The organism is Azoarcus sp. CIB (assembly GCF_001190925.1).
GTDB lineage: Bacteria > Pseudomonadota > Gammaproteobacteria > Burkholderiales > Rhodocyclaceae > Aromatoleum.
Window position 1 is genome coordinate 2,961,452 of the sequence record NZ_CP011072.1, and the last position, 115,343, is coordinate 3,076,794.

The following is a 115,343-nucleotide window of genomic DNA, read 5'->3' on the forward strand; positions in this document are numbered from 1 at the left end:
GCGCGCAACGGCGAGGAACTGGGTGGAAAAGACGAGGAACCCGCCGGTGACGAGGGCAATCGCGGCCAGCATCGTGAGATTCACGCGGTAGGCACGCGAGAGGCCGGCCGCCAGTTCCTCTGCCGCACGCGGGGTGAGCACGTCGACGCCCGCGGGCAGGCCGGCAGCGAGTGCGCTGCGTGCGGCCGCGACGTCGACGCCCGGCTTCACGCTCAGATCGATGCGCGTGATGCGCCCCGATCGACCGAAGAGTTGCTGGACGGCGGCAATATCCATGACCGCCAGCGCCCGCCCCTGACCCGCACCCGGTACCGATCCGGCGACGCGCAGCGACACGACTCGCGTGCCGGCAAGGACGTTCAGCCGGTCGCCGGGTGCGACACCGATTTCGGCCCGAGCCGCCGGGCTCAGGAACAGCGCGTCGGGCTGCAGCGCGGCCACGGCGCCGTCGTCGCGCCGATCCTCGGCAGGCACCGGCATCAGGGCCGGATGGACATGTGCGACCCGCAGGGCGTCGATGCCGAGTATCCGCAGAGAACGGTCGTGCCCCGGCAGGCGGGCTTCGAGCTCCACGACGGGGCTGGCATCGGCCACCTCGTCGCGCAGCGCGAGCCGGCCGTACAGCGCATCGTCGAAGCCATCGCGCGATCCCACCACCTGCAGGTCGGCCTCGCCGGCAAGAAGCCGCATGCCGCGGCCGAATTCGTCGAGTGCTGCGCCGTGGATGATCTGCACCGCCAGGCCGAGGGCGACGCCGAGTGCGATCGCGAGCAGCGACAGCGCCGTTGCGAGACGACGGCGTGCGAGGCTGGCGACGAAGATCCGGCCGAGAACCCGGCTCACGCGCCCTCGGCCTCCGGTAGCAGGCCGCCGGCGGTCAGGCGCAGGATGCGGTCGGCGCGCAAGGCTGCGGCACGCGAGTGCGTCACGAGGATGCCTATCGCCTCGGCGTCGCGAATGCACTCGAGGAGGAGGTCGAGCACGCCCGCCGCGCGGCCGGGATCGAGGTTGCCGGTCGGCTCGTCGGCTAGCACCAGCGATGGCCGATGCACGAGCGCGCGGGCAATCGCGACGCGCTGCAGTTCGCCGCCGGAAAGCTCGCGCGGCCAGCCGTCGGCACGATCGAGGAGTCCGACCCGCTCCAGCATCTCCAGGGCGCGGCTATCCGCCTCGACGTCATCGGCGTCGAGCAGCCACAGCGGCAGGGCGACGTTCTGCGCCACGTCGAGGTGCGGGAGGATGTGGAAGGCCTGGAACACGAATCCGAAGCTGCGCCGGCGCAATCCGGCCAGTGCGTCGTCGTCGAGTCCGACGAGTTCGGTTCCGTCGAGACGGATGCTGCCGCCATCGACCGGCTCCAGGCCCGCCATGCAGTTGAGCAGCGTCGACTTGCCGACCCCGGACTCGCCCATGATCGCGACGCACTCGCCACGCTGCACGCGCAGCGACAGTCCCTCGAAGAGCACGCGCGCTCCGGCCGTCCCGAATCCCTTCTTCAAGTCGTCGATCTCGAACATTCCGGCCACTCCTCTACCCGATCCGTCAATCCCGCAGGCATCGACCGCACGACATCCGCGGCTGGAACCATGCCGCACGGCCGCGATACAAATCCATGCAGCTTATGATGGGCACATCCGGGATTGACTCGACCCGACTTAAATGGAAAGCTGCGCGATTTGATGAGCATAGTGTATCCGGTGCGCATGACGCGGATGAAGACCACCCCGGACCGGAAGACTCCTGCGCGCAGCCTCCGCAACGGGGACGAGCACGCCGACCCGAAGCGAATCCTCTTGCAAGCATACGCCGCCCTGTTTCCCCGCGACGCTTGTCGCACGCCACGGATGTCATGCTGAACCGCTTGATGCGACTGGTCCTTGCCCTGTCGGTGCTGGCGCTGCTGGCTCCGTCGGCCTTCGCGCTCGAGGCGGCGATCGTCCTGTCGAAGCGGAGCGACGCCCAGGCCGCTTTCGCGGCCGCACTGAGCCGCGAAGTGTCGTCCTCGGCTTCTGTCCGTCTCAACGATGCCGGCAGCACCGGCGAATCGATCAACGAGGCGGCCCTGAAGCGTGCCGACATCGTGATCGCAGTGGGCGCGGAAGCGGCCGACGCAGTCGCCGATCGAAGCACGACCCCCATTCTGGTGGCGCTGATTTCGTCGCCCAACTTGCGGGCGCTGCAGCAACGCCATCCGCGCGCGAAGCTCGGCGGTTTCGTGCTCGACCAACCCTTCGCACGGCACATCCGCCTGATCCGCGCGACAAACCCGAAGACGGCGCGCGTGGGCGTACTGCTCGGACCGCAATCCGCGCCGATGCGCAGCGCACTTGCCGAAGCCGGCGCCCGCCAGGGGCTGACGATGAGCTTCGAGATCATCGAGGATATCGACGGCCTGCTGCCTGCGCTCGAACGCCTGCTCGAAGCTTCGGACGCAATACTCGCGGTGCCCGACCCGCTCGCCTACAGCCCCAGCACCGCGCGCCCGATCCTGCTCACCACCTACCGCTACCGCAAGCCGCTGTTCGGTTATTCGCAGGCCTACGTGACGGCCGGAGCGATCGCATCCGTCTACACCGCTCCGGAGGATGCCGCGCATCAGGTGGGCGAATGGCTCGTCTCGCAGCAAGGCGCGGGGCACATCGACCTTCCGGTGGCGGAGGCACCCCGGTATTTCAGTGTCGGGGTCAATCGCCACGTCGCCCGTTCGCTGCTGTACCCCGTTCCGGACGAATCGACCCTCGTCGAGGCGATCGAGAAGAGGAGGCCGCATTGAAACCGAGCCGCCTTTCCCTGCACAACCGCCTGCTGCTGGTCGCCCTGCTGCCAGCGGCGCTGCTCGCCACGCTGGTGACTGCACTGGTGCTGTATCGTGGCGCGCAGACGCTGGACCGGAGGCTGCACGACCACGGCAATGCGATCGTCAGCTTCCTCGCACCCGCAGCAGAATACGGTGTCATCTCCGGCAATCGCGCCACCCTGCAGTCCTTGCTGCAGGCGGCGACGGCGCAGCCTGAAGTAAGCGCCGCCGCGGTATATGACGACCGCGGCGCGTTGCTCGTCAGCCGGGGGCGCATCAGCGTGCTCGAACCCGAGGTGCTGCGCAAGGTCCAGGACGGGGCGATTCCGCACGCAGCCCCGGACATGCTTGCGGTGATCGCACCGATCAAGTCGGGCGGCATCGACATCGACGACGAACTTGTCGACGGCTGGCAGGTGGGCGCCGCCCAACAGGGAATGCCTACGATCGGCTGGGTTCATGTCGATCTCGACACCCGTCCGTCCTCGCGGGAGAAGTCGCTGATCATCTGGACCTCGTTCGGGATCCTCGCCGCCGGCCTGCTGCTCACCGCCTTGATCGCCGTCAGGCTGGCACGTTCGGTGTCGCGTCCGGTGGCGCGCCTGGTCAAGGGGGTCGGGCAGATGGCGGCCGGAACGCTCGACGTGGAGATTCCCGAGCACGCTACCAGCCACGAACTGTCCGCGCTGGAACACGGCTTCAACACGATGGCGCGGGCGATCTCCGAGAACCATCGCACACTGCAGTCGCGCATCGACGATGCCACGGCGCTCCTCGCATACCAGGCGCAGCACGATCCACTGACCGGTCTGCCGAACCGCCGTGTGTTCGAACAGAAGCTCGACGAATGCGTCGTGGCATCCCGCCGGGCGGGTGATCACGGGGCGCTGTGCTTCATCGACCTCGACCGCTTCAAGATCGTGAACGACACGTGCGGCCATGCTGCCGGCGACGACCTGCTGATGCGCATCGCGCTCCTGATCCAGCAGCGCGTGCGCGAACAGGACATCATCTGCCGCATCGGCGGCGACGAGTTCGCGCTGATCCTGCGCGGCTGCAGCCCGTCCGATGCGCTCCACATCGCCGACGAATTGCGCGACAGCATCTCCTCGTTCAACTTCGAGTGGCAGGGGCACAATTTCTCGATCGGCGCCAGCATCGGGATGGCCCATATCGACGGTAGCTGCATCGATCCGTCGGAGATCCTCATCGCGGCCGACGCGGCGTGCTACGACGCCAAGCGCAACGGCCGCAATCGCGTCGTGCGGTATCCGCTGGAATCGGAACGCCAGGACTCACCCGCGCTTGAAGGGCCTGACAACGCGCAGACGGTCTGACTCCACCGGGGGCGACGACGCCCCGCACTTAGTTCCTGCGATTACCCCGGCGTGCCATGCGGCGGCGCACGCGGCTTCGCGTATACTCGCGGCGCCCCGATCATGCCCGTCGACCACTACGAAAACTTTCCTGTCGCGTCGCTCCTGCTTCCGGCCCGCCTGCGCGAGCCCGTGGAGGCGATCTACGCGTTCGCACGCACCGCCGACGACATCGCCGACGAGGGCGACATGGCCCCCGTTGCACGCCTCGCGCGGCTGAACGACTACCGCATCGAATTGAATGCGATCGGCGCCGGCCAGCCGCCGCGCGATGCCTCGCTCGCGCCGATCTTCACCCGCCTCGCGGCGAACGTCCGCGCCCACAGATTGCCACTGCGGTATTTCCGCGACCTGCTCGACGCCTTCAGCCAGGATGTCGGCAAGACACGCTACGCCGATTTCGCCGAACTGCTCGACTACTGCCGCCGCTCGGCGAACCCCGTCGGGCGGCTGCTGCTGCACCTCTATGACGCAGCGACGCCGGACAACCTGCGCCGCTCCGACCTGATCTGCACGAGCCTGCAGCTCATCAACTTCTGGCAGGACATCGCGATCGACTGGCGCAAGCAGCGCATCTACCTGCCACAGGCCGACATGGCGCGCTTCGGCGTTGACGAAGCCCACATCGACAGCGGGCGCTGCGACGATGCGTGGCGCGCCCTGATGGACTTCGAAGTGCAACGTGCGCGCGCGATGATGCTCGAAGGGGCGCCACTCGCAAGGCAACTGCCGGGACGCATCGGCTGGGAGCTGCGCCTGATGGTGCTGGGCGGCCTGCGCATCCTCGAACGCATCGAGAAGGTGGGTCACGACGTGTTCCGCCACCGCCCCACCCTCACCCGCAGCGACTGGCCGCGCCTCGCCTGGCGCGCCGTGTATTACCCGAGAATCCGATGAATCCGCACGATTACTGTCACGACAAGGCTGCCAAGAGCGGCTCCAGCTTCTACTACAGCTTCATGTTCCTGCCGCCGGAGCGCCGCCAGGCCATCACGGCCCTGTATGCGTTCTGCCGCGAGGTGGATGACGTCGTCGACGACTGCCACGACGTGCAGGTCGCGCAGACCAAGCTCGACTGGTGGCGCAAGGAAGTTTCGCAGGCGTATGCGGGCTCCCCCAGCCATCCGGTCGGATTCGCGCTGAAGGACGTCAGCGCGCGCTTCAACCTGCCGCGCGAGCAGCTGCTCGAGATCATCGACGGCATGGAGATGGACCTCACGCAGACCCGCTACCTCGACTTCAAGGGCCTGCAGCTCTACTGCTACCGTGTCGCCAGCGTGGTCGGCCTCCTCGCCGCAGAGATCTTCGGCTACCGCGAGCGCCAGACGCTGAAGTACGCGCACGACCTCGGCATGGCTTTCCAGCTCACCAACATCATCCGCGATGTCGGCGAGGACGCGCGCCGCGGCCGCATCTACCTGCCGATCGAGGATCTGCAGCGTTTCAAGGTCCCGGCGAGCCAGATCATGGAAGGGCGCCACGACGACAACTTCCGCGCGCTGATGGCCTTCCAGGCCGAGCGCGCCGAGAAGTTCTACGACCAGGCGCTCGCCCAGCTTCCCGCTGCCGACCGCAAGAGCCAGCGCCCCGGCCTCGTGATGGCGGCGATCTACCGCACGCTGCTGCGCGAGATCGCCAGCGACGGCTTCCTCGTGCTCGACCGCCGCACCTCGCTGACGCCGGTGCGCAAGCTGTGGATCGCCGGCAAGACCTGGGTGCGCGCATGACGACGCAGCGGGCCCGGCGATGAACCATCCGGTCGCGGTCATCGGCGCCGGCTACGCCGGCCTGGCGTGCGCGGTCGAACTCGCCCGGCGCGGCGTGCAGGTGACCGTGTTCGAGCGCTCGCACACGCTCGGCGGACGTGCGCGCGTGGTCGTGAAGGACGGCTGGCGCGTCGATAACGGCCAGCACATCCTGCTCGGTGCCTACGGCGAACTGCTGCGCCTGCTGCGCGTGACCGGCGGCTCGCCCAAGGAGCTCGCCCACCTGCCGCTCACGCTGCACACGCCGGGGCAGCTGCACCTACAGGCCGCCCGCCTGCCCGCCCCGCTGCACCTGGCGTTGGGCCTGCTGAGTGCCAAGGGCCTGGGCTGGGGCGACCGGCTCGCGATGCTGCGCCTGATGCGGGTGCTGAAGAAACGGCGCTTCCGCGTCGACGCCGGGCAAAGCGTGGCGGGGCTGCTGCATGAGCTGCGTCAGCCGCAACGCCTCGTGCAGCTAGTGTGGGAGCCGCTGTGCGTGGCCGCGCTGAACACGCCGCTCGCCGAGGCCTCGGCGCAGGTGTTCGCAAACGTGCTGCGCGACAGTCTGGGCGCCGGCGCGGCGGCGAGCGAACTGTTGATCCCGCGCATCGACCTGTCCGAACTCTTCCCCGTACCGGCAGCGCGCTACCTCGCCGTGCGGCGCGGCAAGCTGCGCACCGGAACGCCGGTCGAAGCGATCCATCAGGTGCAGGGCGGATTCCGGCTGGACGGCGACCCCGCGTCGCGGCAGGTCTATGCGCAGGTGGTGCTCGCGACGGCGCCGCACCACGCCACGGCCCTGCTGAATTCCGTCGGCCACTGCGAACGGCTGTCGGCGATGATCGCCGCGCTGCCAAGCGAGCCGATCACGACCGTCTACCTCGCGCTCGGGCCGACGGTGCGTCTGCCCTATCCGATGATCGGTCTCGCGCGCGGGCCGGCGCAGTGGGCCTTCGACCGCGGTCAGCTCGGCGGGCCGCAGGGCCTTGTCGCCTGCGTCATCAGCGCGCATGGTCCGCACGATGCGCTGTCCCGCGAAGACCTGCTGCTGGCCGTGCATGCGCAGCTCGAGCAGGAACTCGGCCTGCGCCTGCCGCCCCTCGAGTGGTCGCAGGTGATTACCGAAAAGCGTGCGACCTTCGCCTGCCGTCCCGGTGTCTCGCGCCCCGGCGCGCAGACGCCCGTGCCGGGGCTGTGGCTCGCGGGCGACTACCTCGATTCGGATTACCCGGCGACGCTGGAATCGGCGGTGCGCTCGGGAATCAATGCGGCCTCGCGCGTGCTGCGCCGCATCGCCAGCACGGCGGCCTGAACCCGTCGCCTCAGGCGGGCCGCAGCGCCGCGGGCTCGACGAGGCGTCCCGCCTGCATGTGCAGCACGCGGTCGCAGCGCGCTGCGAGCGACTCGTCGTGCGTGACGAGGATCAGCGTAGTGCCGGACTCCCGGTTCAGCGCGAACATCAGCTCGATCACCGCCTCGCCGGTCACCGCGTCGAGGTTGCCGGTGGGCTCGTCGGCGAGGAGCAGGCGCGGATCGGGCGCGAAGGCGCGCGCCAGCGCGACGCGCTGCTGTTCGCCGCCGGAAAGATGCTTGGGGTAATGTCGCAGGCGGCTGCCGAGGCCCACGCGCTCGAGCCACTGCCTTGCCGTGGCCGCTGCATCGCGGGCGCCGGCGAGTTCCAGCGGGAGCATGACGTTCTCGAGCGCGGTGAGTGCCGGCAGCAGCTGGAAGGCCTGGAACACGAAGCCGATCGACTCGCCGCGCAGGGCTGCACGGTCGTCCTCGCCGAGCGCGAACAGATCCCGGCCGAGAATATGCACGCCGCCGCTGCTCGGAACATCCAACCCGGCGAGCAATCCGAGCAGGGTCGATTTGCCCGAGCCGGAGGCGCCGACGATCGCGACCGACTCGCCGGCCGCGACGTTGAACGTGACTTCCTGCAGAATCTTGAGCGTGCCTTGGCCGTCGGCCTGCTCGACGCTCTTCGACAGCCCCGAGACTTGCATCACCGGAACGGAGAACTCAATGCCGCTGCGATCCATCGTGACCTTCTTGTTCGCAATCCTGTTGTCGGGTGCCGCCCAGGCGGCAACGATACTCGTGTGGGGCGACAGCTTGTCCGCCGGCTATGGCCTGCGGCCGAAGGAAGACTGGCCCACCTTGTTGCAGACGCGACTTGCACGCGAAGGGTTCCGCCATGCCGTGATCAATGCTTCCGTGAGCGGGGAAACCACGGCCGGAGGACGCACGCGTCTGAGCGCGGCCCTCGACCGCCACAAGCCCGACCTCCTCATCCTGGAACTCGGCGCCAACGATGGCCTGCGCGGCCTGCAACCCGCGCTGATGGGCGAAAACCTGAGCGCGATGATCCAGGCGGCGCGCGGCAAGGGCGCGAAGGTGCTGCTAGTAGGCATGCAGCTGCCGCCCAACTACGGCCCCGCCTACACGCGGCGCTTCCACCAGACCTTCGCCGAGGTGGCACGAGCCGAAAAGGTGCCCCTCGTTCCCTTCCTGCTCGACGGTTTCGCCGACAAGCCGGAATTGTTCCAGCCCGACGGCATCCATCCGACGGCCGAGGCCCAGCCCTTGATCGTCGAAACGGTGTGGAAGGGACTGAGGACGCTGCTCAAGGGCTGAATCGGCCTGCCGGGCCGGTCCGCACCCGGCCCGCATCGATCTCACTCGACGCGCAGCACCGCTTCGCCCGCGACCATGCGCCCGATGACGTGGCCCTCGCTGCCCTGCTCCGCGCGGATCGCCGCCAGCACCGCATCGACGCCGGACTCGGCGCAGGCGATCAGCAGGCCGCCGCTCGTCTGCGGGTCGGTGATGAGCTTGCGCTGCCACTCCGGCGCATCGGCCGGCATCGCCACATCGTCGCCGTAGCTCGCCCAGTTGCGCGTCGAGGCCCCGGTGGCGATGCCGTCGCGCACGAGCTTCTCGGCGGCGGCGATTTTCGGCAGCGCATCGAAATTCACGGTCGCGCCAAGCTTCGAGCCGCGGCAGATCTCCAGCAGGTGCCCGGCCAGCCCGAAGCCGGTGACGTCGGTCACCGCATGCACGCTGCCCATGCCGGCGAGGCGTGCGCCGACGCGATTGAGCAGCGTCGTCCAGCGCAGCATCTCGGCGTAGTCCGCATCCGTCAGCAGGCCCTTCTTGAGCCCCGCGGAGAGGATGCCGATTCCGAGCGGCTTGGTCAGGATCAGCACGTCGCCCGCCTGCGCGCCGGCGTTCTTCTTGACCTGCGCCGGATCGACGACGCCCAGCCCGACGAGGCCGTAGATCGGCTCCAGCACGTCGATGGAATGGCCGCCGGCGATCGGGATGCCCGCGTCGCGGCACACCGCGGCGCCGCCCTCGAGGATGCGGCCGATGACCTCGGGCGGCAGCTTGTCGAGCGGCATGCCGACGAGGGCCAGCGCCAAGATCGGGCGCCCACCCATCGCGTACACGTCGGACAGCGCATTGGTCGCGGCGATGCGGCCGAAATCGTAGGGGTCGTCGACGATGGGGGTGAAGAAATCCGTCGTCGCGACGATGGCCTGCCGCTCGTTCAGCTGGTACACCGCCGCGTCGTCGGCGGTTTCGGTGCCGACGAGGAGCTCGGGCGGGACGATGCCGGCCGGCGCATGCGCGAGGAGTTTCGACAGCACGGCGGGCGCTATTTTGCAGCCGCATCCACCGCCGTGGGAGAATTGCGTGAGTTTGATCTGATCCATGGATTCCGAAGGGGAAAGACGGCCGCCCGGCAAACACCGGCGCGCCGCGACAAGGCATGAAAAAAGGCATCGCGACCGTAGCACAGCTGGACACCTTTGACGAGTTCATCGACGCCCGCAGCCCCGCGGAATTCGCGGAAGACCACATCCCCGGCGCGATCAGCTGCCCGGTGCTGGACAACGAACAGCGCGCCATCGTCGGCACGATCTACAAGCAGCAGTCGGCTTTCGAGGCGCGCCGTATCGGTGCCGCGATGGTCGCCGAAAACATCGCCCGCCACCTGCGCGAGCGCTTCCAGGACAAACCCAAGGACTGGCGCCCGCTCGTCTACTGCTGGCGCGGCGGCCAGCGCAGCGGCTCCTTCGTGACCTGGCTGCGGCTCATCGGCTGGGACGCGTGCCAGCTCGAAGGCGGCTACAAGACCTGGCGCCGCATGGTCGTCACGGAACTGGAGACCCTGCCGCAACGCTTCGACCTGCGCGTGCTCTGCGGGGCGACCGGCAGCGGCAAGACGCGCGTGCTCGAACAGCTCGCGGCACTCGGCGCGCAGGTGCTCGATCTCGAGGATCTCGCCGCGCACAAGGGATCGGTGCTGGGCGCCCTGCCCGACCGTCCACAGCCGACGCAAAAGTCCTTCGAGACCTGCCTATACGAAAAGCTGCACGGCTTCGACCCCGCGCGCCCGGTCTTCGTCGAGGCCGAAAGCCGCAAGATCGGCCGCATCCACCTGCCCGAGGGCCTGATCGCGCACATGCGGGCGAGCCCCTGCGTGGCGATCGAAGCGACCCGCGACGCGCGCATCGAATTCCTGGTGCGCGACTACGACTATCTCGGCGACGACGTGCCCGACCTGCAGAGCCGTATCGATTTCCTGCGCGGCCTGCAGAGCAACGAGATCATAGACCGGTGGAAGACGCTCGCCGGGCAGCACGACCTGCCCACGCTGTACGGGGAGTTCATCGACCTGCATTACGACCCGCTCTACCGGCGCTCGCAGAACCACAATTTCGCGCGCTTCCCGGATGCCCCGAGCTTCGCCTGTGATGACCTCACACCGCCCGGCATCCGCGAGCTGGCGCAGCGGATCCTCGCGGCGCAGGCGTAAGCGACCTCACACGCTGGCCACCGTAAGCCCGAACTTGTCGATGCGGTAGCGCAGCGTATCGCGGCTGATGCCGAGTACGCGGGCCGCACGCGACACGTTCCAGCCGGTCTGGCGCAACGCGTCGAGCAGGGCGCGGCGCTCCATGTCCTCGAGCGTCTGCGGCGCGGCAGGCGCGACCGGCGCTGCGGGCGCAGGCTCCGGCACGCCATGCGGCATGGGCGGCACCGTGACCCCGGTCGACAGCGACAGCTGCGGCGCATCGATCGTCGGCCCGGTGGCCAGCAGCACGGCTTGTTCGAGCACGTTGCGCAGCTCGCGCACATTGCCCGGCCAGCAGTGCGCGAGCAGCAGTGCGTCGGCCTCCCGCGTCAGCGCGGGCGGGTTCTTGCCGTAGCGCGCGGCGTGAAGCCCGATGAAATGACGTGCCAGCGACAGGATGTCCGCTCCCCGCTCGCGCAGCGGCGGCAGGCTCAGCTGGAACACGCACAGGCGGAAGTAGAGGTCAGCGCGGAAACTGCCTTCGCGCACCAGGGCCTCCATCGGCCGATGCGTGGCGGCGACGATGCGCACATTCACATGCTGGTCGCGCAGGCTGCCGATGCGCCGCACGATCTTTTCTTCCAGCAGTTTCAGCAGCTTGGCCTGCAACGACAGATCCATGTCGCCGATCTCGTCGAGGAACAGGGTTCCGCCCTCCGCCGTCTCGACGAGGCCCAGCTTGCGCTCGCGCGCATCCGTAAATGCGCCGCGTTCGTAGCCGAACAGTTCGGACTCGAGCAATTGCGCGGGAATCGACGCGCAATTGAGTTCGACGAAAGGCTTGTCGCGCCGCGGCCCGTTGAAGTGCAGCGCCCGCGCGACCAGCTCCTTGCCCGTCCCCGTTTCGCCGAGCACCAGCACCGCCGGCGCATCGGTGTCCTGCAACTGCGATTCCGCGTCGAGCAGCTGGCGCAGCGTGTTCTTCAGCGCGACCATGGGCGGCGAGTCGCCGAACAGGCTGGCCAGGTCGGTGGAGTCGGCCTCGCGGCGATGGTAATAATCCAGCGCACTGTCACGCTGTTTCTCGTCGAAAGCCTTGTCGATCAACAGTTTGAGCTTGCCAAGCGCAACCGGCTTGGTGAGGAAGTCGCGCGCCCCGGACTTCATCGCCTCGACCGCGAGTTCGACCGTGCCGTGACCGGTGATCATGATGACCGGGATGCCGGAATCGAAGGCGCGCACGCGCGTCAGCGCCTCCAGGCCGTTGAGGCCCGGAAGGTTGAAGTCGAGGATCACCGCGTCGGGCTTGAACACGTCGAGCAGCGCCAGCCCGTCTTCCGCGCTGCCGGCGACGCGCACGTCGTAGCCGCTGCGCTCGAGATAGATGCGGATGTTCTTACCGAGGACCGCCTCGTCCTCGATCACCAGGATCGCGCGCCCCATAGTCCCTCTCCTGCCTCTCTCCTGCCTGATCGAATCGGTCATGCACACGTCAGCGTCAGATGCACCGCGGTACCGCAGCCCGGCGCGCTGTCGATGTCCATCGTGCCGCCATAGCGCTCGATGATGCGCCGTGCAAGCGCCAGGCCGACACCCAAGCCCTGCGTCTTGGTCGTGTAGAACGGCTTGCCCACCCGCTGCAACTGCTCCGAGGTCATGCCGGGACCGCTGTCGCGCACCGTGAGCACCACCTGGCGTCCGCCGCGCGCGCTCTCGCAGCCGATCTCCAGGCGCCCGTCGGCCTGGATCGCCTCGATGGCGTTCGCCACCAGGCTGTGCAGGACCTGCGCCAGCAGCAGCGCATCGCCACGCACCGCACACACCTGGGGAGGCATCTGCAACGACGCGGTGATGTGCCGCCGGACCAGTTCGCGCCCGAACTCGTCGACACAGCGCGCCACGAGAGGCGCGAGCGACACCGCACCGGCCTTCTCGTCCAGCGGCCGCGAGTACGAGAGCAGCTCGCGCACCCAGGCTTCGAGCCGGTCGGATTCGGAAATGATGTCCCCTGCCGCCTCGCGCCCCGTCTCCTCGTCGGTGACCAGGATCAGCTCGGCGGAACTGCGGATCGACGCAAGCGGATTGCGGATGCCGTGGGCGACGGCAGAACTCATTTCCCCCACCACGGCCAGCGTCTCGGCATCGACCAGGCGGCGCTGCTGCTCGGAAATCAGCAGGTCCGCCCGCCGCACCATGCCGAACAGGGCGGCATACAGGAAAAGCCCGGCCAGCGCGGCCCCGACGGCGATGTTGCGATTGAGCTGCTGCAGGGCGTTGAACAGCGCCACGGGATTCTTGTAGAGCTCGATCGCCCCCAGCACCTTGCCGTCCGTGTCCCGCACCGGCAGGTAGATCTCGACGAAGAAGTTGGCCGCACGTGCCAGATGCATGTGCTCCGCCTTTTCCTTGACCTCGTGGCGCTTGCCGTGTGCGACGAGCCGCCCAGCGAGGGCTTCGTCGAGCTCCTCGTTGGCGCCGAACTGCTGTCCGATCAGCTCCAACTCGCTCGACCACAGGATTCGGCGCGACGTATCGTAGAGATTGGCCCTCAGCACCCCCGGCATCAGCGCGAGATGGGAAAACGCCCCGCCCGGCTCGTCCATGCTGACCGGTTCGCGCTCGACGAGGAGGCTGCGCACGGACTGCTCGGTCATGACCAGATTTTCGACCATTTCCATGGTCAGCTGGCCTTCCTGCCGGACCATCCGCTCGGTCACGAAATCCGAGATCAGGTAGCCCGCAAGCGCCGAGATCGACGCGATCGACAGCAGCCCGATCAGCGCAAACCAGCGACTCAGGTTGAACGGCCGCAATTGCATCGGCGTCGCACGTTTTTCGCGTCTGGTTCCGGTCATCGCACCATCCCCCCCGTCCGCATTCACGCCCGCGGACAATTCGCGCCCCCATGCATCGCCCACCGAACCGGGAACGACACATGCGCATGTTAGACGCATGGAGAGGAAATCGGCACTCATTCCGCGGCCGTCCCTTCAGGGCCCGAAGATGACCTGCTTCGCGACTCCGCAACCCACGCCACGCTCTCCGCCAGCCCGAACAGGTGGCCGAACACCCGTTGCCCGAGCTCGCCGCGACGCATACTGCGCCGGAAGGAATGCGGCGAGCGCGGCAGCTGCTCGAAGCGTACCGGCGCCACCAGCCCCAGTTCGGCGGCCCTCGCGTTGACCGCATCCACCCAACGGAGTCCGCGCTCCATCCGCGACAAGCCCTGCTCGAGCATCACGCGCTCGGTCTTGCGCATCGCCGTGCCCTCCTGCACATCGCGTTCGCCCACCAGCACCCATCCCGGCACCGCAAGGAACCGCTCCAGGTCGAAGCCGCCCATCTGCAGGCGCCGACTGTAGCGCAAACCGTAGGGATAGCGTCGCTGCGCGTCCGGGAAGGTGTACCAGCCGGCCGAGCCGACCACGTAGCCGGCCACCCGGTCCGGATGGGCCATCGCGTAACGATGCACGAACTGGCCGCCCCCCGAAAAACCGAAGAGGCGCAGCCGCTCGCCGTTGGCCCCGGTCCTGCGCGCCACTTCGTCGACGATCGCCTCCATGATCGCGACCGGACTCTCGCCCCGCTCGTTCGCGGTTAATCGCTGGTAGCGGGGGAAACGCTGGTACTCGTACAGCGGCGCCACCAGCACGACGCCGGCGCGCTCCGCGTACGGGGCGAACATGCTCACCTGCTCCCATGCGTTGCGCGAGATGCCGTGCACGGTGACGAGTATCGGCGCACCGGCGCCGCCGCGTGACGGCACGTACATGACGTACTGCAGACTCGCGTCGGATTCGAGAGCGCGCTGCTCGATCCGGCCCGGCAGCGGCGCAGCCTTCCGTCCCGCGCTCGCATCACCCCCCGCGATTGCGGGCTTCCTGTCGCCCCCACTGGCGACAGGCGCTGCCGGTGAGACCCGGGCCCCCGCACAAGGGGCAAGGACCAGCACCGCAGGCGGATCGCTCGAGGGTGCACTCCAGGACGAACAGATCATGTGCTCACCCCGCCGCATTGGCTTCACGCTGGAACAGGCGCCGCGTTCGGCTCACCCGGCCCATCAGCTCTTCCGGCGTGCCGGACTCGAGCAATCGTCCGGCCTCGACGTACCAGACGAGGTCAGCCTGGATCATCCGCGCATAGCTGTGCGTCACCATCAGCGCGGTCCCGCCGAAACTGTCGAGAATCCGCCCGAGACCGCGTGCCGCAGCCGGATCGAGGTTTGCGTCGGCCTCGTCGAGCAGCAGAACGGACGGATTTCCGAGCAGCGCCCGCGCCCAGGCGATGCGTTGACGCTGTCCGTATGACAGATTCACCCCCGCATCCGCGACGCGCGTGCGCGCGCCGTCCGGCATGGCCGCCAGCAGTTCGTCGATGCCGCACAGACCGGCCACGCGGGCGACTTCGGCATCCGGCGCGTCGGGCCAGCGATAGCGCAGATTGCGCTCGATCGAACCGCGCAGCAGCGGCAGGTCGGGCATCACGACGCCGAACGCGTGGCGCAGTTCGGACAACCGATAGTGCCCGATCGGTGCCCCGGCGATGCGAACCTCCCCGCTGTCCGGTTCGAGCAGGCGGGCCGCCATGCCGAGCAGGGTCGACTTGCCCGCCCCGCTCGGTCCGACGATCGCGACCATGGCCCCCGCGGGGGCGCGCGCGCTGAAGTTTCGCAATGCGGTCCCGCTCGACACGTCGCAGAACTCGATATCGACCGCCCCGCCGCACGCCGCAAGCGGCCCCGCAGAGGCATTGCCATTGTCCTGCAGCGATGTCGCGAACCGCGGCGCTGCAAGGAAGGCGGCGAGCTTCTCCGTCGACACGCGCGCCGAGCGCCAGTAGCCCAGGGCCTGGCCGAAGTCGCGGAACGCCGGCGAGATCAGGCCGACTGCAGTCATCGCGCCCACGACCTGCGAAGCCTTCAGCTCACCCGTCGCCACCTCGATCGCACCCGCGAGGAGCACCCCAGCGGTCGCGAAGGACGAGCTGAATTCCGCAGCGGATTTCAGCAGGGCCATGCCACGCGTCTGCGCGACCATGGCGTCGGCGAGACCCGCCCCCTGCCGCTCGATCAGGGCGCGCTCGCGTGCGACCTGATCGAACACCTGCACCACGGCGATACCGCCGATCTTGTCATTCACGTTCGCAGCGAGGCGTGCCTGCCGCCGCCGCGCCTCCCGCACGGCGGGATCGACCCGTGCGCTGAGAACGGCCAGCGTGACCGCCGCGCCGATGAAGCCCGCGCTCGCGGCGAAGGCCATGACGCCATTGACCAGGGCCAGCACGGACAAGGCCACGCTTGCGCTCAGCACGCCGACCGCAATTTTCGGCAAACCAAGGCTGATCCAGCGCCGGATTCCTTTTACATCGCCCACGAAACGCAGGATCGTAGCGCCGCGGCTGCGCGCCTGCATTCGCCGCGGCGACTGCCCGGCCATGCTGTCGTACAGCGCGAGCCGCAGTTCCGAAGCGTAATCCTGCCCCAGACGCTCGGCCTGCACCCGCTCCAGCACGCGCAGGGCGGCGAGCACTGCCCCCGCGCCCAACAGCCCGCCAATCAGCGCGAGCGCCAGCCCCGAGCCCCCCGTGCGCTGATCGATCACCACTTCGAAGAAACGATGCGTCAACCAGGCGCAGGCCAGCGCCGCGACGGCCTGTGCGATGCCGTTGAGGCCCAGCCCCGCTAGCATCGCGCGCCGCGCCCCGGCCCACATGCGCGGCACGGCCGACGCTGCGCCCGGCATCACATGGCTCCCACTGCGAGGCTTTCCGCAGCCCGAAACCCCATGAAGTCGAGGATGCCGGGGCTGCGCAGCGCATCGAGATCGAGCACTTCGAGCCCGGTCGCATGCGCGGCCTCGCGCATCGCCAGCGGCGAAGCCGTCAGCAGGCCGCTCGCTGCGACCACGGGCAAGCCCATCGCGCGCAAGGATTGCACGCCACCGGCCGAACCCATTGCATCGCCGGCCGCAAAGACCACCGCGTCGACCGCCCGTGCAAACGCCTGAGACTTCAGCAACTGCGCCGTCTCGCGCTGGTACAGGCCGTCCGCGACTTCGAACACCACCACGTCGACGCCGCTGGCATACAGCACATCCAGCAGCGTGCCCATCACCCGTTCCACCTCGCGCGGCTCGGCGAGGTAGGTGGACGGCAGCCCGACATCGGTGAAGTCCAGCACCCTCTGCGCGCCCGCATCGACCATCATCCAGACGTCGCAGCCGGCCCCCGTGCCCGTCACCTTCGCCGCCCCGACGCGCAGCCCGGCACTGGCAAAACCGCGGATCAGGTTCGATGCCGTCTCGGTCTTGCCGGCGTTCATCGAGGTGCCCACCACGGCGACCGTGAAGGCCCGGCGACCGTCGGTGCGTGGCGCATCCAGGGCGAAGTCGGCGAGATTGAGCGGCCGGCCGCTGCGGTCGCCCAGCAGCCCCAGCGGTTGCACCACCGTCGCACCGCGCATCTTGTCGTGACGCGTGATCACGCGCGCCGCCACGCCGCCACCGGCGACCATGTGGCAGGGGCCGAGGTCGGACGGCACCTCGGCCTCGAACTGGTCGGGCGCGTAACGGTTGCCATAGGCCAGGACGATCTCGTCGCCCTCGTACAGACGCGCCCGCCGTCCGCAGGCGAGTTCCAGATGGCGGTGCTGCCCGAGCTTGTCGACACGCGCGAGGATCAGGTCGCCGACGCGCGGGACACGCGCGCCGCCGAGCAGCGTCACGAAGGCTGACGTCGGGACGCGGCGGGTCGCGTACGGCGTCTTCAGTCCGGCGACACGGTTGGCATTGAGGACGGTGACGTTGGGGGTATTCATGTTCGGCCTCCGGGGCGGTTGGCTGCTTATCCCCGGACTCGAGTGCCGGGTTCGCTACTCCCTATGCACGCGCCGTGCCACCGATGGAAAAATTTCCCGCCCTCAATGACCGCGCCCCTTCGCCGCCGATACGGCCATTTCGCGGCCTAGAGGGATATGCCCCACATGGGGCATATCGCCCACTTCTTGCGGCAAGTTCGGGGGATGCTACCCACGCATTAGCTCACTCCGATGCAGGCGGCAGCGCGACCGCATCTGCCGCCCGCCTGACCGCGCACACGCGCTGCACGACCGCCGCTTTCGGCCGCTCCACGACCCCCTGTTCGAACGCCAGCACCGTGAAACCCGTTCCCAGGCATCCGAGCAGCTCGCCCGGCCGCAGCAGGAACTCGGGACTCGCGGGGCGTCCGAAGCGTTCGTTTCCCAGCATGAAAGTCTCGTAGATCAGCACGCCCCCCGGCGCCACGCAGGCAAGCAGATCGGCGAAGCGCGGACGGAACAGATAGTTCGTGACGACCACCGCGTCGAAGACCTCATCGACCAGCGGCCACGGGCCATCCTCGAGATCCTCGCAGCGCGACTCGATGCGCGGCACCCCCTCCAGCGTTGCGAGGGCCTCGGCGTTGCGGTCCACGGCCACGACGCGAAAGCCACGCGCGGCAAAGAGGCGCGCATGGCGTCCGCCGCCGCAGGCGTAATCGAGCACCGTGCCGCCCGGCGCCACCAGCGGCATAAAGCGCCGCACCCACGCCGACGTCTCCGTCGGCTGTGGGTGGCCGAGCGCGATCGCCTCGCTCATCGATCGATGCCCGCCACGCAGATCGACTTGATCTCGAGATACTCCTCGATCCCGTACACCGAACCCTCGCGCCCGAGGCCGGATTGCTTGATGCCGCCGAAGGGCGACACCTCGTTCGACATCAGCCCGGTATTGACGCCGACCATGCCGTATTCGAGCTCCTCCGAGACGCGGAAGATGCGCCCGACGTCGCGCGAGTAGAAATACGCCGCCAGGCCGTACTCCGTGTCGTTGGCCATACGGATCGCATCCTCCTCGGTATCGAAGCGGAACAGCGGCGCCACGGGGCCGAAGGTTTCCTCGCGCGCGACGCGCATCGCCGGCGTCACGTCGGCCAGCACCGTGGGCTCGAAGAAGGACCCGCCCAGCGCATGGCGCCGGCCCCCCGTCATCACGCGTGCGCCCTTCCCCACCGCATCCGCGATGTGACGCTCGACCTTGGCGACGGCCGCCTCGTCGATCAGCGGCCCGACATTCACCCCGTCCGCGGTTCCCGGGCCGACCCGCAGCGCCTTCACCGCCTCGGCGAGGCGCTCGGCGAAGCGGTCGTAGATGCCCGACTGGATCAGCAGGCGGTTGGCGCACACGCAGGTCTGGCCGGCGTTGCGGTACTTCGACCCCATCGCGCCCTCCACCGCGGCATCCAGGTCCGCGTCATCGAAGACGATGAAGGGCGCGTTGCCGCCGAGCTCCAGCGACAGCTTCTTCAGCGTCGGCGCGCACTGCCCCATCAGCAAGCGGCCCACCTCGGTCGAACCCGTGAAGGACAGCTTGCGCACGACGGGGCTCGAAGTGAGCTCGCCGCCGATCGCCACCGGATCGCCGGTGACGACGTTGAACACCCCCTTCGGGAAACCGGCCTTCTCGGCCAGCGCCATCAGCGCCAGCGCCGTCAGCGGCGTCTGTTCCGCGGGCTTCACGATCACCGTGCAGCCGGCGGCGAACGCCGGGGCGACCTTGCGCGTGATCATCGCCGCGGGGAAATTCCACGGCGTGATCGCCGCGCACACCCCCACCGGCTGGCGGATCACCAGCAGGCGGCGGTCCTGGCCCACGGTCGGGATCACGTCGCCCATGGTGCGCTTCGCCTCCTCGGCGAACCACTCGGCAAAGGACGCCGCATACGTCACCTCGCCCTTCGCCTCCGCCAGCGGCTTGCCCTGCTCCGCGGTCATGATCGCGGCAAGTTCGTCGGCCGCGTCCACAATCAACGCGAACCACCGTCGCAGCAGCGCCGCGCGCTCCTTCGCCAGCGTGCGTCGCCACGCAGGCAGCGCCGCGTTCGCCGCGGCGATGGCGCGCGCCGTCTCGGCCGCGCCCATGTCGGGAACGTGCGCAATCGTTTCACCGGTGGCCGGATTGCGAACGGCGAAGGTCGCGCCCGAATCGGCATCCGACCAGCAGCCATCTATGTATGCCTGACGGCGGAAATTGGGGTAGTCGGCGATATCTTTCATCATGGAAAAGTGTGTCCGTGTAACCCGAAAAGCCCTGAGGAACGTTGATTCTAGTCGCGCCGCCGCGTGTGCGCACGGACGGCGCCTCGCCGCACGCCGCCTGCGATCGGCCGGCCCTGCGGTTCGTACTGATCCGATATCGTTAGCGTTTATGTCACAATAAGATTTGTGCACTGCGGTAAACTTGAGTTTCACGTACGGTGAACCAGACTGCATCACCACGGACACGATTCACACGGCATGACCGGCGACGTGCCACAACACGCCGACGGCCACTGGCGAACCTGGATCCAGGCAAATGACAATGAAAGAAAAGCACTACCTCAGCCCGCTGCTCGAACCGAAATCGGTCGGGGTCATCGGTGCCAGCGAGCGCGAAAATTCTATCGGCCACGTGGTCGTGCGCAACATGCTCGACGCCGGCTTCCGCGGGCGCCTGTTCGCGGTCAACCCCAGGCACGAATCCGTGCTCGGCGTGCCGTGCCACAAGTCCGTCGAAGACGTGCCGCACCGCCTCGACCTGGCCGTCATCGCCGTGCCGGCGGAGAAGGTCCTCACCGTAGTCGAAAGCTGCGGCCGCGCCGGGGTCAAGGCGATCATCATCCTGTCCGCCGGCTTTTCGGAAAGCGGCCCGCGCGGCGCCACCCTCGAGCGCCACGTCGTCGAGGCCGCACGCCGCTACCGCATCCGCCTGCTGGGCCCCAACTGCCTCGGCATCATGCGTCCCGAGCTCGGCCTGAACGCGACCTTCGCGCATGTCAGCGCACTGAAGGGCACGATCGGCCTGATCTCGCAGTCCGGCGCGCTCGTCACCTCCATCCTCGACTGGGCCAAGCCGAACAACATCGGCTTCTCCACCGTCGTCTCGCTCGGCTCCTCGAGCGACATCGACTTCGGCGAAATCCTGGAATTCATGATCTCGGACCCGCGCACCGAGAGCATCATCATGTACGTCGAAGGCATCCGTGACGCACGCCGCTTCATGAGTGCGCTGCGTGGCGCCGCGCGGGTCAAGCCCGTGCTGCTGATCAAGGTCGGCCGCCATCCGCAGGGCGCCCGCGCGATCCGCTCGCACTCCGGCTCGATGAGCGGCGACGACACTGTGTTCGACGCCGCCCTGCGCCGCGCCGGCGTGATCCGCCTGTACAACATGGGCCAGCTCTTCGCCGCCGCCAACGCACTGTTCTCGCACTTCCGCCCACGCGGCAACCGCCTCGCGATCATCACCAACGGCGGCGGACCGGGCGTCATGGCGGTCGACCGTGCTGCCGACCTCGGAATCCCGCTCTCGGAGTTCTCCGACGGGACGATGGAAAAGCTCAACACGATCCTGCCCCACGGCTGGTCGCGCGCCAATCCCATCGACATGCTCGGCGATGCCGATGTGGATCGCTACACGAAGACGCTGCAGGCCGTCCTGGAAGGCCCGAACGTCGACGGCGTGCTCGTCATGCTCACGCCCCAGGCGATCACCGACCCCACTGCGGTCGCCGAGGCCATCGTCGAAATCGAAAAGACGGCGGACAAGCCGGTCGTCACCTGCTGGATGGGCGACGACCTCGTGCGCGACGGCCGCAAGGTCTTCGAAGCCGCAGGAATTCCCACCTTCCGCACGCCCGAACCGGCCGTAGAACTCTTCAGCCACCTGTCCGCGTACTACCGCAACCAGAAGCTGTTGATGCAGACACCGGCCTCGCTGTCGCATCTGAAGCCGCCGAGCATCGAAAGTGCCCGCCTCGTCATCGAGACCGCGCTGGCCGAGCGCCGCAAGGTGCTCAACGAGATGGAATCCAAGGCGCTGCTCGCGGCCTTCCGCATCCCCATCGCGCAGACCGTCGTGGCCCGCTCCGCGACCGAGGCAATGGTGCTGGCCGAAGAGATCGGCCTGCCCGTCGTCATGAAGATCGACTCGCCGTCGATCATCCACAAGGCCGACTCGGGCGGCGTGCGCCTGAATCTCGGCAGCCTTGCCGCGGTACGCACCGCCTACCAGGAAATCCTCGAGGACGTCCGCCGCAACAAGCCCGACGCCGCCATCAACGGCGTCGCCATCGAGCCGATGATCATGAAGCGCAACGGCCGCGAACTGGTCGTCGGCGTGCGCCGCGACCCCGTCTTCGGACCGGTGATCACCTTCGGCGAAGGCGGCAACCGCGTCGAAGCCAACAAGGATCTCGCAGTCGCGCTGCCGCCGCTGAACAACTACCTCGTGCACGACCTCATCAAGTCGTCGCGGGTTGCCAGCCTGCTGGGCGAATTCCGCACCATGCCGCCCGTTGACATGGAGGCGCTGGAATTCGTGCTGCTACGCGTGTCGGAAATGGTCTGCGAACTGCCGTGGATCACGACGCTGGAGATCAACCCCCTCATCGTCGACGAACACGGCGCCGTCGCCGTCGACGCGCGCGTCACGGTCGAGAACATCTCGCCGTCGGTGGACCGCTATGCCCATATGGCGATCCACCCCTACCCCTCGCAGCTCACCAGCACCTGGACGCAGCCCGACGGCACCGTCGTCACGATCCGCCCGATCAAGCCCGAAGACGCCGAGCTCGAAGTCGAGTTCGTGCGCAAGCTCTCGTCGGAGTCCAAGTACTACCGCTTCATGAACACGATGCGCGAACTGCCGCCCGCGATGGTCGCGCGCCTGACGCAGATCGACTACGACCGCGAAATGGCCTTCCTCGCGACGATTCCGGGCGAAGGCGATGTGACCGAGGTCGAGGTCGGCGTGTGCCGCTATGCAGTCAATCCCGACGGCGAATCCTGCGAGTTCGCGGTCGTCGTCGCGGACGACTGGCAGCACCGCGGCCTCGCGCGCAAGCTCATGGGCGTGCTCATCGAGACCGCGCGCAACAAGGGCCTGCTGTACATGAACGGCGTATTCCTGGCCAACAACGAGCGCATGCTCAAGTTCGTGCAGGGCCTTGGCTTCGTGCTTTCGAGCGACCCCGAGGACAGCACCGTCAAGCTCGGCGTGCTCGCGCTGCAGGACTGAACGCCAGCAATGCCAGCCACCATCGAAACCATCGACTTCCACGGCCAGCCGGCGCTCGCGCTCGCCACCCAGGCGGGCTCCCGCGCCGTCGTGTCGCTGTTCGGCGCCCAGATCCTGTCGTGGATCCCTGCCGGCAGCGAGGAACGCCTCTATCTCAGCCCCGCCGCCGTCTATGACGGCAGCACGGCAATCCGCGGCGGCATCCCTGTGTGCTTTCCGCAGTTCGCAGGACTCGGCAAGCTCCCGAAGCACGGCATCGTGCGCACCCGCCCTTGGGTCGTCAACGAGCAACGCACCGGTGACGACTACGCACTCGTCACGCTGCGCTTCACCGAGACCGACGAGACCTGGGCGATCTGGCCGCAGAACTTCGTCGCCGAACTGACCGTGGTCGTCGACGGCGAGCGCCTCGACGTTGAATTCGAAGTCGAGAACACCGGCCACGCCCCCTTCGCCTTCACCGCGGCACTGCACACCTACCTGCGCGTGCGCGAAGTCGAGAACGCACGCCTCGAAGGCCTCTACGGCCACGACTACCGCGACTCCGCCGACCAAGACCGCGTCAAGCGCGACTCCGGCGACGTCCTCGTGGTCGAGGACGAGACCGACCGCATCTATCACGACGTGAAGCGCCCGCTGCTGCTGCGCGACGGCGGCCGCAGCTTGGGCATCAACGCAGACGGTTTCCCCGACGTCGTCGTGTGGAACCCCTGGGAAGAGCGCTGCACCGCGCTCGCCGACATCCCCGCCAACGGCTTCCGCCACATGCTGTGCGTCGAGGCCGCCGCCGCGCGCCGGCGCATCGAGCTCGACGCCGGCGAAAGCTGGGTCGGACGCCAGAGCCTGATCGCGCTCTGACGCGATACTCCCTGCAACCGGGCGGCGCTTGCACAGGCAAGCCCGCCTGTTGCACCATCGCCCCCCTCTCTCCCGACAAACGGCGCTGCCCGCGCACGCGCCCGCCAGAATCCATGCTTCCCCCGATCGAACATCGCCTCGCCGCAGAACTCGCCGCCCAGCCCCGCCAGGTCGTCGCCGCCATCCAGCTCCTCGACGAAGGCGCCACCGTGCCCTTCATCGCCCGCTACCGCAAGGAAGTCACTGGCGGCCTCGACGACACGCAGCTGCGCAACCTCGAAGAACGCCTCGGCTACCTGCGCGAGCTCGAGGATCGCCGCGCCGCCGTGATCGCGTCGATCACCGAACAGGGCAAGATGACCGACGCGCTGGCCGCTGAGATCGCCTCCGCCGAAACCAAGCAGCGCCTCGAAGACCTCTACCTCCCATACAAGCAGAAGCGCCGCACCAAGGCGCAGATCGCCCGCGAGGCCGGCATCGAGCCGCTCGCGCTGGCCCTGCTGGACGACCCCACCCTGGTCCCCGAGGCCGAAGCGGAACGCTATTTCAATGCGGAAGCGGGCTTCGCCGACATCAAGAGCGTGCTCGACGGCGCGCGGCAGATTCTCATCGAGCGCTTCGCCGAAGACGCCGAACTGCTCGGCACGCTGCGCACCTGGCTGCAGGAAAACGGCCAGGTCAGCTCGACCGTCATCGAAGGCAAGGAAACCGAGGGGGCGAAGTTCCGCGACTGGTTCGACTTCCGCGAACCCGTCGCCACCATGCCCTCGCATCGCGCGCTGGCGCTGCTACGCGGCCGTAACGAAGGCATGCTGCGCCTCGCGCTCACCGTCGACCAGCCCGACCCGGACGCGCCTCACCCCTGCGAAGGCCGCATCGCCGCACGCTTCGGCATCCGCGACCAGGGCCGTCCGGCCGACCGCTGGCTGCGCGACAGCGTGCGCTGGGCGTGGAGCGTCAAGATCTCGCTACACCTCGAACTCGAACTGATGAACGAACTGCGCGAGCGTGCCGAAGAGGAAGCGATCCGCGTGTTCGCACGCAACCTCAAGGCTCTGCTGCTCGCCGCCCCGGCCGGCGCACGCTGCACGATGGGCCTCGACCCCGGCATCCGCACCGGCGTGAAGATCGCGATCATCGACCGCACCGGCAAGCTCGTCGATACCGCGACGATCTACCCCTTCGAGCCGCGCCGCGACCGCGAAGGCTCGCTCGCGACGCTGGCCGCCTTGGCGAAAAAGCACGCGGTAGACCTGGTTGCCATCGGCAACGGCACCGCCTCGCGCGAAACCGACAAGCTCGTCGCGGACCTGATGGAAGCGCTGCCGCAACTACGCCTGACCCGGGTCACGGTGTCCGAAGCCGGCGCGTCCGTGTATTCCGCGTCCGAGCTCGCCGCACGCGAATTCCCGGATCTCGACGTGTCCCTGCGCGGCGCGGTATCGATCGCCCGCCGCCTGCAGGATCCGCTCGCCGAACTCGTCAAGATCGACCCCAAGTCGATCGGCGTCGGCCAGTACCAGCACGACGTCAACCAGTCGCGCCTCGCGAAGAGCCTGGATGCCGTCGTCGAGGACTGCGTGAACGCCGTCGGTGTTGACGTAAACACCGCCTCGGCGGCGCTCCTCGCGCGCATCTCCGGCCTCAACGCCACGCTCGCCGGCAACATCGTCGAGCACCGCGACGCCAACGGCCCCTTCCCGAGCCGCGACGCGCTGAAGAAGGTGCCGCGCCTCGGCCCCAAGACCTTCGAACAGGCCGCCGGCTTCCTGCGCATCCCCAACGGCGACAACCCGCTTGACGCCTCCTCGGTGCACCCGGAAGCCTATCCGGTGGTCCAGCGCATTCTCGCCAAGGTCAGCAAGAACGTGCGCGAACTGATGGGCAACGCGAGCTTCCTGAAGACGCTGCGCCCGGTCGAATTCACCGACGACCGCTTCGGCCTGCCGACCGTGCAGGACATCCTCGCCGAGCTCGAGAAACCCGGCCGCGACCCGCGCCCGGAATTCCGCACCGCCTCGTTCCGCGATGGCGTCGAGACACTCAAGGATCTCGCCCCGGGGATGATGCTCGAAGGCGTCGTGACGAACGTCACCAACTTTGGCGCCTTCGTCGACATCGGCGTCCATCAGGACGGCCTCGTGCATATCTCCGCGCTGTCCGAGCGCTTCGTGAAGGATCCGCACAGCGTCGTGAAGGCCGGCCAGGTCGTCAAGGTGAAGGTGCTGGAAGTCGACCTCCCGCGCAACCGCATCGCGCTGACGATGCGCATGAGCGACGAACCGACCGCAGCCCGCCCGACCGGCGGCGCGCGCGACAACGCACCGCGTGGCCGCAGCGACGCTCCGCGCCAGGACCGCAGCACGCCGCGCGGCGCGGCGCGCGGCAACGACCGCCCCGCCGCCGCCGGCGCGATGGCCGACGCGCTGGCGCGCGCGCTGCGCAAGTAAGCGCCGCCCCAACGACAGCATGACGATGAACACGACGATCTACGGCATCAAGAACTGCGATACGATGAAGAAGGCCTTTGCCTGGCTCGACGCACAGGGCATCGCCTACACTTTCCACGATTACCGCAAATCCGGCATCTCCCCCGATACGCTCGCACGCTGGTGCGACCGACTCGGCTGGGAGACCCTGGTCAACACGCGCGGCACCACCTGGCGCAAACTCGATCCCGCGCAGCAGACCATCGCCTGTGCCGCAGACGCCATCGCACTGATGGCCGCGCACACCAGCGTCATCCGCCGGCCGGTAATCGAGACCGCATCGGGCGACACCATCGCCGGATTCGACCCCGAACGCCTCGTGGCGCTATTCGCCCGGGAAGGAGCCCAACCATGAAGGACCACAAGAGCTACGTGCGCCGATTCCTGCTCGAAGACCTCGACATCCGCGGCGCGGTCGTGCGCCTCGACGACGTCTGGCAGGCGCTGCAGAAGGGCCGCGACTACCCGCGCAACGTCGGCACCCTGCTCGGCGAGATGAGCGCCGTGTCCGCGCTGATCTCCGCCAACCTCAAGCAGGCGGGCCGGCTCACCTTCCAGGTGCAGGGCCACGGCCCGGTGCGCCTGCTCGTCATCGACTGCAACGAGGCCCTGAACCTGCGCGGCTTCGCAGCCTTCGACGACCACGTTCCCGAAGGCGACCGCCTGTCGGAACTGGTCGGCGACGGCATCCTGCAGCTCACGCTGGACGTCGAGGGCATGGACCAGCCTTACCAGAGCCTCGTCCCGCTCGAAGGCAACAGCATCGCCGCGGTGTTCGAGCATTACCTGCAGCAGTCCGAACAGCAGCCGGCCGGCCTGTGGCTCGCGTGCAGCAAGGACGCCGCCGCCGCACTGTTCCTGCAGAAGCTGCCCGGCGCGGATGCGCGCGACGAGGACGGGTGGTCGCGCGCGCACCAGTTCGCTCAGACCGTCACGCGCGAGGAACTCCTCGCGCTCGACCCCGAGACCCTGCTCGGCCGTCTGTTCGCCGAGGAAACGGTGCGTCTGTACGACGCGCGCCCTGTGATCCACGATTTTCCGCCCGACCGCGACAAGATCATCGCGATGCTGCGCGCACTCGGCGAAAGCGAAGTCCGCAGCATCTACGCCGAACACGGCGAACTGATCGTGCGCGACGACCTTTCGAACCACGAATACCGCTTCCAGCCCGACGAAATCGACGAATTCTTCGAGTCCGGACCCGGCAGCATCGAGTCGCCCCCGACCCTGCACTGAACCGCCCTGCAAGGCGCTGACGGTGCATGACAGCATGCACCGCGAGAGCCTTGCCCGATTCCCCTGTCGTCAGTAGACTTTAAAGCTTTTCGGCCTCTCCGCACCCATGTCCGCACCCAACGCCGCCCGTTCGATCGAGTTCCGCAACGCGACGCTCGGTGCCACCATCGCGGTCCTGCGCGAAACCGAACCGGCACGGCTTGCCGACGCCCTGCACCTGATGCTCGGCGGCATGCCCGACTTCTTCAACGGCGAAGCGGCCGTGCTGGATTTCTCCGGCGTGAGCTCGCATCCCGAACGCATCGACTGGGTCGGCCTCGCGAGCCTGTTCCGCCGCTACCGGCTGCAACCCGTCGGCGTGCGCAACCTGCCCGAGGCTCTCGCCACGTCGGCGCGTCAGGCAGGCCTGGCGATCCTGGATGGCGCCGAACTGCGTGAGCGCCAGGGCACCGCCGCCCCCGCCCCGCAGGCGCGCCCGGAATCTGCTCCGGCCGCACAGCCCGCACCGCCCCCAGCGGCGGCACCGGCACCCGGCGGGAACACGCTCTACATCGACCGCCCGCTGCGCTCCGGCCAGCAGGTGTATGCCCGCGGCGGCGACCTCGTACTCCTCGCCGGGGTGAGCAACGGCTCCGAAGTCATCGCCGACGGCAGCATCCACTGCTACGGCCCGCTGCGCGGCCGCGCACTGGCCGGCGCCCACGGAAACACCGAGGCCCGCATCGTGACGACCAATTTCGGTCCCGAGCTGGTGTCCATCGCGGGCATCTACCGCACCTTCGAACAGGGCATTCCCGCCTCCGTCGCCGGCCGGCCGGCTCTCGTGCGACTTACGGCCGGCGGCGCCGAACAGAAACTAGACATCGAATCGCTGCAACTCGGCTGAGCGCAGTGCACACTTTCAGGAAGGACATACCGTGACTCGTGTCGTCGTCGTAACTTCGGGCAAGGGTGGCGTGGGCAAGACCACCACCAGCGCCGCCTTTTCCTCCGGCCTGGCCCTGCGGGGCTTCAAGACGGCCGTCATCGACTTCGACGTCGGCCTGCGCAACCTCGACCTGATCATGGGCTGCGAGCGCCGCGTCGTGTATGACCTCATCAACGTCATCAACGGCGACGCCAAGCTCAACCAGGCACTCATCAAGGACAGGCACTGCGACAACCTCTTCGTGCTGCCCGCATCGCAGACGCGCGACAAGGATGCGCTGACCGAGGAAGGCGTCGAGAAGGTCATCCACGACCTCGAGCACATGGGTTTCGACTACATCGTGTGCGACTCCCCCGCCGGCATCGAACGCGGCGCGGTGCTCGCGCTGACCTTCGCCGACGAGGCGATCGTCACGACCAACCCGGAAGTCTCGTCGGTGCGCGACTCCGACCGCATCCTCGGCATCCTGCAGTCCAAATCCCGTCGCGCCGCGGAAGGCAAGGAGCCGGTCAAGGAACACCTGCTCGTCACCCGTTACTCGCCCAAGCGCGTGGACGACGGCGAGATGCTGTCGTACAAGGACGTGCAGGAACTGCTGCGCGTGCCGCTGATCGGCGTGATCCCCGAGTCCGAATCCGTGCTCCAGGCCTCGAACCAGGGCACGCCCGCCATCCACCTGAAGGGCTCCGACGTTTCGGAAGCCTATACCGACGTGGTCGCGCGCTTCCTCGGCGAGACCCGCGAACTGCGCTACGTGAATTACGAAAAGCCGGGTCTCATCAAGCGCCTGTTCGGAGGCAAGTAAGATGTCCTTCCTTGCCCGCCTCTTCGGCGAGAAGAAGAAGACTGCGGAAATCGCCAAGAACCGCCTGTCGCTGCTGATCGCGCACGAGCGCAGCGGCGACACGGCCAAGGTCGATTTCCTGCCCGCACTGCAGCGCGAGCTGATCGAGGTGATCTCGAAGTACGTCGCCGTCAATCCGGACGACATCAAGGTCCATCTCGACAAGCAGGACAACTACGAGGTCCTCGAAGTCAACATCGTCCTGCCCGAACAGGCACGCTGACTCCACGCGCGGCAGACGCCGCACGCAACCGGGCGCGCGACGGCGCCCGGCGGTTCTCCCGCTTATCGTCCCGCGATCAGCGCCTCGGCCGTCAGGCCGACGCGCACGTTGCCCCAGTGGCGCCCGCCGACCATCACCGGCATCGCCAGATCGCACAGGATTTCGCCCGTATCGCGGCGGAACGTCTGCAGCAGCAACGGCTCCGTATTGCGCGCCCCACGGATCTCGGCGGGGCTGTCGAACTTGCGGCAGGTACGGTTGCCCGCGAGATCGGTGTCCCGGCTGCCCGTCAACGGCTTCGAATACTTGAGGTTGTGCGCGGAGAGGTAACCATCGGTGTTCACCGCCACCGCATAGACGCAACCGGGAATCGAGCCCAGACAATCCTCCAGCAACTTCTGGCAGCGACGGCCATACTCCTCGCCCCACGACACCTTGAACTTCGGCGGAAAAGTGTCCGGGATCGGCTGGTAGCGCCGGTCGAACACATCCACACTGCCGTCCCGCATCTCTTCCATCTGGACCTGGATACGGTCGCGGAAGCTGCGCACCTGATCGACCGCGTGATCGAACTCGCCGGCGCCGGTCTTGAAGCGCGACACCAGCTCCTGCACCGACTCGGTCGCGCGCGCGAGCTTCACCGCGCAGTCCTCCGATTCTTCCATGTGCGTCGCCACCGTGCCGGAAAGGTCGTGGATCGCCGTGACGTTCTCATGCACCTGGGCGTTCGTCGCCGACAACTCTTCCATCGCGGTCGCGATCTGCAGCAGCTGCTCGCCGGTCACCTCGAACTCGCCGACCATGTGCCGGAAATGCGTTGCCGAGCGTGTCACCACCTCGCGCGCCTGCAACACATCGGTATTGATGACCTCGTTTTCGGCACGCGTGGTCACCACCCGGCCGATCATGCCGTCGATGTTCCCGGTAATCTCCACCGCGGCCGTGTTGACCCGCTCCGCAAGCTTGCGCACCTCGTCGGCAACGACGGCGAAGCCCCGCCCGGCTTCCCCCGCGCGCGCCGCCTCGATCGCGGCATTGAGGGCCAGCAGATTGGTCTGATCGGCGATCTCGCGAATCAGCGAGGCGATTTTCTTGACGCTTTCCGAGCGCACCGAAAGATCGTCGACGGTCGCGTTGAAGTGGAGCACCTTCTCGCTCACATCGTTGATCTTGCTGGCGATTTCGTGCATTTCACCGAGCGAGTTGCGCGCGATCTCGAGATTTTTGGTCGTCGATGCCGAAATCTGCTGGGTGCTCGCCGACACGCTGTCGATTGCGGAGGTCGACTCGGTACTCGCGCTGAAAACGACTTCGGTCAGCTGCCCCTGCCGGCGGGCGTCCCGCGCCGACTCTTCGACGCACGACCGCACGATCACCGAATCGCGCGCTATGTTCACGCTCATCGTGCGCACGTCACCGATGATCTGCCGCATCTTGTCGGCGAAATGGTTGTACCCGACCGCAAGGTCGCGCAGTTCGTCGTGCGTGACGAGCGGCAGGTTGCGCGAGAAATCGCCCTCGCCGCGCGCGATTTCGTTGAAGATATCCGTAATAAGGCGTACCGGCCGCACGATCAGGTGGCGCAGATAGAGGATCTGTCCGACGCAGACGATCAGCGCGATGCCGGTCAGCCCGAGCATCAGGTACCAGCCTGCATCGAGGGTTGCCATCGCCTGCCCGAGCAATTCGGGCGAAACCCCTCCGGTATCGAGAAGCGTCCGGATATTCGCCTGCTGGCTGCGGTAAATCCCCAGGTAAACAAGATTGATCACGCACAGCAGCAGGAAACTGCACAGCTTCTTCGTGAGCGAGTTCCAGAAGGTTTTCTCTATGGACTCGTAGAGACTCTCGGGCGAGCTCATGGGGGACTCTCCGGCTTATTTTTGTCCAAACATGACAGCCTCTATCGGCCGCAAAAGCGGACACTTTAGGCCAAATGCAAAACCGATGCACCGCGCCGGTGCATTACGCACGATAGCCGGGGCAAGCGTCCCACGCCGTCCGAATTTGCCCGGCATCCCGCGGCATGCCACAATTGCCTTTTTACGCCGCAACCAGCCGATTCGATTCATGAGCGACCAGAACAGCAACCCCGCCACCGCGCCCGACGAGAACCACATCATCGCCGAGCGGCGTGAAAAACTGGCTGCCTGGCGCGCCACCGGCCGCGCCTTCCCGAACGACTTCTCGCGCGAAAACACCGCCGGCAAGCTCGACGAGCTATACGGCGACAAGGAAGCCGAGGCCCTGGACGCCAAACCCGTCGAAGTGCGGGTCGCCGGCCGCGTGATGCTCAAGCGCGTCATGGGCAAGGCCAGCTTCATCACGATCCAGGACCTGTCCGGCCGCATCCAGCTCTACGTCACGCGCGATGCCGTCGGCGAAGAGGTCTATGCCGACTTCAAGCACTGGGACATCGGCGACATCATCGGTGGGGTCGGTACCGTATTCAAGACGCGCACCGGCGAACTGTCGGTGAAGGTGTCGGAAGTGCGCCTGCTCACCAAGAGCCTGCGCCCCCTGCCCGACAAGTTCCACGGCCTCACCGACGTCGAGCAGAAGTACCGCCAGCGCCACGTCGACCTGATCATGAACGAGCAGACGCGCTTCACCTTCGTCGCGCGCAGCCGCATGGTGCAGTCGATCCGCAACTACATGGTCAATCACGGCTTCCTCGAAGTTGAAACGCCGATGATGCACCCCATCCCCGGTGGCGCGGCGGCCAAGCCCTTCACCACCCACCACAACGCGCTGGACATGGAATTGTTCCTGCGCATCGCGCCCGAGCTCTATCTCAAGCGCCTGGTGGTCGGCGGCTTCGAGAAGGTGTTCGAGGTCAACCGCAACTTCCGCAACGAAGGCCTGAGCCCGCGCCACAACCCCGAATTCACGATGATGGAGTTCTATGAGGCGTATGCGGACTACCGCAGCCTGATGAACTTCACCGAAGGCCTGCTGCGCCAGGCCGCGCGCGAGGCGCTCGGCACCGAGGTGTTCGTGTATCAGGGCCGCGAACTCGATCTCTCCAAGCCCTTCGCGCGCCTGACCATCGTCGAGGCGATCCGCAAGTACCACCCGGGCTACACCGTCGAGCAGCTCAACGACGGCGAATGGATGCGCAACAAGCTCAAGGAGCTCAAGGCCGAGCCGCGTGCCGGTGCCGGCCTCGGCACGCTGCAGCTGATGCTGTTCGAAGAGACCACCGAGGCCGAACTGTGGGAGCCGACCTTCATCATCGACTACCCGGCCGAAGTGTCCCCGCTCGCGCGCCGCAATGACGCGAACCCCGAGATCACCGAACGCTTCGAGCTCTTCATCGTCGGCCGCGAGATCGCCAACGGCTTCTCCGAGCTGAACGACCCCGAAGACCAGGCGGCGCGCTTCCTCGATCAGGTCAAGGCGAAGGAAGCCGGCGACGAGGAGGCGATGTTCTTCGACGCCGACTACATCCGCGCGCTCGAATACGGCCTGCCCCCGACCGGCGGCTGCGGCATCGGCATCGACCGCCTCGTCATGCTGCTCACCGACAGCCCCAGCATCCGCGACGTGATCCTCTTCCCGCAGATGCGGATGGAGTGAAATCCAACGCAGGGGCACGCAGACGCCCGGCACCGGAAACCCGCAAGGCAGGACGGCTTGCGGGTTTTTCATTTTGTCTGGGGGCAGCGCTACGCATGCCGCCCCGGAGCTTGCCCTGAAGTATCCACATGGATACAATTGACGCATGTACCTGATCCGCCAGACCGAGACCTTCGTCGAATGGCTGCGCAATCTGCGCGACACGCGCGCCAAGGCACGCATCGCCGCCCGACTGCGCATGGCCGGCGAAGGCAACCTGGGTGACAACAAGAGTGTCAGCAACGGCGTCTCCGAGATGCGGATCGACGTGGGACCAGGCTACCGGCTCTACTACACCCGGCGGGGCGACGTCGTCATCGTGCTCTTGGTCGGTGGCGACAAGTCTTCGCAGGCACGCGACATCGAGCGAGCCCGAAGGATGGCGCAGGAGGTATGAACATGACCGAACGACTGATCGACTTCGACGCGGCCGACTACCTCGACAGTGACGAGGCCATCGCGGAGTACCTGACTGCGATCCTCGAACAGGACGATGGCGATCTGACCCTGAAGGCGCTGGGGGATATCGCCAAGGCGCGCGGCATGGCGGAGATTTCCCGCGCAACCGGCCTCGGGCGCGAAAGTCTCTACAAAGCCTTCCGGCCCGGCGCCCATCCTCGCTTCGACACAGTGATGAAGGTGATGAAGGCTCTTGGCGTGAAGATGACCGCCGTTCCGGTCGAACATGGGTCGCAGCCCGGTTGAGCCGCGCCAGGCGTCCCTGAAGAAGCGCGCATCGCGTCATTCGCCCGCCCCTTCACGCCACCTCCGATGCCCATCGACCCTGCCCGCCTGAACTTCACCGAGGACGGCACGCCCTGCTCAATCGCCTTCGGCGACGTGTATCACTCGCGTGGCGGCGGGCTCGAACAGGCGCGGCATGTGTTCATCGGCGGCAACGGCCTGCCGGAACGCTGGCGGGGGCGCGAGCGCTTCACGATCGCCGAGACCGGCTTCGGCCTCGGGCTCAACTTCCTTGCGACCTGGGCGGCGTGGCGTGAGGACGAGCGGCGCTGCGACCGTCTGCACTTCGTGTCGGTCGAGCGCCATCCCTTCCGCGCCGAGGATCTCGCCGCACTGCATGCCCACTGGCCCGAACTCGCGCCGCTCGCGACGGAGCTGCAGGCACACTGGCCGGTGCTCACGCCGGGTATCCATCGCCTGCATCTCGACGGCGGCCGCGTCATCCTGACGCTGCTGTTCGGAGATGCGCTGGAACTGATTCCCGAACTGCAATGCTGCGCCGACGCCTTCTACCTCGATGGCTTCCCGCCTGCGACGAACCCGGAACTGTGGTCGGCCGAACTGCTCCGCGAGCTGTCGCGCCTGGCCGCACCGGGCGCGACCCTCGCGACCTGGTCGGTGACGGGCGAGGTGCGGCGCACCCTGGGCGAACTCGGCTTCCGCTGCGAGAGGGATAACGGCATCGGCGGCAAGCGCGCGATGCTGCGCGCACAGTTCGGCAACGCCAGCCACGCCGCCGCAGCCGACTCGTCCCGCCATGCGCTCGTGATCGGGGCCGGGCTCGCCGGTAGCAGCATCGCAAACCGCCTCGCCGAGCGCGGCTGGACGGTCGATGTCGTGGACGCGGCCGCGGAGCCCGCACAAGGCGCATCGGGCAACCTCAGCGGCGTGCTGCGCCCGCTACCCAGCCTCGATGACAACCGCCTCGCCCGCATCACCCGCGCCGGCGCCCTGTATGGCCTGCGCCATCTGCAACGCCTGAGCGCCCTCGGCCTGCCCGTGCGCTGGGACGCGTGCGGGGTGCTGCATCTGGCGCGCGACCCGATGCACGAGGAAAAGCAGCGGCGCGTCGTCGAGGCACAACGGGCACCGGAGGACTACCTGAGATTCGTCGAGCGCGACGAAGCGTCGCGCATCGCCGGCTGGCCGCTGCCGCTGGGCGGATGGTGGTTTTCCGGCGGCGGCTGGGTCAATCCGCCCAGCCTGTGCAGGGCGAACCTGGCCGCTTTTCCGGAAGCGATCCGGTGCCACTTCGGCCGCGGGGTCGCCGCGCTGGAATCGGGATCCGGGGGCTGGCGCGCCCTCGACGCGAACGGCGACGTGATCGCCGCGGCGCCCGTGGCAATACTCGCGAATGGCGTCGGCATCCGGCAGTTCCCGCAGGCCGCCGCCCTGCCCGTGCGCAGCGCACGCGGCCAGGTGAGCCATCTCCCCGCGCAGGCGGACAGTGCGCCGCGCGTGGTCGTGTGCCGCCTCGGCTACGTCAGCCCGGCCATCGACGGTGTGCGCTGCGCAGGCGCGACCTTTTCGGTGGACGACGAGGATCCGTCGCTGCGCGTGACCGATCACCGCGAGAATCTCGCCAAGCTCGACTTCATCCTGCCGGGCTTCGCCGCCGGTTTCGATCCGACGCGGCTCGACGGACGGGTGGGCTTCCGCCCCGCGTCGCCGGACCGGTTGCCGATGGTCGGCGCCGTTCCGTCGGTACGCCAAGCCGATCGTGCGAGCCCGCTCGCGTCCATTCCGCGCCACCCCGGCCTCTACGCGGTCGAAGGCTTCGGTGCGCGCGGACTCGTCTGGGCAGCGCTTGCCGCCGAACTGCTCGCGAGCGAACTGGCGGGCGATCCCCTGCCGCTTGAGCGTTCGCTGGTCGAGGCACTCGATCCGGCACGCTACCTGATCCGCCCACCTCGCCGCGCGATGTCGGACGAATAAGGCACGATCCGCACGAAACTTTACGTTACATACTGGTACAGGGTTCCGGGTATAGGTCCGCAATACTCCCACCGGTATGATCGACCGCTTCGAAATCTGGCGTAGACGCCGTTTTCGACCATGCCGTCAGAATGACAACAGAACGTGCCCCGCACGCAAGACGGTCCGTGGCGCACAGGCGCAGTTTGTTCCCGATGTTGAAGACCATACGGTTGGGCCCGGACTGCCGACCGCAAGCGTGTCACGCCCGTATCTTCCGGCTGCGACGAACGAATCGGCAGGAGACCCGATCGAGTGCTTTGGACGAATGCAATTCTTATAAACATTCCCGACCGGCAAACTAGAATGATAATCATCCCCCCGGATTTCGCACCGCCCGGAGGCGCGCACGCGAATGTCTCCGCGCGCGCGGATCGGAGCGTGGTGCCGTGCGTCTTTGTGTCCCCTGCGTCGATTTCCTCGCAGTGAGGTTGTAATGCCCCGGGAGATTCCGGACCCGCCCAATGCCGAAGAGGTTCTGCGCGCAAGCGAGGCTCGCCTGCACGAAGCACAGGCCGTCGGACGCATGGGCGATTGGGAGCTGGATCGTGACACCGGCGCGATGAGCTGGTCGCCGCAACTGTTCCGCCTGTTCGAGCGCTCCAGTGCGCAGGGCACGCCCGACCTCAACGAGGCACTGGGCTATTACTCGCTGGAATCGGTGGAGCACACCCGCGCCGCGTTCTGGGAGGCCATCGACACTGGCACGCGGTGCGAACTCGAGCAATCCGTACTCCTGCCTTCGGGCGCCCAGCGCTTCCACGCGACGACAATCGTCCCCGTCAAGAACCACCTCGGCCACGTCTGCAAGCTCTACGGCACGACGCAGGACATCACCGAGCGCAAGCTCGCGGAACAGGAACTGCGGCGCAAGACCTTCGAGATCGAAGACCTCTATCAGAACGCGCCCTGCGGCTACTACTCGCTCGACGCGGACGGAATGATCATCCGCGTCAACGACACCCTGCTGCGCTGGCTGGGCTATGGACGTGAAGAGATCGTGGGGAACATGCGGGCCTTCGAACTGTTCAGCCCGGCGAGCCGGGCGCTGTTCGGGCAGGTGTTCCGCACGTTCAAGAGGACCGGCGTCCTGCGCAACATGGATATCGAGCTGCTGCGCAAGAATGACTCGTCGATGCCGGTGCTGCTCAGTTCGACGGCCATCCTGGACGCGCAAGGCCGTTTCGTCGCGAGCCGGACGGTGCTTTCCGACAACTCCGACCGCAAACGGCTGGAACTCGAGCGTGCCGCCCATGCGACGCGACTCGCCGAGCTCTCGCGCCACATGGTGGACGTGCAGGAGAACGAGCGCCGCAAGTTCGCCGCGGAACTGCACGACCACACCAGCCCGAATCTGGCGGCACTGCAGCTCACGCTCGCGAACCTGGCGCGCGCACTGCCCGCGCCCGTCCTCACCGAACTCGAACCGCTGCTCGACGACGCGCAGGCCCTGCTGCTCGACACCACCACGGGCATCCGCGACGTTTGCACCAACCTTCGGCCGGCGACGCTGGACTACGCAGGCCTGATTCCGGCCGTGCAGGACTACGCGCAGCAGTTCGGCTTGCGCACGGGCATCGCCGTGCACTTAGATACCACCCACTTCACCATGCAACTGCCTTCCAACGTCCAGTCGCTGCTCTTCCGCATCACCCAGGAGGCACTTACGAACTGCGCGAAGCACGCGCGCGCACAAAACGTCCGCATTCATCTCGAGAATTGCGACAGCCGCCTGCTGATGGCGGTCGCCGACGACGGCATCGGCTTCGATCCCCACCAGCTCGGCGAGTCCGGCACGGCGCCGGGACTGGGTCTGATCACGATGAAGGAACGCGCAGAGTTCGCCGGCGGAAGATTCGCGCTGAAATCCGACCCGCAGCGGGGCACCGAGATCCGGGTCAGCTTCGATCTCCAGGCAGGCGAGTTCCGCAAGCAGCCGCGCGGGGCGAGAATTTCTGCCAATCACGCAAGCGCGGGGTCGGCATGAACAACGCAAAAGTGCATATCGCCCTGGCGGACGATCACCGCATGTTCTTGCATGCGCTGCGGGCGCTGCTGGAGAAGGAGCCCGGAATCGAGGTCGTCGGCGTCGCGGGCACCGGCGACGAACTGCTGGCCCTCGTCGCCGACAAGCCGGTCGACATTGCGTGCGTGGACATCGGCATGCCCGCGATGAACGGGATCGAGACGACCAGGCGCCTGCTGACCCTGCGTCCGAACATCAAGGTCATCGGGGTGTCGGCCTTCTCGGATCGGCAGTTCGTGCTCGATCTGCTCAACGCCGGCGCACGCGGTTACGTCACCAAGGCCGAGGCAGGCGAGGAGCTGTTGCGGGCGATCCACACCGTGCAGCTCGGCAAGACCTATCTCTGCCCCGACGTCGCCGCGACGGTCACGAACGCGCTGCTGGACAACACGCCGCGCGACACCTCGGTGCCGCGCATCACCGCGCGCGAACGCCAGGTGCTGCAGCTGATCGCAGAGGGACACACCTCGGGACGTATCGCCGACCGCCTGCATCTCGCGGCGTCGACGGTCGAGGTGCACCGCCGCAACATCATGCGCAAACTCGACCTGCATAGCGTGGCCGAACTCACCAAGTATGCCATTCGCAACGGCCTCACTACGATATCGGGATAGTGCCTGCAGCGGCGAAAATACCTGCAACCGGGTATCCAAAACACGCAGTTCGATGTATGTCACGGGCGGTGCCCGCAACGTAGCATTCAGCTTCCGCAATGCTTGGCGCCCAGACGACGGAGATCGAAAAGCGCCCACGATCACAAACAGCCGAGGAGCGCTTGACGTGAACAACTATGTATCCAACCAGAAACTGGCGAAAGCCGCGAGCGGCAACATCGAAGCCTTCCAGTCCCTCGCCGACACCATCCTGAACGCGACGGAACGCCTGCTGGCGCTCAACATCGACGCCGCACGCAATGCCTGCGCATACGCGTCCGTGACGGCCGCTCCGCTGGTCGAGGGCGATCTGCGCGAGCAGTTCTCGTCCCGCCTCGCTACCCAGAACAAGTCGATGGAACAGGCGGCCGACTACTTCCGCAACGTGAGCGAGCTGTTCATCCAGACCCAGGGCGAGATCGCTGCCTTCGGCACCCGCCAGTTCGATGAAGCCGCGCACGGCCTGGGCGAGTTCGTGGAGCACTTCGCGCACACCGCGCCCGCCGGTACCAGCGATTTCGTCAATGCGGTCAAGACCGCGATGAGCAACGCCAGCGCCGCCTACGAGAGCTTCGTGAAGACCACCCGCGACGTGACCGAGACCAATCTGGCCGCCGCCAGCAACGCGCTGCAGCCCATCCTGACGGCGCAGGCGAGCAACACGAAGGGCCGCAAGGCTGCATGACCCTGCGCAGGCGCCCCGGTGCGCCTGCAGCGGAATCGACACCAGGGGGCCGCCGGCCCCCTTTTTCATGGGTGGCGTCCGCCCGCGCCCTCAGCCCCGGGACGAACCGCGCGCCCCTTCGAGCTTCAGCAGCTCGATGCGGAAGGTCGGCTCGTACGGCGGGACGTTGCATTCGACGACGTCCGGGGGAGCGACCTGCAGGCGGATCCCCACGACATCCGCGTGAATCGGCAGGCGCGTGACGCAGCGGTCCGCGAGCGTGACGACAATGATCCGCTGCGGCTGTTTCTGCGCCAGCCACGCCACCGCGCGCAGCATCGAATTGCCGGTGTACAGCACGTCATCGACGACGACGACGGTGTAGCCCTTCAGTTCCAGCGCGCGCTGTGCCTCGTTCTCGTCCAGACGGGTTTCGGGGTGCAGCAGCGTCAGGTCGTCTTCGTAACGCTTGATCCTGAGATCCAGACGCAGCGGCGCCGGCATGCCGTGATGACGCTGCAGGGCTGCGACGAGCCGGTCCGCGAGGGGGGCACCACGACGCAGGATGCCGACGACCGCGACGGGATCGGCGCGGTCCAGGCGCGTGGCGAGCCCTTGCGCCATTTCCGCGAGAACCAGTTCAAGCTGGGTCTCGTCGTACAGGCAGGTCCGCAATCCACGTGGGCGTTCCATGGGCGTCTCCGGGCAGGCCCGCGTATGCCGCAGGCGGTGCAAGTACTATAACGCCGCTCGCACGGTGCTGCGCACCGTCATCGCCGCGTGCCGAAAGCTCGACCTTTTTGCTTGACGTCCAACGGTTTTACTTCCATTCTGCAAGCATTCCGTGACACTTCCGCAGGATCCGCATGAAGACCCTCGACAGCAGGACGGCGCTGGCGCTTCTCGCCGGCTGCCTCGCCTCGGCCCAGGTCGGCAAGGTGCCTCCCGCACTCGCCGAAATCAGGGATCAGCTCGGAGTGGGCCTCGTTCACGCGGGCTGGATCGCAACGGCGATCAATGCCGCAGCCGCTACGCTTGGCGTGCTCGTCGGGCTGGCGCTCGCGCGCATCGGGGCGCAGCGCGGACTTCTGGCGGGGCTGCTGCTCCTGGGGCTGGGCTCGGCGCTCGGCGCAGCGGCCGCCGACGGCCTGGCGCTGATCGCCGCGCGGGCGTGCGAAGGCGCCGGCTTCGTGCTGCTTGTCGTCGCGGCCCCTTCGCTGCTGGCCACCGCGGCGGCCGACAACCCTGCGCGGCGGAGGCGGCTGCTGACGCTGTGGAGCTGCTACATGCCGGCCGGGATGGGGCTGATGATGGCGGTCGCGCCGTACATCCTCGAACACCACGGCTGGCGCGGCCTGTGGTCGGCGAATGCGCTGGCGATCGCAGCGTGCCTGCTGGTCGCGCTGTCCGTCCTCCGCGGGGGGGAACGGGCAAGCGGCCCGCGTCCGGTACCTGTGGCGATGTTCACGCGCGCGCGCCTCGCTCAGCCGGCGCCCTGGCTGATGGGGGTGTGTTTCGGCTGCTATGCGGCAATCTGGTTCATGATCGCGACTTGGCTGCCCTCGTTCGCCGTCGAGCACATGGGCTACACGCGGGACGGCGCGACCTGGCTCACGGCCCTTGCCGTGGGCGGCAACATCCTCGGCAACCTGACGACCGATTTCTGGCTGGCGCGGGGCGCTCCGCGGTGGGCGCTGCTCGCCGGCGTCATGATCATGATGGGCGCATTCGGCTGGTTCGTGTTCACGTCCGGCTACGATCCCGTGTTGCGCTCGGTGGCGGCGGTGTTCGTCTGCAGCGCCGGGGGGGTGCTGCCGGCCGCAACGATGGGGGGGATTCCGCTGGTCGCGCGTACCCCGGCCGACATCGCGATCGCCAACGGCATCCTGATGCAGTGCGCGAACGTCGGCACCTTCGTGGGGGTTCCGGCCATCGCGGCGCTGGCGACCGCGCTCGGCGGCTGGGACGGCGGCCGCTGGCTGATCCCCGTGCTCGCAGCCATCGGCGTGCTGGCGGCGTGGGCGTTTCGCAGGGTCGAGCTGCGCCCTGCGGCGGATGCGGTCAGGGAGTCGCCGACGGGAATGCTGGCCGAGCAGCGCTGAGGGCCGACACTACGCCGGATCTCGGCAATCGACGGCTTCGCGGCATCCGAAGCCGGCCGAATTGTCGATGAAGTACAGGCTATCGGGCTCGAAACGGTACCAACGCACCTTGGCCAGCGCCTTCGCGATGAAGGCGGGCGCCTGGGCGATCTTGCCGACCACCGGATACTTGTCGCCGTAGAGCGCGCGCGCGCGCGTTTCCTCGGCGCCGCTGATTTCAAGCGCCCGCCCTTCGGCTTGGATGCCCTTGATCTCGGGCCAGTCCGCACAGTCTTCCTGGATGGTGATCGCGATGCGGCCGTCGTGGGCGATGTTGCGGCTGTGGCGCGTGGTCGGCGCGGAAAGGAAATACAGCCGGAAGCCGTCGTGCACATAGAACACGGTCGCGGCCCAGACGCCCTCCTCGCCATGCGAGGCGATGGTCATCGAATGGTGCGCCTTCAGGTAGTCGAGCACCTTTTCGCGCAATGCGCTCATCTCATGTCGTCCCCGCTGCGGCACCGGGAGCCGCGTGGCGTGACGCGGCCTCCTCCTGCAGGCGCTTGAGGCGATAGGCGAGCTGGGGACGGGTCAGGCCGAGCATGCGGGCCGCCGACGACAGATTGCCGCGCGCCTTGTCCATCGCGGCCTCGAGCAGCATCGCCTCGACCTCGTCGAGCGTCATCGCGCCGTCGCACACGGCATCGCATAGCGCACGGCCGACGTTGGGGCCGTTGATATCGAGCTTGCCGTCGGAATCGAGGCCCAGTTCCTGCACCTCGTCCTCGCTGCGCGACAGGAACAGGTGCTCGATCTCGACGCGGCCACCGTGGGGCGCGAGGATCACGCCGCGCTCGATGGTGTTCTGCAGTTCGCGGATGTTGCCGGGCCACGCATAGCCGACGAGCGCCTTCTTGGCCTTGTCGGTGAAGCCGAGCAGCTTCTTGCCGTTGATCGCGGCGTACTTCTCGAGGAAGTGCCTGGCCAGCGGGGAGATGTCGTCGCGCCGTTCGCGCAGCGCCGGGATGTTGATCTGGAAGGCGTTGAGGCGGTAGTAGAGGTCGGCACGGAAGCGCCCTTCCTTGACCAGCTGCGCGAGGCCGGCGTTGGTCGCGGCGACGAGGCGGACGTTGATCTTGCGCACCTTGTCGTCGCCGAGACGCTCGACTTCGCCTTCCTGCAGCACGCGCAGCAGCTTGCTCTGCGCGGTGAGCGGCAGGTCGCCGATCTCGTCGAGGAACAGGGTGCCGCCGTCGGCGCGTTCGAAGCGGCCCGGACGGGACACCTGTGCGCCGGTGTAGGCCCCCTTCTCGACGCCGAAGAGCTCCGATTCGACCAGGTCGTGGGGGATCGCGGCGCAGTTGATGGCGACGAGGGGCTTGTCGCGGCGGTTGCTCATCTCGTGCAGCGCGCGGGCGAAGAGTTCCTTGCCGACGCCGGTTTCGCCCAGCAAAAGCACCGTGATCTGGCCACTCGCAGCCTGCTTCAGAAGGTCCAGCGCCTGACGGAAATCGGGCGAATTCCCGATCATGTCGGCAGGGAGGTTTTCCTTTTCGGCAATCGTCGAGCGCAGTTGCACGACCTGGGTCTGCAGGTCGATGAGCTGGTCCACGATGGGATCGGGCGCAAAGTAGCGCATGTGCTCGTCGGCGTCTTCCCATTCCTCGATGGGTTTGCCGACGATGCGGCAGGAGTCGTCACCCATGCCGGCGCATTCGACCTCCTTGAACAGGATCCTGCGTCCCATGAACGCGGACGAGTAGCCGCAGGCGTAGCCGATCTGTGTCCAGCACACGGGCTCGTTGTGGATGCCGAACTGGCGGCGGTGCGACTGTCCTTCCCACGAGTTGATCCACCGGAATTCGCAGTGGAATTTCCCGGCGGCGCGATCGACCTCGACGCGGATCGGGATCACGCCGACGATGCCTTCGAGCGAGTGGAGCTGCGGGCCCGTCATGAAGGCATCGGCCTCGCTCAACTCGGGCATGCGCGTGCGCACGAGTTCGGCATCACGCATGCCCGAGGCGTAGCCCATGCGCAGCAGCAGGCCGCGCGCCCGGTTCATCCCCAGCGTATCGATCAGCTCCTTGCGCAGCGAGGACTGGGCCTCGGCATGGACCAGCAGCATGCGGTGTTCGTGCAGCCAGATCTGGCCGGTGTCGGCGCAGAAATGGACGCGCGAGCGCAGGTCGTCTGCCGCCGCTCGCGACTTGGAATGGGCCCTGGTCATTGCCTGGTCCTCATGGGTTGTCTCCTCCTCGATCGCTCGTTCTACGCGTCGTCCCCCCGTGATGTATTGACTCAAATCAAACGATTTGAAGTCGTGCTTTTTGTTTGCAATCCGAGACACCCGGGAGGCACTTCACCAAATGATCAATGAGCCCCGAAACACCCGCCGAAAGCTCATCAAATGATCAAGTGCGGACCTTGCACACGGCGCCCGATCCCTCACCCGGCAAGGGATTTAACGGCCCCGGAAAGATTTTTTTCCGCAGTTGCGTCATGTGCCCGGCGGCTTGCAGCGCACCCGATGCGCCTCGGTGATCACCTGGATGGCATGCGTTCTTACTGCACCGCGACATGAGCTGCTGGCACAGCGGTTGCGATGGCTGTCCGGCAACCGGCCGCGAAACGGGTCCGGCGAAACCCAAAAACTAGACAAGCACGAGGGGACACACATGAAGTTTCCTGTTCCGCACGATGTGAAGGGCAAGACGATCCCGGGGACCGAAGGCTGGGAGCGGATGTACCCGTACCAGTACCAGTTCGTCACCGACGATCCGCAGCGCAACCAGTACGAGAAGGAGACGTTCTGGTTCTACGACGGCCTGCATTACCCGGAGCCGCTCTACCCCTTCGACACGATCTGGGACGAGGCCTGGTACCTCGCGCTGTCGCAGTTCAACAACCGCATCTTCCAGGTGCCGCCGGTGCGCGGTGTCGACCACCGGATCATCAACGGCTACGTCTATATCTCGCCGGTGCCGGTGAAGGATCCCGAGGAGATCGGCAAGCGCGTGCCCAACTTCATGGAGCGCGCCGGCTACTACTACAAGAACTGGGACGAGCTGGAAGCGAAGTGGAAGGTGAAGATGGAGGCCACGATCGCCGAGCTCGAGGCGCTGCAGATCCCGCGCCTGCCGGAGATCGAGGATCTGCGCGTGGTGACGGACGGCGTCGGCGAATCGACTGCCTATCACCTGATCAAGAACTACGACGACCTGATCAACCTCGGCATCAAGTGCTGGCAGTACCACTTCGAGTTCCTGAACCTGGGCTATGCGGCCTACGTGTTCTTCATGGACTTCACGCAGAAGCTGTTCCCGAGCATTCCGTTGCAGCGCGTCACGCAGATGATCTCGGGCATCGACGTGATCATGTACAAGTCCGACGACGAGCTGAAGGAACTGGCGAAGAAGGCCGTCGCGCTGGAAGTCGATGACATCGTGACCGGCCATCGCGAATGGACGGACGTGAAGGCGGCGCTGCAGGGCCGCCGCCACGGCGACGAGTGGCTGGCGGCGTTCGAGAAGGCACGTTATCCGTGGTTCAACATCTCGTCCGGCACCGGCTGGTTCCACACCGACCGTAGCTGGAACGACAACCTCAACATCCCGCTCGACGGCATCCAGACCTACATCTCGAAGCTGCGCACGGGCGTGACGATCGACCGGCCGATGGAGGCCGTGCGCGCCGAGCGCGACCGCGTCACCGCCGAGTACCGCGACCTGATCGACAACGATGAGGATCGCAAGCAGTTCGACGAGCTGCTGGGCTGCGCCCGCACGGTGTTCCCCTACGTGGAGAACCACCTGTTCTACGTGGAGCATTGGTTCCACTCGGTGTTCTGGAACAAGATGCGCGACGTCGCGGCCGTCCTGCAGGAGCATGGCCTCATCGCCGAGATCGAGGACGTGTGGTACCTGCGCCGCGACGAGATCAAGCAGGCGCTGTGGGACATCGTCACGGCCTGGGCAACGGGCGTGACCCCGCGCGGCACGGCAACGTGGCCAGCGGAGATCGAATGGCGCAAGGGCGTGATGCAGAAGTTCCGCGAGTGGGCGCCGCCGCCGGCGATCGGCATCGCGCCTGAAGTGATCCAGGAGCCCTTCACGATCGTGCTGTGGGGCGTGACCAACAGCTCCCTCTCCGCCTGGGCCTCGGTGCAGGACGTGGCGGATCCCGACACCATCACCGAGATGAAGGGCTTCCCCGCCAGCGCGGGCATCGTCGAGGGCAAGGCGCGGGTGTGCCGCAGCGCGGAGGAGATCCGCGACCTGCAGGAAGGTGAAATCCTCGTCGCCCCGACCACCTCCCCGTCCTGGGCGCCCGCCTTCGCCAAGATCAAGGCCTGCATCACCGACGTCGGCGGCGTCATGAGCCACGCGGCGATCGTATGCCGCGAGTACGGCATGCCGGCGGTCGTCGGCACGGGCCATTCCACACGGGTGATCAAGACCGGCATGACGCTGCGCGTCGATGGCTCGACCGGCCTCGTGACCATCGTCCAGTGAAGGGGTATCCAGCATGGGAAGCGCTCTGATGGTCGAAGACGTGCAGCTTGCCCCCGGCATCGACAGCCGGGCGCCCAAGGTGTGCTTCTTCGAGGAATGCAACAAGGATTCGGTGCCGCTCGTCGGGGGCAAGTGCTCCTCGCTCGGGGAGCTGATCAACGCCGGGGTGCGGGTGCCGCCCGGCTTCGCCCTGACCACCGCCGGTTACGGGCAATTCATGCGCGACGCCGGTATCCAGGACGAGGTGAACGGGCTGCTGCAGGGGCTCGACCACGACGACATGGACAAGCTGGAGACCGCTTCCCGCACGATTCGCGAAATGATCGAGTCGCGGCCGATCTCGATCGAGCTGGAGGACCTGATCGCGGAGGCCTACCGCAAGCTGTCGGTGCGCTGCTACCTGCCGGCTGTGCCGGTGGCGGTGCGCTCCAGCGCCACGGCCGAGGATCTGCCGGGCGCGAGCTTCGCCGGCCAGCAGGACACCTACCTGTGGATCCGCGGCATCGACGACGTGATGCATTACGTGCGCCGCTGCATCTCCAGCCTATACACCGCACGCGCCATCGCCTACCGCATCCGCATGGGCTTCCCGCACGAGCAGGTGGCGATCAGCGTGGGTGTGCAGAAGATGGCGAACGCCTACACCGCGGGGGTGATGTTCACGCTGCACCCCTCCACCGGCGACCGCTCGGTGATCGTGATCGACTCGAACTTCGGCTTCGGCGAATCGGTGGTGTCGGGCGAGGTGACGCCGGACAACTTCGTGGTCAACAAAGTCACGCTGGACATCATCGACCGGACGATCTCGACCAAGACGGTCTGCTACACGGCCGACCTCAAGCTGCAGCGCTCGGTTGCGATGGAGGTGCCGGTCGAGCGCCAGAACATCCAGTCGATCCTCGACGACGAGATCACCGAGCTCGCGTGGATGGCCAAGAAGATCGAGAAGCACTACGGCCGTCCGATGGACATCGAGTGGGCGATCGACAAGAACCTGCCGGCCGGCGGCAACGTTTTCATCCTGCAAGCCCGGCCAGAGACCATCTGGAGCAACAGGCAGAAGGCGCCGGCGACGACCGGGGCGACTTCGGCGATGGATTACATCGTCTCGAACCTGCTCGTCGGCAAGCGCCTGGCCTGAGGAGGACACAACCGTGATCGTACGCAACTGGATGCAAGCCAACCCCGCGGTGCTCGGCAGCAACACGCTGCTGTCGGAAGCGAAGCGGATCCTCTCGGAAACCAACCTGCATGCGCTGCCGGTCGTCGATGACGGGCGCCTGCGCGGACTGATCACCCGCGCCGGCTGCCTGCGCGCCGCCCACGCCGCGATCCGCAGCCAGAGTCCGGACGAGCTGAACTACTTCTCCAACCACGTGAAGGTGAAGGACGTCATGGTGCGCAACCCCGCCACCATCGATGCCAACGACACGATGGAGCGCTGCCTGCAGGTCGGTCAGCAAGCGGGCGTCGGCCAGCTGCCCGTACTGGACGACGGGCATGTGGTGGGGATGATCTCGGCGATCGAGATGTTCTCGCTCGCGGCGCACTTCCTCGGCGCCTGGGAGCGGCGCAGCGGCGTGACGCTCGCGCCGACACGCATCGGCCCCGGGACGATCGGCCGCATCGCCGACATCGTCGAGGGCACCGGCGCCGAGGTACATGCGATCTACCCGATCAGCCTCGGGCCGAAGGGCGTCGCGAGCGGCGACCAGGAGCGCAAGGTCATCGTCCGCTTCCACCACGCCGATACCGCCGATGTCGTGCAGGCGCTCGCCGCCGCCGGCTACGAAGTCATCGAGTCGGTGCAGGCGACGCACTGATTCCCGTCACTTTCAAATCCCGCTTTCCCGCCAAGGAGTCATCCGAATGGACCTGAGATATTTCATCAACCAGTGCGCCGAAGCCAAGGAACTGAAGCGCGTCACGACCGAGGTCGACTGGAATCTGGAGCTGTCGCATGTCTCCAAGCTCACCGAAGAGAAGAAAGGCCCGGCGCTGCTGTTCGAGAGCGTCAAGGGCTATGACACGCCGGTGTTCACGGGCGCCTTCGCGACGACCAAGCGCCTCGCGATCATGCTCGGCCTGCCGCACGACCTGACGCTGTGCCAGTCGGCGCAGCAGTGGATGAAGAAGACGATCACGTCCGAGGGCCTGATCAAGGCGAAGGAAGTGAAGGACGGGCCGGTGCTGGAAAACGTGCTGACCGGCAACAAGGTCGATCTGAGCATGTTCCCGGTGCCGAAATTCTTCCCGCTCGACGGCGGGCGCTACATCGGAACGATGGTGTCGCTGGTGCTGAAGGACCCCGAGACGGGCGAGGTCAACCTCGGCACCTACCGCATGCAGATGCTCGACGACAAGCGCTGCGGCGTGCAGATCCTGCCCGGCAAGCGCGGGGAGCGGATCATGAAGAAGTACGCCAAGATGGGCAAGAAGATGCCCGCGGCGGCGATCATCGGTTGCGACCCGCTGATCTTCATGGCCGGCACGCTGATGCACAAGGGCGCCAGCGACTTCGACATCACCGGCACGGTGCGCGGCCAGCAGGCCGAGTTCCTGATGGCGCCGCTGACCGGTCTGCCGGTGCCGGCGGGCGCGGAGATCGTGCTCGAAGGCGAGATCGACCCGAACAACTTCCTGCCGGAAGGCCCGTTCGCCGAATACACCGGCTACTACACCGACGAGCTGCACAAGCCGATCCCGAAGCCGGTGCTGGAAGTGCAGCAGATCCTGCATCGCAACAACCCCATCCTGTGGGCGACCGGCCAGGGCCGGCCGGTGACCGACGTGCATATGCTGCTCGCCTTCACGCGTACGGCCACCCTCTGGACCGAGCTCGAGCAGATGCGCATCCCGGGCGTGCAGTCGGTGTGCGTGCTGCCGGAGTCGGCGGGACGCTTCTGGACGGTGGTGTCGCTGAAGCAGGCCTATCCCGGACATTCCAGGCAGGTCGCGGACGCGGTGCTCGGGACGAACACCGGCAACTACGGCATGAAGGGCGTCATCACGGTGGACGAGGACATCCAGGCGGACGACCTGCAGCGCGTGTTCTGGGCGCTGTCGTGCCGCTACGACCCGATGCGCGGCACCGAGCTCATCAAGCGCGGACGCTCCACGCCGCTGGATCCGGCGCTGGACCCGGACTCCAACAAGCTCATGACCTCCCGCATCCTGATGGACGCCTGCATTCCATACGAATGGAAGCAGAAGCCGGTCGAGGCGCGCATGGACGAGGAGACGCTCGCGAAGATCAAGGCGCGCTGGCACGAGTACGGGATCGGGGTGTGAGCGCTGCTCGGCCCGGATTAGCAGGTCCCTTCCCCTTCAAGGGGGAAGGACAGGATGGGGATGGGTCTCGGGCGGGCGTGCCTGCTCGATGGAAACCCATCCCCACCCCAGCCCTCCCCTTGAAGGGGAGGGAGCGTCCGTGCAGCACTCAACTAAAGAGGGAACGGAGACATGGAAAAGGCCAAGAACATCAAGCTGGTGATCCTCGACGTCGACGGCGTCATGACCGATGGCCGCATCGTCATCAATGACGAGGGCGTCGAGTCGCGCAACTTCGACATCAAGGACGGCATGGGCGTGATCGTGCTGCAGCTGTGCGGCATCGAGGTCGCGATCATCACGTCGAAGAAGTCCGGCGCGGTACGGCACCGCGCCGAGGAGCTGAAGATCAAGCGGTTTTACGAAGGCATCAAGAAGAAGACCGAGCCCTACGCGCTGATGCTCGAGGAGATGAACATCTCCGACGCCGAGGTCTGCTACGTGGGCGATGACCTCGTCGATCTGTCGATGATGAAGCGCGTCGGCCTGCCGATCGCGGTGGGCGACGCGGTGGGCGACGTGAAGGAGGCGGCGGCTTACGTGACGACCGCACGAGGCGGATACGGCGCCGTGCGCGAGGTCGCGGAGCTGATCCTGAAGGCGCAGGGCAAGTGGGACGCGATGCTCTCGAAGATCCATTGATTTACGACATTCACAGCGAGGAGACAGACATGGGAAAAATCTCAGCACCGCGAAGCAACCGCGAATTCATCGAGGCGTGCGTCAAGTCCGGCGACGCCGTCCGCATCAAGCAGGAAGTGGATTGGGACAACGAGGCCGGCGCGATCGTGCGCCGCGTGTGCGAGCTCGGCGAAGCCGCGCCCTTCATGGAGAGCATCAAGGATTACCCGGGCTTCAGCTACTTCGGCGCGCCCTTGTCGACCTACCGCCGCATGGCGATCGCGCTCGGCATGGACCCCGCATCGACGCTGCCGCAGATCGGCGCGGAATACCTCAAACGCACCAACAGCGAGCCGATTGCCCCGGTCGTCATCGACAAGCGGGACGCGCCCTGCAAGGAGAACATCCTGCTCGGCGACGACGTGGACCTGTGCAAGCTGCCGGTACCCCTGGTGCATGACGGCGACGGCGGGCGTTACGTCGGCACCTGGCATGGCGTGATCACGAAGCACCCGGTGCGCGGCGACGTGAACTGGGGCATGTACCGCCAGATGATGTGGGACGGCCGCACGATGTCGGGCGCCGTGTTCCCGTTCTCGGACCTCGGCAAGACGCTGACCGACTACTACCTGCCGCGTGGCGAGGGCTGCCCCTTCGCGACCGCGATCGGCCTGTCGCCTCTGGCCGCGATGGCCGCGTGCGCGCCCTCCCCGATCCCCGAACCGGAACTCACCGGCATGCTGGCGGGCGAGGCTGTGCGCCTGGTGAAGTGCGAGACCAACGACCTCGAAGTGCCGGCCGATGCCGAGATCATCATCGAGGGCATGATCCTGCCCGACTACAAGGTCGAGGAAGGACCGTTCGGCGAATACACGGGTTATCGCACCAGCCCGCGCGACTTCCGCGTCACCTTCCGCGTCGATGCGATCACCTATCGCAACAACGCGACCATGACGATCTCGAACATGGGTGTGCCGCAGGACGAGGGGCAATTGCTGCGCTCGTTCTCGCTGGGCCTGGAGCTCGAGAAATTGCTGAAGAGCCAGGGCATCCCGGTGACCGGGGTCTACATGCACCCGCGTTCGACGCACCACATGATGATCGTCGGCGTGAAGCCGACTTACGCCGGCATCGCGATGCAGATCGCGCAGCTCGCGTTCGGCTCCAAGCTCGGACCGTGGTTCCACATGGTGATGGTGGTCGACGACCAGACCGACATTTTCAACTGGGACGAGGTCTATCACGCGTTCTGCACGCGCTGCAATCCGGAGCGTGGCATCCACGTGTTCAAGAACACGACCGGCACCGCCCTCTATCCGCACGCAACCCCGCACGATCGCAAGTACTCGATCGGCTCGCAGGTGCTGTTCGACTGCCTGTGGCCGGTCGATTGGGACAAGACCAACGACGTCCCGACGCTCGTCAGCTTCAAGAACGTCTATCCCAAGGACATCCAGGAGCGGGTCACCAACAACTGGGCCGATTACGGCTTCCGCGGCGCAAAGAAATAAGGAGAGGCGGTCATGGCAAACAAGTGGGAAGTGTTCGTGATGGACCTCGCGGAACTGGCCGAGGGCAAGGAGCTGGAGCTGACGATCCGCACGCTCAACGACGGGCTGCACAAGTACACCTACCAGCGCGCGAAGGTGGAGGTGTCGAGCAAGCTCGACCAGTTCGCCGACAGCCTGCAGGTGCGGCTGGGGCGCGGTCAGCTGAGTGACCGCAAGTTCTCGATTCGGGTGATCGAGCGCGTCGAGCGCATGCCGGCACGGTATCTGTAAGCGCTCCGACCCGGGCGGGTCACGCACCCGCCCGGCCCGATTCAATCACCGAACGGAACAGCAAAACGATGGCCTACCCCGACCTGCGCAGCTTCTTGGCCGACCTCGGCGACGACCTGCTGCACGTGCGCGAGGAGTTCGACCCGAAGTTCGAGATCGCGGCCGTGCTGCGCAGCCTGCCCGCCGACGCGCCCGCGGCGCTGTTCGAGAACGTGCGCGGCTATCCGGGTGCGCGCGTCGCGGGCAACCTGTTCGGCGGACGCCGCCGTGTCGCCCGCGCTTTCGGCACCACTGAAGAACGCCTCGCGCAGACCTGGCTCGACAACAAGCAGCGCGCGATCGCGCCGGTGGCGGCGAAATCCGCACCGGTGCAGGAAATCGTGCATCGCGCGCCGGACGAACTGCTACCGCTGCTGCCGATCCTGACGCACCACGAGAAGGACGGCGCACCCTTCATCACGACCGGCGTCGTGCTGTGCACCGACCCGGCGACGGGACGACGCGGCATGGGCATCCACCGTATGATGATCAAGGGCGGAAACCGCCTCGGTATCCTGCTCGCGAACCCGCCGCTGTCGCAGTTCCACGCGAATGCCGAAGCGAAGGGCGAAGCGCTCGACGTCGCGATCGCGCTGGGGCTGGAGCCTGCGACACTGCTGGCGTCCGTCGTGCGCAGCGGCCCGCTGGGGCCGGACAAGATGGCGGTCGCGGGTGGACTGCGCGGCGATCCGGTGGAGCTCGTGCGCGCGCTGACCGTGAATGTCGAAGTCCCGGCGCGCGCCGAGATCGTCATCGAAGGCCGCATCCTGCCCGGAGTGCGTGAGCCTGAAGGCCCCTTCGGCGAGAACACCGGCTACTACTTCTCCAACGTCAGCCCGGTGGTCGAAGTCACGGCCGTCACGCACCGCGACAACTTCATCTATCCCGGCCTGTGCCCGTGGTCCGGCGACGTCGACACCCTGCTCTCCCTCGCGGCCGGCACCGAGCTGCTGGGCCAGCTGCAGACCATGGTCGCGGGCGTCGTCGATCTTGATCTCACCGGCGGCACCGCGGGCTTCTCGGCCGCGATCGCCGTGAAGGGTTGCCCGCGCCACGAAGTGCGGCGCCTGATCATGCTCGCGTTGAACCTCGACAAGCGCCTGAAGACCGTGACCGTCGTCGATGACGACGTGAACATCCGCGACCCGCGCGAGCTCGCGTGGGCGATGGCGACGCGCTACCTGCCCGAACGCGACACCGTGATCATCGGCGGCGCCGAAGGCTATGTCATCGACCCCTCCTCCGCCGGCACCAACGCCGGCTCCAAGGCCGGCTTCGTCGCCACGCGCGGCGCCGGCCCCGAATTCGACCGGATCACCCTGCCCGCCGCCGCGCTCGCGAAGGCCCAGGCCCTCCTCGCAACGCTGCGCAATTGATGGAGACACGCCCCATGAGAATCGTCGTCGGCATTTCCGGAGCAAGCGGTGCGATCTACGGCATCCGCATCCTCGAAGCCCTCAAGCACATCGGCGTCGAGACCGACCTCGTGATGTCGGATTCGGCCAAGCGCACGATCGTCTACGAGACGGATTACTCGATCAACGACGTCAAGCGCCTCGCCTCCTGCGTACATGACAACAACGACGTCGGTGCGTCGATCGCGAGCGGCTCGTTCAAGCACGCGGGCATGATCATCGCGCCCTGCTCGATCAAGACGCTCTCGGCCGTTGCGAACTGCTTCAATACGAACCTGCTGATCCGTGCCGCCGATGTCACGCTCAAGGAGCGCCGCAAGCTCGTGCTGATGCTGCGCGAGACGCCGCTGCACCTCGGCCACCTGCGCCTGATGTCGCAGGTCACCGAGACCGGCGCGGTGCTGGTGCCGCCGCTGCCGGCCTTCTACCACCGGCCCAAGACCATCGACGACATCATCAACCAGTCCGTGACCAAGGTGCTGGACCAGTTCGACCTCGACGTGGATCTCTTCGGGCGCTGGACCGGTAACGAGGAGCGCGAGCACGCGAAGTCGCAGCAGGGGCAGCCGGCATGCTGAGCACCGCCACCCGCCTCGAGCTTGAAGGCGAAGTCGCGCCGGGGCTCGGCGAAGGCACACGCTTCACGGCGATCGACTGGGTGATCGCGGAATTCCGCCGCAAGCTCGGCTTCATCCCCTGGCCCGGCACCTTCAACCTGCGCATGCGCGGTGACGCCTGGGAATGGGCACGCGCGCGCCTGCGCGCCGCCGCGGGCATCGCGATCACGCCACGGGACGGTTTCTGCGCGGCGAAATGCTTCGGCGTGCACATTGCCGGCCAACTCACCGGCGCCGTCGTGTTCCCCGAGATGCCCGACTACCCCGACGACAAGTTCGAGATCGTCGCGCCGCTGCCGATCCGCGAGACGCTCGGGCTGCAGGACGGCGACCTCGTGAACCTGCGCCTCGACCTTGCATTTTCCGCCCGCGACGACGCGGCGGCCGCCTGACCACTTCAAGGAGCGCCATCATGGCCCCGAAGTTCTGCCCGCAATGCAGCACGCCGCTGGTCCTCGCGAAGATCCACAACCGCGAGCGCGAAACCTGTCCGGCCTGCGGCGAGACCTTCTTCCACAAGCCCGCGCCGGTCGTGCTGGCGGTGATCGAGCACGCCGACAAGCTCGTACTGATCCGCCGCAATCTCGACCCGCTCGGCGGCTACTGGGCGCCCCCCGGAGGCTACGTCGAACAGGGCGAATCGCTCGAGGAGGCGGTCGTGCGCGAGGCGCGCGAGGAGACCGGACTGGAAGTCGCCGTCGATGGGCTGATCGGCGTGTATTCGCAGGCCGGCGTGCGCGCGGTGATTCTCGCGTACCGAGCGCACTCGCTCGCGGGCGAACCGGTCGCGGGCGACGATGCCGGCGAGATCGCCCTCATCGCGCCCGGCCAACTGCCGCTGCAGACGGCGCCCGAAGGCGCACCGCTGATCGACCGCTGGTTCTACGACGTCATCCAGGAAGTCACCGCACCATGGAAATGGGGGCGCCGGACGAGCGCCAGAACGATGATGAGGAGATAACGATGATCGCACCGACACCCCGCCCGTCAGGCTGAGCGCGTATTAGCCGGCACGCGGTCATGAGTCCGGGCCTTTGCTCCCTCCCCTTCAAGGGGAGGGCTGGGGTGGGGATGGGTTAAGCCGGCCCGGCAGAAACCCATCCCCCTCCTGACCTCCCCCTTGAAGGGGGAGGAACCGGGGCCCGAACAGACGACATCCACTGAATGCCGGATTCATTCGCCGACAACTCCGCAGCATCCGCCCGTACGGCAATGCCCGCTCCCGAACCCGGACGGCATCGGCGCGGGACGGTTCGTCCAAAATTTCGAGGAAGCCAGTCATGTCGTATTTCGATCAGACCACCGAAACCCTCCCGCGCAAACAGCTCGCCGCCCTGCAACTGGAGAAACTGCAGGCGATGATGACCGAGCTGTGGGGCAAGAACCGCTTCTACAGCAGCAAATGGAAGGCCGCCGGCGTCGAGCCACGCGACATCCGCTCGCTCGACGACCTCGCGCGCCTGCCGCTGACGACAAAATCCGAGCTGATGGAGGACCAGGCGGCGAACGGCCCCTTCGGCACCAACCTGACCTACCCGGTCGAGCACTACACCCGCCTGCACCAGACCTCGGGCACGACGGGCGTGCCGTTGAAAGTGCTCGACACCCAGGATTCGTGGGACTGGTGGGCGAAGTGCTGGGCGCACGTGTTGGCGGGCTCAGGGGTCGATGCGAGCGACCGCGTTTTCCTCGCGTTCGCCTTCGGCCCCTTCATCGGTTTCTGGGCGGCACTCGAAGGCGCACGCAAGCTCGGCGCAGTGATGATCCCCGGCGGCGGCCGCGATTCGCTGCAGCGCCTGGAACTGATGCGCGAAACCGGCGCGACGGTGCTGTGCTGTACGCCGACCTATGCGCTGCGGCTGGCGGAAGTGGCACGTGAACACGGCTTCGACATGAGCTCGCTGAAAATGAAGTCGACGGTGCATGCCGGCGAGCCGGGCGCGAACATCCCGTCGACCAAGGAGCGCATCGAATCCTCGTGGTCGGCGAAGTGCTTCGACCACGCGGGCGCATCGGAAATCGGCGCGCATTCCTTCGAATGCGAGAAGCAGCCGGGCGGCACGCACCTGATCGAGTCGGAATTCATCGCCGAGGTCATCGACCCCAAGACCGGCGAAGCGGTGAAGCCGGGCGAGCGCGGTGAGCTCGTGATCACCAACCTCGGCCGCTGGGGCTTCCCGCTGATCCGCTATCGCACCGGCGACCTCGTCGAGGTGAACCTCGACCCGTGTTCCTGCGGGCGGACGTTCATGCGCTTCCAGGGCGGCATCCTCGGCCGCGCCGACGACATGGTCACGGTGCGCGGCGTGAACGTGTTCCCGGCGGGCGTGGAAAACATCATCCGCAAGTTCGTCGAAGTGGACGAGTTCCGCATCACCGTCAGCAAGGTGAAGCACATGGACGAGATGGACATCGAGGTCGAGCTGTGCGAAGGCGCCGATCCCGCGGTCGTGCATTCGATCGCCGAACGCCTCGACTCGATGCTCGCGTTCCGTCCGCGCGTGCATAACGTCGGCCGCAACATCCTGCCGCGCTTCGACATGAAGGCGAAGCGCTTCCACGTGAACCGCGCGGCCTGAGCCCGCTTCCGCAGCGAGTACCGGCAATGGCCCGGCCGAGGCCAGGGGCGGCAACGCCCCGATTCGGCCAACGACGGCATCGCAAACAAGAAATCAAGGAGGAGGCATGAGACTCAAGCAAGTCGGCGTCGCGCTGGCCCTGTCGGGGCTGCTCATCGGCAATGCACTCGCGAAGGAAGGGGGCGACCAGTATCCGCATGGAAGCGAGAACTGGGTGGCGGGCGCACTACCGCCACCTGGAAACTATTTCCTCAACTACTTCGGCTACTACCACGCCGACAGCCTGCGCGACGGCGACGGCGACAAGGTGCCCGGGACCGGTGTCAGCGCCTGGTTCGACGCGATGCGCGTCGTCAAGGTCACGAACACGAAGATCCTCGGCGGAGACTGGGCGGTACAGGCCATCCTGCCCGTCGTGCAGCAGAAGCTGACTCTCGGCGACAGCAAGACCGTCACCGGGATCGGCGACATGCTGTTCTCGCCGCTCGTGATCGGCTGGCATGCCGGCAACCTGCACTGGGTCTTCGCCCTCGATTTCTTCGCCCCGACGGGCGAATACAAGTCGGGGCAGCCGCTCAAGAGCATCGGCACCAACTACTGGAGCGTGGAGCCCGTCCTCGCGGTGACCTGGATCTCGGATGCCGGCTGGGAGCTGTCGGGCAAGTTCATGTACAACATGAAGTTGAAGAACAAGGACTTCCGCCCTGCCCCCGGCGCGCCGAAAATGGATTACGAGTCGGGCGACGAGTTTCGCGTCGATTACCTCGCGGGCAAACGCTTCGGTCCGTGGGGTGTGGGCCTGTCCGGCTACTACCTGAAGCAGACGACCAACGACAAACTCGACGGCGAAACGCTGTCGTCGGCGCTCGGGCCGTGGTCGTCGGGGCGCAAGGGCGCGGTGTTCGCGATCGGGCCCAGCGTCAGCTACACGACCAAGGGCGGCACGATGTTCATCGGCCAGTGGCAGCACGAAACCGAGGCCGAGAACCGCTTCCAGGGCGACAAGGCGTGGTTCCGGCTGATCATGCCGTTCTGACAGGCGCGTGACGCGCCGCCGCCCGGACTTACGGGAGGCGGCGTGCCGCGGAGAACTGCTGCTCGAAGTCGTCCAACGGCACCGGGCGGCTGAAGAAATAGCCCTGGAAGTTGCTACAGCCGTGCACCGCGAGGAAGTTGCGCTGTTCAGCGGTCTCGACGCCTTCGGCGATCACCTCCAGGCCCAGGCTCTGGCCGAGCGCGATGATGGTGCGGACGATGGCGGCGTCGTTGGCGTTCTCGGTCACGTCGCGCACGAAGGACTGGTCGATCTTGAGCTGGTCGAGCGGCAGCCGCCGCAGGCAGGACAGCGACGAGAAGCCGGTGCCGAAGTCGTCGAGCGAGAACTGGATGCCCGTCGCCTTGAGCGTCGCCATCTTGTCGACGACCTGGTCGATGTTCTCGACGACCATGCTCTCGGTCAGCTCGAGCTTGAGGTTCGCGGGGTCCGCCCCCGTCGCCCTGACGACATCGAGCACTTCGTGGACGAAGTCGTCCTGCCGGAACTGCCGCGCGCTGACATTCACGGACAGCCTGAGGTGGCGCGTGGCCACGTCGGACTCCCACACCTTGAGCTGCCGGCACGCCGTTTCCAGCACCCAGCGGCCGATCGGCAGGATCATCCCCGATTCTTCCGCGAGCGGGATGAACTCGCACGGCGGGATCATCCCGCGCTCGGGGTGCAGCCAGCGGATCAGCACCTCGGCCCCCTGGATCGAGCCGGCACAATCCACCTGCATCTGGTAGTAGAGCCGCAACTGGTCGGGCAGCGCCTTGCTCAGCCAGCCTTCCAGGCGCACGCGTTCCTCCAGCGCCGCCTGCATCGCGGCATCGAAGAAATGGATGCCGCCACGCCCGCGGCTGCGCGCCTCGAACATCGACGCATCGGCCTGCTTGAGCAACTCGTCCACGGTGCCTTCCGCGCCCGAGAACATGCTGATGCCGATGCTGACCGAACACTGGATCTCCTGACCGTCGACATCGAGCGGCTGCCTGATCACCGCCTGGATGCGCTCGGCGATCTCGCGCGCGGCGATCGCTGCGGCATCCTTTTCCGGGCTCAGGCCGTTGGCGACCACGACGAACTCGTCGCTGCCGACGCGCGCGACGGTGTCCTCGCGGTGAACGCTGGCGGCAACCCGACGCGCGATCTCGACCAGCAGGCGGTCGCCGACCTCGTGGCCGCGCGTGTCGTTGAGCGCCCGGAAACCGTCCAGGTCGATGAACAGCACCGCGCCGCGCGTCTCGCTGCGGCGCCCGGCCAGCAGCGATTGTCCGAGGCGGTCGAACAGCAGGCGGCGATTCGGCAGGCTGGTGAGCGAATCGTAGAAGGACAGGTTATGCACCTGTTCCTCGGCGTGTCGGCGTTCCGTCTCCGACGCGAGCTCGCGCCGCAGACTCTGGTCCAGCCTGCCGACCAGGCGAATCAACAGGCCGTACAGCAACACGGCCGTGATCGCGACGAAGAACCAGCCCTTGCCCTGGCTGACCTTCACGATGAGGTCGGGGTCGCGGAAGAGGAAACCCACCGCTTCGTCGGAAAGCAGGATCCACAGCGAAGCGAACACCGCATACGCCAGGACGACCCTGAGTACGCCTGCCTTCGCATCGAGCGTGCTGTCCTGTTCTCCCATCAACGAACTTCCCCAAAACGGCTGGCCGCCGCGACATCGCAGCAGCCGGAATGAGTCCTATTAAATCGCGAAACGGCCATATGCCGACAGGAAAAAATTCCCGCCGGGCATCAAGCGCGCGGCCGTCAAGGTTGGCTCAGAACGGCAGGCGACGCTTCGGAGGCTGGGCCGGCTTCTTCGCGGCCTCGGGTTTCACGGCCTTCACGGGTTTGCGCGGGAGGTTCATTTCCTCGCGCGCGAAACGGACCTTGCCTTCGAGCACGCAGCCACGCATGCCGGGCTCGCACACCGCGCCCTGTACGCGCTGACACACGCCATCGATGTCGTGTGGACAACTCCATGCGCCGCTGCTCATGTCGAAACGCTCCCGCTCGTCGCTCAAAAGCCAACCATAACGCAGCACGGACAGCTCCCCCATGAGGAAGGTCAATTCAGCCGATATGTTGCGCGGGCGCGGTGTGCCGCGCATCATGACTGCAACATCCATCCGACCGACGGTGTGCCCCCCCATGTTCATTCCCGGACACGTCTCCCCTGATCCGCTCGGCGACGACGACCTGTGTTTCGTATTCCGCAAGAACGCCCTGCTCGTGCACAACCGGGAGGGCGATACCCGGGTGCCTGCGCGCGGCGAGCCGGGCGGGCTGCATCCGTCGAGCCGGCAGCACTATATCGGACGCATCGGGGACCGGCACTGCTACGCCGCGGACGCCGGACCGGATGCGCCCGCTCCGGAGGGAATGGAGTGGCATGATCTGCGCTCCCTGTTCAGCCGGCTCGACGAAACCTCATTCGGGGTGGCGGGACGCGCCGTGCAGATCGTGCAGTGGGATCTGACGCATCGCTACTGCGGCCGCTGCGGCACGGCAACGGAGCCGCACCCGAGCGAGCGTTCGCGGGTGTGCCCCGGCTGCGGCATGGTCCACTACCCGCGCCTGGCCCCGGCGGTGATGGCGCTGGTGCGGCGCGGCGACGAACTGCTGCTCGCACGCTCCCCGCACTTTCCCGAAGGCATGTTCAGCGCGCTGGCCGGGTTCGTCGAGCCGGGCGAATCGCTGGAGCAGACGCTGGCGCGCGAAGTACGCGAGGAGGTCGGGATCGAGATCACCAACGTCCGTTATTTCGGCAGCCAACCCTGGCCTTTTCCGAATTCGCTGATGATCGGCTTCGTCGCTGACTACGCCGGCGGCAGGATCGTCCTGCAGCCCGAGGAGATCGAGGCCGCAGACTGGTTCACGATCGACCGCCTGCCGCGCCTGCCGCACCGCATCAGCATCGCGCGGCGACTGATCGACGCAGCGGTGCGCGAAATCGAAGCGAGCCGAGCAGCCAGCTGCCGATCGTGACACTCTATGGAATTCATTTTTTAATTCAATTGGAGCTATCGCACACCGATCGTTAGAGTGACACCCATCGAGCGAGACAAACCGCTCGGTCCTCTTACCCACTACGACACAGGAGTGCGACATGTCCCGGATCAACCAGCAGATCAAGTCCTTCAAGGCCACCGCCTTCCACAACGGCAAGTTCGTTCCGGTCAGTGACGAGACGCTGAAAGGCCAGTGGTCGGTGGTGTTCTTCTACCCGGCCGACTTCACCTTCGTGTGCCCGACCGAGCTCGGCGACCTCGCCGACAACTACGCCGAGTTCCAGAAGATGGGCGTCGAGATCTACGCCGTGTCGACCGACACCCACTTCACCCACAAGGCGTGGCACGACAGCTCGGAGACGATCGGCAAGATCCGCTACCCGATGGTCGGCGACCCCACCGGCACGATCTCGCGCAACTTCGACGTGATGATCGAATCGGAAGGCCTGGCCGACCGCGGCACCTTCGTGATCGACCCTGACGGCAAGATCCAGATCGTCGAGATCACCGCCGGCGGCATCGGCCGCGACGCGTCAGAGCTGCTGCGCAAGGTCAAGGCCGCGCAATACGTCGCCAGCCACCCGGGCGAAGTGTGCCCGGCGAAGTGGAAGGAAGGCGACGCGACGCTGGCTCCCTCGCTGGACCTCGTCGGCAAGATCTGAGCCGGCACATAACGCGCAGGGCGGGAGAAGCGCAGCGCATCCCGCCAATCCAAGCGCAGGCACCCGCCCGACGGCCGCATGGCGGGATACGCCTGGGGCTCCTCCCGCCCTACGCCCTCGCCGGCCCTATGCCCCCGCCCCCTGCATTTCACGGACGACCCCGCCATGCTCGACGCGAACATCAAGAAGCAGTTGAAGACCTACCTCGAACGCCTCACCCAGCCGATCGAAATCGTCGCCTCGCTGGACGACGGCGACAAGTCGCGCGAGATGCAGGCCCTGCTCGGCGACATCGCCGAACAGTCGAATCTGATCACCATCGTCGAACGCCGCGACGACACCGAACGCAAGCCCTCCTTCGCGATCAACCGCAAGGGTGAGGACACCGGCGTGCGCTTCGCCGGCCTGCCGATGGGCCACGAATTCACGTCGCTGATCCTCGCGCTGCTGCAGGTCGGCGGCCACCCGCCCAAGGTCGAGCAGGAGGTGATCGAGCAGATCCGCGCGATCGAAGGCAGCTACGAGTTCGAGACCTTCATCTCGCTCTCCTGCCACAACTGCCCGGATGTCGCGCAGGCGCTCAACCTGCTGTCGGTGATCAACCCCAACATCCGCCACACGATGATCGACGGCGCGCTGTTCCAGGCCGAGGTCGACGCCCGTCAGGTGATGGCGGTGCCGACCGTGTTCCTCAACGGCCAGCACTTCGGCCAGGGCCGCATGGAACTTGCCGAGATCGTGGCGAAGATCGACACCGGCGCCCAGGCTCGTGCGGCCGGGAAGATCGCCGCGAAAGACGAATTCGACGTGCTCGTCGTCGGCGGCGGGCCGGCCGGCGCCGCGGCGGCGATCTACGCCGCACGCAAGGGCATCCGCACCGGCGTCGTCGCCGAACGCTTCGGCGGCCAGGTGATGGACACCCTCGCGATCGAGAATTTCATCTCGGTGACGGCCACCGAAGGCCCGAAGCTCGCGATGGCGCTCGAGGAGCACGTCAAGGAATACGACGTCGACATCATGAACCTGCAGCGCGCAGCGGCGGTGATCCCGCAGGAGCGCGGCTTCGAGGTGAAGCTCGAGAACGGCGCGTCGCTCAAGGCCCGTTCGGTGATCCTCGCGACCGGCGCGCGCTGGCGCGAAATGAACGTGCCGGGCGAGAAGGAATTCCGCGGCAAGGGCGTGGCCTACTGCCCGCACTGCGACGGCCCGCTGTTCAAGGGCAAGCGCGTCGCGGTGATCGGCGGCGGCAACTCGGGTGTCGAAGCGGCGATCGACCTCGCCGGGATCGTCTCGCACCTCACGCTGCTCGAATTCGCCGACACGCTGCGCGCCGACGCGGTGCTGCAGAAGAAGCTCGCGAGCCTGCCCAACGTCACGGTCATCACCAACGCGCAGACCACCGAAGTGACGGGCGAAGCGAAAGTGAACGGACTGGTCTACAAGGATCGCGTGTCGGGCGAAACGCAGCGCATCGCGCTTGAAGGCATCTTCGTGCAGATCGGCCTGCTGCCGAACACGGACTTCGTGAAGGACACGGTCGAGCGCACGAGATTCGGCGAGATCGTCGTCGATGCGCGCGGCCAGACTTCGGTGCCGGGCCTGTTCGCGGCCGGCGACTGCACGACGGTTCCCTTCAAGCAGATCGTCATCGCGATGGGCGACGGCGCGAAAGCCTCGCTGGCGGCCTTCGATCACCTGATCAGGGAGTCCGTGCCGGCCTGACGTTCAGGGCGATTGCCGGGCCTTCTGGCGGGATGCGCTGCGCTTCTCCCGCCCTACGCTTGCTGCAGAAGAAACTCCCGGCGCGACAGATGACCGTGCGCGCCGGGAGTGCGGGTGACGCAGAACTGCATCACCCGCGAAAACTCACGCGGCTGCGCGGCGATCCGGGAAGTTGATGACCGCGTCGGACTGACGGCGTTCGGCGTACAACGAGTCCTCCAGCCCGGCACGGCCAGAGGTGCCAGAATCGGCGGAATACTCGACCGGCACCTTGCCCGCCACCGCCGCGAGGTTGCCCTGCGCCGCGGCCAGCAGTTCGTAGCAGGACGCGGCCAGTGCCTCGATCCTGCGCGAGTTCTGGGCATGCAGCGGGGAGAACGCATCGTCGGACGACGCGGCGGGATCGGCCTCCTGCCGCAATGCCAGCTCGGAGATCGCAATGTTCGCGGCCTCGTTCTGGATCTGGTAGAGCCGTTCGCGCAGCGCCACGAGGGCGGTGTTCATGCGCGCGATCGTGCGCATTGTCGGCAGGCGCCGCGGCGCGCCCTCCCCGGCGCTGTCCGTCCATTGCGCAAGTCCGTCATCGACGGTCGCACGTGCGAGCTGCCACGCCACTTCGGCATTCAGGCGCTGATCCCACGCGATCTCGTTCGCCTCGCCCTGCCCGACGGGCGGGATGAACTCGTTCTCCAGATTGGGTGCGGAGAGTCGTTCGTTCGGTGTCATGCTCATTGCTGTCTCCTCCATTGAATCCTGTCCGGCTGCGGTCTGATGCCGATTTACCGGTCGATGTTAAAGCCCCGATTTTGCAAAATTATTATCGAAATCAAAGATATCTCCGATACCTCCCTTCGGGTAGCGGCACTACCCGCTTTCGGGCCGGTCGATGAATCCGTATTTTCTTTTGAGTCCATTGCGCAGCGAAGGTTCGCAGTGCGTTACTGCGGAAACCCATCCCCCTCCTGACCGGTAGTCTCGTCTTCGCCTCGCCGCTCCACAGGCGGCGAGCAGTGCTCGCCGAAACCCCTGCTCCGCCCCCCTTGAAGGGAGAGGAATACGGTGCCCCAGCAGACTTCACATATCTGATTGCCGCCTTAATAGCGCAAGGCCCGCTCGATGAAGTTGCGCTGCACGCGGGGGCGCGGCACCCGGTCGGAGAACCAGCTGCGCACGTCCTGGTCCAGCCCGATGCCGTGCATGTAGTTGTAGAGCGCCTTGTTCAGCGCCACGCCCAGTTGGTCGTGATCGACGCCGGTCGGGTCGATGAAGCGCACGTCGTTCTTCGCGAAGGTCACGGGCGGCAGCGGGACGAGCTTCACGCCGTATTCGTCCGGGTTCTGGCCGACCGGCGAATGCACCGTGCACGCGAAACGGTGGAAGAAGCCGGACTGGATGCAGCCGGATTCGAACAGCTGGCGCACGTATTCGAGGGCGTCGACGGTGTCCTGCACGGTCTGGGTGGGGAAGCCGTACATCAGGTAGGCGTGCACGAGGATGCCGGCTTCGGTGAAGGCGTTGGTGACGCGTGCGACCTGGTCCACCGACACGCCCTTCTTCATGAGCTGCAGCAGGCGATCCGACGCCACCTCCAGCCCGCCCGACACGGCGATGCAGCCGCTCTCGGCGAGCAGGCGGCACAGGTCCGGGGTGAAGGATTTTTCGAAGCGGATGTTGCCCCACCACGAGATCGCCACGCCGCGGTCCAGGAGCTCCTGCGCGAGCGCCTTCAGCGCCTTGGGCGGTGCGGCCTCGTCGACGAAATGGAAGCCGGTCTGGCCCGTCTCCGCGATGATCGCCTCGATGCGGTCGACCAGCGTCTTCGCGCTCGCGCCGTCGTAGCGCGAGATGTAGTCGAGGCTGACGTCGCAGAAGCTGCACTTCTTCCAATAGCAGCCGTGCGCGACGGTGAGCTTGTTCCAGCGTCCGTCCGACCACAGGCGGTGCATCGGGTTGAGCATGTCGAGCACCGACAGGTAGCGGTCGAGCGGCAGGCCGTCCCAGGTCGGGGTGCCGACTTCGGCGAAGGCGATGTCAGCCTCGCCGAGGTTCGCGTAGCGCACTTCGCCCGAGTCGGCGTCGCGGAAGAAGGTGCGCACGAGGCGCGAACGCCCGCGGCCGCCCTGCAGGTGGTCGAGCAGCGCGAGGATCGGGCGCTCGCCGTCGTCGAGCGTGACGTAATCGAAATAGTCGAAGACGCGCGGCTCCGTGAGTTCGCGCAGCTCGGTGTTGACGAAGCCGCCGCCCAGCACCGTGACGATCTTCGGGTCGCGCGCCTTGATCGCCTGCGCGATGCGGAAGGCGCCGTACACCGCGCCGGGAAAGGGCACCGACAGCAGCACGACCTGCGGGGCATGGCGGGCGATCGCATCGAGCGCGAGTTCGCGCAGCGTCTCGTCGACGAGGTTGAGCGGCTCGGCCAGCGCCAACGCGAGCGGCTCGAAACTCGCTTGGCTCTGGGCCAAGGATTCGGCGTAGCGCACGAACTCGAATCGCGGATCGACCGCCTCGCGCAGCACGTCGGCGACGTCGTTGAGGTACAGCGTCGCGAGGTGGCGGGCGCGGTCTTCCAGCCCCAGCGCGCCGAAGGCCCACGCGAGCGGGTCGCCGCCTTCCGGGTCGATATAGACGTCCAGCGATTCGAAGCGCGAGCCTTCGGGCAGGAAGTTGCGCCCGCAGATGCGGTTCGCGAGGGTCGGGTCGCGGCCCTGCAGGAAGGCGATGGCCGGGCCGATCGTGATGCGGTAGCGCTCGAACTGCGCGAGGAAGGCCCTCACGCGCGGGCTGCGCTGGCGCTCGGGCGTCGCCTCGATGCGGTCGCGGATCGCGCTGAGTCCGTCGCGCGACAAAAGGCGCAGCACGAGCGCGAGCGCGAGATCCTCCTGCACCGCATCGACGCTGCGCGAACGCAGGAAGCCGGTGAGGTAGGCCGTCGAAGGGTACGGGGTGTTGAGTTGCGTCATCGGCGGGATCACCGACAGGACGCGCAGGGAAGTTTCGGACATGAGGGGCGGCACGAGGCCGTGTTGTGCGGACTGTAGCAGCCGCATTCTAGGGCCAATGGGGGGAGCGCGGGCGCTGCCGGGGCAATTGCGCGACTTGCCGCAAGGCGGATGAGCAACAAGCTTGGCGGTAAATCTGCATGCGGCGGAAGGCGCTTCGCTTTTCCGCCCTACGGCTCTGGGGTGCGAACGGCGAAAGCTAATGCAGCGTTCCTGCCATTGACGGCAGCACGCAGCCCCCGTCGCGGATCATCCCGGCGAACTCGGCGGCGGGAATCGCACGGCTGCACAGGAAGCCCTGCATCTCGTCGCAGCGGTGGCGGCGCAGGAAGTCGAGCTGCGCCACGGTCTCGACGCCTTCGGCGACGACGGTCTGGTTGAGGCTGTGGGCGAGCGAGATAACCATGCGGGCGATCGCGGCGTCCTCCGAAGACGTCGTGAGGTCGGCGACGAAGGACTGGTCGATCTTGACGCTGTCGATGAGGAAGCGCTTGAGGTAGTTCAGGCTGGAATAGCCAGTGCCGAAGTCGTCGAGCGAGACCAGCACGCCGATGTCCTTGAGCGTGCGCAGGATCACGATGGTGCGCTCCGGGTTGCTCATCACGCCGCTCTCGGTGACTTCGAGGTGCAGGCTCCGCGCGGGCACCCCGGACGAACGCAAGGCCTCGCCCAGCACGCCGACGAGATCCTCCTGCTGGAACTGCCGCGCCGAGACATTGACCGCGACGCTGACACCCGTGAGCCCTTCCTCGCGCCAGGCCTTCAGCTGGCGGCACGCGGTGTTGATGACCCATTCGCCGATCGGCACGATGAGACCCGTTTCCTCGGCCAGCGGGATGAAATCGGCCGGCGACACCATGCCCAGCACCGGATGGCGCCAGCGGATCAGCGCCTCGGCGCCGACCACGCGCCCGTTGGTGAGCTCGACCTTGGGCTGGTAGTGCAGTTCCAGCTCGCCCTGGTCGAGCGCCCGGCGCAGGCCGTTTTCGAGTTCCAGGCGTTCGAGCATGCGTGCGTTCATCTCGGGCGCGTAGAAGCGGAAGTCGTTGCGCCCCTGCTCCTTCGCGCGGTACATCGCGACGTCGGCATTCTTCACCAGCAGGGCCGCCGATTCGCCGTCGCGCGGAAACAGCGCGACGCCCAGGCTGCCGGTGACGACGATCTCGTGGCCCGACAGCTTCATCGGCGCCGACACGCGCTGCAGCACCTTGGCCGCGAGCGAGGCGGCATCGCTTTCGGCCCACAGCTCGGACATGACGATCATGAACTCGTCGCCGCCGAGGCGCGCCACGGTGTCGCCCTGGCGCACGCAGGCCGCGAGGCGCCGCGCCACCTCGCAGATCAGTTCGTCGCCGACGGCATGGCCGAGGCTGTCGTTGATCAGCTTGAAGCGGTCGAGGTCGAGCAGCATCACGGCCACCGCGCCGGCGTTGCGCTGCGCGCGGATCATCGACTGCTGCAGGCGGTCGTTGAGCAGGTTGCGGTTGGCGAGTCCGGTCAGGGCGTCGTGGTTGGCCTGCTGTTCGAGCTCCGCCTCATAGCGCTTGCGGTCGGTGAGGTCGTTGAAGATCGAGATGAAGTGCGACACGCGCCCGCTCGGGTCGTGCATCGACGCGAGCGAGATCTCGTTCCAGAACAGCGAACCGTCCTTGCGGTAGCAGCGCAGCGTGACCCGGGCATCGCGCCCGCGGCGCACCGCCTCGCGCAGACGCTCGATGTCGGGCTGGTCCCAGTCGTCGCCGACCAGCAGGCGCGTGTTGCGCCCGATGATCTCCTCGGGCGCATAGCCGGTCATCAGCGTGAAGGCGGGGTTCACGTACAGCACCGGGTTATCGGCCTCGCGGTCGGCCGCGCTGATCACGATGGCGTTGATGCTCTCGTCGATGGCACGGTTGCGCAGGCGCAGCGTCTCCTCGGTGCGCTGCTGCACGACGCGCGCGCGCAGCGTGTGGATGCCGTAGGCGATGTCGTCCGCCAGCTCGCCGAGCAGCTCGAGCTCGTCCCCATCGAAGGCTTCCTTCTCGCGCGTGACGATGCACAGCACGCCGAAAGTCTCATGCTCGAATACGAGGGGCAGCACCGCGGCCGCCTGGAAGCCGCGTCCGAGTGCCGCCTCGCGCCAGCGCACAAGGCGCGGGTCCGACGCGATGTCGTGCACGACCTGCGGTGCGCGCGTGCGCACCGCCTCGCCCACCGGGCCGTTGCCACAAGCGTTGTCGCCCCACGAAAAGCGGAAGGATTTCAGCAGGCTGGCCCCCTCGCCCGCGGCGGCGACCGTCTCCACGGTGCAGTCGGCGTCGTGCCACGCCAGGCTCACCCACGCGATGCCGTAGTTCCCGAGCTCGATGAGGAAGCGGCACATGTCCGCGAGCAGCCGCCGCTCGTCGGTGGCGCGCACCAGCGTGCGGTTGCACTCGGCCATCACGTTGCGCGCGCGCAGCACACGCCGCAGCTGCGCCTCGGCGAGCTTGCGGGTCTCGACCTCGCCCGCGAGATCCGCGGCGCGGCGTTCGAGCTCCTCGGCCTTGGCGGCGAGCTTGTCGGTGAGCACGCGCAAATGCTCGCGCTCGAATTCGGCATCGCTCGCGGGCGGCAGTTCCTTCACCGCCTGGCGGAGCGTGTCGTCGATGGCGCGCACGATGTCATCGGGGTTGCAGGGCTTCACGAGGATGCGCGACACGCCGAGGATGCCGGCGAGGTTGCGCACTTCGCGCTCGTGGTAATTGGCCGTATAGAAGACCACCGGCGTATCGGCGATCGCCGGATCCGCACGCAGCCGGCGCACGAACTCGTAACCGTCCACGTTGGGCATGAGGATGTCGCAGATGACCAGCTGCGGACGCTGCGCCCGCACGATGGCGAGCCCTTCGGCGCCGTCGCCCGCCTCCAGCGCCTCGTGCCCCTCGTAGCCAGCCAGGGCCACGATGAGTTCGCGATTCGCGGCATGGTCGTCTATGACAAGAATCTTCGCCATCGGCACGCATCCTCACGGGTCGGCGGGCGGACCGGCCTTGCGCCGTCCGGCCTTCAGGTAGGCTTCGACCTCGCTGACGAAGGTCTCTGGAACGATGGGCTTGGAGATGTAGCCGTCGAAGCCCGCGAGCATCACCCGAGTCTGGTCGCCCGACATCGAGAACGCTGTGACCGCGATCACGGGGACGTCGTTCAGCGCGACGTCCATGCGGATGTGTCGAAGCATTTCGAAGCCGTCCATCACCGGCATGCGCAGGTCGCTGACGATGAGGTCGGGAGGCGGCTCCTTGCGGGCGAGTTCCAGCCCCTGCCGGCCGTCCTCGGCGATCAGCACGATGTGCCCGGCCGCTTCGAGCAGGTAGCTGACGAGTTCGAGGTTCGCCGGGTTGTCCTCGACGAGGAGAATGCGCGCCGTCACGGTCATCCCTCCGGCAACACGAGCGCGAAGGTGCTGCCGACCCCCGGCACGCTCTCGACGGTGATCCGGCCGCCCATCTGCCCGGCGAGCTTCTGGCTCAGGTGCAGCCCGAGGCCGGTTCCCTCGGCAAACTTGCCGCTGCGCGGCGTGATGCGCGCGAACGGGGCGAACAGGCGCTGCAGGTCCTCCTCGCCGATGCCCACGCCGGTGTCGCGGACGCTGACCTCGACCAGCGCACGCTCACCCTCCATGCGCCGCGCGAGCCGGATCGTGACGCCTCCGCGCTCGGTGAACTTGATCGCGTTCTGCACCAGGTTGATGAGGATCTGACTGAAGGCGCGCCGGTCGGTCGCCAGCTGCAAGGGCTCGACGACGACCTCGATCGCGAACGCCAGTCCCTTCCCTTCCGCCCCCGGGCGCAGCGTCGCCGCCACGTCCTCCACGACCGCCCGGCAATCCAGGGGTTCGACCACCAGCTCGACCTTGCCGGCCTCGATCTTCGCGATGTCGAGCAGATCGTTGATGAGCTCGAGCAGATGCTGGCCGCCGGACTGGACGCGGCGCAGCTGCCTTTCCTGCACCTCGGTCAGAGGCCCCGGCAGCTTCATCAGCAGCGTTCCGGTGAAGCCGATGATCGCGTTGAGCGGCGTGCGCAGTTCGTGGCTCATGCTCGCGAGGAAGCGGTCCTTCGCGGCGTTGGCCTTTGCGAGCTCGACGTTCTTCTCGTGCAGCGCACGCTCGATGCGCTTGCGTTCAGTGATGTCGCGGATCGCACTGGTCACCAGCGTGCCCTCCCCCGTCTCCAGCGGACTGAGTCCGATCTCGACCGGAAACTCGCTGCCGTCCTGTCGCAGGCCGTACAGCTCCAGCCCCATGCCCATCGCCCGCGTGCGCAGTTGACCGAAGTAGGCCGAACGATGCGCGACATGCCCGCCGCGCAGGCGCTCGGGCAGCAGCACTTCCACCGGCAGGCCGCGCAGGCGCCCCGCCGCGTAGCCGAATAGGGCCTCGGCCTGGCTGTTCGCGAACACGATGCGCCCCGACGCGTTGATCAGCACGATGCCGTCGGGCATCGACTCCAGCAGCTTGCTGTAACGGGCGTCGACGAGTTTCGCGTCGCGCATCACCTTGAGTTGCGTGACGTCCTTCTCACACACGATCAGGTACTGCGGCCGTCCCTGGCTGTCGCGTACCGTCTTCGCGCTGATCGAGACGAAGACCAGTGAACCGTCCTTGCAGCGCCGCAGCGATTCGATCGCGGCGAAGCCCGTTTCCAGCGCCTCGCACCGCATGCCGCGCTCCTCGTCCGCGCGGTCGGCGGGCACGATGAGGTCGAGCAGGTCCCGCCCCACGACCTCGTTCGCCGCGTAACCGAAGATGGCTTCGGCGCTCCTGCTCCAGTGCAGGACGATCCCCTCCGGCGATTGCACCACGAATGCATCGGGCGCCTCGTCCAGCAGGAGACCGCAAACGTCCATCGCCATGAGCACTCCCCCGGTTCGCGAACTCGGCGCGGATTCGGGGAGATCGCTCCGTATTGCGGAGATGAATCCCCGTCCATGACGTATCTATAGCAAATCGACGCCCCGTATCCAACCGTTTTTGTCGGGTAATAGCCCTTGCAAAAGCATGGTTTTCAAGCACATACATTCATCGCCGCACCCCGCGAAGATCGCCGTCGGCCAGCGTCCGCAGCACCCGCCGATAGCAGGAAGCGGCCTCAGGATTGCCGATCGCATAAACCGAGCACAGGATTTCCCGCAGCGCGCGGGACACGAAATCGCGCTCGAGACGGTCCGGCTCGCGGCGCATTCCGAAGGGTTTGAACAGCAGGTGCAGACGTTCGGGTGCCCCGCCCGGCGACGCCTCGCCCACCGCGGGCGGGCGGTAGTCGCACGGCACGTCGATGAAACCGATGTGCCGGAACACCGCCACCGCTTCCGCTCCGCATTCGATGAACCATCCCTCGGCGGACGTCCCGTCCTGCCTCATGCGCGCCTCGATGCGTGCGACCGCCCGGCGCAGCAGGCCGCGCCCGCGCAGGGTTCCGGCAAGGACGAGATAGCCGCCGAAACCGGCCGTCGGCAGCGTGAAGAAACTCGCCATGCCCTCGGCCGGGGCGTCCGTTGCCGTGCGCAACAGCCACAGGTGATAGTGCGCCGCGCCGCTGTCGCCGAGCGCGAAGGCCGCGGCAAAATCCTGCTGCGCGGCGACGCGGCCGGGGACGGGAATCGCCGCGCGGGCGATCGCGGCCGCCGTCGCGATGCCGTCCGGCGGCCGATCCGGCGACGACACGACTTCGACCACCAATCCGTCGGTCGGGTCCTGGCCTGCGTAGCGACCCAGCGGAACCAGCGCGACGCGCGGATGCGACGCGAGCGCGTCGGACATCGCGAGGAAATCGCGGTCCGCCGCGGGGTCCTCGATGCGCATCGCCCAGCGCAGATACTCCGCGACGACGAGTTCGACCCAGTGCGAACGGAAGCCCGACTGCGGCACACGCCCGAACGGACGCATGATCAGCAGCAGGCCGTCGACCGGCTGCTGTCCCGCCGACAGCGCGGGCTGGACGTAGGGGAATTCGAGCACGCCGAAGCCCCAGCGGCCCCAGATCGCCGCGCGCCGGAAGGGGTCCATGTTGTCGGGCGTCGCGGGACGGCGGAAGGGATCGTTCATCTCGGCGACCACGGCGGCCAGGCGCGCGTCGTGCCGCCGGGCGTCCCGGCGCAGCAGGCGGATCGCCTCGTCCAGCAGTGCGCGGCCGATGCCGGAAGCGCGGCGGTCCGAAGCGACGAACAGGAATTCGATCACGCCCGCACGCGGCATGGCGAGATAGTCGAACACGACACCCCCGACCGCTTCGCCGTCGAGTTCGGCGACGACGATGTGGTAGTTGTTGCTCCCGTACCAACCCTGCGCCTTCAGCAGCAGATAGCGCCGCATGTTGTCGAGCGATTCGCGCTCGTCGGGGTCGGGGAACTCTGCGACGTAGCGCTCGCGGTAGAAGCGCTCCAGCGCCGCCAGCCCGGCCCGCGAGGCGTCGATTTCGCGGAAGCGCACGCTGGGCACCCGGGAGCTTGCGGCGACGCGCTGACCTCCACCTTCGGCCATGTCAGCGCTTGGTTTTCTGCCGCTGCAGCTGGTCGACGTAGGCGAAGTAATCGGCGACCAGTTCCGGCAGGTGGCAGGACGAGAAGTAGCCTGCGAGCCCCCAGGGCCGCAGCGCCGGGTTGTCCGCACTCCCCGGCACGATCACCGCGGCGGCGAATTCGCGATCGGGCTCGGCTTCGAGGCGCTTGCACAGCAGATCGGGTAGCGGCTCGGCCGACGGGTAGCGGATCGCACAGTCACAGCCGGAGTAGTCCGAACTGCACACGAGGTGGAAGCGGATGCCGCTGGCGACATCATCGGCGTCGAAGAATTCGGCCCGTCGCTCCCACACCTGGCGCAGCAGCTGCAAGCTGTTCTCGACGACCGCGCGGCGCTGGAAGCGCAGGGCTGCGGGATCGGAGACGTTCGCATGCACGAACACCGGCAGCAGATCCTCCCACAGGCGTGCGTCGCCGACGCGCACCCGCTGGCTCGCGTTCTCGGGCCACGGCGGATAACACTTGCGACGCAGCAGGCGCGGCCCGACGTCGGGGTCGGACGGATCGGGCTTGCCGACCGCGACGAGGTACATCATCCACAGGTAGGCGGAAAAGTAGACGCGCGTCTCGTCGACCTCGCGATCGACCTGTTCCAGTTGCAGCACGAGTCCGTCCGAATGATGCGCGTGGCCGGGTCCCTCGCCACACCACAGACTGGCCTGTGCGGCGGCCATCGGATACTTGCGCGGCTGCAACTCCTCCTCGCTGTCGTCACGGTCCAGCTCGTCGATCAGGTCGCGCGGCGCGTCGTCGGCCGGGAAATCGAGGCCCTTGTCCCCTTCCTCGCCTAGGAAATGCGGCCCCCAGCGCAGGCGTCCGGTCAGCTGCACGAGTTTCGCGCTACGGCCGGCGGCAGCGAGATCGGCGACCAACGGCCCCAGCTTGCGCGGTTCGCCGCTCTCGTCCTCGTCGATCTCGATCAGCGGCAGCGAATTGTTCTCGTCGCCATAGCCATACTGATACGCGAACTTGCCCTGCCACTGCGCGCATCGGCAGATCGGGATGCTCGGCCCCCACACCAGCCAGCAGTTCCATTGCGAGGCCTGCAGGCTCTCGAAGGCGCCGGAGCGTACCGCGGCCTTGGGTATCGAGTGCTGATACGCGTTGAGCACCGGCCGCCAGTCGTCCTCGAAATGCGACAGCAGCCCGGCGACGAGGAACTGCGGCGCGACGAAGCCGAGGTTGACGCGGATGCGACACAGGGTCGCGAGCTGGTCCGGGGGTGGCGCATTGCGCGCGACGCGTTCGATGGTGTCGAAGTACGTCTCCCACAAGGCCTCGCGTTCGCGCGCCAACATGAAGAACAGCGAATTCACCTCGACCACGCTGCCGCTGAAGTCGCCGTTTCGCGCACCGCGCTTCAACTCGCCGGCGAGCCGGCGCGCGGTATCGCTGACCTCGAGTCCGTCGAGCGTTTCCTGCAATGCCCGCGCGGAGGTCGGCGCCTCGGAGCGCAGCAACTGGTACTCGATGAAGAGCCGCAGCGCACTGAACAGCGGCTCGCCCGAAAGATCGCAGAACGTCCCCAGCCGCTCGACGACCTGGCCGGCGAACTCCTCTCGCGCCTCGCTGCGCATCTCCTGCAGCAAGGTCGCCGCGAGCAGCGCGGCGGCGGCCTTCGCATGCATCTCGTCATCGTCGGCGGCCGACGGCCCCGCATGCGCATTCCGTCCCGCAGCGGCATCCCCGAGAAGTCCGGCAATCTCGACCATCAGGTTGCTGAGGTGGCGATTCACGGTCGTCGACGTTTCCTTGCCGAATTCGGCGAGCGCCTTGATCTTCTTCGTTTTCTCGTTCCGCACCTTGGGCCGAATATCCGTGTCCTTCAGCCAGCCTATCGCCTCCCATGCGCAGGGAATGATCTGAACGGGAATCACGCGCAAGCCCTTTTCGGAGCGCGCCAGCAGCTTTGGCAGTTCGGTCTTGCGAATGAAGTTCGAACTGAGGAAGGACGGGCTGATGAGGAGGATGGCGAGGTCCGCACTGGCCAGTGCAGCCTCGATCTCAGGCAGCCACTTGTCACCGGCACGGATGCGGTTGCGGTCGAGCCAGACATCCATCTCGATCGGGTCATGGAGGCCCTGCAGATGTTTCACGACGACGTCGCACCAGCTGTCGTCCTCGCGGCTGTAGCTGACGAACACGTGCGTAGTCTGGCTCATCGCCCCCCCCCACCCCGTTACGGTCACCTATTGATCACGATAGACCAAGCGCGCAGCGCTGCCGATCCGCATGGGTGTTGCCCACGGACAGACAGGGATGCCGCAATGTGTTCGGCGTTACCCGTCAGTTACCCGCGGCACGTTGCAGTTGCACGACCAGACTTCTTGGTAAAACGCATATAACACTAGTGTTTTCAATGGCTTGCAAAACAACTCGGGCACTGCCGGATTTCTGGCACGCCCCCTGCAATAGGAGTTTCGAGCGCGCGGAAGTGCTCGAAAGAAATCACAGACCCAAGACTGAAACCCAAGGAGAGCCATCATGAAAACCCTGACCATCAACGACCTGCCGATGACCGAAGAACTGGGCCGCGAGGCAATGAGCGAAGTGCGCGGCGGCATGCACGCGATGTACTACACGCCCTTCTACTGGGGGGGCTACGTCGATGCCTCCACGACGAACGAGTCGTTCAGCGCCCTGCAGCAGATCAATCAGGGACAAAGTGTGGCGACCAACGTCGGCAACAACGTCGCCGTGCTGGCCGGGATCGCGTCCCCGTCAGTGCCGGTCACCGCGACGCAGAACGCCAACATCAACAACCACGTCCACTTCTGAACGCAACCGAATCATGTGGAGGCCCCCGGGCCTCCACCGATCCAACCCAATACGAGGAGCACTACCATGTCGTCGATCATGATTCGCGATCTGGCCCTGAGCAAGGAACTCGACAGCGGCGAAATGTCAGCCGTTCGCGGAGGCGCGCTGGGGCCCGTCGCACACCTTCCCTTCGCAAACGTGAACGTCAATGTCGGCATCAATCAGACGATCGCACAATTCCAGAATATCCAGGTCAATGCCCTCAACAACGTGGGCGTGATCGGGGCCGATTTCGGCTTCGAACTGGACCTGAATGCGGCGCAGATCGCAAACCCGGTCATCGCAATCTAGGGCAACGGAGGCCCGCGGCCTCCTTGTCGATCAGAGGGTCGAATCGCGTGACCTATACTGAACCATCGTCGATCGCCACCCCAAGCACTTACCGTCAGGAAAAACCATGGCCACCATCGTTATCAAGGACTTGCCGGAAAACATGGACCTCGATCGCGAAGCGATGCAGGCAATCACCGGAGGCGCGCGTCTGCGCGCCAGTCCGGCTGCCTCGGTCCGCGCCCCCCGCTTTCCCGAGCTGTCGCGTAACGCCGGAGCCGGGAGGTCCGAGACGCGGCGGCGTCCCGCGATGAGCACGCTGTTCAAATAACGCCTGCACACCGAAGCCGACCGCCCTGATCGACATCGAATCCGGAGAAATATCATGTCCGCCATCGCCATCCACGACCTCAGCATGAATCGCGATCTGGATCGCGCCGCCCTGGCGTCCATCAAGGGCGGCGGCGCGCCGTGGGTCTACGGCTGGATCCGCCCCTTTGTGTCGTCCCAGCCCAGCTTCGGCCGGTCGGTGAACTACTACCAGATCAGCAACACGTTCGTCGCCGACCAGATGGTCAATCAGTTCCAGGTCATCGACATCACGAACACGGCCGCCAACTCGACGATCAGCGTCGGCGTGGGCGCAGACGGCAACGCGCTGAAGCAGTAGCGGCCGGGCCCCATTCGGGGAGACAAGCTTGACCGGCCCAACTCCGATTCGCTGGACCTCCGCCGCACGCTGCCACGTCGGGCTGGTGCGGGAGGTCAATGAGGACTCCTTTCTCGACCGCCCCGAGCGCGCGCTCTGGGCGGTCGCAGACGGCATGGGCGGGCACGACGCGGGCGACCTCGCGAGCGGCATGGTGGTCGCCACGCTGGACGGTCTGCCCGCCTTCTCGAGCCTGACGAACCTCGTCGACGCGGCACGCGAGCGGCTGCAGGACGTCAACCGCCGGCTTCGCGCGGAGGCGCTGATGCGCGATGTCTCGATCATCGGCAGCACGGTCGTCGCCCTGCTCGCGTGCGAACGCTACGGCGCCTACCTGTGGGCGGGCGACAGCCGGATCTACCTGTATCGCAAAGGCAGGCTCACCCTGCTCAGCCGCGACCACAGCACACTCGAGGAACTCCGGGCGCGCGGCTTTCCGGTTGGCAACGATGCGCTGCAACCCGGTCACAACCTGATCACGCGCGCGGTGGGTGCCGTCGACGTCCTCGAACTCGATCAGGGCGCGGTCGTGGTCGGCGACGGCGACATCTTCCTGCTGTGCAGCGACGGACTGAGCAATCTGGTGAGCGAGGACGACATCCGCGACAACCTTGCCACGGGCGACTGCCGCCAGGCGGCCGACGCGCTGGTCGACCTCGCCCTGAAAGGCGGCGGGCACGACAATATCACCGCCGTCGTCGTCCGTGCCGAAGACCCCGACTGCTCGGACATGACCGTGCTGAATCCGGCGCTGTAACGGGGCTACGCCGCGCGCCCGCTCAGTTGCCCCTCAAGTGGCCCCTCAGTTGCCCCCCTCGCCGCGCGAGGAATTCCCTTTGCGGAAGTCCTTCGAGTGGATGCCGTGCTTCTTCAACAGCGTCTGCAGGTGCGACCGGTTCATGTCGCAGCGGCGGGCCAGTTCGGCCACCGTTCCGCCCACCTGCTCCAGCCCGCGTTCCAGGAACTGCTTCTCGGCTTCGTCGCTCGCGACCCGCTTGGCGTCGCTGAGCGAGATCGCTTCCGCCGCGGCGGCCACGCCGGCCACGGGGGCAGTCGCCGCTGGCGACACCGCGGGCGCGGGCCGGATGTCGGGCGGCAGGTGTTCGAGATCGGCCGTTTCGCCGGCGAGACAGGACAGGCGATAGATCAGATTGCGCAGCTCGCGGATGTTGCCGGGATAGCGGTAGCGCAGCAGGAAGTCGCGCAAGCGCGACGACATCTTGATCGGCCGGCGCTTGAGCGCTTCCGCCGCCTCATCGCCGAAGAAGGCGAACAGCAGCGGGATCTCGTCCCGGCGCTCGCGCAGCGGCGGCAGGGTCAGGTGGATGACGCTGAGGCGATAGAACAGGTCCTCGCGGAAGGTCCCCTCCTCGCTCAGGCGCCGCAGGTTGCGGTTGGTCGCGGCGACGATGCGCGCGTCCACCGCGATCGGCTCGTCGGAACCGACGCGCTGGATCTCGTGCGATTCCAGCACCCGCAACAGCTTCACCTGCCCGGGCAACGGCAGTTCGCCGATCTCGTCGAGGAAGATGGTGCCGGTGTGGGCGCTCTCGAACTTGCCCTTGCGGTCGCTGACGGCGCCCGTGAATGCGCCCTTGCGGTGGCCGAAGAGTTCGGATTCCAGCAGGTTTTCCGGAATTGCGCCGCAGTTCACCGAGATGTAGGGCTTGTCCGGGCGCGAACCGTTGGCGTGGATGACCTTCGCCATCAACTCCTTGCCGGTGCCGCTCTCACCGTCGATCAGCACGGGCAGGTCGGTCGGCGCGGCCTTCTCGGCGATCTCCAGGGCTTCGAGGAGCTGCGGATTGTCGCCGAACGCGCCTTCGAATACGAAGCTGCGATCGAGCAAGGCGCGCCGCCGCGCACCGGGCGCCAGATCCGCGGGCGCAGCCTCGGTCGCCGCCGCCTGCACGAAGCGTTCCTTGTGCGACAGCTGCATGACCTCGTCGCGCAGCGTGTTCGCCTGGCGCAGCAGTTTCTCGATCTCGGGCCGCGCAAGGGTCGACGCCCAGCGCAGCGTCGAGCGCAGGATCTCGATCTTCTCCAGCAGTCCCGCGTAGGAGATCGCCGAACTGCCGCGCGAACCGGGGGCCAGGATCTTCATGCCGCCGCCAGCTGTTTCTGCACCAGTTGGTAATACATGCCCTGGCGCGCGACAAGCTCGTCGTGCCGCCCCTGCTCGACGATTGCCCCTTCGTACAGCACCAGGATCTTGTCGGCGCGCATGATCGTCGACAGCCGGTGCGCGATGATCACCGCGGTGCGCCCCTTGAGGATCTCCTGCATGTTGCCGATGATGTTGCTTTCCGACTGGGTATCCAGGGCGGACGTCGCCTCGTCGAACACCAGCAGGCGGGGATCGTGGTACAGCGCGCGGGCGATGCACAGGCGCTGGATCTGCCCGCCCGAGAGCCCCATCCCGCGCTCGCCGACGATCTGCTCGTAGCCCAGCGGCAGCTTGCGGATGAAGGCATGCGCATCGGCCATCTTCGCCACTTCCTCGATGCGCCGGCGGTCCGGGGTCTCGTCACCGCTGGCGATGTTCTCGGCAATGGTCCCCGAGAACAGCAGGTTGCTCTGCATCACGTAGCCGACCTGGGCGCGGTAGTACTCCTTGTCGATCACGCTCATGTCGTAGCCGTCGACCACGATGCGCCCGTCCGACGGCGGGTAGAAACCGACCAGCAGCTTCGCCAGGGTCGTCTTGCCCGAGCCGCTGCGGCCGACGATGGCGATCAGTTCGCCCGGCTTGATGTCGAAGCTGATGTTCTCCAGCACGTAGGCCGTTTCGTTGCCGCCGTAGCGGAAATACACGCCTTCGAGGCTGATCTCGCCCTTCAGGTCGGGCAGCACGACGCGCGAGGCGACGTCCCCGGGACGCTGTTCGGGCTCGATGTCGAGCACGTCGCCGAGGCGCTCCATCGCAACCGCCGCGTCATTGACCTGGCTCCACAGCGCAACAAGGCCCATGAGTGGCGCCAGCACGCTGCCCATCATCGCGTTGAAGGCCATCAGCTGGCCGACCGTGAGTTCGTGCGCAAGGACCTGATTGGCGCCGACCCACAGGATCGTGATCGTGGTCGCCGAGTTGAGCAGCTGACTGACGAAGCCCACCCACACGTTGAACATCTTCGCCCGGTACTGCACCGCGAGCGCCTTGGCGTATTTCTTCTCCCACTTCAGGCGCACCGGGCGTTCGATGCCCATGCCCTTGATCGTCTCGACCCCGCCGAGCGCCTCCATCAGGAAGGCTTGCGCTTCGGTCGAGGCGCTGAACATTTCCCGCGCGTAGTTCTTGACCTTGGGCGTGACGACCACCGTCAGCACCATGATCGGGATGACGAAGGCGATCAGCAGCAGCGTCATCTTCACGTTGTAGAGGAACAGGATCGTGAAGTAGATGAACACCATCAGCAGGTTCAGCACCGTCGTGACCGTCGACTCGGTGAGGAAGGCGCGGATCGTCTGGTTTTCCTGGAAGCGCGCGAGGATGTCGCCGGTCTTGCGCTTGGCGAAGAAGGAGAACGGCAGCGACATCGTGTGCTTGAAGAACTGCGACATCATCGCGAAGTCCATGTTGCGCACCATGAAGTTCGCGAGAAACGCGCGGATCGTCGACATGAGGTGCGTCGACAGGTTGGTGATGATCAGCCCGGCGATCAGCAGGTGCAGCAGGCTCACGTTCTCATGCACGATCACGCCGTCGAGGATGTTCTGGATGATGAGCGGCGGCACGATGCCCAGCACCTGGATCACGAAGGTCGCCATCACCAGGTGGGCGAGGATCTTCTTGTAGGGGCGCAGGTAGCCGACGAAGCGAATCCACGGCGAGCGCGCCGCCGCCATCTGCACGAGGTTCTGTCCGGGGCTGAACAGCAGGCAGGTGCCGCTCCAGCCGCGCTCGAAGTCCTCGACGGCCATCTGCCGGAAGCCGAGCGCCGGATCGGCGACCCACACCTGCTTCTTCGATACGCCGTAGACGACGATGTAGTGGTAACCCTCCCAGTGCGCGATGAAGGGCAGCTCGAAGCCCTGCAGCGCGTCGAAGGTGCACTGCACGCCGCGCGTCGTGAAGCCGAGCGACTCGCCCGCGCGCGCGAGGCTCTCCAGCGTCGCGCCCTGCGTCGTGACGTTGGCGAGTTCGCGCAGCTTGCCCAGCGTCATCGGAATGTCGAAGTGGCGGCAGATCATCGCCAGGCAGGCGGCGCCGCAGTCCATCTCCTCGGCCTGCTCGACCAGCGGGAAGCGGCGGATCACCCGCTCGCCCATCTCCGGTTTCGACTGCAGGTCGAGCATGACCTTCAGCTTGCGTCGGTCCGCGAGCTTCTTCTGGCGCTCCAGCTCGCGTTCGACGAAGCGGATGCGCTCCTCCAGCACCTCGCGCAGCTTCGGGTTGCGCTCCAGGATCAGGTGCACCGATTTCTCCGGCACGACCAGCAGCGTCGTGTCGGTCGTCGCGATGACGGAGGCCATCTGCTCCTGACGCATCATGCAGGCCTTCTCGCCGAAGATCTCGCCGTGGCCCAGCGTCGCAAGCACGTATTCGTTGCCCTGCTCGCTGCGCACGACGCGCACTTCGCCGTGGCGCACCACGTACAGGCGGCGGTCCTCGCGCCCGTCCTGCTTCAGGATCTCCTTGCCCGCGGCGACGCGCTTGACGCCGACGCTGCGCACGAGCTCCTCGAGTTCCTTCTTGTCGACCTTGCCGCGCAGGTCGAAGAGCCGCGCGACCACGCCGCCCGCGGACCCGATCGCGACGTAGCTGGTGATGAAGGCCAGCGCGGCGGGGTTCTGCGCGATGATCGGTTCGATCGCCTTGCGCGGCACCAGCAGCAGCTCGGTCTTGGCCGAGGCGCGTGCCGAGAATTCGTGGCGGTACTCGCGCAACATGGCCATCTCGGCGACGACCTCGCCCGTCTTGCGCACGCCGAGGCTCACTTCCTTGCCGTGCTCGTCGGCGAAGACGCGCACCGAGCCGGAACGGATCACGAACACGCCCTCGGCCGCCTCGCCCGCGTTGCACACCGTCTCGCCGAAGGCCAGGAAGCGCGACTGGCACTGCTCGGCAAGCCGTTCGAGCTCGTCGCGCGTGAAGGGCGACAGCAGCTCGACGGACGCCAGGAAGTCGGCCAGCGATTCGGTTTGCGGGGGCGTTTTCGGGGGAGCGTCCATGGTCTGCCGGCCTCGCGTGCTTAACGCACTTCGATGACGTGTTCCTGCGCCCGCACCGCCAGCCAGGCGTCGCGCAGCAGGCGCCGCACCTCGGCCGCGGTGTCGGCGTCGAGGCGTGCCGGGTTCTTCGCGTTCACGAGGAAGATCTCGAAGAACGAGCGGTCGGATGCGGCGAAGGGTCCGAGCAGGTCGCCGACGTTGGCGTTGAAGACCTTGGCCTCGATCTCGGTCTTGAGCGAGCCGCGCAACACCGTGCCGATGTAGCCGCCCTGCTCGCGGGTGTCGGCGATCGAGTGTTCGCGCGCCAACTCGCCGAAGCTGTCGGGGTCGTCCGCCAGCAGCGACATCATCTCCTTCGCCTGGCCTTCGTTCTCGAGCACGATATGGCTCACCTCGATGCTGTCAAAGCGCGGCGAATTGAGCTGGAAGAATTCCTCCACCGCCCGGTCGCTGCAGACGTGCTGCATCATCTTTTCCTGGTACAGGCCGTCGATGATGAATTCCTCGAACTCGTCGAGGCTCACCCCCAGCGCGTCGAGGTAGCGATTCATGTCGGCCGCGCGGTGCAGGTTCAGCACGCGGCGGTACTGGTCCGCACGCTCCTGGATTTCCTCGGCCGACACCGGAATCCCCTGCTTCTTCGCCGCGTGCACGGCGACCCGGTCACGCACGATCTCGTCGACGAGACCCTCGAATCGTCCCGTCAGCTTCAGGATCCGCACGAATTCCTCGGTGCCGATGTTTTCATCATCGATTCGCACGATCGCCGTCATGTCATGTGCTCCTTGAGGTAAACGCCTGTCGCATCAACCGCTGATCTGGCGGAACGGGTCCAGCGCGAGGTCGATCACGCGACGCTCGCGCACCACGATCTCGGCGGTGGCCGTCATGCCGTAGCGGACCGGGTACTTGGTGTCCGAGACGAGGTAGTGATCGCGGGCGAGCGTCACGTGGCCCTCGTAGACCGGCTCCTTGGTCTTCGCCGACGCCGCCGTCGCGGGCGAGATGAATTCGAGCGTGCCGTCGATGAGGCCGTAGCGCTGGTACGGGAAGGCATTGAACTTCAGCTTCACCGGCAAGCCTTCGCGCAGGAAGGCGCGGTCGCGTTCGGCGATCTCCATCTTGATCACCGCGCGCGCGTCCTTCGGCGCGATGCCGCCGAGCGGCGTGTTCGCCTGGATCTTGTCGCCGGGCTGGGTCGAGCTGACATCGGTGACGACGCCGTCGACCGGCGCGAGGATCAGCAGGAAGTTGTCCTTGTCGATGTTCTCGAAACGGATCCGCTCGGCTGCCTGCGCCGCGAGGCGCGCCGTCTGCAATTGCAGCCGCAGCTTGTCCTCCTCCTTCGCGACTTCGCGCGAGGCCGCGTCATGCTCGATCCGCAGCCGCGTCACTTCCTGATCGCTGCTTTCGAGTTCGGCGCTCGCCTTCGCGGTCTCCTGGCTCAAGCGGAAGTCCAGTTCGCCGAGCCGGGATTGCGCGACGCGCAAGGCATTTTCCGCCGCGAGCCAGGCGGTCTTCTTCGTTTCGACCTGCAGCTGCGACACGCCCCCGCCGCCGGGCAGCGCGAACAGGCTCTGGTACTTGTCGAACTCCAGCTTCGTCGCGTCGCGCGTCCGGCGCGCGTTGTCGAGCTCGCTGCGCGCCTGCTGCAGCTGCGCCTTCTGGCCCTCGGCGAGTTTGGTCGTGCCTTCGGCGATGCGCTTCTCATGCACGTGCAGGGCCGCCTCGATCTGCTGCTTCAACGCTTCGGCCTTGCGCTCGAGCAGCGCCTTGCGCTCGGGAAAGCGTTTCCATTCGCGCTCGGCATCCTCGAGCTTCAATTGCGCCTCCAGCGCATGCGTCGCAGCCTCGACCGCGCCACGGGCGTTGAGCCGCGCCAGCACGTCGCCCTTCGACACCGGCTGCCCCGGCTCCATGTAGACGTCCGCCAGCTCGCCGTCGATGGGCGCGTAGACGCGGCGGACTTCCGACTCGGGCGCAAGAATGCCGGGCGCCGTCACGATCACGTCGGCATGCCCGACGAAGGACCAGATCAGGGTGGCCACCACCAGGCCCAGCATCACGACGACGAGCGCCAGGCTCAGTCGCCCCGGCTCCGCCGTGAGGATCTCGATGCCCTCGGCGCTGTGATCCTCCAGGGCCTCGGTCAGCGGCCTGAGGTGACTTCCACTGAGGTGACCTTCATTCTTCATCGCTCCGACCTCCGATCAGCGCGAGCTTGGCCTTCAGCAAGCCGGGCTCCAGCACCATGTGCAGATCCCGCAACGAGCGGCGCTGCAGTTCGGTCTCCGTATCGATCTCGTCCGCGAGCGCGCTCCACTTCGCGGCGTCTGCGGCGTTCAGCAGCTGGTAGATGCGCATCGCCTGCTGCATGTCGGCGTGCGCTTCGGACAGCAGGCGGGCCTGCGAGCGGAAGGCCCCCGAGATGCCGGATTCGAGCCGGTGCTCGCCGCCGATGCCGCCGTTGCTCCGGTACTGGCGCCACATCCCTTGCGCCCGGTTCAGCAGTTCGTTCGCCCGGCCCAGCGCCTTTTCGCGATAGACGCGCACGTCCGCTTCGGTCGCGCGGACGAACCAGCTGTCTTCGTCGGTATCGAGTGAACTGTAGAACGCCAGCAGCCGCTCGTCGTATCCCTTGCTGCCGCGCACCTGCTGCAGCTCCGTGAACTGCTGCTGCACGGCCTTGCGGTGCTCGAGCTGGCGTGCTGCCACGTCGGCCCACGGTCCGGTCGAGACCTGCTGCAGGGCAGCGAACGTCTGGTCCGCCTTGCCTTCACGCCATGCGGCGGAGGCCGCGCGATAGTGGCGCAGGAGATCCGCCGATGGCAGCCGGCTCGCCCCGAGCTTCGCGAACTGCGCCTGGAAGGGCGGTGTCGCGAACTTCAGCTTGTCGAGGACGGCGACGAGGGGCCCCAGCTTGCCCGCGCTCATTGCGCCATCGAGCGCGACGTACTGGCGCAAGTCCTCGCGCAGGGCGTCGATCCCAGCGAGTCGCGGGTACTTGTCGGCGTATTCGTTCAACACCGCGTCCAGCGCCTCCGGCCGGTCCTGCGCCAGTTCCTCCGTGATGCTCGCGTTCAGGCGCTCGATCGCGGCGAGATAGACCGATTCGTCCCCTTCCAGCCTGCGCAGGTGGGTCAACGCTTCAGCATAGACGTCCTTGAACGCCGGCACGTGTGCCCCGATCAGGGCGAGCGCCCGCTGGTGCCCCTTGGCGTCGTCGTTCCAGCGCTGCAACAGGCCCCTGATCCGCTCCTCATCCGCATACATGCGGATCGGGGCAGCTGCGCCGCGCCGTTCACGCACGAACTGTTCGAGGGCCGCGATCCATTCGAGCTCACCGAGCAGTGCCTGCGCATCGGTATTGTGGCGAGCGCCCGTCTTCATGTCGGCGAGCACGGCCGTCGCCCGGTCGAAGCCGCCAGCGTGCAGGCTCTCGATCCACTCGGGGAGCTTCGCCTTCAACAAGGCCTCGGTGCCGAGTGCCTCCAGCGCCGCGTCGTCCGGGTTCCGGGCCAGGTATTCATCGGCGGCGGCGAGCGCCTGCGCATAGGCGCCATCGGCGATGAGATCCCTGATTTCCCGCTCGGTGGAGCCGATGAAATACACCCCGACCGCGATCGCCACGAGCAGCACCAGCCCGGGGATCCCCCAGCGCAGCGCACGCTGCTTCGCCGCGCGATCGTCACCCGCAAAGGCCTTGCCCAATTCGCGCACCAGGATCGCGGCCCGGCTGCGCTCGCGCTCCACCACCTGCGGTGGCGCTTCCTCGGCGCGCGCGTCGTCGTTGTTGAGTTCGTCCTGCGGGGCACCGGGATCGTTGCAGAAAATATCGAGGAAGGAGTCGGCTGCCGCGACGAAGGTCGTGCGGTCGGCATTGGCATGGGGATCGGCGGCGACGGCGTCGACAGGGCTGAACGTGGTCAGCGTCGGATCGGTCTCGGGTTCGCGCTGCAGGCTGACCGTGTACACGAAATGACTGCCGGCAAATCCCAGCACCGTGCCGTCGCGCAGTTCGACGGCATGCTCGTCGAGCCGCGTTCCGTCCACGAAGGTTCCGTTCGTACTGCCCAGGTCCTCGACGAAGGGCGCATTGCTCTTCAGGAAGATATGGGCATGGCGCCGCGACACATAATTCACCTGATGGGGGCTCGCCTCCTTGTAGCGCGCGAACACCTCGTCGGCCTTGCTGATCAGGAAGGGGAAACGGGCGATGACGATGGGCTGGAGCCCGAGGTCGTCGCGCACGGGCGTGAGCGTCAGGCTGAGCAGCGCGCCCGCACGCCGCGGTTTCGTCGTGCGCGGCGCGATCTTGACGCGATACGTCAGCGTTCCGCCCAGGCCGATCTCGTCGCGGTCGTACAGCCTGCACGGCTTCTCCTGCACGGCAACGCCGTTCACGCTCGTGCCGTTCTTGCTGCCCAGGTCGGCGACGTAAAGCGCGCCGCCCTCCCAGAAGATCCGCGCATGGCGACGCGACAGCTCGGCGACGAGCTCGCAGTCATACGACGCGAACGGCGACTCGTTGCGCCCGATCGCGAACAGGTTCTCCTCGATGAGGATCTCGCCCAGTTCCGGATGCGATTTGGGCTTGAGCCGAACATCGAAGTCCTGTTCGGCCGTTGCCTGCATCGCGGCGGAAAAGGCTTCGTCAGCGGTCATGTTGCGACACCAGGCTCATTCTTTTGGCGCCTCGGTTATGTGCCTCAGTTGTGCGTCTTGCATGCGTGTCTTGCGTGCGTGTCGTGGTTAGGGCGCGCGCTTGTGTGCCTCAATTGCGCGCATTCGCCACCCCCACCGTTGGCCAGCCACCGCCCAGCGCCTTGTAGAGGGTCACCGTATCGGCCAGGATCTGCTGGTGATTGGCGAGCAACGCAAGTTGCGCCGCCAGCAGGGTGCGTTCGGTCTCGAACACTTCCAGCTGCGATACCACGCCTTCCTTGAGCTGCCGTTCGGTCTGGGTCGCGACGACCTGCAGCTGGTCGATCGGCTGCTGCAATTCGGTTCTCTGCTGCTTGTGCGCATCGAGATTCACCAGCGCGTTCTCCACTTCCTCGAACGCGCCGATCACGACACGCTGGTAATCGTGCTCCACGACCTTGATCTGGGCCTCGCTGGTCTTCACGCGTGCCTTCACGCTCGGGTCCAGCAGCGGGATGTTGATGCTCGGCAGGAAGCCGAAGGTAAAGGACTTCAGCAGGTCGCCGAGGGCGAAACTGGAGGTGCCGCCGCGCCCGGTCAGGCTGATCGACGGAAGCTGCGCGAGCTTGGCCTGCCCAACCAGGTTGTGCGCTTGAAGCACACGGAACTCCGCCGCAACGATGTCGGGCCGGCGCTCGAGCAACAAGGAAGGAAGGCCGGCCGGCACCGCCGGCAGCTGGACGCGGCCCTGCAGGCGCCCGACCGGCACCCTGAATTCGCCCGCCGGCACCCCGAGCAGGGTCGCGAGCGCGTTGCCGGCCAACTCGCGCGAGCGACGCAGATCCAGCAGATCGTGGGTCAGCTTGTTGATCTCGGCGCGCTGGCGCAGCACCTGCGTATTGGGCACGAGCCCGTGCTTGTGCATCGCCTCGTAGGTGGCGAGGATTTCCCGGTTCTTGGCGAGCGCGCGCTGCTGCTGGTCGATCTGCTCGTCCAGTTGCAGAATCTGAAAATAGGTCGTCGATACGTTGGCGACGAGCGTCAGGTAGCCGGCCCGCCAGTCGGCTTCGGACGCACGGTACTCGGCAGTCTGCGCCTGAACGCCCTTCTCCACCTTGCCCCAGATGTCGATTTCCCAGTTGAGCTGGGTGCCGAGGTTGTACTGCGTCACGGATTTCTGGCCGGTGCTTTTTTCGAAGCTCGCGCCGGCGCCGAGGTCCAGCGTCGGCAGCGCGCCGGCACGCGCCTCGCCGATCTGTGCGTTGGCGACCTGGATACGCGCGGCGAGGATCTTGACGTCGAAGTTCCCCGCAATCGCCTTGTTCACCAACTCGTCGAGATAGGGGTCACGGAACTCCCGCCACCAGTCGGGCGCGATCGTGTCGGCCGCCGACACCGGCGGGCTCGACCACGCAGCCTTCGCGGGCGTGTCGGGACGGGCGTACTCGGTGATGCCCACATTGGCGCAACCGCCCGCGAGCACTGTGCTCACGCAGACAAGCAGCAAACGGGCGGCAATCAGGTTAATAGGTCTCATTCCACTTTCTCCCGCCGCCCGAAGTGCCAACCGTTCGACGACGACGCGTCTTGTGCTTTCGCGGACACGCGGACTAGGCCGCGGCCCACACCTTCGATTCGACGAATACCCTGAAGAGCCGCGGATCGATGTGTCCCGCCCGACACTCCGCCTCCAGCAGATTCAGCGCCTCCGGAACCGGCACCGCCTTCTTGTAGGGACGGTCCCCCGCCGTCAGCGCGTCGTAGATGTCGCAGATCGTCAGAATGCGCGTCTGGACGCTGATCTGCCCGCCGCGCAGTCCCATCGGATAGCCCGATCCGTCCAGCTTCTCGTGGTGCCCGTGCGCGATGGCCGGCACCCCGGCCAGGTCATGCGTCCAAGGGATCAGGATCAGGAACGAATAGGTATCGGCGACGTGTGACTCGATCTGCGTGCGCTCCTCGGCGGTGAGACAGCCCTTCGATACACCGAGCGCCAAGTGCTCGTGCTGCTGCAACAGGGGCACGGCGGCACCGTCCGGTTCTCTGTAGGTATAGTCGAGAATTGCGTCGAGCTCGTGCGGGGCTTCGGTGTACGAGATCGCCGGCTCGTTGGCACGGCGAATGGCCGCGAGAAATTCGTCCAGGCGCCCGAACTCCGCGGCCAATTCCTCCTCGACCCGGCGCTTCTCCTCGCGAAACGCCGCAATGCCCAGCTCGTGCTCGCACTGCCGCTCCACCAGCTGTCGATACGCCTGCCGCTCCAGGCACGCGCACGCATACTTGAAGCGCTGCTCGAGCAGTCGCATGTCGGCATGGTGCAGTTTCTTTTCCTTGCGCAATACGTGCTCGCGCACGCCTACCTTGCCGAAGTCGTGCAGCAAGGCGGCATAGCGGATCTCGCGCAGCTGGTCCTTGCTGAACACGACCTGCCGCAGTTCCGGCGCGTCGGCGCGATCCACCGCCAGGGCCAGGCCTTCCGCATAATGCGCGACGCGGAAGGAATGCCCCGCCGTGACCGGATCGCGCTCCTCGATCGCCTGCACCGAGGCGCGGACGAAGCCTTCCAGCAGGCGCTCGATATCCGAATACAGCTGGAAATTCTTCAGAGCGACCGCCGCTTCCGCGCACACCCCGCTCAGCATCTCGAGGTCCTGCCCCTTGAAGGCGTAGGGATCCGACGAGGTGTCGACCTGGATCAGACCCAGCACTTCACCCTCCAGCAGGAGCGGCACGCACATCACGCTGCGGATCGCCTGCTGGACGATCGATTCCTGGGAACCGAAGCGTCGATCGGCCAGCGTGTCGACCGACAGGATCGACAATTTCTTCTCCAGCACCTCATCGACGATGGTGCGCGAAAGCCGCAGCTTGTCGGCATCCTCGATCGGCCCGTCGCGCCGTCGCGCCGCCACCTGCACCGGCGCCTCGTCGCGGTTCTTCCGCAGCAGGATGAAGGCCCGTTCGGCCAGCGGGAACAGGTCGAAGATCAGGTTCATGATCTTCTCGGTCAGGGTCTCGCTGTTCGTCACCGCGCCCACGGCGATGCCGACCTGCGCCATCGCGTGCAGCTTGCGGATCGTGAGCTGCACGTCGCCTTGCGCCTGCGGTGTTGGCGCCGCGAGCGGGCGGGAATAGAGGGTCGCGTCGACCGTCTGCTTGATCACCGTCGGCTTGCTCTCGGGCGGTGGCGCAAGCAGGGAATGGAACACGATGTGCGCCGCCGCGACGGAAAACTCGTCGCCATCGCGCAGCGGATGCCAGGCGCCCGGCTGCAGGCGCTTGCCCGAGACAAAGGTGCCGTTGAACGAGTGGAGATCCTCGACGAAATACGCGCCGTCACGCAGGCGGATGCGCGCATGGCGGCGACTGACGGTGTGCTCCGGAATGCACAGGAAGCGGTCCGAGGCCAGCGAGTCCTGCGGATCGCGCCCGATGAGCACCTCATCGTGAAGGGGGAACACCTTGCCCGCTGCGGTCACTTCCAGGTAAGCCATCACTGGCGTCGCGGCCCCGGGAACGGATCTTGAGTTTTGCATCCCCTCTCCTCCCCCATGCACCGGACGGGCAATCCGATCTAAATTTGACATGACGCAGGAAGACCGGTTCCGGTTGGCATGCGACGCTCGCGGCGGCGGCCGTCTGCCCCCGCCGCGGGCCCGGGGACTCAGAAGTGCACGTTGTTGCTGATGTCCGCGTTCTGCGTCGCGGTGACGGGTACGAAGGGCGAGGCGATCCCGCCCAGCACGGCGACGTTGTTGCCGACGTTGGTCGCCACGCTCTGCCCCTGGTTGATCTGCTGCAGGGCACTGAACGATTCGTTGGTGACCGAGGCGTCGTAGCTGTACCACGGCGCGAAGTACATCATCCCGCCGCGCACTTCGCTCATCGCCTCGCGGCCCAGTTCTTCGGTCATCGGCAGGTCATTGATGGTCAGGGTTTTCATGATGATTCTCCTTGGGGGTCGGGATCAGGGCATTACCGCGGAGGCAGGCTGCCTCCGCGCAGGGGTGCAGGATCAGAAGCTGACGTCGTTGCTGATGTTGGCGTTCTGCGTCGCGGTGACGGGGACGAAGGGCGAGGCGAACCCGCCCAGCACGGCGACGTTGTTGCCGACGTTGGTCGCCACGCTCTGCCCCTGGTTGATCTGCTGCAGGGCACTGAACGATTCGTTGGTGACCGAGGCGTCGTAGCCGTACCACGGCGCGAAGCACATCATCCCGCCGCGCACTTCGCTCATCGCCTCGCGGCCCAGTTCTTCGGTCATCGGCAGGTCATTGATGGTCAGGGTTTTCATGATGATTCTCCTTGGGGGTCGGGATCAGGCGGTTCAGAAGCTGACGTGGTTGTTGATGTTGGCGTTCTGCGTCGCGGTGACCGGCACCGACGGGGAGGCGATGCCGCCCAGCACCGCGACGTTGTTGCCGACGTTGGTCACCACGCTCTGGCCCTGGTTGATCAACTGCGCGGCGTTGAACGAGGCGTTGCTGGTCGAGGTATCGACGTATCCGCCCCAGTAGAAGGGCGTGTAGTACATGTCGTGCATGCCGCCGCGCACTGCGCTCATGGCCTCGCAGCCCAGTTCTTCGGTCATCGGCAGGTCGTTGATGGTCAGGGTTTTCATGATGGCTCTCCTTGGGTTTCAGTCTTTGGTCGGTGATTTGTTTCGAGCACTTTCGCCGCTCGACACTCCTATCGCAGGGACCGTGCCAGAGTCGCACCCGCGCTCAGCCAACAATTCAAGCCATTGTTAACTTTATGTTTTTCTCAAAATAGCGCAAAACCGAGTGGATCTGATGACGCCACCTTGACGTCGACTGATGGGTGGCGACCAACAGCTCGCCCGAACACTGTCTGCCGGAGGGCAACACCTTCCCCAAGAACCCTTCGCGAGCGTGCCTGCGCCCCTGCGCCCGAACACGGTGCACGCCCGCCAAGCGCATGGATATGGGCTATATTTTTCTTGAAAGGTCCGATTGGGGAATTTTGCGCAGTCGCGCTCCCTGGCCGAATCGGCACCTCGATGCGCGCCCATCGATCAACCCGCAACAGCGCCTGGTACATCCTCGCAGGCCGGACCGAGCGAGAACGTGACACCCCGAGACTCGTGGCCAACAGAGGGGAAGCGGATGGCTACTCTTTCGCACGCGATTCACGCCTTTCAGGCCGGGGGTTTGTCCAGCAATGAGTTCTTGGCGCAAGTCGACCGCGTTCTGTCGGCTGACAAGACCGACTACACCCAGCTCATGGAAGTCCTCAGCGAGGAGCACACCAAGTTTCCGCTGCCGCCGGAGGTGTACGCGGAAGTTCACCGCCGTATCGAGCACCTCGCGGAACCCGAACCGCAGAAGGGTGCCGCTGCCGCCGACCAGACCCGCATGCTCATCAATCCCAGCGCCATCTTTCCGCCGGGAGATGCAGCTTCGCCCTCCCCGCCGGACGGCGAACCGGAGCGGCTCAAGGGAGTCGGCGAGACGATCAAGGGACGCTTCCGCCTCGAGGAATGCATCGGCTTCGGCGGCATGGGCACGGTTTACAAGGCACTCGACCTGCGCAAACTGGAGGCCGCCGACCGCAACCCCTACATCGCCATCAAGATCCTGAACGTCCAGTTCCGTGGCCATCCGAAGTCGCTGATCGCCCTGCAGCGCGAAGCCAAGAAGGCGCAGACGCTCGCGCACCCGAACATCGTCACGGTGTATGACTTCGACCGCGATGGGCCGATGGTGTACCTGACGATGGAGTACCTGTCGGGGCAACCGCTGAGTCGCCTGCTGCACGCGCCGGATTTTCGCGGCATGCCTTACGCGGACGCGCTGCGAATCTTCACCGGCATGGCGAATGCGCTGTCCTATGCGCACGAACGCGGCTTCGTGCATTGCGACTTCAAGCCCGCCAATGTCTTCCTGACCGACAAGGGCCAGGTCAAGATCATCGACTTTGGCATCGCGCGCGTCTTCCGCCGCTCCGAGGAGGAAGTCGAAGCGACGGTTTTCGATGCGGGCAGCCTGGGTGGCCTGACGCCGGCCTATGCCAGCCCCGAGATCCTCGAACACGTCGAACCCGACCCGCGCGATGACGTTTACGCCCTTGCCTGCATCACCTACGAATTGCTGACCGGCACGCATCCGTTCGGACGCCTGCCGGCGACACAGGCGCGCAATGCCGGTCTGCGGCCGCAGCGCCCGAAAAACCTCCCCACCTTGCAGTGGCGGGCGCTCAAGAGCGCACTATCGTTCGATCGCGACGCACGAACCCCCAGCGTGGCCCAGTTCCTCCACGGGATGAAAGGCGAACGCCAGCTCGCGATGCCCCTGGCGCTTGGCGTCGCAGGCGTCGCGACGGCGGCACTGCTGGCGGTCGCAGTGATCTCGTACTGGGAACCGTCCGAGCGCCCCGAACCGCTGCCCGCCAGCCCCGATCGCTCTGCGGCGGTCCCTGCGCCGACGCCGCAGCAGGAAGCACCGCCGCCCGCGGCACCCGCCCAGCCCGCGGCACCTGCGACACCGCAGCCTCGTCCCGTCCTCTCGCTTGGGGCGGTCACCCCCGTGCTCGCGCAGGTGCCCTGCTCCGCCCTGACTGCGTCGGTCAGCGGACCGACGCTGCAGGTGCAGGGCTACGTCCCCGAGCGTTTCGGCATCGCCCGCTTCAAGGAATCCCTGAGTGCCATCCCCGGCGTGACGACCCTGAAGACGGACGTGCAGCAGGTGAGCGACGACAAATGCAGCGTCATCGAAACGCTGGCCCCCTACTGGGTCAGGAACCGGCAAGCCGGACGGCTCGCCTCGATTCAGATGCGCGGCACCGGCACGGACCTGACGGAGGGCGATTCCCTCATCGTCGACGTCTCGACGCCCGGATACGAGTCCTACGTGCATGTCGACTATCACGTCCTCGACGGCAGCGTCGTCCACCTCGTACCGAGCCGACGGGCCAGGGCCCATCAGGCGCCGCCCAACTACTCGGCGACCATCGGGACCCTTGCGGGGTGGACGATTTCGAAGCCGTTCGGCTCCGAACTGATCGCGCTGCTGGTCACCCCGGTACCGCTTTTCGACACCCTGCGGCCCGAATCGGAATCGAGAGGGGACTACCTGCGTGCGGTCGAATTGCGACTGCGCGAGATCGCGGCGAAATACGGACAGGATCGCATCGCCGTGGATCTGGTCCAGATCACCACGCACGCGCGGGGACGGTGACAGCCCCGTCCGCGCGCCCCGGCGCTATTTCGCATCCCGCACCACGCGGAATCCGTTCTGTGAATGACGCACACTGGCGCCGTACTTGAAACGCGTCGAGGCCAACATGTAGTCCGCCCCGTCACGCCAGGATCCGCCGCGAATCACACGAACCGAGCAGTTTGCGTCCTCCCATGAACGACCGTCGTCGGGTGCCCCCTTGTAGGAGTTGTGCCAGCAGTCGCTGACCCACTCCCAGACGCTTCCGTTCATGTCATGCAGGCCATACGGATTGGCCGCAAAGGAACCCACGTTGGCGGGGCCGTCCGGACGCCACGGTTCACCGCAGTCCTTGCAGTTCGCATTGCCGTTGCGCATCTGGCTGCCCCACCAATATCGCGTCGCCGTGCCGCCGCGCAACGCGTACTCCCATTCCGCCTCCGTCGGCAATCGATAGGACTTGCCGTTGCTCTTGCTCAACCACTGGACGTATTGCCGCGCGTCATCCCAGCTCAGGTCGCGCACCGGCGCATTCTTCACGCTGTTCGCCTCGCTGCCCAGGCGCGGGCATGCGCCCGCATCGACGCAGGCGCTCCATTGCTCGTTGGTGACTTCGTATTTCCCGATCGCAAAGGGTTGCGCGATCGATACCCGATGCGCCGGCCGTTCCGTCGGATCGTCCGTGTTGCTCCCCATCACGAATTCACCCGGCGGCAGCCCCACCATGACCGGACAGGCGGGGCAATCCCTGGTTTCGCCGAGCGCGGCGACGGCGCCCGCGGATACCGCCGCTGCCGGCGCAGCCGATGGCGCGGGGCGCGGGCGCTCGGGCGCGGCTGGTGCCGCCGGGCGCGCCCGCTCGGCAGCAGGTGGTGGAGCGGGAGCGGGCGCAGGTGCGCGCGGCGCCGGCGCCACCACCTTGGGCGATGGCGTCTCGACCTTCGGTGCCGCGGCGCGCAGCCGCTCGATGCGCGCCCGGGCGAGCGCCGCGAAACGTCCGTTCGGGTACGCCTTCAGGTAGGCCTCGTAGTCGCTGGCGTGCTGGCTGTCCTTCACCGAATCCCAGAACGTGAGTTCGTATTGCTCGGCGCTGTCCTTCGGCAGGACCCCGGCCTGGACACCCGCCGAAGCGCACGCCCCCAACACCGCAACGATGAGAAGATTTCGCCACACGTCCGCACCCCGTTTGCTTTTTAGTTGAGCGTACGGCCTCCCCCGGAATCGCATCTTTCCGGCGCCGCTGGCGCCTTCGACGAGCCCCATCGGGCGGTCGCGCGGGGGAAGAAGACATAGCCGAACCGTGCAGCTTTCGCACGGGATTTCGACCGGCGCGGTCGGGCCATATCTCAATCCATTATATGTATCTTTCCGCCAAGTTCCGTCCTAATGTGTAGTGAGAATCAGTTCTGGCCGGTCGGACGCATCCTGCGATCGCGTCCGTGTATGTGCATCGGATTCATGGCAGGGAGGGCGCGCAGCATGTTGCGAGAAATCACTCTTGCCGCGCTGACGACGGCAACTCTGACACTTGCGCCCGCGATCTCGGCGGGAACCCCCTCACCGCCGAACGCCGAGGCCTACATCCTGTGGCCACCCGACGGAGCGGTCATCGTCGGGGGCAAGCTCTGGGTGCGGATGGGCCTGCGCAACATGGGTGTTGCGCCGAAAGGCGTCGAGATGCCCAATGTCGGCCACCATCACCTGCTCATCGACACGGAATTGACGACCGAGGGCGAGATTCCGTCCGACCGGAATCACCTTCATTTCGGCGCCGGCGAGACCGAGGCGCGCATCGAACTGCCGCCGGGAAAGCACACGCTGCAGATGCTCCTGGGCGATCACAGGCACGTCCCGCACGAGCCGCCGGTGCATTCGAAAAAGATCACGATCACCGTGCGTTGAACAGGCGGCCCAACCACGTCGCGGCAGCTTAGGTTTCAACATCACGCAGTAAGGAACTGGGAGCGAATCCATGTACAAGCCGTTCGTTGCCGCCATCGCGGCCTTGCTGCTATCGGATTTCGCGCTCGCCGGCAGCACGCCCGCCCCGGCGAATGCTTATCTTTACATCGGCTGGCCGGTCGACGGCCAGGTCATGCCGGCCGGAAAACCGTTCAAGGTGTGGTTCGGGCTGCGCAACATGGGTGTTGCGCCGAAAGGCGTCGTATTCCCCAATACGGGCCACCACCACCTGCTGATCGACACGGAGCTGCCAGCGGCGGACCAGGAAATCCCATCGGACCGGAACCACCTGCATTTCGGCTCGGGTGAGACCGAGGCCATGGTGGAACTGGCGCCGGGCAAGCACACGCTGCAGTTGTTGATGGGCGACGACAAGCACGTTCCCCACAACCCTCCGGTTCACTCGAAGAAGATCTCGATCACCGTGCGGTGAGGGATTCTCCTCAGAAAGCAGCCGCATCGAACGCGGCCACCGCCCCCCCTGCCTCGCGCACCGTGCGGCCGTACGCTGCGGCCTGCGGCGCGGAACTCGCCATATAGAAACGCGCAAGGTCGATGAGACTCGCGTGATAGCACGCATCGCCCTCCCCGGCAGCCATCCTGCGTCGTGCCGCGAGCGCCATACGCGCCATCTGCCAGCTCCCGCAGACGGTGCCGAGCAGGTGCAGGAAAGGCACCGCGCCGGCGAGGACGTCGCCGAATCGATCCTTCCCGGTCGCAAGCAGCCAGTGGGTCGTCTCGTTGAGCGAGGCGATGTTTTCGGCGAGCGCGTCGGCGATGGCGCCGAATCCCGCCTCGCCCCGCAAGCTCGTGACGGTCTCGCGCAACTCGGCGATCAGCTCGAACAGCGTCTCGCCGCCTTCGCGCAGGATCTTGCGGCCGACCAGGTCGTTCGCCTGGATGCCGGTCGTGCCCTCGTAGATCGTGATGATGCGCGAATCGCGCGCGAACTGCGCGATGCCGGTCTCCTCGACGAAGCCCATGCCGCCGAACACCTGGATCGCGTCCCAGCAGGCCTGCTGGCCGACCTCGGTGCACCAGCCCTTCGCGACCGGCATCAGCAGGTCGACGTAGCGCTGCGCCTTGCCCGCGACCGCCGCGTCCGGGTGATGGTGGGCGGTGTCGAACCACGCCGCCGCCGTATACAGCAGCGCACGCATCGCCATCACCCGCGCGCGCAGGGACAGCAGCATGCGCTTGACGTCGGGATGGCACAGGATGGGCTTGCCGGCCTCGCCGGTGATCGCGTCGCGCCCCTGCACGCGTTCGCGCGCATAGGCGAGCGCCATCTGGTAGGCGCGCTCGGCAAGGCCCGCGCCTTGCACACCGACGCCGAAGCGGGCCTCGTTCATCATGATGAACATGGTTTCCAGCCCGCGATTCGGCTCGCCGACCAGCCAGCCGACCGCCCCGCCCGCATCGCCGTAGCTCATCGTGCACGTCGGGCTGCCGTGGATGCCCATCTTGTGCTCGATCGAAATGCAACGCACGTCGTTCTTGGCGCCGGGCCTGCCGTCGGCGTCGAGCAGGTATTTCGGCACCAGGAACAGCGACAGCCCCTTCACGCCCGCCGGCGCATCCGGCAGGCGGGCGAGCACGAGGTGGACGATGTTTTCCGTCAGCTCGTGCTCACCCCAGGAGATGAAGATCTTCTGGCCGAAGACACGGTACGTGCCGTCCGCCACCGGCTCGGCGCGGGCGCGCGTCGCCGCGAGGTCGGAACCCGCCTGCGGTTCGGTGAGGTTCATGGTGCTGCCCCACTCGCCGCTCACGACCTTGGGCAGCCAGGTCTGCTTCAGTGCGTCGCTCGCGGCGATGCGCAGCGCTTCGGCCTGGCTCACGTTGAGCTGCGGCAGCATCGTGAAGGCCATGTTGGTGGAGAACCACATTTCCCACACGGGCGTGGACACCAGCTTGGGTAGCCCCTGCCCGCCGTGCTCGACCGGCAGCGACAGCCCGATCCAACCGGCCTCGACGTACTGTTGCCACGCCTCCTTCCAGCCGTCCGGGGTCGTCACGCGCCCGTCCACCTCCAGCCGGCAGCCCTGCAGATCGCCGGCACGGTTGATCGGTGCGAGCACGCCGGCGGCGAACTTGCCCGCCTCCTCCAGGATCGCCTCGACGACGTCGGGCGTCGCCTCCTCGCAGCCCGGCAGCGCGGTGACGGCGTCGAGCCCCGCGAGCTCACGCAGGATGAAGTGCATGTCGCGCAAGGGCGCGGCGTAGTCGGTCATGCTTCAGTCTCCGGATGCATCTCGTAGGGCGGGAGGAGCGAAGCGCATCCCGCCACACAACAGTCCAGCAACCCCAGTCGCCAGCTTCATTGGAACACTCAACCCGCGACTCGATGGTTCATGCGATTTCAGCGCGGTGCGAGCCGGATCGCCCCATCCAGCCGGATCGTCTCGCCGTTGAGCATCGCATTCTCGACGATGGAGCGCGCAAGTTGCGCATACTCGGCCGGCTCGCCCAGCCGCGGCGGGAAGGGCACGGACTCTCCGAGCGACTTCTGCACGTCCTCGGGCAGCCCTTTCATCATCGGCGTCAGGAACAGGCCCGGCGCGATCGTCACGACACGGATGCCGAAACGCGCCAGTTCGCGCGCGATCGGCAGGGTCATCGACACGATGCCGCCCTTCGACGCCGCGTAGCCGGCCTGCCCGATCTGACCGTCGTAGGCCGCGACCGATGCGGTGTTGATGATCACGCCACGCTCGCCGCCGGCGTTCGCCGCGCCCTTCGCCATCGCGTCGGAGGCGATGCGGATCATGTTGAAGGTGCCGACGAGGTTGATGTTCACGATGCGGCTGAAGGCGTCGAGCGGATGCGGGCCATCCTTGCCCAGCACCTTCGCGGCCGTGCCGATGCCGGCGCAGTTGATGAGCCCCTGCAGCGCGCCGAAGCGTGACACGGCGAGTTCCACGCAGCCGCGCGCGTCGGTCTCGGAGGAGACGTCGGTGCGATGGAAGGCCGCGCGCGCGCCGAGTTCGTCGGCGAGCTTCTCGCCTGCCGCGGCGTTGAGGTCGGCGATGACCACGTTGGCGCCGGCGGCGTGGAAGGCGCGCGCGGTCGCTTCACCGAGGCCGGAAGCGCCGCCGGTGACGATGAAGGTGCTGTTTTCGAGTTGCATGCAATAGTCCCTGATTCGCTTTCGTAGGGCGGGAGGAGCCGAAGGCGTATCCCGCCAGTTCAACCGTGCTCGCCGGTACAACCGCTGTATGGCGGGATGCGCTTCGCTCCTCCCGCCCTACGCGTTGCCGTTCTCGACGACGATCGCCACGCCCTGCCCGCCGCCGCAGCAGGCCGACGACACACCGAACTGCAGCCCGGCCTCGCGCAGCTCGCGCGCCACCGTCGTCGTCAGGCGCACGCCCGACGCGCCGAGCGGATGCCCGATCGCGATCGCGCCGCCATGCACGTTGGTCTTGTCGCGGTCGAGCCCGAGCTCCCGCTCGCACGCGAGATACTGCGCGCCGAAGGCCTCGTTGATCTCGACGCGCCCCAGATCGCCCACTTTCAGCCCGGCCCGTGCCGCGGCCACGCGGATCGACGGCGCCGGCCCGATGCCCATGATCTCCGGCGGCACCGCGACCGACGCGCCGGCGACGATGCGCGCCAGCGGCTTCACGCCGTGTGCCCGCACCCAGTCGCCGTGCGCGACGATCACCGCCGCCGCGCCGTCGACGATCGCCGAGCTGTTGCCGCCGGTCTGCACGCCGCCGAATGCCGGCTTCAGTTTCTGCAGGGTTTCCAGCGAGGTCGGACGCACGTGGCCGTCGCGATCCACGCACTCGACGCGGTCGGCGAGCTTCAGCGCGCGCGGGTTGTAGCCCGGAAGCACCCAGTTGGAATTGACGACCGACGCGACCTCGCCGGCGAAATACCCCGAATCCCACGCCGCACACGCGCGTGCGAAGCTCTGCGCGGCGAAGTGGTCGACCTCTTCGCGCGAGATGCCGTAGCGCTTGGCGAGATTCTCGGCGGTGTCGCCCATGCTGTCGCCCGGTGCGGTGTCCTTGGTCGCCTCCCACAGGAAGTCGCGGAAGTCGAGCTGCCCCATGCGGAAGCCCGCGCGGTGCGTGTAGGCGGCGATCGGGTTGCGCGACATCGACTCGGTGCCCACGCACAGCGCGACCTTCGCCTTGCCCAGCGTGATCTGGTCGGCGGCGGCGAGGATGGTCTCGAAGCCGGTGCCGCACAGTCGCTGCACCAGCAGCGCCGGCACGGCCGGATTCACGCCCGCATACAGGCCGATGTGGCGCGGCAGGAAATAGGCATCGAAGCTCGCCTGCGCCATGTTGCCGGCGACGATCGCATCGACCTCGCCCGCGGGGATGCCGCTGCGCTCGAACAGCGCGCGCGCGGCGAAGATGCCCAGGTCGGTCGGCGACACGTCGCGCAGCGGGCCGTTGTAGTCGGCAAACGGCGTGCGCTGCCCCGCCACCAGCCAGATGTCGTCGTAGGCGCGCGCTTGCGCCGCGGCTTCGGATGCTGCGTAAGGATTCGTCATCGCTGCGGTCCCTGTCCCTTGCGTTGCAGGAAATGCCCGATGCGCTCGGCGACTTCCGGGCTGGTCTGTGTCAGTGCGGCGGTCAGCGACTCGACGAAGAGGCCGTCGTCGCTCGCCAGGTTATCGATGCGCGCGACGGCCGTGACCATCGCCCAGTTCGCCATCGGCGCGTTCTCGGCGATGCGGCGCGCGAGCTGCTGCGCCTTCGCCAGCGCCTCGCCGGGGCCGACGAGGTAGTGCGACAGGCCGAGGCGCTGCCCCTCGTCGGATTCGAGGATGCGTCCAGTCAGCATCATTTCGCACATGCGCCCTGCACCGATGAGCTTCGCGACGCGCACCGAAGCGCCCCCGCCGACGAAGATCCCGTGGCGCCCTTCGGGCAGCTGGTAGATCGTGTTCGGCTCCGCAACGCGTACGTGGGTCGCCGTCGCCAACTCCAGCCCGCCGCCGATCACCGCGCCGTGCAGCGCCGCGACGACCGGGATGCCGCCGTTCTGGACGCGGTCGAACACGCGGTGCCAGCTGCGCGAGTGCTGCATCACGCCGAAGGGGTCGCGGTGCTGGTGCTCCGTGAGATCCAGCCCGGCGCAGAAGTGAGCCCCCTCGCCGCCGAGGACGATGGCCCGCGTCCCTTCGGGTACGGCCGCGAAAGCGGCATCGATCGCGTTGAGCAGACCGTCGCTGATGGCGTTGCGCTTCGCAGGCCGCGCCAGCATCACCGTGTAGATGTTGTTTTCGAATGAGGTCTTAACCAGTTCTTCGCTCATGGGGCGATCCTTTCCACTTGTCGTGCCGCCTTTGACCGGGCGGCTCCGGTTCATGCAGTGACGACGGTCTTGTCCGGCATTTCCGCGTATAGGACCTCGACGAGATCCTTGCGCCGCGTCAGCACCGCACGCTGATTGATGTAGCCCTTGTCGGTGATCTCGCCCGCCTCTACCGACGGCGGTTCCGCCATCAGCAGCGCGCGCGTCGGCACCGTCGAGGATCCGCCGCCGCCCTGCGCCAGCGCCGCCATGCCCAAGCGCACCCGCGCCAGCACCGCCGGATTCGTCAGCACCTGCTCGACCGGCGCATCGGCCGGCAGGCCGGGGCACAGCGAGCGGCATTCGGAGACGTTCGGGAACACGAGGAAACCGATCTCGTCGCGATCGTGTCCGGTCACGACGATGTCCTGGGCGACCGGTTTCAGGGCGTCGATGCCCTTCACGCGCAGCGAACCCACATGCACCCAGGTGCCGGTCAGCAGCTTGAAGTCCTCGCCCACGCGGCCATCGAACAGCAAACCCTGCTCCGGCTGCGCCGGATCGACGAACTCGACCGCGTCGCCGATCAGGTAGAAGCCTTCGTCATCGAAGGACTTGGCGGTGAGTTCGGGCTGTTTCCAGTACCCCGGGAACACGTTCGGTCCGCGCACGCGCACTTCCAGCTTGTCCGCCGACGGCACGAGTTTCAGTTCGACGCCCGGCACCGGCACGCCGATCACCCCCGAGCGCACCGCCTGGAAATGGCAGTCGGTCGCGAGCGGCGCGGTCTCGGTCGAACCCCACGACGACACCATCGTGACGCGGCGGCCGGTGGATTCCTCCGAGAGGTTCTCCAGCTCCGCCCACAGGTGCTGCGGCAGCGCCGCGCCGGCGTAGAAGATCAGCTTCAGGCGTCCGAAGAAGGCCTCGCGCAGTTGCGCGTCGCGGCGCAGTTCGGGCACCAGCATGTCGTAGGCACGCGGCACGCTGAAGTAGATCGTCGGCGACACGTCCTTGAGGTTGCGCAACGTCTTGCCCAGCAGCGCCGGCACCGGCTTGCCGTCGTCGATGTAGAGGCTGCCGCCGCAACGCAGCACCATGTTCAGGTTGTGGTTGCTGCCGAAGGTGTGGCTCCACGGCAGCCAGTCCACCAGCACCGGCGGCTCGTCCTTGAGGAAGGGCCACACCAGCTCCTTCGCGAGCTGGCTCGCGCACAGCATGCGCTGCGTGTTGATGACGGCCTTGGGCGTACCGACCGACCCCGACGTGAACAGGAACTTGGCCGTCGTGTCCGGCGTGATGCGATCAAAGGCGCGCATCACCGCGGCTTCGTCGCCGCTTGCCTCGCCACCACTTGCCTCGATATCCGCGAACGCGATGCAACCCGCCGCCTGTCCGCTGCGCCGGCCCGCCACCACGACGCCATCGTGCAGCGGCGCGATCGCATCAATCGCCGCGGCGAATCGCGCCACGTCATCCGCATAGACGACGCCCGGCCGCATCAGCTCGATGTTGCCCTTGAGCTTGACGAAATCCTTCGACATCAGCGAGTTGCCGGTCGAGATCGCGCACGAAGGCACGCCGACATGCATCGCCGCGTACATCAGCAGCGCATGCTCGATGGAGTTGTCGGAAAGGATAACGACCGGCCGCTCCGCGGACAGGTTCTGCCCCAGCAGCCAGGTCGCGATCGCGACCACGCGCCGGCGCGCCTCGCCGTAGCTCACCCGGTCCCACTCGCCCGCCGCGTTGCGCTCGGCGAGGAAGACGCGCTCCGGCGCCACGCGCGCCCAGTGCTCCAGCCACTCGCCGACGCAGCGCGCATAGGTCTGCGGCAGCGGGATGCCCGAGCGCAGGATGCGGCTGCCGTCGGGCCGTTCTTCGACATTGACGACCGGGCGCGCGAACATCGCGTCGGTCTCGTTGATCGCAGTGCTCATGAATCGTCCCCGCGTGCGCTGCTTACTTGATCAGCTTGTAGTTGCCGCTGTCGATCTTCACCAGCACGTGCGAGCGCTCGTCCAGGCCGAAATGGTCGTTGGCGTTCATGTTGTAGACGCCGTGGCTTGCGATGACCTCCTTGTTCCCCTCGAGCGCGTCGCGCAGGGCCGCGCGGAATTCCGGGGTGCCCGGCTTGGCGCTCTTCAGCGCGACCGGCACCGCCTGCTCGATCAGCCGCCACGCATCGAAGGCATGGCCGGCGAAGGACGAGAACGAGCCGGCGCCATACTTTTCCTCGTACTTCGTCACGAGGCTCTTGCCCATCGCCTTGGACGGGTGCGAATCGGCAATCTGGTCCACCACCACGACCGGCCCCACCGGGATGATCACGCCGTCGGCCGCCTTGCCCGCGACCTTGAGGAAGGCCTGGTTCGCGACCGCGTGGGTCTGGTAGACCTGCCCCTTGTAGCCGCGCTCGACCAGCGTGGTCTGCGGCAGGGCGGCGGGGCTGCCGGAGCCCGCGACGAGAACCGCGTCGGGCCGCGCCGATACCAGCTTCAACACCTGGCCGCTCACCGAGGTGTCCGCACGTGCAAAGCGCTCGGTCGCGACCAGCTTGATCCCGGCCGCTTCGGCCTTGGCGGTCACCGAAGTCAGCCAGTCCTCGCCATAGGCATCCGAGAAGCCGATGAAGCCGAGCGTCTTCACCCCGTTCTGCTTCATGTGCCCGATCACCGCAGCGGCCATCACGCTGTTTTGCTGCGGGGTGCGGAACACCCACTTGTTGCGCTCTGCCGGCAGCGACACCGGGCTGATCGTGACCTGCGGCGTGGCGCTCTCGTTGGCCACCTCGGCCATCGCGGCGGTCGCCGGCGTCGTCGAGGAGCCGATCAGTACATCCACCTTGTCCTCGCTGACCAGCCTGCGAGCGTTCTTGGTGGCCATGGTGGGATCGGTCGCATCGTCGAGTACGATGAAATTGACCTTCTCGCCACCGATCTGCGCCGGCAGCAGCGCGAACACGTTCTTCTCCGGAATCCCGAGCGAAGCGCCCGGTCCGGTTGCCGACAACGAGATGCCGATCGTGATGTCGGCCAAGGCCGGCGAAACGTACGAGGCGGCGGCCAGCGAGCACAGCACTGCGAGTTTCTTGACCTGCATGTTCACTCACTCCTTTGGTGTCTTTGCGCCCGACGGTGTCGGGTCGATTGGGTGGCGGTTCGGGCCGCTCTGTCGCCGAAGCTCGCGGGGAGCCGGCATGGTGTGAAAGTTAGCAGCGCTATTGTCACTTGTCAAACACTTGTTCGACTAGTTTGTTAACTTCCTTGCGCACAGCCGCGCGCGGTGCTCCGGCAAGCGGAAATCCGCAGCCGGAACACCCGCGAGATCGTTAGAAACTGTGCCGCATGCCGACGCCGATCAACCTCGTCGCCCCGCCACGCTCGGCCAGCCCGTTATAGACGCTGCGCGCCACCGCGTCGTCGTTGTCGGCACGGATCACCCGCCCGTACAGCGCCGTGCGCTTCGAAAGATCATGGCTGTAGCCGAGGGCCCAGGAACGCGAATCCGACTGGCTCGCATCCGACCTGTACGCAGCGTAGGCGACCTGCACGTTGCCCGCCGCGCCCACGGGAATGCGCGCGCCGAGGTTCCACAGCCGCGCCTCCGCCGCCACGTCGCCGTCCAGCGTCTGGTAGCTGCCGATCACCTTCACGACCTTGAAGTCGTAGGAGGCCCCGAGCATGTGCTCGCGCTGCCGCCGGTCCACGATGGGCGCGGCGACGGTGCTGGTGTCGAGGCGATGGAACACGTAGCCGACCGACAGCGGGCCGTTCGCATAGTTGATGCTCGCGCCGGCGAACTCGCCCGCGTTGCGGTTCACCGTGCTCTCCTGCCCCACGCCGTACATCGCGCTGACCGTCAGCCCGCCCCAGTTCGGCGAGTTGTAGTTGATCGAGTTGTTCACCCGCCCCGGGCCGGTCGACACGACGCTCATGCTCCCCTGCGCCGCGAGCGCGGTGACCGGCGAGAACGGCCCGCCCATCAGCGCGTCGTAACGCAGCAGCGACATCCAGTACCCCGGCGAGTGCTGGCGCCCCGCCGTGACGGTGCCGAAGCCGCCCTGCAGGCCGACGAAGGACTGCCGGCTGAACAGCACGCCCGGCGGCACGGTGCCACCGGTATCGGCGGCGATGCCGCTTTCCAGCCGGAACAGCGCCTTCAGGCCGTTACCCAGATCCTCGGTGCCGTGAAAGCCGATGCGGCTCGGCTCCAGGCCGCCGCTGTCGACCACGGTGAGGCTCTTGTGCTCCCCACGCGCCTGGCCCACGAACATGTCCATCGCACCGTAGATCGTGACGTTCGACTGTGCGAACACAGGTCCGGCAACCACCCCCAGCGCGGCAAACCCTGCAACGATTCGAAAACCCTTCATGCCTCCTCCTTTGCCATATCAATATATTTATGAGCGGACGACGGGCACTGCACAGCCCCGCCCGCGTCGTCCGGCGCAGGCGGTCACAAGCGAAAACGGGGATCAGGCAGCGAGCCTGTCCTGGTGCTTCCCACCCAGCCCCAGATACGCCTCGATCACCCGCGGATCATCGGCAAGCTGCTTGGCCGGCCCTTCCATCGAGATCTCGCCGGTCTCGAGCACGTAGGCGTAGTCGGCAACCTGCAGCGCCGCGCGCGCGTTCTGCTCGACCAGCAGGATCGACACCCCGCGCCGGCGCAGCTCGCCGATGATGCGGAAGATCTCGCGCACGATCAGCGGGGCGAGGCCCAGGCTCGGTTCATCGAGCATCAGCAGCTTCGGCTTGGCCATCAGCGCGCGCCCCACCGCCAGCATCTGGCGCTCGCCGCCGGAGAGCGTGCCGGCGAGCTGCGCCTTGCGCTCCTTGAGGCGCGGGAAGAGGTGATACACCTCTTCCATCGTCTCGGCGTGATCGCGCTTGCCCATGCGGTAGCGCTGGAAGGCGCCCAGCAGCAGGTTGTCCTCGACGCTCATCTCGGCGAAGAGCTCGCGTTTTTCCGGGACGAGGTTCATGCCGCGCGCGACCATGCGCTCCACCCGCGGCACGTACTCGGCCTCGCCGTCGAAGGTGACCTGCCCGCGCGACTCCAACAGGCCCATGATCGCCGACAGCATGGTCGTCTTGCCCGCGCCGTTGGGGCCGATCACGGTGACGATCTGCCCTTCACCGACGCGGATGTTGGCGTTCGACAAGGCCTCGACCTTGCCGTAGGCGACACACAGGTCGCGCACCTCGAGCACCGTGCGCGGGGGATTGGGGGCGTTGGGGGCGGTGTCGATGGTCTGCTCGATCACGTTGATCTCCACGCTCATGCCGTTCATTCCACACCTCCGAGATAGGCTTCGAGCACCGCCGGGTTCTGCTGCACTTCCTCGGGCAGGCCCTCGGCGATCTTCTGGCCGAACTCCATCACGACGACGCGATCGACCAGTCCCATCACGAAGTCCATGTCGTGCTCGACCAGCAGGATGCCCATGCCTTCGCCCCGGAGCTTCCTGAGGAGCTCGGCGAGCGCCTGCTTCTCCTTGAAGCGCAGGCCCGCGGCCGGCTCGTCGAGGAGCAAGAGGCAGGGGTCAGCGGCGAGTGCGCGGGCGATCTCGAGGATGCGCTGCTGGCCCAGCGCGAGGCTGCCGGCGGCGTCGAACATGTGCTCGGCCAGCCCCACGCGTTCGATCTGGCGCGCGGCTTCGTTGAGGAGCCGCGCTTCCTCGGCGCGGTCGAGGCGCCATGCGGCGGGGAACACGCCCTTGTCGCCGCGCATGTGCGCGCCGATGGCGACGTTCTCAAGCACGCTCATGGTCGGCAGCAGCTTCACGTGCTGGAAGGTGCGGCTCATGCCCATGCGGGCGATCGCGCGCGAGCCGCGCCCGGCGACCGGTTTGCCGAGGAACAGCACGTCGCCCGAGGTCGGGGTGTCGACGCCCGAGATCTGGTTGAACATGGTGCTTTTGCCCGCGCCGTTGGGGCCGATCAGCGCGAGGATCTCGCCCGCCTTGACGGTGAGGCTCATGGCGTTGTTGGCGACGAGACCACCGAACTTGCGCGTGACCTCCTTCGCTTCGAGGATCACGTCCCCGCGCGCGGGCAGCGGCTTTCTCGGCAGCGGCTCGGCCGCGGCATCGAGCGTGCGTTGGGTCGCCTTCACCGGCACGAAGCGGGCGAACAAGGGCCACAGGCCTTCGCGCGCGCGCTGCAGGATGATGATCATCATCAGGCCGAAGAAGATCACCTCGAAGTTGCCGCTCTGGCCGAAGATGCGGGGCAGGATGTCCTGCAGCCACTGCTTGGCGATGGTGATGACGCCCGCGCCGAGGAGCGCGCCCCACACCTGGCCGGCGCCACCGACCACCGCCATGAAGAGGTACTCGATGCCGATGTGGAGTCCAAAGGGGGTGGGGTTCACAAAGCGCTGCATGTGCGCGTAGAGCCAGCCCGAGGCGCAGGCGTGGAGTGCGGCGATGACGAAGATCACCATGCGCGCGCGCGCGGTATCCACCCCCATCGCCTCGGCCATCACCATGCCGCCCTTCAAGGCCCGGATCGCGCGGCCTTCGCGCGAGTCGAGCAGGTTCTGGGTGGTGAACACCGCCAAGAGCAGGAAGGCCCAGATGAGGTAGAAGATCTGGCTGCCGTCGGTGAGTTCATAGCCGAAGATCGCGATCGGCGGGATGCCGGTGAGTCCCGTATGGCCGCCCAGCGTTTCGAGGGTGCCGAAGAGGAAGTACAGGCTGATGCCCCACGCGATGGTGCCCAGCGGCAGGTAGTGGCCCGACAGGCGCAGCGTGAGCGAGCCGAGGACGAACGCGACGGTGGCGGTGAACGCCAGGCCGACGAAGAGGGCCAGCCACGGCGAGCCGCCCGCCCACGCGAGCCACGCGGGCAAGTCGGTCGCGGTGGTGAGCACCGCGGTGGTGTAGGCGCCGAGGCCCACGAAGGCGGCCTGGCCGAAGCTCGTGAGGCCGCCGACGCCGGTGAGCAGCACGAGGCCGAGGGCGACCAGCGCATACAGGCCGATGTAGTTGAGCAGCGTGACGTAGAAGGGCGGCATCACGAGCGGCGCCACCAGCAGCAGCGCGAGGAAGCTGCCCAGGACGGACCGGGCGGACAGTGCGGGCTTCATTCCTCTTCCTCCACGTGGTGGCTGGTGAACGAACGCCACAAGAGCACCGGGATGATGAGCGTGAACACGATGACTTCCTTGTAGGCGCTGGCCCAGAAGGAGCTGAAGGCTTCGAGCAGGCCGACGAGCACGGCGCCGGCGGCGGCGATCGGGTAGCTGGCGAGTCCGCCGACGATGGCGGCCACGAAGCCCTTCAAGCCGATGAGGAAGCCGGTGTCGTAGTAGATGGTGGTGATCGGGGCGATCAGCACGCCGGACAAGGCGCCGATGAGCGCCGCGAGCAGGAAGGTGAGGCGCCCGGCGAGCGCGGGAGAGATGCCCATCAGGCGCGCGCCGTTGCGGTTCATCGCGGTCGCGCGCAGCGCCTTGCCATAGATCGTGCGACCGAAGAACAGGTAGAGCGCGACGATGAGCACGATGGAGGCGGCGATGACCCAGATCGTCTGGCCGTTCACCAGCATCGGCCCAAGCTCGAAACGTGCTTCCGAGAAGGCCGGGGTGCGGGAACCCTCGGCGCCGAAGAACAGCAGCCCGAGCCCGACCATGCCCACGTGCACGGCGACCGAGACGATCAGCAGGATCAGCACCGGGGCGGCGGCGATCGGCTGGTAGATCAGGCGGTACATCAGCGGGCCCATCGGCACCACCACGAGGAGCGCCAGCAGCACCTGCAGCGGCAGCGCGAGGGTCGTGAGCGGCAGCCCGTACAGCAGCGCCGCGAGCAGCGCGGGGTAGCCGACGTTCCACGCCAGCACGCCCGCGAGGCGCCCCTTCTGGCCGCTATGCAGCGCGCCGCGCGCATCGACCGCCGCGGCGAGCACGCCCGCGCCGAGCAAGAGCCACAGCGTCGCCGGTACCGTGCCGGCCTGGATCATGACGAGAGTCAGCGCGCCATAGGCGACGAACTCCCCCTGCGGAATGAAGATCACCCGCGTCACGGCAAACACCAACACCAGCGCGAGCGCGAGCAGCGCGTAGATCGCACCGTTGGTGATGCCGTCCTGTGCGAGCAACAGCGCTATCTGGAAATCCATGGACGAACCCCGGCCGTCCGCGCCTTTGGCGCGGAAACACTAGAGATGAAAGGGAAGAAGCCGCGCGTCCGCGGCGGCTGGCTCGACGTCAGGGACGCGGCGCCAGAACTCCGGGTAAGGGAATCGCCGGGGGAACGGATCGGGAGGTCGGGGGCTCGCCGGCACGCGGCGCGGCAGCGACAGGTGTGGTGGTCATTGCGTCTTGTCTCCGTTCTTGGCCGCCCCGAAGCGGGTACGGCGGGTGGCAGCCTGGTTGGCCGCTCTCGAGTCTTGCTCCCGCAGGCGCATGCCCTGACGGTGCCCGATTAAGCTACAGATACAAAACAGACTTGTCAAACACTTGGTCAAGTAGTCTAATCATCAACAGGGGATACGCCGAACAGCTGCCGGCGTCCGGCGCCCCCCGCCCCGGACATGCAGCCCGGCGCCCTGCACGTTATGATTTCGACCGACAACCGCTTCCAGCCACCTTCCTGATGACATCCGCTTCAGCCGCCGCTCACGACGATTCGCATTTTTTCTCGACCGAGGCCGAGATCCTGCGGCTGTCGCGCGAGGAACCCGAGCTCGGCCAGGCCGCCGTGGCGGATCGCCTGCGCCGCGCCGGCCTGACGATTTCCCCTTCCGGCGTGCGCTACATCTGGCAGAAACACGGTCTGGAGACCACCGCCAAGCGCCTGCAGGCGCTGGTGGACGCCACCCCGGAAGGCCTCGCCACGCTCACCGACAACCAGCGCGAGCTCCTCGAACGCGGCACGCTCAGCGCGCAGCTCGCAACGTCGGCGGTCGACGGTTCGGGCGACAAGGACGAACCGCTCGATCGCCGCCAGATCATCCTCAACGCTGCTGCCGAACTCTTTTCCGAGCAGGGTTACGATCGCAGCTCCATCCGCGACATCGCACGCAAGGTCGGCCTGCTGCCCGGCTCGGTCTACCATCACTTCGCCTCCAAGGACGAGCTCTACCTCGCCGTCCACCGCGAAGGCTTCCAGCGCGTGATGAGCACGATCACGACCGAGATCGAAGCGCTTTCCGACCCCTGGGAGCGCCTGCGCCGCGCCTGCGAGGTGCACGTCGCCCAGATGATCGAAGGCCCGGCGGTCGAGCGCATCACGGGGCACAACCTCGCGCTCATCGGCAACCAGGAACTGCTCGCCAAGATCCAGCCCGCGCGCGAGGCCTACGAACAGCTGTTCCGCGGCCTCGTCGACGCCCTGCCCGTGGCCGCCGGCACCGACCGCTCCCTGCTGCGTCTCTTCCTGCTCGGCGGCATGAACTGGGTGTACCTGTGGTACCGCGAAGGCCGCCGCACCCCGCAGCAGATCGCCGACGCGATGGTCGAGATGGTGCGCCGCGGCGTCGCGCCGTCCTGAACCGAAGCCCGCCGGGGCCAGAGCCCCGTTTCCTTGCCTTTCCGCCGCGATCCGCCATAACTGAAATGAATGATCGGAGACGGCCATGTTCAAGGACAGGGAAGACGCCGCGCGTCAGCTCGCGGCGAAGCTCAAGGGGCACCCGCTGAAGGATCCGCTGGTGCTGGCGATTCCGCGCGGCGGCGTCGTCACCGGGGCCGTGCTCGCGCGCGAGCTCGGCGCGGAACTTGACGTCGTGCTCGCCCGCAAGCTGCGCGCCCGCCACGACCCGGAGCTCGCGGTCGGCGCGATCGGCGAGGATGGCGAGGAATACCTGGCGGACTACGCGCGTTCGGTGGTCGGCGTCGATGACGACTACCTCGAACGTGAACGCGCCCACCAGATCGCCGAGATCGACCGCCGCAAGGAACGTTTTCGCGCCGTGCGCCCCGCGGCCGAGATCGCCGGACGCTCTGTCATCGTCACCGACGACGGGGTGGCGACCGGTGCGACGATGCTTGCGGCGCTGCACGTGATCCGCGCGAAGCAGCCGTACGAGCTGATCGTCGCCGTCCCGGTCGCGCCGCCCGACACGCTGGACACCCTCGCCCGCCACTGCGACCACGTCGAATGCGTGCTGAAGCCGACCTGGCTGGGCGGCATCAGCGGCTTCTACGGCGACTTCACGCAGGTCGAGGACGACGAGGCGCTGCGCCTGCTGCGCGACTACCGCCGCCCGGCGCCCGGTCCGTAGGCCTATCCCGCCCGCACCGCGTGCTGCGGCTACCGGCACGCCCGTCGCCGCAGCCACGCCTTGCGCCCCTCCTCCAGCGCCACCATCGCAAGCGCCAGCGGCAGCATCCACAGCCAGGTTTCGGCGTCGAGCGGCGCGGTGCCGAAGATGGCGTTGCCAACTGGCAGATAGACGATCGCCGCGATCAGCGCCAACTCGAATCCCAGCCCCCACAGCAGCAGCGGATTGGCCGCCAGCCGCGGAGGCCAGGCCGGCAGGCGCGCATCGCGGCACAGGAACAGGTTCGCGACCTGCATCACGACGATCGTCGCCAGGCAGGCCGTGGTCGCCTCCAGGTACAGCGGATCCAGCCTGCCGAGCGCTTCTCCGCGCACCCAGCCCCCCGCCGCGAGCACGCCGAAAAACATGGCGAGCGACGCAGCCGACTCCAGCACGCCGAGGAAGAGGTAAGCCCGCGCGATCAGCGCCCCGTCCACCAGACGTGCGCTGCGCGGGCGGGGCGGCCGCTTCATCAGTCCCGGCGACGGCGGCTCGGCACCGAGCGCGAGCGCGGGCAGCATGTCGGTGCCGAGGTCGACGGCCAGGATCTGGATCACCGTCAGCGGCAGGGGCACGCGCAGCAACACGAACACCAGGCACGGGACCACCTCGGGGATGTTGGACGTGAGGATGTAGGTCAGGAACTTGCGCAGGTTCTCGAACACCGCGCGCCCCTCCTCGATGGCGCTGACGATGGTCGCGAAGTGGTCGTCCAGCAGCACCATGTCGGCCGCCTCCTTCGCCACGTCGGTGCCGCTGCGCCCCATCGCAATGCCGATGTCCGCCGCCCGCAGTGCCGGCGCGTCGTTCACGCCGTCGCCCGTCACCGCGACCACCTCGCCACGCTGCTGCAAGGCCTGAACGACGCGTAGCTTGTGCTCGGCGGTGACGCGCGCGCAGATCACCTGCGGGCTCTCGAGCGCCAGCGCGAGCTGCGCCACATTCATGCGTGCGACGTCCTCGCCGCGCAGCACCCGCGGCGCATCGCCGTTCAGGCCGATCTCGCGCCCGATCGCGACGGCCGTCGCCGGGTAGTCCCCCGTCACCATGATCACGCGGATGCCCGCCTCGCGGCAGCGCGCCACCGCCTCGCGCACGTCCGGTCGCGGCGGATCCTCGATGCCGGCCAGCCCTTCGAGGATCAGGTCGCGCTCGGCCTCGTCTTCAGCCCTATCATCGGCCACGGTCTCGCCGGCATCGAGCTGCCGCCGCGCGAACGCGATCACCCGCAAGCCCCGACGCGCCATCGCATCGAGCTCGCCATGGATGGCGTCCTCGTCCACCGCCACTGTCCCGCCGTCGGGTGCGCGCTGCAGCACGCAGCGCGGCACGACGACCTCCGGCGCCCCCTTGCACAGCAGCCATACGGCGCCGCCATCCGCTACCGCCACCGACATGCGGTTGCGCCCCGTCTCGAACGGCAGCTCGCCGACCCGCGTGCCCGACTCGCGCACGCCCCATGCCGCCGCACACTCGACCAGCGCGACCTCCATCGGATCGCCCGCATAGCCGCCTTCGCCATCCGGATCGAGCCGCAGGCCGTGGCACCCCGCGGCGACGGCGAGCAGGCCCGCCAGCGCGGGCGTCGCGCCCGCCTCATTTGCCCCCTCCACCCGCTCGGGGCGCGGCATCCACGCCCTCCCCCCCGCCATCAGGCTGACGACACGCATGCGGTTCTCGGTCAGCGTCCCGGTCTTGTCGGTGCAGATCACCGTCGTCGCGCCCAGCGTCTCGACCGCCGGCAGGTGGCGCACCAGGGCATTGCGCCGCGCCATGCGCTGCGTCGCCATCGCGAGCGACAAGGTCACGGTCGGCAGCAGGCCCTCGGGCACGTTTGCGACGATGATCGCGATCGCGAACAGCGCGCTGTCCCAGAAAGGCACGCCGATCGCACGACCGACGAAGAAGAAGACCGCGCCCAGCGCCGTTGCCGCCAGCGCGACCAGCCGCGACAGACGGGCGATCTCCAGCGCCAGCGGCGACGGCCGCTCCTCCGTGTGCTGGCTCAGGTGCGCGATGCGGCCGAACTCGGTGTGCATGCCGGTCGCGAACACCACCGCCTGCGCATGCCCGGCGACCACCGAAGTCCCCGCGAGCAACAGGTTGCGTGCGTCCTCCACCCCCACCGCCTCCACCGGCTCCGCCACCCGCCCCACCGGCCGCGATTCGCCCGTCACCGTCGCGGCATTGACGCGCAGGCCACGGGCCTCGATCACGCGGCAATCGGCCGGCACGTTGTCGCCCGCCTCCAGCGCAATCACGTCGCCCGGCACGAGATCCTGCGCCAGCAACGCATCCAGCCTTCCGTCGCGGCACGCCAGCGCGCGCTGCGGCAGCAACGCCGCCAGCGCCTCGACCGCCCGCTCCGCCCGGTACTCCTGCCAGAACGAGAAGCAGCCATTCACAAAGATCACGCCGACGATCACCGCTGCCAACGCGCCCATGCCCTGACCCGGATCGAAGCGGTCGGCAATCAGCGCGAGCGCCGCGGCGACCCACAGGACGATCGCGAAGAAGTGGGTGAATTCGCGCGCGAAACGCAGCGCAAGCAGCTGTCGCGGACGGGTCTCGACGCGGTTGAGGCCGAAGGTCGCAAGCCGGCGCACGGCCTCGACGGTCGACAGCCCCTCGCGGCCCGTTCCCAGCCCTGCCAGCACCTCGTCGACCTGCCCGCGCCAGATATCCATCCCTATCTCCGGTCCGCGCCCCGCTTCTGGCGCCCCCTTGGCCGGACCGCATCCCCCCGGCGGCCCGCGACCTGTTCTCAGCATGGATCGCAATGGCCATTGCGCAATGACGGCGAGGCCGGAGCGTGCGTGAAAATTGCACACTTCAACAAAACAAGCCCCAAAGTGATCCGAGGCAACTCTGCGTAGACGGCTAATATTCGGTTACTATCACTTACAGCTAATAGTCCGAGAACGGTGCCCCTGAGGCGCCCCCGGGCGAAGTGCGCAGGCTGCAGTACCCATCACGGACAGTGCGATTCGGCGATCGAATAATCCGACCAATGCGCGATCTACAGCTTCCGCAAACCGTCACGGTTGCAATCGAAGGCGCGAACGTCCCTCCGCTGCCTCAGGTGCTGCTGCGCCTGATTCAGCAACTGGACGACGAATCCTCGACGATCGAATCCCTCGCCGCGATCGTGAGCCAGGATCCCGCGCTCAGCGCGCGCATCCTGACCGCCGCCAATTCGGCCGCGTTCTACCGCAGCACCCCTGCGGGCGACATCAAGTCCTGCGTCTCGCTGCTCGGAACCCGCATGGTGCGCTCCATGGCCACCTGCCTTGCGGTGAAGCGGCTGTTCGACGCCGATCCCGGAACCGTGTCCGTCGATCTCACCGACTTCTGGCGCCATTCGCTGCTCGTCGCCGAGACGAGCCGGGCGATGGCGTCCGCGACCGGCTATCCGCACCCCGGCGAGGCCTTTCTCGCGGGACTCCTGCACGATATCGGCCAGCTCGTGCTCATGTCCGCGCTGGGGGAACAATATGCGTGGCTGCTCTCGCAGACCGGCGATGAAGACAAGCTGATCGAGCTCGAGCGCACCAGCCTGTCCACCGATCACTGCGAGGTGGGCACCTGGCTTGCCGACCAGTGGCGCCTCGACAGCGGACTCGCCGATGCGCTCCTGTTCCACCACGCGAGCGCGGAAGAAATCGCCACCGCCTCGAACCTGCCTCGCCTGGTGTGGTTCTCCGACGCGCTCGCGCGCGGCGTGCCGGGCCTCGCGCCCTTCGAGGAGCTCGCCGCGACGCTCTTCGGCACCGATTCGAGTTTCGATGCGGGACGCATCCTGACCCGCGCCCTCGACCATGTGCAGGTCATCGCCACCGCCATGGGGGTCGCAGCACGGCCGGAGGCGGACGACGCCTCGCCGCAGCGCACACTCCCCAACGTCACGATCCTGGCCCCAGCCAATGCGCCGCACGAAGCGGACCGCGCGTTGGCCGAGCGCATCTGCGACATGGCGGTCATGCACCCGCTGCAGCAGGACCTGTTCGAACTCGCGAGCGAAACCGAACTGCTGAATGCCCTGCGCGAATCCGCGCGCATCCTGTTCGAACTGCCGCGCATGGGCTTCCTGCTCATCGACCGCGAATCGGGCGAGCTGAGCGGCGGCGAGATCGCCGGTCAGGCCGCCATCTTCCGCCAGACACGCGTCGCGCGCGGCACCGACGCCGGGCTCGCGACGCGCGCGATCGCCGAGCGCGAGGTCCGCAGCAGCTTCGATGACGTCCGGCCGCCGCGGGAATCCCTGCTCGATCGCCAGCTCGCGCGCGCATTCGACAGTGAAGGCATCCTCGCGGTGCCGATGGTCGGCAAGCGCCGCACCGTCGGCGTGATGCTGTTCGCCCTCGGCCACGCAGACCACGCGCGGCTCAAGCGCCGCACCCCCTGGCTGCTCAATTTCGGCCGCATCGGCGGCTTGAGCGTCGAGGCGTGGCAGGACGCAACCACCTCTCGCAAGCAGGCCGGGGACGAAGCGGCCGCGGCCTTCCGCCGTCAGGCACGGCGCATCGCGCACGAGGTGGGCAACCCACTGGGGATCATCAAGAGCTACCTGCGCATCCTCGACCAGAAGCTGCCGGAAAACAGCGACGTACGACACGAGATCGACGTATTGCGCGACGAGATCGACCGCGTCGCCGGCATCGTGCGGCGCATGAACGAGGTGCCGACGCCAGCCGCCGCCGCGACCTCCGTGGCCGTCAACGCGCTCGTGCGCGAACTGCTTGCCCTGTATGGCGCGCCGCTCTTCGGCGACAAGGGCATCGCCGTCACCAGCCGGCTCGGCGACGACGCCGAACGCGCGGCGTGTGACCCCGACAGCCTGAAACAAATTCTCGTTAACCTGTGGAAGAACGCCGCCGAGGCGACGCCCCGAGGTGGGCGCTTCGAAATCTCGGTGCTCGACGGTGTCGTGCAGAATGGGCGGCGACACGTCGAGATCCGCATGGAAGACAGTGGTTCCGGGATGCCCGACGAGGCGATCCGCAACCTGTCCTTCCCGGATCAGGCGCACAGCAGTGCCGATCGCGGTCACGGCCTGTCCATCGTGGGCAGCATCGC

Annotated in this window: 96 protein-coding genes (2 of these 96 running past the window's edge); 50 read left to right on the forward strand and 46 right to left on the reverse strand. The window is 67.0% G+C overall.

Annotated features, from left to right (window positions below):
* A protein-coding gene (locus AzCIB_RS13085) for an FtsX-like permease family protein (RefSeq protein ID WP_050416295.1) crosses the window boundary here: on the reverse strand, window positions 1–843 show its 5' end (the start). It extends 1,665 nt beyond the left edge of the window; 843 of the gene's 2,508 nt are visible here — the first part of the coding sequence; the start codon lies at window positions 841–843; its stop codon lies off the left edge, out of view.
* Window positions 840–1,517: an ABC transporter ATP-binding protein gene (locus tag AzCIB_RS13090; protein ID WP_050416296.1), complete on the reverse strand. Its 678-nt coding sequence runs from the start codon at window positions 1,515–1,517 to the stop codon at window positions 840–842. Before AzCIB_RS13090 ends, AzCIB_RS13085 begins: the two co-directional genes overlap by 4 nt.
* A 332-nt stretch (window positions 1,518–1,849) precedes the next feature.
* On the opposite strand from AzCIB_RS13090, the gene AzCIB_RS13095 reads away from it, so the two are divergent.
* The 5 genes from AzCIB_RS13095 to hpnE all read left to right on the forward strand — a co-directional run bounded on the left by AzCIB_RS13095 (window position 1,850) and on the right by hpnE (window position 7,230).
* A complete protein-coding gene (locus AzCIB_RS13095; RefSeq protein ID WP_050416297.1) occupies window positions 1,850–2,773 on the forward strand; it encodes an ABC transporter substrate-binding protein in 924 nt (307 codons plus the stop codon).
* Complete coding sequence (locus AzCIB_RS13100) at window positions 2,770–4,134, forward strand: sensor domain-containing diguanylate cyclase (protein ID WP_050416298.1); 1,365 nt, start codon at window positions 2,770–2,772, stop codon at window positions 4,132–4,134. Before AzCIB_RS13095 ends, AzCIB_RS13100 begins: the two co-directional genes overlap by 4 nt.
* A 102-nt stretch (window positions 4,135–4,236) precedes the next feature.
* Complete coding sequence (hpnC, locus tag AzCIB_RS13105) at window positions 4,237–5,070, forward strand: squalene synthase HpnC (protein WP_050416299.1); 834 nt, start codon at window positions 4,237–4,239, stop codon at window positions 5,068–5,070.
* Window positions 5,067–5,900: a presqualene diphosphate synthase HpnD gene (hpnD, locus tag AzCIB_RS13110; protein ID WP_050416300.1), complete on the forward strand. Its 834-nt coding sequence runs from the start codon at window positions 5,067–5,069 to the stop codon at window positions 5,898–5,900. The genes hpnC and hpnD overlap by 4 nt, the downstream gene beginning before the upstream one ends.
* A 19-nt stretch (window positions 5,901–5,919) precedes the next feature.
* On the forward strand, window positions 5,920–7,230 hold the full coding sequence (gene hpnE, locus AzCIB_RS13115; RefSeq protein ID WP_050416301.1) for a hydroxysqualene dehydroxylase HpnE: 1,311 nt from the start codon (window positions 5,920–5,922) through the stop codon (window positions 7,228–7,230).
* A gap of 10 nt (window positions 7,231–7,240) precedes the next feature.
* Here hpnE and AzCIB_RS13120 read toward each other — a convergent pair whose 3' ends face one another.
* Window positions 7,241–7,960 (reverse strand): ABC transporter ATP-binding protein, encoded by a 720-nt coding sequence (locus tag AzCIB_RS13120; protein ID WP_050416302.1) that lies wholly within the window; start codon window positions 7,958–7,960, stop codon window positions 7,241–7,243.
* On the opposite strand from AzCIB_RS13120, the gene AzCIB_RS13125 reads away from it, so the two are divergent.
* The gene (locus AzCIB_RS13125; protein ID WP_050416303.1) at window positions 7,944–8,555 is read left to right on the forward strand and encodes an arylesterase; all 612 of its coding nucleotides are present in this window, start codon (window positions 7,944–7,946) and stop codon (window positions 8,553–8,555) included. The genes AzCIB_RS13120 and AzCIB_RS13125 overlap by 17 nt on opposite strands.
* Before the next feature lie 41 nt (window positions 8,556–8,596).
* Here the strand turns inward: AzCIB_RS13125 and selD are convergent, their stop codons facing one another.
* Window positions 8,597–9,637 carry a selenide, water dikinase SelD gene (gene selD, locus AzCIB_RS13130; RefSeq protein ID WP_050416304.1) on the reverse strand — a complete coding sequence of 347 codons (1,041 nt, stop codon included), beginning with the start codon at window positions 9,635–9,637 and terminating at the stop codon, window positions 8,597–8,599.
* A 56-nt stretch (window positions 9,638–9,693) separates the two neighbouring features.
* On the opposite strand from selD, the gene mnmH reads away from it, so the two are divergent.
* Window positions 9,694–10,743 carry a tRNA 2-selenouridine(34) synthase MnmH gene (gene mnmH, locus AzCIB_RS13135; protein WP_050416305.1) on the forward strand — a complete coding sequence of 350 codons (1,050 nt, stop codon included), beginning with the start codon at window positions 9,694–9,696 and terminating at the stop codon, window positions 10,741–10,743.
* A 6-nt stretch (window positions 10,744–10,749) separates the two neighbouring features.
* Here mnmH and AzCIB_RS13140 read toward each other — a convergent pair whose 3' ends face one another.
* From AzCIB_RS13140 to AzCIB_RS13170, 7 genes are all read right to left on the reverse strand, one after another.
* Window positions 10,750–12,165: a sigma-54-dependent transcriptional regulator gene (locus AzCIB_RS13140; protein ID WP_050416306.1), complete on the reverse strand. Its 1,416-nt coding sequence runs from the start codon at window positions 12,163–12,165 to the stop codon at window positions 10,750–10,752.
* A gap of 38 nt (window positions 12,166–12,203) precedes the next feature.
* Window positions 12,204–13,577, reverse strand: a complete 1,374-nt coding sequence (locus AzCIB_RS13145; protein WP_050416307.1) for a sensor histidine kinase — start codon at window positions 13,575–13,577, stop codon at window positions 12,204–12,206.
* 116 nt (window positions 13,578–13,693) lie between these two features.
* Window positions 13,694–14,494, reverse strand: coding sequence for an alpha/beta hydrolase family protein (locus AzCIB_RS13150; RefSeq protein WP_050416308.1), 801 nt, complete (start codon window positions 14,492–14,494; stop codon window positions 13,694–13,696).
* Between the two features lie 229 nt (window positions 14,495–14,723).
* Entirely contained in the window at window positions 14,724–16,463 is a 1,740-nt protein-coding gene (locus AzCIB_RS13155; RefSeq protein ID WP_050416309.1) for an ABC transporter ATP-binding protein, read from the reverse strand.
* Window positions 16,463–17,536: a P-loop NTPase family protein gene (locus AzCIB_RS13160; RefSeq protein WP_050416310.1), complete on the reverse strand. Its 1,074-nt coding sequence runs from the start codon at window positions 17,534–17,536 to the stop codon at window positions 16,463–16,465. Before AzCIB_RS13160 ends, AzCIB_RS13155 begins: the two co-directional genes overlap by 1 nt.
* Before the next feature lie 223 nt (window positions 17,537–17,759).
* Window positions 17,760–18,335, reverse strand: a complete 576-nt coding sequence (locus tag AzCIB_RS13165) for a class I SAM-dependent methyltransferase (protein WP_050416311.1) — start codon at window positions 18,333–18,335, stop codon at window positions 17,760–17,762.
* Entirely contained in the window at window positions 18,332–19,792 is a 1,461-nt protein-coding gene (locus AzCIB_RS13170) for an NAD-dependent succinate-semialdehyde dehydrogenase (RefSeq protein ID WP_050418366.1), read from the reverse strand. The genes AzCIB_RS13165 and AzCIB_RS13170 overlap by 4 nt, the downstream gene beginning before the upstream one ends.
* Window positions 19,793–20,096: 304 nt before the next feature.
* On the opposite strand from AzCIB_RS13170, the gene AzCIB_RS13175 reads away from it, so the two are divergent.
* The 8 genes from AzCIB_RS13175 (at window position 20,097) to minE (ending at window position 29,368) form a co-directional block, all read left to right on the forward strand.
* Window positions 20,097–22,790: a bifunctional acetate--CoA ligase family protein/GNAT family N-acetyltransferase gene (locus AzCIB_RS13175; protein WP_050416312.1), complete on the forward strand. Its 2,694-nt coding sequence runs from the start codon at window positions 20,097–20,099 to the stop codon at window positions 22,788–22,790.
* A 9-nt stretch (window positions 22,791–22,799) separates the two neighbouring features.
* Window positions 22,800–23,648: a D-hexose-6-phosphate mutarotase gene (locus tag AzCIB_RS13180; protein ID WP_050416313.1), complete on the forward strand. Its 849-nt coding sequence runs from the start codon at window positions 22,800–22,802 to the stop codon at window positions 23,646–23,648.
* 113 nt (window positions 23,649–23,761) lie between these two features.
* Entirely contained in the window at window positions 23,762–26,098 is a 2,337-nt protein-coding gene (locus tag AzCIB_RS13185; protein WP_050416314.1) for a Tex family protein, read from the forward strand.
* A 25-nt stretch (window positions 26,099–26,123) separates the two neighbouring features.
* Complete coding sequence (locus AzCIB_RS13190; protein WP_050418367.1) at window positions 26,124–26,492, forward strand: ArsC family reductase; 369 nt, start codon at window positions 26,124–26,126, stop codon at window positions 26,490–26,492.
* The gene (gene hslO, locus AzCIB_RS13195) at window positions 26,489–27,373 is read left to right on the forward strand and encodes an Hsp33 family molecular chaperone HslO (RefSeq protein ID WP_050416315.1); all 885 of its coding nucleotides are present in this window, start codon (window positions 26,489–26,491) and stop codon (window positions 27,371–27,373) included. The genes AzCIB_RS13190 and hslO overlap by 4 nt, the downstream gene beginning before the upstream one ends.
* A gap of 106 nt (window positions 27,374–27,479) precedes the next feature.
* Window positions 27,480–28,259, forward strand: coding sequence for a septum site-determining protein MinC (minC, locus tag AzCIB_RS13200; protein ID WP_050416316.1), 780 nt, complete (start codon window positions 27,480–27,482; stop codon window positions 28,257–28,259).
* Between the two features lie 31 nt (window positions 28,260–28,290).
* Window positions 28,291–29,106: a septum site-determining protein MinD gene (gene minD / locus AzCIB_RS13205; protein WP_050416317.1), complete on the forward strand. Its 816-nt coding sequence runs from the start codon at window positions 28,291–28,293 to the stop codon at window positions 29,104–29,106.
* 1 nt (window position 29,107) lies between these two features.
* Window positions 29,108–29,368: a cell division topological specificity factor MinE gene (minE, locus tag AzCIB_RS13210; protein ID WP_050416318.1), complete on the forward strand. Its 261-nt coding sequence runs from the start codon at window positions 29,108–29,110 to the stop codon at window positions 29,366–29,368.
* Between the two features lie 62 nt (window positions 29,369–29,430).
* On the opposite strand, the gene AzCIB_RS13215 is transcribed toward minE, so the two are convergent.
* Window positions 29,431–31,230, reverse strand: a complete 1,800-nt coding sequence (locus AzCIB_RS13215) for a methyl-accepting chemotaxis protein (protein WP_050416319.1) — start codon at window positions 31,228–31,230, stop codon at window positions 29,431–29,433.
* Between the two features lie 208 nt (window positions 31,231–31,438).
* Here AzCIB_RS13215 and lysS point away from each other — a divergent pair, with 208 nt between their 5' ends.
* The 7 genes from lysS to AzCIB_RS13250 all read left to right on the forward strand — a co-directional run bounded on the left by lysS (window position 31,439) and on the right by AzCIB_RS13250 (window position 39,068).
* Entirely contained in the window at window positions 31,439–32,947 is a 1,509-nt protein-coding gene (lysS, locus tag AzCIB_RS13220; protein WP_050416320.1) for a lysine--tRNA ligase, read from the forward strand.
* A 145-nt stretch (window positions 32,948–33,092) separates the two neighbouring features.
* Complete coding sequence (locus AzCIB_RS13225; protein WP_050416321.1) at window positions 33,093–33,383, forward strand: type II toxin-antitoxin system RelE/ParE family toxin; 291 nt, start codon at window positions 33,093–33,095, stop codon at window positions 33,381–33,383.
* Window positions 33,380–33,691, forward strand: coding sequence for an addiction module antidote protein (locus tag AzCIB_RS13230; protein ID WP_198149532.1), 312 nt, complete (start codon window positions 33,380–33,382; stop codon window positions 33,689–33,691). Before AzCIB_RS13225 ends, AzCIB_RS13230 begins: the two co-directional genes overlap by 4 nt.
* A gap of 66 nt (window positions 33,692–33,757) precedes the next feature.
* Window positions 33,758–35,665 (forward strand): bifunctional tRNA (5-methylaminomethyl-2-thiouridine)(34)-methyltransferase MnmC2/FAD-dependent 5-carboxymethylaminomethyl-2-thiouridine(34) oxidoreductase MnmC1, encoded by a 1,908-nt coding sequence (mnmC, locus tag AzCIB_RS13235; RefSeq protein ID WP_050416323.1) that lies wholly within the window; start codon window positions 33,758–33,760, stop codon window positions 35,663–35,665.
* Between the two features lie 475 nt (window positions 35,666–36,140).
* A complete protein-coding gene (locus AzCIB_RS13240; protein ID WP_050416324.1) occupies window positions 36,141–37,691 on the forward strand; it encodes a PAS domain-containing sensor histidine kinase in 1,551 nt (516 codons plus the stop codon).
* Window positions 37,688–38,344, forward strand: coding sequence for a response regulator (locus tag AzCIB_RS13245; protein ID WP_050416325.1), 657 nt, complete (start codon window positions 37,688–37,690; stop codon window positions 38,342–38,344). The genes AzCIB_RS13240 and AzCIB_RS13245 overlap by 4 nt, the downstream gene beginning before the upstream one ends.
* A 166-nt stretch (window positions 38,345–38,510) precedes the next feature.
* Window positions 38,511–39,068, forward strand: coding sequence for a phasin family protein (locus AzCIB_RS13250; RefSeq protein ID WP_050416326.1), 558 nt, complete (start codon window positions 38,511–38,513; stop codon window positions 39,066–39,068).
* Between the two features lie 90 nt (window positions 39,069–39,158).
* Here AzCIB_RS13250 and AzCIB_RS13255 read toward each other — a convergent pair whose 3' ends face one another.
* A complete protein-coding gene (locus AzCIB_RS13255; RefSeq protein ID WP_050416327.1) occupies window positions 39,159–39,740 on the reverse strand; it encodes a phosphoribosyltransferase family protein in 582 nt (193 codons plus the stop codon).
* A 173-nt stretch (window positions 39,741–39,913) separates the two neighbouring features.
* Between AzCIB_RS13255 and AzCIB_RS13260 the strand changes: the two genes are divergently transcribed.
* Complete coding sequence (locus AzCIB_RS13260) at window positions 39,914–41,149, forward strand: MFS transporter (protein ID WP_050416328.1); 1,236 nt, start codon at window positions 39,914–39,916, stop codon at window positions 41,147–41,149.
* A 9-nt stretch (window positions 41,150–41,158) separates the two neighbouring features.
* Here AzCIB_RS13260 and AzCIB_RS13265 read toward each other — a convergent pair whose 3' ends face one another.
* Complete coding sequence (locus AzCIB_RS13265; protein ID WP_050416329.1) at window positions 41,159–41,626, reverse strand: pyridoxamine 5'-phosphate oxidase family protein; 468 nt, start codon at window positions 41,624–41,626, stop codon at window positions 41,159–41,161.
* Between the two features lies 1 nt (window position 41,627).
* Entirely contained in the window at window positions 41,628–43,358 is a 1,731-nt protein-coding gene (locus AzCIB_RS13270; protein ID WP_050416330.1) for a sigma-54-dependent Fis family transcriptional regulator, read from the reverse strand.
* Between the two features lie 448 nt (window positions 43,359–43,806).
* Here AzCIB_RS13270 and AzCIB_RS13275 point away from each other — a divergent pair, with 448 nt between their 5' ends.
* The 13 genes from AzCIB_RS13275 to AzCIB_RS13335 all read left to right on the forward strand — a co-directional run bounded on the left by AzCIB_RS13275 (window position 43,807) and on the right by AzCIB_RS13335 (window position 57,060).
* Complete coding sequence (locus AzCIB_RS13275; RefSeq protein ID WP_050416331.1) at window positions 43,807–45,642, forward strand: PEP-utilizing enzyme; 1,836 nt, start codon at window positions 43,807–43,809, stop codon at window positions 45,640–45,642.
* A 13-nt stretch (window positions 45,643–45,655) separates the two neighbouring features.
* Window positions 45,656–46,783, forward strand: a complete 1,128-nt coding sequence (locus AzCIB_RS13280) for a PEP/pyruvate-binding domain-containing protein (protein ID WP_050416332.1) — start codon at window positions 45,656–45,658, stop codon at window positions 46,781–46,783.
* 13 nt (window positions 46,784–46,796) lie between these two features.
* A complete protein-coding gene (locus AzCIB_RS13285; RefSeq protein WP_050416333.1) occupies window positions 46,797–47,465 on the forward strand; it encodes a CBS domain-containing protein in 669 nt (222 codons plus the stop codon).
* A gap of 46 nt (window positions 47,466–47,511) precedes the next feature.
* On the forward strand, window positions 47,512–48,933 hold the full coding sequence (gene ppcB, locus AzCIB_RS13290; protein ID WP_050416334.1) for a phenylphosphate carboxylase subunit beta: 1,422 nt from the start codon (window positions 47,512–47,514) through the stop codon (window positions 48,931–48,933).
* A gap of 171 nt (window positions 48,934–49,104) precedes the next feature.
* Window positions 49,105–49,614: a phenylphosphate carboxylase subunit delta gene (ppcD, locus tag AzCIB_RS13295; protein ID WP_050416335.1), complete on the forward strand. Its 510-nt coding sequence runs from the start codon at window positions 49,105–49,107 to the stop codon at window positions 49,612–49,614.
* A gap of 29 nt (window positions 49,615–49,643) precedes the next feature.
* The gene (ppcA, locus tag AzCIB_RS13300; protein WP_050416336.1) at window positions 49,644–51,104 is read left to right on the forward strand and encodes a phenylphosphate carboxylase subunit alpha; all 1,461 of its coding nucleotides are present in this window, start codon (window positions 49,644–49,646) and stop codon (window positions 51,102–51,104) included.
* 12 nt (window positions 51,105–51,116) lie between these two features.
* Window positions 51,117–51,374, forward strand: coding sequence for a phenylphosphate carboxylase subunit gamma (ppcG, locus tag AzCIB_RS13305; protein WP_050416337.1), 258 nt, complete (start codon window positions 51,117–51,119; stop codon window positions 51,372–51,374).
* 68 nt (window positions 51,375–51,442) lie between these two features.
* On the forward strand, window positions 51,443–52,789 hold the full coding sequence (locus AzCIB_RS13310) for a UbiD family decarboxylase (protein ID WP_050416338.1): 1,347 nt from the start codon (window positions 51,443–51,445) through the stop codon (window positions 52,787–52,789).
* Window positions 52,790–52,803: 14 nt separating this feature from the next.
* Window positions 52,804–53,406, forward strand: coding sequence for a UbiX family flavin prenyltransferase (locus AzCIB_RS13315; protein ID WP_050416339.1), 603 nt, complete (start codon window positions 52,804–52,806; stop codon window positions 53,404–53,406).
* Window positions 53,400–53,837, forward strand: a complete 438-nt coding sequence (locus AzCIB_RS13320) for a DUF120 domain-containing protein (RefSeq protein WP_050416340.1) — start codon at window positions 53,400–53,402, stop codon at window positions 53,835–53,837. Before AzCIB_RS13315 ends, AzCIB_RS13320 begins: the two co-directional genes overlap by 7 nt.
* Window positions 53,838–53,857: 20 nt before the next feature.
* Window positions 53,858–54,406: an NUDIX hydrolase gene (locus AzCIB_RS13325; RefSeq protein WP_050416341.1), complete on the forward strand. Its 549-nt coding sequence runs from the start codon at window positions 53,858–53,860 to the stop codon at window positions 54,404–54,406.
* 319 nt (window positions 54,407–54,725) lie between these two features.
* Window positions 54,726–56,024, forward strand: a complete 1,299-nt coding sequence (locus AzCIB_RS13330) for a phenylacetate--CoA ligase family protein (protein WP_050416342.1) — start codon at window positions 54,726–54,728, stop codon at window positions 56,022–56,024.
* Window positions 56,025–56,130: 106 nt separating this feature from the next.
* Window positions 56,131–57,060 carry a SphA family protein gene (locus AzCIB_RS13335; RefSeq protein ID WP_050416343.1) on the forward strand — a complete coding sequence of 310 codons (930 nt, stop codon included), beginning with the start codon at window positions 56,131–56,133 and terminating at the stop codon, window positions 57,058–57,060.
* Window positions 57,061–57,088: 28 nt separating this feature from the next.
* Here AzCIB_RS13335 and AzCIB_RS13340 read toward each other — a convergent pair whose 3' ends face one another.
* Together AzCIB_RS13340 and AzCIB_RS13345 are read right to left on the reverse strand one after the other, a co-directional pair.
* A complete protein-coding gene (locus AzCIB_RS13340) occupies window positions 57,089–58,693 on the reverse strand; it encodes a putative bifunctional diguanylate cyclase/phosphodiesterase (protein WP_050416344.1) in 1,605 nt (534 codons plus the stop codon).
* Between the two features lie 136 nt (window positions 58,694–58,829).
* Window positions 58,830–59,165, reverse strand: a complete 336-nt coding sequence (locus AzCIB_RS13345) for a hypothetical protein (protein ID WP_232299221.1) — start codon at window positions 59,163–59,165, stop codon at window positions 58,830–58,832.
* Between the two features lie 37 nt (window positions 59,166–59,202).
* Here AzCIB_RS13345 and nudC point away from each other — a divergent pair, with 37 nt between their 5' ends.
* The 3 genes from nudC to ahpF all read left to right on the forward strand — a co-directional run bounded on the left by nudC (window position 59,203) and on the right by ahpF (window position 62,446).
* The gene (gene nudC, locus AzCIB_RS13350; protein ID WP_050416345.1) at window positions 59,203–60,039 is read left to right on the forward strand and encodes an NAD(+) diphosphatase; all 837 of its coding nucleotides are present in this window, start codon (window positions 59,203–59,205) and stop codon (window positions 60,037–60,039) included.
* A 121-nt stretch (window positions 60,040–60,160) separates the two neighbouring features.
* Window positions 60,161–60,724, forward strand: a complete 564-nt coding sequence (gene ahpC / locus AzCIB_RS13355) for an alkyl hydroperoxide reductase subunit C (protein ID WP_050416346.1) — start codon at window positions 60,161–60,163, stop codon at window positions 60,722–60,724.
* Window positions 60,725–60,889: 165 nt separating this feature from the next.
* Window positions 60,890–62,446, forward strand: a complete 1,557-nt coding sequence (gene ahpF, locus AzCIB_RS13360) for an alkyl hydroperoxide reductase subunit F (protein WP_050416347.1) — start codon at window positions 60,890–60,892, stop codon at window positions 62,444–62,446.
* A 144-nt stretch (window positions 62,447–62,590) separates the two neighbouring features.
* Here the strand turns inward: ahpF and AzCIB_RS13365 are convergent, their stop codons facing one another.
* The 7 genes from AzCIB_RS13365 to AzCIB_RS13395 form a co-directional block, all read right to left on the reverse strand.
* Window positions 62,591–63,178, reverse strand: a complete 588-nt coding sequence (locus tag AzCIB_RS13365) for a hypothetical protein (RefSeq protein WP_050416348.1) — start codon at window positions 63,176–63,178, stop codon at window positions 62,591–62,593.
* Between the two features lie 362 nt (window positions 63,179–63,540).
* Entirely contained in the window at window positions 63,541–65,448 is a 1,908-nt protein-coding gene (locus tag AzCIB_RS13370; RefSeq protein ID WP_050418369.1) for a B12-binding domain-containing radical SAM protein, read from the reverse strand.
* 196 nt (window positions 65,449–65,644) lie between these two features.
* Window positions 65,645–68,419 (reverse strand): two-component system response regulator, encoded by a 2,775-nt coding sequence (locus tag AzCIB_RS13375; protein ID WP_050416349.1) that lies wholly within the window; start codon window positions 68,417–68,419, stop codon window positions 65,645–65,647.
* A gap of 12 nt (window positions 68,420–68,431) precedes the next feature.
* A complete protein-coding gene (locus tag AzCIB_RS13380; RefSeq protein WP_050418370.1) occupies window positions 68,432–68,836 on the reverse strand; it encodes a response regulator in 405 nt (134 codons plus the stop codon).
* A gap of 2 nt (window positions 68,837–68,838) precedes the next feature.
* Window positions 68,839–70,320: a PAS domain S-box protein gene (locus AzCIB_RS24900; RefSeq protein ID WP_050416350.1), complete on the reverse strand. Its 1,482-nt coding sequence runs from the start codon at window positions 70,318–70,320 to the stop codon at window positions 68,839–68,841.
* Window positions 70,321–70,486: 166 nt separating this feature from the next.
* Complete coding sequence (locus AzCIB_RS13390) at window positions 70,487–71,947, reverse strand: GNAT family N-acetyltransferase (RefSeq protein ID WP_050416351.1); 1,461 nt, start codon at window positions 71,945–71,947, stop codon at window positions 70,487–70,489.
* A gap of 1 nt (window position 71,948) precedes the next feature.
* On the reverse strand, window positions 71,949–74,147 hold the full coding sequence (locus tag AzCIB_RS13395) for a toll/interleukin-1 receptor domain-containing protein (protein WP_083447019.1): 2,199 nt from the start codon (window positions 74,145–74,147) through the stop codon (window positions 71,949–71,951).
* Window positions 74,148–74,469: 322 nt separating this feature from the next.
* On the opposite strand from AzCIB_RS13395, the gene AzCIB_RS13400 reads away from it, so the two are divergent.
* From AzCIB_RS13400 to AzCIB_RS13420, 5 genes are all read left to right on the forward strand, one after another.
* The gene (locus AzCIB_RS13400; protein WP_050416353.1) at window positions 74,470–74,763 is read left to right on the forward strand and encodes a hypothetical protein; all 294 of its coding nucleotides are present in this window, start codon (window positions 74,470–74,472) and stop codon (window positions 74,761–74,763) included.
* 66 nt (window positions 74,764–74,829) lie between these two features.
* Complete coding sequence (locus AzCIB_RS13405; protein WP_050416354.1) at window positions 74,830–75,096, forward strand: hypothetical protein; 267 nt, start codon at window positions 74,830–74,832, stop codon at window positions 75,094–75,096.
* Window positions 75,097–75,202: 106 nt separating this feature from the next.
* Window positions 75,203–75,406: a hypothetical protein gene (locus AzCIB_RS13410; RefSeq protein WP_050416355.1), complete on the forward strand. Its 204-nt coding sequence runs from the start codon at window positions 75,203–75,205 to the stop codon at window positions 75,404–75,406.
* 54 nt (window positions 75,407–75,460) lie between these two features.
* Window positions 75,461–75,745 carry a hypothetical protein gene (locus AzCIB_RS13415; protein ID WP_050416356.1) on the forward strand — a complete coding sequence of 95 codons (285 nt, stop codon included), beginning with the start codon at window positions 75,461–75,463 and terminating at the stop codon, window positions 75,743–75,745.
* A gap of 28 nt (window positions 75,746–75,773) precedes the next feature.
* On the forward strand, window positions 75,774–76,541 hold the full coding sequence (locus tag AzCIB_RS13420; protein WP_050416357.1) for a PP2C family protein-serine/threonine phosphatase: 768 nt from the start codon (window positions 75,774–75,776) through the stop codon (window positions 76,539–76,541).
* Between the two features lie 45 nt (window positions 76,542–76,586).
* Here AzCIB_RS13420 and AzCIB_RS13425 read toward each other — a convergent pair whose 3' ends face one another.
* From AzCIB_RS13425 to AzCIB_RS13470, 10 genes are all read right to left on the reverse strand, one after another.
* Window positions 76,587–77,888, reverse strand: a complete 1,302-nt coding sequence (locus tag AzCIB_RS13425) for a sigma-54 interaction domain-containing protein (RefSeq protein WP_050416358.1) — start codon at window positions 77,886–77,888, stop codon at window positions 76,587–76,589.
* Complete coding sequence (locus tag AzCIB_RS13430; RefSeq protein WP_050416359.1) at window positions 77,885–80,956, reverse strand: ABC transporter transmembrane domain-containing protein; 3,072 nt, start codon at window positions 80,954–80,956, stop codon at window positions 77,885–77,887. Before AzCIB_RS13430 ends, AzCIB_RS13425 begins: the two co-directional genes overlap by 4 nt.
* A gap of 20 nt (window positions 80,957–80,976) precedes the next feature.
* Window positions 80,977–81,729 carry a peptidylprolyl isomerase gene (locus AzCIB_RS13435; RefSeq protein WP_050416360.1) on the reverse strand — a complete coding sequence of 251 codons (753 nt, stop codon included), beginning with the start codon at window positions 81,727–81,729 and terminating at the stop codon, window positions 80,977–80,979.
* Window positions 81,730–81,762: 33 nt separating this feature from the next.
* Window positions 81,763–83,151 carry a beta-barrel domain-containing protein gene (locus tag AzCIB_RS13440; RefSeq protein ID WP_050416361.1) on the reverse strand — a complete coding sequence of 463 codons (1,389 nt, stop codon included), beginning with the start codon at window positions 83,149–83,151 and terminating at the stop codon, window positions 81,763–81,765.
* Window positions 83,141–85,621: an FHA domain-containing protein gene (locus AzCIB_RS13445; RefSeq protein ID WP_050416362.1), complete on the reverse strand. Its 2,481-nt coding sequence runs from the start codon at window positions 85,619–85,621 to the stop codon at window positions 83,141–83,143. The genes AzCIB_RS13440 and AzCIB_RS13445 overlap by 11 nt, the downstream gene beginning before the upstream one ends.
* Window positions 85,622–85,730: 109 nt before the next feature.
* Entirely contained in the window at window positions 85,731–87,137 is a 1,407-nt protein-coding gene (locus tag AzCIB_RS13450; RefSeq protein ID WP_050416363.1) for an efflux transporter outer membrane subunit, read from the reverse strand.
* A gap of 73 nt (window positions 87,138–87,210) precedes the next feature.
* Entirely contained in the window at window positions 87,211–89,136 is a 1,926-nt protein-coding gene (locus AzCIB_RS13455; protein ID WP_050416364.1) for an HD domain-containing phosphohydrolase, read from the reverse strand.
* A gap of 128 nt (window positions 89,137–89,264) precedes the next feature.
* Window positions 89,265–89,543: a hypothetical protein gene (locus AzCIB_RS13460; protein WP_050416365.1), complete on the reverse strand. Its 279-nt coding sequence runs from the start codon at window positions 89,541–89,543 to the stop codon at window positions 89,265–89,267.
* 72 nt (window positions 89,544–89,615) lie between these two features.
* Window positions 89,616–89,894, reverse strand: a complete 279-nt coding sequence (locus AzCIB_RS13465) for a hypothetical protein (RefSeq protein ID WP_050416366.1) — start codon at window positions 89,892–89,894, stop codon at window positions 89,616–89,618.
* Between the two features lie 33 nt (window positions 89,895–89,927).
* Entirely contained in the window at window positions 89,928–90,221 is a 294-nt protein-coding gene (locus tag AzCIB_RS13470) for a hypothetical protein (RefSeq protein ID WP_050416367.1), read from the reverse strand.
* Window positions 90,222–90,789: 568 nt separating this feature from the next.
* Between AzCIB_RS13470 and AzCIB_RS13475 the strand changes: the two genes are divergently transcribed.
* Complete coding sequence (locus tag AzCIB_RS13475; protein WP_232299222.1) at window positions 90,790–92,796, forward strand: serine/threonine protein kinase; 2,007 nt, start codon at window positions 90,790–90,792, stop codon at window positions 92,794–92,796.
* 24 nt (window positions 92,797–92,820) lie between these two features.
* Here AzCIB_RS13475 and AzCIB_RS13480 read toward each other — a convergent pair whose 3' ends face one another.
* Window positions 92,821–94,038, reverse strand: coding sequence for a formylglycine-generating enzyme family protein (locus tag AzCIB_RS13480; RefSeq protein ID WP_232299223.1), 1,218 nt, complete (start codon window positions 94,036–94,038; stop codon window positions 92,821–92,823).
* Window positions 94,039–94,254: 216 nt separating this feature from the next.
* Here AzCIB_RS13480 and AzCIB_RS13485 point away from each other — a divergent pair, with 216 nt between their 5' ends.
* Together AzCIB_RS13485 and AzCIB_RS13490 are read left to right on the forward strand one after the other, a co-directional pair.
* Complete coding sequence (locus tag AzCIB_RS13485) at window positions 94,255–94,677, forward strand: DUF4399 domain-containing protein (protein WP_050416370.1); 423 nt, start codon at window positions 94,255–94,257, stop codon at window positions 94,675–94,677.
* 70 nt (window positions 94,678–94,747) lie between these two features.
* Entirely contained in the window at window positions 94,748–95,170 is a 423-nt protein-coding gene (locus tag AzCIB_RS13490; protein ID WP_050416371.1) for a DUF4399 domain-containing protein, read from the forward strand.
* Between the two features lie 10 nt (window positions 95,171–95,180).
* On the opposite strand, the gene AzCIB_RS13495 is transcribed toward AzCIB_RS13490, so the two are convergent.
* The 10 genes from AzCIB_RS13495 to AzCIB_RS13540 form a co-directional block, all read right to left on the reverse strand.
* Complete coding sequence (locus AzCIB_RS13495; protein ID WP_050416372.1) at window positions 95,181–96,971, reverse strand: acyl-CoA dehydrogenase; 1,791 nt, start codon at window positions 96,969–96,971, stop codon at window positions 95,181–95,183.
* Window positions 96,972–97,099: 128 nt separating this feature from the next.
* Window positions 97,100–97,867, reverse strand: coding sequence for a 3-hydroxyacyl-CoA dehydrogenase (locus AzCIB_RS13500; protein ID WP_050416373.1), 768 nt, complete (start codon window positions 97,865–97,867; stop codon window positions 97,100–97,102).
* Window positions 97,868–97,984: 117 nt separating this feature from the next.
* Complete coding sequence (locus AzCIB_RS13505) at window positions 97,985–99,247, reverse strand: thiolase family protein (RefSeq protein WP_050416374.1); 1,263 nt, start codon at window positions 99,245–99,247, stop codon at window positions 97,985–97,987.
* Window positions 99,244–100,014, reverse strand: coding sequence for a crotonase/enoyl-CoA hydratase family protein (locus AzCIB_RS13510; protein WP_050416375.1), 771 nt, complete (start codon window positions 100,012–100,014; stop codon window positions 99,244–99,246). Before AzCIB_RS13510 ends, AzCIB_RS13505 begins: the two co-directional genes overlap by 4 nt.
* A 50-nt stretch (window positions 100,015–100,064) precedes the next feature.
* Window positions 100,065–101,933, reverse strand: coding sequence for a feruloyl-CoA synthase (locus tag AzCIB_RS13515; RefSeq protein WP_050416376.1), 1,869 nt, complete (start codon window positions 101,931–101,933; stop codon window positions 100,065–100,067).
* Between the two features lie 22 nt (window positions 101,934–101,955).
* Window positions 101,956–103,095 (reverse strand): ABC transporter substrate-binding protein, encoded by a 1,140-nt coding sequence (locus tag AzCIB_RS13520; RefSeq protein WP_050416377.1) that lies wholly within the window; start codon window positions 103,093–103,095, stop codon window positions 101,956–101,958.
* A 229-nt stretch (window positions 103,096–103,324) separates the two neighbouring features.
* Window positions 103,325–104,368, reverse strand: a complete 1,044-nt coding sequence (locus tag AzCIB_RS13525) for a porin (RefSeq protein ID WP_050416378.1) — start codon at window positions 104,366–104,368, stop codon at window positions 103,325–103,327.
* 102 nt (window positions 104,369–104,470) lie between these two features.
* A complete protein-coding gene (locus tag AzCIB_RS13530; RefSeq protein WP_232299224.1) occupies window positions 104,471–105,289 on the reverse strand; it encodes an ABC transporter ATP-binding protein in 819 nt (272 codons plus the stop codon).
* Window positions 105,286–107,088 carry a branched-chain amino acid ABC transporter ATP-binding protein/permease gene (locus AzCIB_RS13535; protein WP_050416379.1) on the reverse strand — a complete coding sequence of 601 codons (1,803 nt, stop codon included), beginning with the start codon at window positions 107,086–107,088 and terminating at the stop codon, window positions 105,286–105,288. The genes AzCIB_RS13530 and AzCIB_RS13535 overlap by 4 nt, the downstream gene beginning before the upstream one ends.
* Window positions 107,085–108,122 carry a branched-chain amino acid ABC transporter permease gene (locus AzCIB_RS13540; RefSeq protein ID WP_050416380.1) on the reverse strand — a complete coding sequence of 346 codons (1,038 nt, stop codon included), beginning with the start codon at window positions 108,120–108,122 and terminating at the stop codon, window positions 107,085–107,087. The genes AzCIB_RS13535 and AzCIB_RS13540 overlap by 4 nt, the downstream gene beginning before the upstream one ends.
* A 476-nt stretch (window positions 108,123–108,598) precedes the next feature.
* Here AzCIB_RS13540 and AzCIB_RS13545 point away from each other — a divergent pair, with 476 nt between their 5' ends.
* The gene (locus AzCIB_RS13545; RefSeq protein WP_050416381.1) at window positions 108,599–109,495 is read left to right on the forward strand and encodes a TetR/AcrR family transcriptional regulator; all 897 of its coding nucleotides are present in this window, start codon (window positions 108,599–108,601) and stop codon (window positions 109,493–109,495) included.
* Window positions 109,496–109,580: 85 nt separating this feature from the next.
* Window positions 109,581–110,228, forward strand: coding sequence for a phosphoribosyltransferase (locus tag AzCIB_RS13550; RefSeq protein ID WP_050416382.1), 648 nt, complete (start codon window positions 109,581–109,583; stop codon window positions 110,226–110,228).
* 29 nt (window positions 110,229–110,257) lie between these two features.
* Here AzCIB_RS13550 and AzCIB_RS24905 read toward each other — a convergent pair whose 3' ends face one another.
* Window positions 110,258–112,954 (reverse strand): cation-translocating P-type ATPase, encoded by a 2,697-nt coding sequence (locus AzCIB_RS24905; protein WP_050416383.1) that lies wholly within the window; start codon window positions 112,952–112,954, stop codon window positions 110,258–110,260.
* A 323-nt stretch (window positions 112,955–113,277) separates the two neighbouring features.
* On the opposite strand from AzCIB_RS24905, the gene AzCIB_RS13560 reads away from it, so the two are divergent.
* On the forward strand, window positions 113,278–115,343 hold the 5' portion of the coding sequence (locus tag AzCIB_RS13560; RefSeq protein ID WP_050416384.1) for an HDOD domain-containing protein. 91 nt of this gene lie beyond the right edge of the window; 2,066 of the gene's 2,157 nt are visible here — the first part of the coding sequence; it begins with the start codon at window positions 113,278–113,280; the stop codon falls past the right edge of the window.

Excerpts from the sequence above, each read along its gene's own strand:
- AzCIB_RS13090 (WP_050416296.1), bottom strand. The coding sequence starts at position 1,517 with ATGTTCGAGATCGACGACTTGAAGAAGGGATTCGGGACGGCCGGAGCG.
- AzCIB_RS13095 (WP_050416297.1), top strand. The coding sequence starts at position 1,850 with ATGCTGAACCGCTTGATGCGACTGGTCCTTGCCCTGTCGGTGCTGGCG.
- hpnC (WP_050416299.1), top strand. The coding sequence starts at position 4,237 with ATGCCCGTCGACCACTACGAAAACTTTCCTGTCGCGTCGCTCCTGCTT.
- hpnD (WP_050416300.1), top strand. The coding sequence starts at position 5,067 with ATGAATCCGCACGATTACTGTCACGACAAGGCTGCCAAGAGCGGCTCC.
- hpnE (WP_050416301.1), top strand. The coding sequence starts at position 5,920 with ATGAACCATCCGGTCGCGGTCATCGGCGCCGGCTACGCCGGCCTGGCG.
- AzCIB_RS13125 (WP_050416303.1), top strand. The coding sequence starts at position 7,944 with ATGCCGCTGCGATCCATCGTGACCTTCTTGTTCGCAATCCTGTTGTCG.
- AzCIB_RS13120 (WP_050416302.1), bottom strand. The coding sequence starts at position 7,960 with ATGGATCGCAGCGGCATTGAGTTCTCCGTTCCGGTGATGCAAGTCTCG.
- selD (WP_050416304.1), bottom strand. The coding sequence starts at position 9,637 with ATGGATCAGATCAAACTCACGCAATTCTCCCACGGCGGTGGATGCGGC.
- mnmH (WP_050416305.1), top strand. The coding sequence starts at position 9,694 with ATGAAAAAAGGCATCGCGACCGTAGCACAGCTGGACACCTTTGACGAG.
- AzCIB_RS13140 (WP_050416306.1), bottom strand. The coding sequence starts at position 12,165 with ATGGGGCGCGCGATCCTGGTGATCGAGGACGAGGCGGTCCTCGGTAAG.
- AzCIB_RS13145 (WP_050416307.1), bottom strand. The coding sequence starts at position 13,577 with ATGACCGGAACCAGACGCGAAAAACGTGCGACGCCGATGCAATTGCGG.
- AzCIB_RS13150 (WP_050416308.1), bottom strand. The coding sequence starts at position 14,494 with ATGTACGTGCCGTCACGCGGCGGCGCCGGTGCGCCGATACTCGTCACC.
- AzCIB_RS13155 (WP_050416309.1), bottom strand. The coding sequence starts at position 16,463 with ATGCCGGGCGCAGCGTCGGCCGTGCCGCGCATGTGGGCCGGGGCGCGG.
- AzCIB_RS13160 (WP_050416310.1), bottom strand. The coding sequence starts at position 17,536 with ATGAATACCCCCAACGTCACCGTCCTCAATGCCAACCGTGTCGCCGGA.
- AzCIB_RS13165 (WP_050416311.1), bottom strand. The coding sequence starts at position 18,335 with ATGAGCGAGGCGATCGCGCTCGGCCACCCACAGCCGACGGAGACGTCG.
- AzCIB_RS13170 (WP_050418366.1), bottom strand. The coding sequence starts at position 19,792 with ATGAAAGATATCGCCGACTACCCCAATTTCCGCCGTCAGGCATACATA.
- AzCIB_RS13175 (WP_050416312.1), top strand. The coding sequence starts at position 20,097 with ATGAAAGAAAAGCACTACCTCAGCCCGCTGCTCGAACCGAAATCGGTC.
- AzCIB_RS13180 (WP_050416313.1), top strand. The coding sequence starts at position 22,800 with ATGCCAGCCACCATCGAAACCATCGACTTCCACGGCCAGCCGGCGCTC.
- AzCIB_RS13185 (WP_050416314.1), top strand. The coding sequence starts at position 23,762 with ATGCTTCCCCCGATCGAACATCGCCTCGCCGCAGAACTCGCCGCCCAG.
- AzCIB_RS13190 (WP_050418367.1), top strand. The coding sequence starts at position 26,124 with ATGAACACGACGATCTACGGCATCAAGAACTGCGATACGATGAAGAAG.
- hslO (WP_050416315.1), top strand. The coding sequence starts at position 26,489 with ATGAAGGACCACAAGAGCTACGTGCGCCGATTCCTGCTCGAAGACCTC.
- minC (WP_050416316.1), top strand. The coding sequence starts at position 27,480 with ATGTCCGCACCCAACGCCGCCCGTTCGATCGAGTTCCGCAACGCGACG.
- minE (WP_050416318.1), top strand. The coding sequence starts at position 29,108 with ATGTCCTTCCTTGCCCGCCTCTTCGGCGAGAAGAAGAAGACTGCGGAA.
- AzCIB_RS13215 (WP_050416319.1), bottom strand. The coding sequence starts at position 31,230 with ATGAGCTCGCCCGAGAGTCTCTACGAGTCCATAGAGAAAACCTTCTGG.
- lysS (WP_050416320.1), top strand. The coding sequence starts at position 31,439 with ATGAGCGACCAGAACAGCAACCCCGCCACCGCGCCCGACGAGAACCAC.
- AzCIB_RS13225 (WP_050416321.1), top strand. The coding sequence starts at position 33,093 with ATGTACCTGATCCGCCAGACCGAGACCTTCGTCGAATGGCTGCGCAAT.
- AzCIB_RS13230 (WP_198149532.1), top strand. The coding sequence starts at position 33,380 with ATGAACATGACCGAACGACTGATCGACTTCGACGCGGCCGACTACCTC.
- mnmC (WP_050416323.1), top strand. The coding sequence starts at position 33,758 with ATGCCCATCGACCCTGCCCGCCTGAACTTCACCGAGGACGGCACGCCC.
- AzCIB_RS13240 (WP_050416324.1), top strand. The coding sequence starts at position 36,141 with ATGCCCCGGGAGATTCCGGACCCGCCCAATGCCGAAGAGGTTCTGCGC.
- AzCIB_RS13245 (WP_050416325.1), top strand. The coding sequence starts at position 37,688 with ATGAACAACGCAAAAGTGCATATCGCCCTGGCGGACGATCACCGCATG.
- AzCIB_RS13255 (WP_050416327.1), bottom strand. The coding sequence starts at position 39,740 with ATGGAACGCCCACGTGGATTGCGGACCTGCCTGTACGACGAGACCCAG.
- AzCIB_RS13260 (WP_050416328.1), top strand. The coding sequence starts at position 39,914 with ATGAAGACCCTCGACAGCAGGACGGCGCTGGCGCTTCTCGCCGGCTGC.
- AzCIB_RS13265 (WP_050416329.1), bottom strand. The coding sequence starts at position 41,626 with ATGAGCGCATTGCGCGAAAAGGTGCTCGACTACCTGAAGGCGCACCAT.
- AzCIB_RS13270 (WP_050416330.1), bottom strand. The coding sequence starts at position 43,358 with ATGACCAGGGCCCATTCCAAGTCGCGAGCGGCGGCAGACGACCTGCGC.
- AzCIB_RS13275 (WP_050416331.1), top strand. The coding sequence starts at position 43,807 with ATGAAGTTTCCTGTTCCGCACGATGTGAAGGGCAAGACGATCCCGGGG.
- AzCIB_RS13280 (WP_050416332.1), top strand. The coding sequence starts at position 45,656 with ATGGGAAGCGCTCTGATGGTCGAAGACGTGCAGCTTGCCCCCGGCATC.
- ppcB (WP_050416334.1), top strand. The coding sequence starts at position 47,512 with ATGGACCTGAGATATTTCATCAACCAGTGCGCCGAAGCCAAGGAACTG.
- ppcD (WP_050416335.1), top strand. The coding sequence starts at position 49,105 with ATGGAAAAGGCCAAGAACATCAAGCTGGTGATCCTCGACGTCGACGGC.
- ppcA (WP_050416336.1), top strand. The coding sequence starts at position 49,644 with ATGGGAAAAATCTCAGCACCGCGAAGCAACCGCGAATTCATCGAGGCG.
- ppcG (WP_050416337.1), top strand. The coding sequence starts at position 51,117 with ATGGCAAACAAGTGGGAAGTGTTCGTGATGGACCTCGCGGAACTGGCC.
- AzCIB_RS13310 (WP_050416338.1), top strand. The coding sequence starts at position 51,443 with ATGGCCTACCCCGACCTGCGCAGCTTCTTGGCCGACCTCGGCGACGAC.
- AzCIB_RS13315 (WP_050416339.1), top strand. The coding sequence starts at position 52,804 with ATGAGAATCGTCGTCGGCATTTCCGGAGCAAGCGGTGCGATCTACGGC.
- AzCIB_RS13320 (WP_050416340.1), top strand. The coding sequence starts at position 53,400 with ATGCTGAGCACCGCCACCCGCCTCGAGCTTGAAGGCGAAGTCGCGCCG.
- AzCIB_RS13325 (WP_050416341.1), top strand. The coding sequence starts at position 53,858 with ATGGCCCCGAAGTTCTGCCCGCAATGCAGCACGCCGCTGGTCCTCGCG.
- AzCIB_RS13330 (WP_050416342.1), top strand. The coding sequence starts at position 54,726 with ATGTCGTATTTCGATCAGACCACCGAAACCCTCCCGCGCAAACAGCTC.
- AzCIB_RS13335 (WP_050416343.1), top strand. The coding sequence starts at position 56,131 with ATGAGACTCAAGCAAGTCGGCGTCGCGCTGGCCCTGTCGGGGCTGCTC.
- AzCIB_RS13340 (WP_050416344.1), bottom strand. The coding sequence starts at position 58,693 with ATGGGAGAACAGGACAGCACGCTCGATGCGAAGGCAGGCGTACTCAGG.
- AzCIB_RS13345 (WP_232299221.1), bottom strand. The coding sequence starts at position 59,165 with ATGATGCGCGGCACACCGCGCCCGCGCAACATATCGGCTGAATTGACC.
- nudC (WP_050416345.1), top strand. The coding sequence starts at position 59,203 with ATGTTCATTCCCGGACACGTCTCCCCTGATCCGCTCGGCGACGACGAC.
- ahpC (WP_050416346.1), top strand. The coding sequence starts at position 60,161 with ATGTCCCGGATCAACCAGCAGATCAAGTCCTTCAAGGCCACCGCCTTC.
- ahpF (WP_050416347.1), top strand. The coding sequence starts at position 60,890 with ATGCTCGACGCGAACATCAAGAAGCAGTTGAAGACCTACCTCGAACGC.
- AzCIB_RS13365 (WP_050416348.1), bottom strand. The coding sequence starts at position 63,178 with ATGAGCATGACACCGAACGAACGACTCTCCGCACCCAATCTGGAGAAC.
- AzCIB_RS13370 (WP_050418369.1), bottom strand. The coding sequence starts at position 65,448 with ATGTCCGAAACTTCCCTGCGCGTCCTGTCGGTGATCCCGCCGATGACG.
- AzCIB_RS13375 (WP_050416349.1), bottom strand. The coding sequence starts at position 68,419 with ATGGCGAAGATTCTTGTCATAGACGACCATGCCGCGAATCGCGAACTC.
- AzCIB_RS24900 (WP_050416350.1), bottom strand. The coding sequence starts at position 70,320 with ATGGCGATGGACGTTTGCGGTCTCCTGCTGGACGAGGCGCCCGATGCA.
- AzCIB_RS13390 (WP_050416351.1), bottom strand. The coding sequence starts at position 71,947 with ATGGCCGAAGGTGGAGGTCAGCGCGTCGCCGCAAGCTCCCGGGTGCCC.
- AzCIB_RS13395 (WP_083447019.1), bottom strand. The coding sequence starts at position 74,147 with ATGAGCCAGACTACGCACGTGTTCGTCAGCTACAGCCGCGAGGACGAC.
- AzCIB_RS13400 (WP_050416353.1), top strand. The coding sequence starts at position 74,470 with ATGAAAACCCTGACCATCAACGACCTGCCGATGACCGAAGAACTGGGC.
- AzCIB_RS13405 (WP_050416354.1), top strand. The coding sequence starts at position 74,830 with ATGTCGTCGATCATGATTCGCGATCTGGCCCTGAGCAAGGAACTCGAC.
- AzCIB_RS13410 (WP_050416355.1), top strand. The coding sequence starts at position 75,203 with ATGGCCACCATCGTTATCAAGGACTTGCCGGAAAACATGGACCTCGAT.
- AzCIB_RS13415 (WP_050416356.1), top strand. The coding sequence starts at position 75,461 with ATGTCCGCCATCGCCATCCACGACCTCAGCATGAATCGCGATCTGGAT.
- AzCIB_RS13425 (WP_050416358.1), bottom strand. The coding sequence starts at position 77,888 with ATGAAGATCCTGGCCCCCGGTTCGCGCGGCAGTTCGGCGATCTCCTAC.
- AzCIB_RS13430 (WP_050416359.1), bottom strand. The coding sequence starts at position 80,956 with ATGGACGCTCCCCCGAAAACGCCCCCGCAAACCGAATCGCTGGCCGAC.
- AzCIB_RS13435 (WP_050416360.1), bottom strand. The coding sequence starts at position 81,729 with ATGACGGCGATCGTGCGAATCGATGATGAAAACATCGGCACCGAGGAA.
- AzCIB_RS13440 (WP_050416361.1), bottom strand. The coding sequence starts at position 83,151 with ATGAAGAATGAAGGTCACCTCAGTGGAAGTCACCTCAGGCCGCTGACC.
- AzCIB_RS13445 (WP_050416362.1), bottom strand. The coding sequence starts at position 85,621 with ATGACCGCTGACGAAGCCTTTTCCGCCGCGATGCAGGCAACGGCCGAA.
- AzCIB_RS13450 (WP_050416363.1), bottom strand. The coding sequence starts at position 87,137 with ATGAGACCTATTAACCTGATTGCCGCCCGTTTGCTGCTTGTCTGCGTG.
- AzCIB_RS13455 (WP_050416364.1), bottom strand. The coding sequence starts at position 89,136 with ATGCAAAACTCAAGATCCGTTCCCGGGGCCGCGACGCCAGTGATGGCT.
- AzCIB_RS13460 (WP_050416365.1), bottom strand. The coding sequence starts at position 89,543 with ATGAAAACCCTGACCATCAATGACCTGCCGATGACCGAAGAACTGGGC.
- AzCIB_RS13465 (WP_050416366.1), bottom strand. The coding sequence starts at position 89,894 with ATGAAAACCCTGACCATCAATGACCTGCCGATGACCGAAGAACTGGGC.
- AzCIB_RS13470 (WP_050416367.1), bottom strand. The coding sequence starts at position 90,221 with ATGAAAACCCTGACCATCAACGACCTGCCGATGACCGAAGAACTGGGC.
- AzCIB_RS13480 (WP_232299223.1), bottom strand. The coding sequence starts at position 94,038 with ATGGGGCTCGTCGAAGGCGCCAGCGGCGCCGGAAAGATGCGATTCCGG.
- AzCIB_RS13485 (WP_050416370.1), top strand. The coding sequence starts at position 94,255 with ATGTTGCGAGAAATCACTCTTGCCGCGCTGACGACGGCAACTCTGACA.
- AzCIB_RS13490 (WP_050416371.1), top strand. The coding sequence starts at position 94,748 with ATGTACAAGCCGTTCGTTGCCGCCATCGCGGCCTTGCTGCTATCGGAT.
- AzCIB_RS13495 (WP_050416372.1), bottom strand. The coding sequence starts at position 96,971 with ATGACCGACTACGCCGCGCCCTTGCGCGACATGCACTTCATCCTGCGT.
- AzCIB_RS13500 (WP_050416373.1), bottom strand. The coding sequence starts at position 97,867 with ATGCAACTCGAAAACAGCACCTTCATCGTCACCGGCGGCGCTTCCGGC.
- AzCIB_RS13505 (WP_050416374.1), bottom strand. The coding sequence starts at position 99,247 with ATGACGAATCCTTACGCAGCATCCGAAGCCGCGGCGCAAGCGCGCGCC.
- AzCIB_RS13510 (WP_050416375.1), bottom strand. The coding sequence starts at position 100,014 with ATGAGCGAAGAACTGGTTAAGACCTCATTCGAAAACAACATCTACACG.
- AzCIB_RS13515 (WP_050416376.1), bottom strand. The coding sequence starts at position 101,933 with ATGAGCACTGCGATCAACGAGACCGACGCGATGTTCGCGCGCCCGGTC.
- AzCIB_RS13520 (WP_050416377.1), bottom strand. The coding sequence starts at position 103,095 with ATGCAGGTCAAGAAACTCGCAGTGCTGTGCTCGCTGGCCGCCGCCTCG.
- AzCIB_RS13525 (WP_050416378.1), bottom strand. The coding sequence starts at position 104,368 with ATGAAGGGTTTTCGAATCGTTGCAGGGTTTGCCGCGCTGGGGGTGGTT.
- AzCIB_RS13530 (WP_232299224.1), bottom strand. The coding sequence starts at position 105,289 with ATGAACGGCATGAGCGTGGAGATCAACGTGATCGAGCAGACCATCGAC.
- AzCIB_RS13535 (WP_050416379.1), bottom strand. The coding sequence starts at position 107,088 with ATGAAGCCCGCACTGTCCGCCCGGTCCGTCCTGGGCAGCTTCCTCGCG.
- AzCIB_RS13540 (WP_050416380.1), bottom strand. The coding sequence starts at position 108,122 with ATGGATTTCCAGATAGCGCTGTTGCTCGCACAGGACGGCATCACCAAC.
- AzCIB_RS13545 (WP_050416381.1), top strand. The coding sequence starts at position 108,599 with ATGACATCCGCTTCAGCCGCCGCTCACGACGATTCGCATTTTTTCTCG.
- AzCIB_RS13550 (WP_050416382.1), top strand. The coding sequence starts at position 109,581 with ATGTTCAAGGACAGGGAAGACGCCGCGCGTCAGCTCGCGGCGAAGCTC.
- AzCIB_RS24905 (WP_050416383.1), bottom strand. The coding sequence starts at position 112,954 with ATGGATATCTGGCGCGGGCAGGTCGACGAGGTGCTGGCAGGGCTGGGA.